General features: G+C 73.0%; 108 protein-coding genes, 4 tRNA genes and 2 pseudogenes (1 of these 114 cut by a window edge). 51 read left to right on the forward strand and 63 right to left on the reverse strand.

Translation table 11 applies throughout. The annotated features are described in order from the left end of the window. Positions 1-347, reverse strand: a 347-nt coding sequence (locus tag ACGFI1_RS35400) for a helix-turn-helix domain-containing protein (RefSeq protein ID WP_392791693.1), incomplete at its 3' end; no start/stop codon positions are given. 150 nt (positions 348-497) lie between these two features. Between ACGFI1_RS35400 and ACGFI1_RS35405 the strand changes: the two genes are divergently transcribed. Beyond that, complete coding sequence (locus tag ACGFI1_RS35405; RefSeq protein ID WP_392791696.1) at positions 498-884, forward strand: ATP-binding protein; 387 nt, start codon at positions 498-500, stop codon at positions 882-884. A gap of 210 nt (positions 885-1,094) precedes the next feature. Then, entirely contained in the window at positions 1,095-1,721 is a 627-nt protein-coding gene (locus tag ACGFI1_RS35410; RefSeq protein ID WP_386871444.1) for a hypothetical protein, read from the forward strand. Between the two features lie 70 nt (positions 1,722-1,791). On the opposite strand, the gene ACGFI1_RS35415 is transcribed toward ACGFI1_RS35410, so the two are convergent. Beyond that, positions 1,792-2,496 carry a DUF4234 domain-containing protein gene (locus tag ACGFI1_RS35415; protein ID WP_392791698.1) on the reverse strand — a complete coding sequence of 235 codons (705 nt, stop codon included), beginning with the start codon at positions 2,494-2,496 and terminating at the stop codon, positions 1,792-1,794. A gap of 151 nt (positions 2,497-2,647) precedes the next feature. Beyond that, entirely contained in the window at positions 2,648-3,151 is a 504-nt protein-coding gene (locus ACGFI1_RS35420; protein WP_392791700.1) for a hypothetical protein, read from the reverse strand. A gap of 134 nt (positions 3,152-3,285) precedes the next feature. On the opposite strand from ACGFI1_RS35420, the gene ACGFI1_RS35425 reads away from it, so the two are divergent. After that, on the forward strand, positions 3,286-4,164 hold the full coding sequence (locus tag ACGFI1_RS35425; protein ID WP_392791702.1) for an NAD(P)-dependent oxidoreductase: 879 nt from the start codon (positions 3,286-3,288) through the stop codon (positions 4,162-4,164). 2 nt (positions 4,165-4,166) lie between these two features. Here the strand turns inward: ACGFI1_RS35425 and ACGFI1_RS35430 are convergent, their stop codons facing one another. Together ACGFI1_RS35430 and ACGFI1_RS35435 are read right to left on the reverse strand one after the other, a co-directional pair. After that, entirely contained in the window at positions 4,167-5,129 is a 963-nt protein-coding gene (locus ACGFI1_RS35430) for an alpha/beta hydrolase (RefSeq protein WP_392791705.1), read from the reverse strand. A gap of 56 nt (positions 5,130-5,185) precedes the next feature. Next, complete coding sequence (locus ACGFI1_RS35435) at positions 5,186-5,749, reverse strand: DUF1349 domain-containing protein (RefSeq protein WP_392791708.1); 564 nt, start codon at positions 5,747-5,749, stop codon at positions 5,186-5,188. Between the two features lie 283 nt (positions 5,750-6,032). On the opposite strand from ACGFI1_RS35435, the pseudogene ACGFI1_RS35440 reads away from it, so the two are divergent. Continuing rightward, positions 6,033-6,569: pseudogene (locus ACGFI1_RS35440) on the forward strand (phosphatase PAP2 family protein); the annotation flags it as partial. A gap of 49 nt (positions 6,570-6,618) precedes the next feature. Continuing rightward, positions 6,619-7,383 (forward strand): creatininase family protein, encoded by a 765-nt coding sequence (locus ACGFI1_RS35445; RefSeq protein WP_392791710.1) that lies wholly within the window; start codon positions 6,619-6,621, stop codon positions 7,381-7,383. A 3-nt stretch (positions 7,384-7,386) separates the two neighbouring features. On the opposite strand, the pseudogene ACGFI1_RS35450 reads toward ACGFI1_RS35445, so the two are convergent. The 9 genes and pseudogenes from ACGFI1_RS35450 to ACGFI1_RS35490 all read right to left on the reverse strand — a co-directional run. Continuing rightward, a pseudogene (locus ACGFI1_RS35450) lies at positions 7,387-8,151 on the reverse strand (lysylphosphatidylglycerol synthase domain-containing protein); the annotation flags it as partial. Next, entirely contained in the window at positions 8,148-8,981 is an 834-nt protein-coding gene (locus ACGFI1_RS35455; protein WP_392737892.1) for an SAM-dependent methyltransferase, read from the reverse strand. The gene ACGFI1_RS35455 and the pseudogene ACGFI1_RS35450, both read right to left, overlap by 4 nt. Continuing rightward, on the reverse strand, positions 8,974-10,053 hold the full coding sequence (locus tag ACGFI1_RS35460) for a glycosyltransferase family 4 protein (RefSeq protein WP_392791713.1): 1,080 nt from the start codon (positions 10,051-10,053) through the stop codon (positions 8,974-8,976). The genes ACGFI1_RS35455 and ACGFI1_RS35460 overlap by 8 nt, the downstream gene beginning before the upstream one ends. Further along, a complete protein-coding gene (locus ACGFI1_RS35465; RefSeq protein WP_176198723.1) occupies positions 10,050-10,448 on the reverse strand; it encodes a 6-pyruvoyl trahydropterin synthase family protein in 399 nt (132 codons plus the stop codon). Before ACGFI1_RS35465 ends, ACGFI1_RS35460 begins: the two co-directional genes overlap by 4 nt. 10 nt (positions 10,449-10,458) lie before the next feature. Continuing rightward, complete coding sequence (locus tag ACGFI1_RS35470; protein WP_392791715.1) at positions 10,459-11,430, reverse strand: zinc-dependent alcohol dehydrogenase; 972 nt, start codon at positions 11,428-11,430, stop codon at positions 10,459-10,461. Further along, the gene (locus ACGFI1_RS35475) at positions 11,387-12,214 is read right to left on the reverse strand and encodes a CDP-alcohol phosphatidyltransferase family protein (RefSeq protein ID WP_387072000.1); all 828 of its coding nucleotides are present in this window, start codon (positions 12,212-12,214) and stop codon (positions 11,387-11,389) included. Before ACGFI1_RS35475 ends, ACGFI1_RS35470 begins: the two co-directional genes overlap by 44 nt. Next, complete coding sequence (gene ribA / locus ACGFI1_RS35480; protein ID WP_138640247.1) at positions 12,214-12,873, reverse strand: GTP cyclohydrolase II; 660 nt, start codon at positions 12,871-12,873, stop codon at positions 12,214-12,216. The genes ACGFI1_RS35475 and ribA overlap by 1 nt, the downstream gene beginning before the upstream one ends. A gap of 114 nt (positions 12,874-12,987) precedes the next feature. Further along, positions 12,988-13,542: a nucleotidyltransferase domain-containing protein gene (locus ACGFI1_RS35485; RefSeq protein WP_392791718.1), complete on the reverse strand. Its 555-nt coding sequence runs from the start codon at positions 13,540-13,542 to the stop codon at positions 12,988-12,990. Between the two features lie 18 nt (positions 13,543-13,560). Beyond that, positions 13,561-14,262 carry a nucleotidyltransferase domain-containing protein gene (locus ACGFI1_RS35490; RefSeq protein ID WP_392791720.1) on the reverse strand — a complete coding sequence of 234 codons (702 nt, stop codon included), beginning with the start codon at positions 14,260-14,262 and terminating at the stop codon, positions 13,561-13,563. Positions 14,263-14,468: 206 nt separating this feature from the next. Between ACGFI1_RS35490 and ACGFI1_RS35495 the strand changes: the two genes are divergently transcribed. The 11 genes from ACGFI1_RS35495 (at position 14,469) to ACGFI1_RS35545 (ending at position 26,813) form a co-directional block, all read left to right on the forward strand. Beyond that, positions 14,469-15,779: an ABC transporter substrate-binding protein gene (locus ACGFI1_RS35495; RefSeq protein ID WP_392791722.1), complete on the forward strand. Its 1,311-nt coding sequence runs from the start codon at positions 14,469-14,471 to the stop codon at positions 15,777-15,779. Further along, positions 15,776-16,771 carry a carbohydrate ABC transporter permease gene (locus ACGFI1_RS35500; RefSeq protein WP_392791724.1) on the forward strand — a complete coding sequence of 332 codons (996 nt, stop codon included), beginning with the start codon at positions 15,776-15,778 and terminating at the stop codon, positions 16,769-16,771. Before ACGFI1_RS35495 ends, ACGFI1_RS35500 begins: the two co-directional genes overlap by 4 nt. After that, positions 16,768-17,592: a carbohydrate ABC transporter permease gene (locus ACGFI1_RS35505; RefSeq protein ID WP_386871412.1), complete on the forward strand. Its 825-nt coding sequence runs from the start codon at positions 16,768-16,770 to the stop codon at positions 17,590-17,592. Before ACGFI1_RS35500 ends, ACGFI1_RS35505 begins: the two co-directional genes overlap by 4 nt. Before the next feature lie 64 nt (positions 17,593-17,656). After that, positions 17,657-19,282, forward strand: a complete 1,626-nt coding sequence (locus ACGFI1_RS35510; protein WP_392791727.1) for a glycoside hydrolase family 13 protein — start codon at positions 17,657-17,659, stop codon at positions 19,280-19,282. Positions 19,283-19,292: 10 nt separating this feature from the next. Next, complete coding sequence (locus ACGFI1_RS35515) at positions 19,293-20,339, forward strand: LacI family DNA-binding transcriptional regulator (RefSeq protein ID WP_301174282.1); 1,047 nt, start codon at positions 19,293-19,295, stop codon at positions 20,337-20,339. 187 nt (positions 20,340-20,526) lie between these two features. Next, positions 20,527-21,834 carry an ABC transporter substrate-binding protein gene (locus tag ACGFI1_RS35520; RefSeq protein WP_171069500.1) on the forward strand — a complete coding sequence of 436 codons (1,308 nt, stop codon included), beginning with the start codon at positions 20,527-20,529 and terminating at the stop codon, positions 21,832-21,834. Between the two features lie 121 nt (positions 21,835-21,955). Further along, positions 21,956-22,948 (forward strand): carbohydrate ABC transporter permease, encoded by a 993-nt coding sequence (locus ACGFI1_RS35525; protein ID WP_301174280.1) that lies wholly within the window; start codon positions 21,956-21,958, stop codon positions 22,946-22,948. Then, positions 22,945-23,844, forward strand: coding sequence for a carbohydrate ABC transporter permease (locus ACGFI1_RS35530; RefSeq protein ID WP_301174279.1), 900 nt, complete (start codon positions 22,945-22,947; stop codon positions 23,842-23,844). The genes ACGFI1_RS35525 and ACGFI1_RS35530 overlap by 4 nt, the downstream gene beginning before the upstream one ends. Further along, complete coding sequence (locus tag ACGFI1_RS35535; protein ID WP_392791729.1) at positions 23,841-25,265, forward strand: GH1 family beta-glucosidase; 1,425 nt, start codon at positions 23,841-23,843, stop codon at positions 25,263-25,265. Before ACGFI1_RS35530 ends, ACGFI1_RS35535 begins: the two co-directional genes overlap by 4 nt. Positions 25,266-25,305: 40 nt before the next feature. Further along, the gene (locus ACGFI1_RS35540) at positions 25,306-26,316 is read left to right on the forward strand and encodes a LacI family DNA-binding transcriptional regulator (protein WP_392791732.1); all 1,011 of its coding nucleotides are present in this window, start codon (positions 25,306-25,308) and stop codon (positions 26,314-26,316) included. A 14-nt stretch (positions 26,317-26,330) separates the two neighbouring features. Further along, the gene (locus ACGFI1_RS35545) at positions 26,331-26,813 is read left to right on the forward strand and encodes a nucleoside deaminase (protein ID WP_392791737.1); all 483 of its coding nucleotides are present in this window, start codon (positions 26,331-26,333) and stop codon (positions 26,811-26,813) included. 36 nt (positions 26,814-26,849) lie between these two features. On the opposite strand, the gene ACGFI1_RS35550 is transcribed toward ACGFI1_RS35545, so the two are convergent. Both ACGFI1_RS35550 and ACGFI1_RS35555 read right to left on the reverse strand, forming a co-directional pair. After that, the gene (locus ACGFI1_RS35550) at positions 26,850-27,173 is read right to left on the reverse strand and encodes a hypothetical protein (protein ID WP_392791740.1); all 324 of its coding nucleotides are present in this window, start codon (positions 27,171-27,173) and stop codon (positions 26,850-26,852) included. Positions 27,174-27,247: 74 nt separating this feature from the next. Then, entirely contained in the window at positions 27,248-27,643 is a 396-nt protein-coding gene (locus ACGFI1_RS35555) for an SSI family serine proteinase inhibitor (RefSeq protein WP_386871403.1), read from the reverse strand. Positions 27,644-27,931: 288 nt separating this feature from the next. Between ACGFI1_RS35555 and ACGFI1_RS35560 the strand changes: the two genes are divergently transcribed. Then, positions 27,932-28,393, forward strand: a complete 462-nt coding sequence (locus tag ACGFI1_RS35560) for a nuclear transport factor 2 family protein (RefSeq protein WP_392791742.1) — start codon at positions 27,932-27,934, stop codon at positions 28,391-28,393. Positions 28,394-28,442: 49 nt separating this feature from the next. Here ACGFI1_RS35560 and ACGFI1_RS35565 read toward each other — a convergent pair whose 3' ends face one another. The 14 genes from ACGFI1_RS35565 to ACGFI1_RS35630 form a co-directional block, all read right to left on the reverse strand. Continuing rightward, the gene (locus ACGFI1_RS35565) at positions 28,443-31,265 is read right to left on the reverse strand and encodes a beta-galactosidase (RefSeq protein ID WP_392791745.1); all 2,823 of its coding nucleotides are present in this window, start codon (positions 31,263-31,265) and stop codon (positions 28,443-28,445) included. A gap of 60 nt (positions 31,266-31,325) precedes the next feature. Beyond that, positions 31,326-34,316: a glycoside hydrolase family 3 protein gene (locus ACGFI1_RS35570; protein ID WP_392791747.1), complete on the reverse strand. Its 2,991-nt coding sequence runs from the start codon at positions 34,314-34,316 to the stop codon at positions 31,326-31,328. Positions 34,317-34,404: 88 nt separating this feature from the next. Continuing rightward, positions 34,405-35,412, reverse strand: a complete 1,008-nt coding sequence (locus tag ACGFI1_RS35575) for a LacI family DNA-binding transcriptional regulator (RefSeq protein WP_392737864.1) — start codon at positions 35,410-35,412, stop codon at positions 34,405-34,407. Continuing rightward, positions 35,396-36,643, reverse strand: a complete 1,248-nt coding sequence (locus ACGFI1_RS35580; protein ID WP_386871395.1) for an MFS transporter — start codon at positions 36,641-36,643, stop codon at positions 35,396-35,398. Before ACGFI1_RS35580 ends, ACGFI1_RS35575 begins: the two co-directional genes overlap by 17 nt. A gap of 2 nt (positions 36,644-36,645) precedes the next feature. Beyond that, a complete protein-coding gene (locus ACGFI1_RS35585; RefSeq protein WP_392791750.1) occupies positions 36,646-38,013 on the reverse strand; it encodes a GH1 family beta-glucosidase in 1,368 nt (455 codons plus the stop codon). Continuing rightward, the gene (yicI, locus tag ACGFI1_RS35590; RefSeq protein WP_392791753.1) at positions 38,013-40,301 is read right to left on the reverse strand and encodes an alpha-xylosidase; all 2,289 of its coding nucleotides are present in this window, start codon (positions 40,299-40,301) and stop codon (positions 38,013-38,015) included. Before yicI ends, ACGFI1_RS35585 begins: the two co-directional genes overlap by 1 nt. Continuing rightward, the gene (locus ACGFI1_RS35595) at positions 40,301-41,194 is read right to left on the reverse strand and encodes a carbohydrate ABC transporter permease (RefSeq protein ID WP_386871389.1); all 894 of its coding nucleotides are present in this window, start codon (positions 41,192-41,194) and stop codon (positions 40,301-40,303) included. Before ACGFI1_RS35595 ends, yicI begins: the two co-directional genes overlap by 1 nt. A gap of 76 nt (positions 41,195-41,270) precedes the next feature. Continuing rightward, positions 41,271-42,185: a carbohydrate ABC transporter permease gene (locus ACGFI1_RS35600; RefSeq protein WP_386871387.1), complete on the reverse strand. Its 915-nt coding sequence runs from the start codon at positions 42,183-42,185 to the stop codon at positions 41,271-41,273. Then, entirely contained in the window at positions 42,182-43,468 is a 1,287-nt protein-coding gene (locus ACGFI1_RS35605; RefSeq protein ID WP_392791757.1) for an ABC transporter substrate-binding protein, read from the reverse strand. Before ACGFI1_RS35605 ends, ACGFI1_RS35600 begins: the two co-directional genes overlap by 4 nt. Before the next feature lie 197 nt (positions 43,469-43,665). After that, positions 43,666-45,009 carry a protein kinase domain-containing protein gene (locus ACGFI1_RS35610; protein WP_392791760.1) on the reverse strand — a complete coding sequence of 448 codons (1,344 nt, stop codon included), beginning with the start codon at positions 45,007-45,009 and terminating at the stop codon, positions 43,666-43,668. 39 nt (positions 45,010-45,048) lie between these two features. Next, complete coding sequence (locus tag ACGFI1_RS35615; protein ID WP_392791762.1) at positions 45,049-45,840, reverse strand: putative hydro-lyase; 792 nt, start codon at positions 45,838-45,840, stop codon at positions 45,049-45,051. Further along, positions 45,837-46,727: a 5-oxoprolinase subunit C family protein gene (locus tag ACGFI1_RS35620; protein WP_387071954.1), complete on the reverse strand. Its 891-nt coding sequence runs from the start codon at positions 46,725-46,727 to the stop codon at positions 45,837-45,839. The genes ACGFI1_RS35615 and ACGFI1_RS35620 overlap by 4 nt, the downstream gene beginning before the upstream one ends. Then, positions 46,724-47,332: a 5-oxoprolinase subunit B family protein gene (locus tag ACGFI1_RS35625; protein ID WP_301174260.1), complete on the reverse strand. Its 609-nt coding sequence runs from the start codon at positions 47,330-47,332 to the stop codon at positions 46,724-46,726. The genes ACGFI1_RS35620 and ACGFI1_RS35625 overlap by 4 nt, the downstream gene beginning before the upstream one ends. 3 nt (positions 47,333-47,335) lie before the next feature. Further along, positions 47,336-48,565, reverse strand: a complete 1,230-nt coding sequence (locus ACGFI1_RS35630) for an NRAMP family divalent metal transporter (RefSeq protein WP_386871378.1) — start codon at positions 48,563-48,565, stop codon at positions 47,336-47,338. 131 nt (positions 48,566-48,696) lie between these two features. Between ACGFI1_RS35630 and ACGFI1_RS35635 the strand changes: the two genes are divergently transcribed. After that, positions 48,697-49,386, forward strand: coding sequence for a GntR family transcriptional regulator (locus ACGFI1_RS35635; protein ID WP_138641528.1), 690 nt, complete (start codon positions 48,697-48,699; stop codon positions 49,384-49,386). Positions 49,387-49,405: 19 nt separating this feature from the next. Here the strand turns inward: ACGFI1_RS35635 and ACGFI1_RS35640 are convergent, their stop codons facing one another. Further along, positions 49,406-50,038, reverse strand: coding sequence for a GntR family transcriptional regulator (locus ACGFI1_RS35640; RefSeq protein ID WP_240808544.1), 633 nt, complete (start codon positions 50,036-50,038; stop codon positions 49,406-49,408). A 150-nt stretch (positions 50,039-50,188) separates the two neighbouring features. Here ACGFI1_RS35640 and pdhA point away from each other — a divergent pair, with 150 nt between their 5' ends. The 10 genes from pdhA to ACGFI1_RS35690 all read left to right on the forward strand — a co-directional run bounded on the left by pdhA (position 50,189) and on the right by ACGFI1_RS35690 (position 61,378). Continuing rightward, a complete protein-coding gene (pdhA, locus tag ACGFI1_RS35645; RefSeq protein ID WP_387071945.1) occupies positions 50,189-51,304 on the forward strand; it encodes a pyruvate dehydrogenase (acetyl-transferring) E1 component subunit alpha in 1,116 nt (371 codons plus the stop codon). Between the two features lie 11 nt (positions 51,305-51,315). After that, positions 51,316-52,332 (forward strand): alpha-ketoacid dehydrogenase subunit beta, encoded by a 1,017-nt coding sequence (locus tag ACGFI1_RS35650; RefSeq protein WP_387071942.1) that lies wholly within the window; start codon positions 51,316-51,318, stop codon positions 52,330-52,332. Further along, positions 52,329-53,660 carry a dihydrolipoamide acetyltransferase family protein gene (locus ACGFI1_RS35655; RefSeq protein WP_392791765.1) on the forward strand — a complete coding sequence of 444 codons (1,332 nt, stop codon included), beginning with the start codon at positions 52,329-52,331 and terminating at the stop codon, positions 53,658-53,660. Before ACGFI1_RS35650 ends, ACGFI1_RS35655 begins: the two co-directional genes overlap by 4 nt. A gap of 233 nt (positions 53,661-53,893) precedes the next feature. Then, complete coding sequence (locus tag ACGFI1_RS35660) at positions 53,894-55,441, forward strand: DUF4331 domain-containing protein (RefSeq protein WP_392791767.1); 1,548 nt, start codon at positions 53,894-53,896, stop codon at positions 55,439-55,441. Continuing rightward, positions 55,441-56,754, forward strand: a complete 1,314-nt coding sequence (locus ACGFI1_RS35665) for a tetratricopeptide repeat protein (RefSeq protein ID WP_392791769.1) — start codon at positions 55,441-55,443, stop codon at positions 56,752-56,754. Before ACGFI1_RS35660 ends, ACGFI1_RS35665 begins: the two co-directional genes overlap by 1 nt. Continuing rightward, positions 56,751-58,169 (forward strand): High-affinity nickel-transporter, encoded by a 1,419-nt coding sequence (locus ACGFI1_RS35670; RefSeq protein ID WP_392791771.1) that lies wholly within the window; start codon positions 56,751-56,753, stop codon positions 58,167-58,169. Before ACGFI1_RS35665 ends, ACGFI1_RS35670 begins: the two co-directional genes overlap by 4 nt. A gap of 65 nt (positions 58,170-58,234) precedes the next feature. Continuing rightward, the gene (gene sigK, locus ACGFI1_RS35675) at positions 58,235-58,852 is read left to right on the forward strand and encodes an ECF RNA polymerase sigma factor SigK (protein WP_392791776.1); all 618 of its coding nucleotides are present in this window, start codon (positions 58,235-58,237) and stop codon (positions 58,850-58,852) included. Next, positions 58,849-59,583 carry an anti-sigma factor gene (locus tag ACGFI1_RS35680; protein ID WP_392791778.1) on the forward strand — a complete coding sequence of 245 codons (735 nt, stop codon included), beginning with the start codon at positions 58,849-58,851 and terminating at the stop codon, positions 59,581-59,583. Before sigK ends, ACGFI1_RS35680 begins: the two co-directional genes overlap by 4 nt. A 38-nt stretch (positions 59,584-59,621) precedes the next feature. Then, positions 59,622-60,272: a nicotinamide riboside transporter PnuC gene (pnuC, locus tag ACGFI1_RS35685; RefSeq protein ID WP_386871359.1), complete on the forward strand. Its 651-nt coding sequence runs from the start codon at positions 59,622-59,624 to the stop codon at positions 60,270-60,272. Further along, positions 60,269-61,378, forward strand: coding sequence for an AAA family ATPase (locus tag ACGFI1_RS35690; protein WP_138640812.1), 1,110 nt, complete (start codon positions 60,269-60,271; stop codon positions 61,376-61,378). The genes pnuC and ACGFI1_RS35690 overlap by 4 nt, the downstream gene beginning before the upstream one ends. A gap of 15 nt (positions 61,379-61,393) precedes the next feature. Here the strand turns inward: ACGFI1_RS35690 and ACGFI1_RS35695 are convergent, their stop codons facing one another. The 11 genes from ACGFI1_RS35695 to manA all read right to left on the reverse strand — a co-directional run bounded on the left by ACGFI1_RS35695 (position 61,394) and on the right by manA (position 68,144). After that, the gene (locus tag ACGFI1_RS35695) at positions 61,394-61,681 is read right to left on the reverse strand and encodes a hypothetical protein (protein WP_392791781.1); all 288 of its coding nucleotides are present in this window, start codon (positions 61,679-61,681) and stop codon (positions 61,394-61,396) included. Next, positions 61,678-61,980: a hypothetical protein gene (locus ACGFI1_RS35700; protein ID WP_138640810.1), complete on the reverse strand. Its 303-nt coding sequence runs from the start codon at positions 61,978-61,980 to the stop codon at positions 61,678-61,680. Before ACGFI1_RS35700 ends, ACGFI1_RS35695 begins: the two co-directional genes overlap by 4 nt. 101 nt (positions 61,981-62,081) lie before the next feature. Next, positions 62,082-63,236 carry an ROK family transcriptional regulator gene (locus tag ACGFI1_RS35705; protein ID WP_392791784.1) on the reverse strand — a complete coding sequence of 385 codons (1,155 nt, stop codon included), beginning with the start codon at positions 63,234-63,236 and terminating at the stop codon, positions 62,082-62,084. 91 nt (positions 63,237-63,327) lie between these two features. Then, positions 63,328-65,172 (reverse strand): glycoside hydrolase family 3 protein, encoded by a 1,845-nt coding sequence (locus tag ACGFI1_RS35710; protein ID WP_392791787.1) that lies wholly within the window; start codon positions 65,170-65,172, stop codon positions 63,328-63,330. 87 nt (positions 65,173-65,259) lie between these two features. Beyond that, positions 65,260-65,331 (reverse strand) — tRNA-His (locus tag ACGFI1_RS35715). Between the two features lie 2 nt (positions 65,332-65,333). Continuing rightward, positions 65,334-65,406, reverse strand: a tRNA-Arg gene (locus ACGFI1_RS35720). Positions 65,407-65,417: 11 nt separating this feature from the next. Next, positions 65,418-65,490: transfer RNA gene (locus tag ACGFI1_RS35725), tRNA-Ile, on the reverse strand. Position 65,491: 1 nt separating this feature from the next. Beyond that, a tRNA-Ser gene (locus tag ACGFI1_RS35730) sits at positions 65,492-65,576 on the reverse strand. Positions 65,577-65,775: 199 nt separating this feature from the next. Beyond that, positions 65,776-66,039, reverse strand: coding sequence for a sigma factor-like helix-turn-helix DNA-binding protein (locus tag ACGFI1_RS35735; RefSeq protein ID WP_301176736.1), 264 nt, complete (start codon positions 66,037-66,039; stop codon positions 65,776-65,778). Between the two features lie 51 nt (positions 66,040-66,090). After that, a complete protein-coding gene (locus tag ACGFI1_RS35740; protein WP_387071915.1) occupies positions 66,091-67,026 on the reverse strand; it encodes an ROK family protein in 936 nt (311 codons plus the stop codon). Next, positions 67,023-68,144 (reverse strand): mannose-6-phosphate isomerase, class I, encoded by a 1,122-nt coding sequence (gene manA / locus ACGFI1_RS35745; protein ID WP_386871350.1) that lies wholly within the window; start codon positions 68,142-68,144, stop codon positions 67,023-67,025. The genes ACGFI1_RS35740 and manA overlap by 4 nt, the downstream gene beginning before the upstream one ends. 173 nt (positions 68,145-68,317) lie before the next feature. On the opposite strand from manA, the gene ACGFI1_RS35750 reads away from it, so the two are divergent. After that, a complete protein-coding gene (locus ACGFI1_RS35750) occupies positions 68,318-68,458 on the forward strand; it encodes a hypothetical protein (protein WP_392791789.1) in 141 nt (46 codons plus the stop codon). A gap of 1 nt (position 68,459) precedes the next feature. Here the strand turns inward: ACGFI1_RS35750 and ACGFI1_RS35755 are convergent, their stop codons facing one another. Then, positions 68,460-69,608: an MFS transporter gene (locus ACGFI1_RS35755; RefSeq protein WP_392791791.1), complete on the reverse strand. Its 1,149-nt coding sequence runs from the start codon at positions 69,606-69,608 to the stop codon at positions 68,460-68,462. A 105-nt stretch (positions 69,609-69,713) separates the two neighbouring features. Here ACGFI1_RS35755 and ACGFI1_RS35760 point away from each other — a divergent pair, with 105 nt between their 5' ends. The 4 genes from ACGFI1_RS35760 (at position 69,714) to ACGFI1_RS35775 (ending at position 73,236) form a co-directional block, all read left to right on the forward strand. Then, positions 69,714-70,205, forward strand: coding sequence for an Lrp/AsnC family transcriptional regulator (locus ACGFI1_RS35760; protein ID WP_138633769.1), 492 nt, complete (start codon positions 69,714-69,716; stop codon positions 70,203-70,205). 67 nt (positions 70,206-70,272) lie between these two features. Next, positions 70,273-71,982: an AMP-binding protein gene (locus ACGFI1_RS35765; protein ID WP_240807161.1), complete on the forward strand. Its 1,710-nt coding sequence runs from the start codon at positions 70,273-70,275 to the stop codon at positions 71,980-71,982. A gap of 8 nt (positions 71,983-71,990) precedes the next feature. After that, on the forward strand, positions 71,991-72,902 hold the full coding sequence (locus ACGFI1_RS35770; RefSeq protein WP_392791793.1) for a phosphotransferase family protein: 912 nt from the start codon (positions 71,991-71,993) through the stop codon (positions 72,900-72,902). Between the two features lie 67 nt (positions 72,903-72,969). Beyond that, entirely contained in the window at positions 72,970-73,236 is a 267-nt protein-coding gene (locus ACGFI1_RS35775; RefSeq protein WP_138633763.1) for a TFIIB-type zinc ribbon-containing protein, read from the forward strand. A 79-nt stretch (positions 73,237-73,315) separates the two neighbouring features. On the opposite strand, the gene ACGFI1_RS35780 is transcribed toward ACGFI1_RS35775, so the two are convergent. Then, positions 73,316-75,862 (reverse strand): polynucleotide kinase-phosphatase, encoded by a 2,547-nt coding sequence (locus ACGFI1_RS35780; protein WP_392791795.1) that lies wholly within the window; start codon positions 75,860-75,862, stop codon positions 73,316-73,318. Further along, on the reverse strand, positions 75,859-77,355 hold the full coding sequence (locus ACGFI1_RS35785) for a 3' terminal RNA ribose 2'-O-methyltransferase Hen1 (protein ID WP_392791797.1): 1,497 nt from the start codon (positions 77,353-77,355) through the stop codon (positions 75,859-75,861). The genes ACGFI1_RS35780 and ACGFI1_RS35785 overlap by 4 nt, the downstream gene beginning before the upstream one ends. A 65-nt stretch (positions 77,356-77,420) precedes the next feature. Between ACGFI1_RS35785 and ACGFI1_RS35790 the strand changes: the two genes are divergently transcribed. After that, entirely contained in the window at positions 77,421-78,248 is an 828-nt protein-coding gene (locus ACGFI1_RS35790) for a TIGR02452 family protein (protein ID WP_386871338.1), read from the forward strand. Here the strand turns inward: ACGFI1_RS35790 and ACGFI1_RS35795 are convergent. Continuing rightward, positions 78,245-78,979 carry a TetR/AcrR family transcriptional regulator C-terminal domain-containing protein gene (locus ACGFI1_RS35795; protein WP_138633751.1) on the reverse strand — a complete coding sequence of 245 codons (735 nt, stop codon included), beginning with the start codon at positions 78,977-78,979 and terminating at the stop codon, positions 78,245-78,247. The genes ACGFI1_RS35790 and ACGFI1_RS35795 overlap by 4 nt on opposite strands. Positions 78,980-79,149: 170 nt before the next feature. Here ACGFI1_RS35795 and ACGFI1_RS35800 point away from each other — a divergent pair, with 170 nt between their 5' ends. Next, positions 79,150-80,856 carry an MFS transporter gene (locus tag ACGFI1_RS35800; protein WP_392791801.1) on the forward strand — a complete coding sequence of 569 codons (1,707 nt, stop codon included), beginning with the start codon at positions 79,150-79,152 and terminating at the stop codon, positions 80,854-80,856. Between the two features lie 58 nt (positions 80,857-80,914). On the opposite strand, the gene ACGFI1_RS35805 is transcribed toward ACGFI1_RS35800, so the two are convergent. Continuing rightward, positions 80,915-81,841, reverse strand: coding sequence for an LLM class F420-dependent oxidoreductase (locus ACGFI1_RS35805; protein WP_392791803.1), 927 nt, complete (start codon positions 81,839-81,841; stop codon positions 80,915-80,917). A 60-nt stretch (positions 81,842-81,901) separates the two neighbouring features. Further along, complete coding sequence (locus tag ACGFI1_RS35810; protein ID WP_392791806.1) at positions 81,902-82,948, reverse strand: CARDB domain-containing protein; 1,047 nt, start codon at positions 82,946-82,948, stop codon at positions 81,902-81,904. A 234-nt stretch (positions 82,949-83,182) separates the two neighbouring features. On the opposite strand from ACGFI1_RS35810, the gene ACGFI1_RS35815 reads away from it, so the two are divergent. Further along, positions 83,183-84,208, forward strand: a complete 1,026-nt coding sequence (locus tag ACGFI1_RS35815; protein WP_138633740.1) for a glycoside hydrolase domain-containing protein — start codon at positions 83,183-83,185, stop codon at positions 84,206-84,208. Positions 84,209-84,233: 25 nt separating this feature from the next. Here the strand turns inward: ACGFI1_RS35815 and ACGFI1_RS35820 are convergent, their stop codons facing one another. Genes ACGFI1_RS35820 through ACGFI1_RS35830 form a run of 3 tightly spaced genes read right to left on the reverse strand, consistent with a single transcriptional unit; the run spans position 84,234 to position 88,811 of the window. Then, positions 84,234-85,412 carry a GNAT family N-acetyltransferase gene (locus ACGFI1_RS35820; protein ID WP_392791809.1) on the reverse strand — a complete coding sequence of 393 codons (1,179 nt, stop codon included), beginning with the start codon at positions 85,410-85,412 and terminating at the stop codon, positions 84,234-84,236. A gap of 35 nt (positions 85,413-85,447) precedes the next feature. Next, a complete protein-coding gene (locus ACGFI1_RS35825) occupies positions 85,448-86,785 on the reverse strand; it encodes a class I SAM-dependent RNA methyltransferase (protein ID WP_386871326.1) in 1,338 nt (445 codons plus the stop codon). Further along, a complete protein-coding gene (locus tag ACGFI1_RS35830; RefSeq protein ID WP_138633734.1) occupies positions 86,778-88,811 on the reverse strand; it encodes an APC family permease in 2,034 nt (677 codons plus the stop codon). The genes ACGFI1_RS35825 and ACGFI1_RS35830 overlap by 8 nt, the downstream gene beginning before the upstream one ends. Positions 88,812-89,038: 227 nt before the next feature. On the opposite strand from ACGFI1_RS35830, the gene ACGFI1_RS35835 reads away from it, so the two are divergent. Both ACGFI1_RS35835 and ACGFI1_RS35840 read left to right on the forward strand, forming a co-directional pair. Further along, positions 89,039-89,704: a potassium channel family protein gene (locus ACGFI1_RS35835; RefSeq protein WP_301176721.1), complete on the forward strand. Its 666-nt coding sequence runs from the start codon at positions 89,039-89,041 to the stop codon at positions 89,702-89,704. Continuing rightward, positions 89,704-90,363 carry a potassium channel family protein gene (locus ACGFI1_RS35840; protein WP_301176720.1) on the forward strand — a complete coding sequence of 220 codons (660 nt, stop codon included), beginning with the start codon at positions 89,704-89,706 and terminating at the stop codon, positions 90,361-90,363. Before ACGFI1_RS35835 ends, ACGFI1_RS35840 begins: the two co-directional genes overlap by 1 nt. 45 nt (positions 90,364-90,408) lie before the next feature. Here ACGFI1_RS35840 and ACGFI1_RS35845 read toward each other — a convergent pair whose 3' ends face one another. The 4 genes from ACGFI1_RS35845 to ACGFI1_RS35860 form a co-directional block, all read right to left on the reverse strand. Next, the gene (locus tag ACGFI1_RS35845) at positions 90,409-91,080 is read right to left on the reverse strand and encodes a DUF3159 domain-containing protein (protein WP_386871323.1); all 672 of its coding nucleotides are present in this window, start codon (positions 91,078-91,080) and stop codon (positions 90,409-90,411) included. A gap of 46 nt (positions 91,081-91,126) precedes the next feature. Further along, positions 91,127-91,549, reverse strand: coding sequence for an OB-fold nucleic acid binding domain-containing protein (locus tag ACGFI1_RS35850; protein ID WP_138633722.1), 423 nt, complete (start codon positions 91,547-91,549; stop codon positions 91,127-91,129). Positions 91,550-91,652: 103 nt separating this feature from the next. Then, positions 91,653-93,011, reverse strand: coding sequence for an FtsX-like permease family protein (locus ACGFI1_RS35855; protein ID WP_392791813.1), 1,359 nt, complete (start codon positions 93,009-93,011; stop codon positions 91,653-91,655). A 1-nt stretch (position 93,012) separates the two neighbouring features. After that, positions 93,013-93,810 carry an ABC transporter ATP-binding protein gene (locus ACGFI1_RS35860; protein WP_138633717.1) on the reverse strand — a complete coding sequence of 266 codons (798 nt, stop codon included), beginning with the start codon at positions 93,808-93,810 and terminating at the stop codon, positions 93,013-93,015. A 231-nt stretch (positions 93,811-94,041) separates the two neighbouring features. Between ACGFI1_RS35860 and ACGFI1_RS35865 the strand changes: the two genes are divergently transcribed. Further along, positions 94,042-95,322 (forward strand): ArsB/NhaD family transporter, encoded by a 1,281-nt coding sequence (locus ACGFI1_RS35865; RefSeq protein WP_392737800.1) that lies wholly within the window; start codon positions 94,042-94,044, stop codon positions 95,320-95,322. A gap of 3 nt (positions 95,323-95,325) precedes the next feature. Here the strand turns inward: ACGFI1_RS35865 and ACGFI1_RS35870 are convergent, their stop codons facing one another. Continuing rightward, positions 95,326-95,673 (reverse strand): SdpI family protein, encoded by a 348-nt coding sequence (locus tag ACGFI1_RS35870; RefSeq protein ID WP_387071887.1) that lies wholly within the window; start codon positions 95,671-95,673, stop codon positions 95,326-95,328. Positions 95,674-95,769: 96 nt separating this feature from the next. Here ACGFI1_RS35870 and ACGFI1_RS35875 point away from each other — a divergent pair, with 96 nt between their 5' ends. After that, complete coding sequence (locus ACGFI1_RS35875) at positions 95,770-96,465, forward strand: PIG-L deacetylase family protein (protein WP_392791815.1); 696 nt, start codon at positions 95,770-95,772, stop codon at positions 96,463-96,465. 259 nt (positions 96,466-96,724) lie between these two features. Here the strand turns inward: ACGFI1_RS35875 and ACGFI1_RS35880 are convergent, their stop codons facing one another. Together ACGFI1_RS35880 and dut are read right to left on the reverse strand one after the other, a co-directional pair. Beyond that, the gene (locus ACGFI1_RS35880; RefSeq protein WP_392791817.1) at positions 96,725-97,537 is read right to left on the reverse strand and encodes a DUF3710 domain-containing protein; all 813 of its coding nucleotides are present in this window, start codon (positions 97,535-97,537) and stop codon (positions 96,725-96,727) included. 3 nt (positions 97,538-97,540) lie between these two features. Further along, the gene (dut, locus tag ACGFI1_RS35885) at positions 97,541-98,032 is read right to left on the reverse strand and encodes a dUTP diphosphatase (RefSeq protein WP_138633705.1); all 492 of its coding nucleotides are present in this window, start codon (positions 98,030-98,032) and stop codon (positions 97,541-97,543) included. 244 nt (positions 98,033-98,276) lie between these two features. Here dut and ACGFI1_RS35890 point away from each other — a divergent pair, with 244 nt between their 5' ends. The 9 genes from ACGFI1_RS35890 (at position 98,277) to ACGFI1_RS35930 (ending at position 103,721) form a co-directional block, all read left to right on the forward strand. After that, positions 98,277-98,975 (forward strand): hypothetical protein, encoded by a 699-nt coding sequence (locus ACGFI1_RS35890; protein WP_392737795.1) that lies wholly within the window; start codon positions 98,277-98,279, stop codon positions 98,973-98,975. Beyond that, positions 98,972-99,493 (forward strand): MauE/DoxX family redox-associated membrane protein, encoded by a 522-nt coding sequence (locus ACGFI1_RS35895; protein ID WP_387071881.1) that lies wholly within the window; start codon positions 98,972-98,974, stop codon positions 99,491-99,493. The genes ACGFI1_RS35890 and ACGFI1_RS35895 overlap by 4 nt, the downstream gene beginning before the upstream one ends. Further along, positions 99,490-99,951 carry a hypothetical protein gene (locus ACGFI1_RS35900; RefSeq protein ID WP_138633699.1) on the forward strand — a complete coding sequence of 154 codons (462 nt, stop codon included), beginning with the start codon at positions 99,490-99,492 and terminating at the stop codon, positions 99,949-99,951. The genes ACGFI1_RS35895 and ACGFI1_RS35900 overlap by 4 nt, the downstream gene beginning before the upstream one ends. Continuing rightward, positions 99,948-100,502, forward strand: a complete 555-nt coding sequence (locus ACGFI1_RS35905; protein WP_386871307.1) for a hypothetical protein — start codon at positions 99,948-99,950, stop codon at positions 100,500-100,502. Before ACGFI1_RS35900 ends, ACGFI1_RS35905 begins: the two co-directional genes overlap by 4 nt. Continuing rightward, positions 100,490-100,657 (forward strand): hypothetical protein, encoded by a 168-nt coding sequence (locus ACGFI1_RS35910; protein ID WP_171068829.1) that lies wholly within the window; start codon positions 100,490-100,492, stop codon positions 100,655-100,657. Before ACGFI1_RS35905 ends, ACGFI1_RS35910 begins: the two co-directional genes overlap by 13 nt. Before the next feature lie 48 nt (positions 100,658-100,705). Continuing rightward, complete coding sequence (locus ACGFI1_RS35915; RefSeq protein WP_392791819.1) at positions 100,706-101,230, forward strand: hypothetical protein; 525 nt, start codon at positions 100,706-100,708, stop codon at positions 101,228-101,230. A gap of 87 nt (positions 101,231-101,317) precedes the next feature. Then, positions 101,318-101,617 carry a DUF6412 domain-containing protein gene (locus tag ACGFI1_RS35920; protein WP_138633693.1) on the forward strand — a complete coding sequence of 100 codons (300 nt, stop codon included), beginning with the start codon at positions 101,318-101,320 and terminating at the stop codon, positions 101,615-101,617. A 48-nt stretch (positions 101,618-101,665) separates the two neighbouring features. Beyond that, positions 101,666-102,355 carry a YidC/Oxa1 family membrane protein insertase gene (locus ACGFI1_RS35925; RefSeq protein WP_392791821.1) on the forward strand — a complete coding sequence of 230 codons (690 nt, stop codon included), beginning with the start codon at positions 101,666-101,668 and terminating at the stop codon, positions 102,353-102,355. 79 nt (positions 102,356-102,434) lie between these two features. Continuing rightward, on the forward strand, positions 102,435-103,721 hold the full coding sequence (locus ACGFI1_RS35930; protein WP_392791823.1) for a cytochrome P450: 1,287 nt from the start codon (positions 102,435-102,437) through the stop codon (positions 103,719-103,721). Positions 103,722-103,775: 54 nt separating this feature from the next. Here ACGFI1_RS35930 and valS read toward each other — a convergent pair whose 3' ends face one another. Continuing rightward, positions 103,776-106,301 carry a valine--tRNA ligase gene (gene valS, locus ACGFI1_RS35935; RefSeq protein WP_386871299.1) on the reverse strand — a complete coding sequence of 842 codons (2,526 nt, stop codon included), beginning with the start codon at positions 106,299-106,301 and terminating at the stop codon, positions 103,776-103,778. 139 nt (positions 106,302-106,440) lie between these two features. On the opposite strand from valS, the gene ACGFI1_RS35940 reads away from it, so the two are divergent. After that, positions 106,441-106,728, forward strand: coding sequence for a DUF4235 domain-containing protein (locus tag ACGFI1_RS35940; RefSeq protein ID WP_138633683.1), 288 nt, complete (start codon positions 106,441-106,443; stop codon positions 106,726-106,728). Between the two features lie 72 nt (positions 106,729-106,800). Here ACGFI1_RS35940 and ACGFI1_RS35945 read toward each other — a convergent pair whose 3' ends face one another. Further along, entirely contained in the window at positions 106,801-107,616 is an 816-nt protein-coding gene (locus ACGFI1_RS35945; RefSeq protein WP_386871297.1) for a hypothetical protein, read from the reverse strand. Between the two features lie 17 nt (positions 107,617-107,633). Then, on the reverse strand, positions 107,634-107,930 hold the full coding sequence (locus ACGFI1_RS35950) for a DUF4193 domain-containing protein (RefSeq protein ID WP_067893074.1): 297 nt from the start codon (positions 107,928-107,930) through the stop codon (positions 107,634-107,636). A 632-nt stretch (positions 107,931-108,562) separates the two neighbouring features. On the opposite strand from ACGFI1_RS35950, the gene ACGFI1_RS35955 reads away from it, so the two are divergent. After that, positions 108,563-110,224, forward strand: coding sequence for a serine/threonine-protein kinase (locus ACGFI1_RS35955; protein WP_386871293.1), 1,662 nt, complete (start codon positions 108,563-108,565; stop codon positions 110,222-110,224). A 75-nt stretch (positions 110,225-110,299) separates the two neighbouring features. Here the strand turns inward: ACGFI1_RS35955 and ACGFI1_RS35960 are convergent, their stop codons facing one another. Together ACGFI1_RS35960 and ACGFI1_RS35965 are read right to left on the reverse strand one after the other, a co-directional pair. Further along, the gene (locus tag ACGFI1_RS35960; RefSeq protein WP_392737777.1) at positions 110,300-111,679 is read right to left on the reverse strand and encodes a sensor histidine kinase; all 1,380 of its coding nucleotides are present in this window, start codon (positions 111,677-111,679) and stop codon (positions 110,300-110,302) included. Next, a protein-coding gene (locus ACGFI1_RS35965) for a response regulator transcription factor (protein WP_138633677.1) crosses the window boundary here: on the reverse strand, positions 111,676-111,967 show its 3' end. Its footprint extends 362 nt past the window's final position; the window shows 292 of its 654 coding nt (coding positions 363-654); its start codon lies off the right edge, out of view; it ends in the stop codon at positions 111,676-111,678. Before ACGFI1_RS35965 ends, ACGFI1_RS35960 begins: the two co-directional genes overlap by 4 nt.

Raw genomic sequence — 111,967 nt, forward strand, 5'->3', positions numbered from 1 at the left:
ACTAGCCTGGAATGCATTCCGACCTTCCATCGACCTCCAATCATGCATTCACTCGAAACGTGCGACTTCACGTCGCACAACCAGTCCGGGTCGTGTCCGGTGATCGCGTAGTGGCGGAGCCGCCGGAAATGGCCGCCGGTGTCCCACGCCTTGTCCAGGAGAACCATGTACTGCTCCCCTGGGCGAAGCCTGCCCGCCTCCCAGTTGGATACGGTGCCGCGCGCCACCCGGACGACCTGGGCGGTTTGCGCCAATGAAAGACCGCGCCGAGTCCGGTGAAACCACAGGTCGAACGCCAGCCAGGCCCAGAGTGACGAGTCCGGGTCGATGGTCTCGCGAACACTCACTCCCACCTCCAGTGTATTCCGTGGATTCCAATCCATCACAGGGTAAACGCCTCTCACGCATCCTGGGCAAGAAATCAACGGAAGACCAGGACGGCGGATATGAACGATCAAGTACCGGTATTCGAAATGTCGGAATCGGGGGAAATTCGGATGACTCTGCTCGGAGTGGACTGTTCGGTCTCGCTCGCGCGCGAACTCGTCCGGTATGCCCTGCTCAATTGGGGCTGCGACCGTGAGCTGATCGACGACTCCGTGGTCGTCATGAGTGAAATCGTGACGAATGCGGTCGACGCGGCGCGCGGGCGTCTGCTCAGGATCCGGGTCGCGCTGAGCGACGGCGCCCCGGTGCTGGAGTGCTGGGACCCCTCCCCCGAGCTTCCGTGCGCCTCGGCCGCCGGGCTGGACGCGCTCAGCGGACGCGGTCTCGCGATCATCGCCGCCTACGCCAAGGACACCGGCGTGCGCCCGTCCGCCACGGGCGAGGGCAAGATCGTCTGGGCGCTCATGCCCGTCCCCGAGAGGGCCCTGGGTCAGTAGGCGATTCGCAGGGACGTGGGCGACCACCGTTCAGGGGCACACCCTCCCCGTCCAAGGCTGTGCCTGAGCTCGTTGAGGCTCAGTCTCAGACCGCTGTGCGGGGGCCGTCTCGGTCGAATGGTCGATAAACCCCACGGGGGTACTGTTGTTCGCCTGGAGGCGTGCGTGCCACCCCTACCGTTCCGACAGCGACCGGGAAAGGACGCAGCAATGCTGTTCATCGAGCTCCTCGTCCCCAAGGAAGCGTTCACCGAAGCCGAATGCCGCGCCCTGGCCTCCTCCCTCACGGCCGAACGGCTCCTCTCCGATGGCGAAGGCGTTCACCACACGGATCCGGGAGTGCTCGCGTGGTTCGGTTCTCTCACCCATGTCACCGTCCGCCGGCCGGACATCTGGATCACCGGTGCCGGAGTGCCGGGTGAGGAGGCCCCGCCGTGCTGCGTGGTGAGGATCCAGGTGGGAGCGTGGGCGAAGGAGATGAGCGAGCACCTCATCGCGAGGGCCACGCAGGAATTGGTGAGCACGGCGTCGGGATTCGACGGAAAGTCACGTGAGCCGCAAGTGCTGGTGCAGGTGGCCGGCGTCCCCGAAGGCGGTTACGGCCTGGACGGACGGGTGCGCCGCACCGCCGACCTCCAGGAGATGATGGAGCGCGCGAAAACAGGAACGACGGCCGAAGAGGTGCCCGCAGGAATGGCCGTCGATCCCACGTGCGGCGCGATCATCCCGATGGACGATGCCGTCACGGTGGAACTGGACGGCGAGGTCTTCAGGTTCTGCTGCACCCACTGCCGAGGCAGCTTCGTCAAGCAACGGCGTGCAGCCACCAGTTCCTGAAGGCAGATCGTGGCCGCGCTGCCCGCACTCGCATGGCGATACGGGTGCGAGCAGCACGGTGCTCGCTGTGTCAGGCAGCCGTTAGGCGACTGCGCGGGACCGTCTCGGCGTGGCGGAGCGCGGTGAGGACCGTGTCCTCCGTCGAGTGCACCTCCGGGTACATCTTCTCCGGGTCGGTGTGGAGCTGGTAGTCCCAGACGAATCCGTAGATCCCGAGGGTGACGATCGTCAGCAGGAGATGCGTCCCGAAGCCGCGCCGCAGGTCCGGGACGGGCTCGTAGGTCACCCGGTACTGGACGATCCCGAGCCGCAGCCAGACGTCGCTGAGGCTGTCGGTGAAGTCCTCCTCGGTGAGCTGTATCTCCCACCAGAACCGCATCATGCGGTAGTCGGCGTAGAGGCCGTAGATCCCGAGGGTGATGAAGGCGAGGAAGACGGACAGGCCCGCGTTGATCGGCCTGTGCTCGTCCTCGAAGCGCTCCTTGACGTAGCGCCGGAGGTCGTCTAACTGCTTCATGTCCTCGCCGTCACGGCCGCTCTGCTCGGCGTACTGTCTCGTGGCCTCGATGACGGCGCCGTAGTAGTGGTGTCGGCGGTCCCGGAAGAGATCCGTGCGCTTCAGCCGGCGATAGAAGACCACCACGGTGTAGATGCCCAGCGTCACCCACGTGAGCAAGAACATGTAGATGGCCCAGTCGACGAGCCTCTGGTCGGTGACACGCCTCTCGTGAACGTAGCGGTCGACCTTCTGGACGGCTGGCAGTGGTTGTCCCATGGCCTCTTCTCCCTGCGAACGGAAATGTCCAAGGGAGCGGTGACGTACCACGATTGTGGCGGCGGTTCTGGGGCCGTCCGCGCTTCTGCTCACGATACGCCTGACCTGCCCGGACGGCCTAGGGTCTTTCCGCCGGTCGCATTGCGACGCGTCAGCGGGCGTCGCGGCGGGCTTGGCGGCGGGCGCCCTTGGCTCGGGTGGCGGCGTGGCGACGGTTCAGGGCCGGGTCGTTGCTCGTCGGCCTGCGGCGGCGGGTCGTCTGGGCCGTCATCGACTCCGGGGCCGGGGCGCCGGGCTGGGGCGGGGGCGTGCGGGACGGGTTGGCGGCGGCGAGGCGTTCGGCCTTCAGCTCGGCGGCGCTGCGGCGGGCCGCCCTGGACAGGTACCAGCTCACGCGGGCCAGGGCGTCCTCGAACACCTCGGCCTTCTGGGCGTTGCGCTGGTTTTTCGGGCGGGCCTTGCCGCGGCCGCCGTACTCCTCGACGCGCGCGCTCGCGGTGCGCCGGTACTGCTTGCTGTACTTGTCGCGGGCCCGGCGGATCCGCGTGTGCAGGTCCGCGAGGTCGTCCTCGTCCAGGCGGGTGAGTTCGGCGGTCCCGGTCTCCCGGACGAGGGCCGTCTCGGGCTCGTTCAGCGAGTTCAGCAGCGCCTTCATCGGCCCTCCATGCGGTCGGTGCACGCTTTCGAGCGTCGCACGGACCCCGCTAAGGGCGGGGACGCGAAGCACCCAAAAACGGCAAAGCGTGCAGGGGTTGACCTCAAGTCTCGTTGAGGTTTTAGCGTGACCGCATGATCGACGAGAAGAGTGGAGTGCGGGTCGCGGTGCTCGGGCTCGGTGAGATGGGGTCCGCGCTGGCGGGGGCGCTGCTGGACGGCGGGCATCCGACTTCCGTGTGGAACCGCACGGCGGGGAAGGACGAGGCGCTGGTCGCCAAGGGCGCGGCTCGTGGGGCGAGCGTCCGGGATGTCGTTCAAGCGGCGGACGTCGTCGTGGTCAATGTGAAGGGGACGGCCGCCGCCCGGGAGGTGCTGGAGGCGGGCGGAGACGCGCTCGCCGGGCGCGCCGTCGTCAATCTCAGTGACGGGACGTCCGAGGAGGTCAGGGCGGTCGCCGCGTGGGTCGCCGAGCGGGGTGCGGAGTACCTACACGGGCAGATCATGACGATCGCGCCGGGCGTCGGGCATCCGGACGCGACGGTCTTCTACGGCGGCGCGGCGGGCGTGCATGAGCGGTATCGGGCGGTGCTCGGGCTGCTCAGCGGGCACGCGCCGCTGGTGTCGGAAGATCCCGGTGTGGCCGTCCTGTACGGGATGGCCGTGCACGGGACGATGTGGGGGCTGCTCAACGGGTTCCTGCACGCCGCTGCCGCGCTCGGGGACGCCGGTGTCGAGCTCAAGCAGTTCCTTGAGCATGCCGACGCTCCGATGGCGGCGCTCTGGGGGTTCCTGCCGTCGATCGCCGAGGAGGTCGACCAGGCGCGTTACGCGACTCCGTTCGGGGCGCTCCGGCATCATCTGCCGTCGGTCGAGGACCTCGTCCGGGAGAGCCGGGATCGCGGGGTCGACGCCGAGCTGCCCGAGTACACGCTCGCGCTCGTCCGGAAGGCCGTGGAGCAGGGGCACGGGAGTGACAGCTACTCGCGGCTGGTCGAGCACTTCCGGGGGTGAGGTCAGGCCGCCCGGGCCTCGGCGGTGGTGGCGCGGCGGGCGAAGGCGCCGATCTCCTTGATGGCGACCAGGCCCTCGCGGGAGATGTCGGCGAACACCTGGAAGACGTGGACCTGCCCCTCCCAGATCTGGAGCGTGCACGGGACGTCGGCGGCGCCGAGGCGTTCGGCCATCAGTTCGGCGTCGGCGAGGATGACCTCGATCGCGCCCGCCTGGATGAGGACGGGCGGCAGGCCGCTGAGGTCGGCGTGCACCGGGGAGAGCCACGGGTCGGTCGGCTCGGCGCCGGGGAAGCACATGTGGACCATGTCCCACATGCGGTGCGCCGGGATGAAGGGGTCGAGCGCCGCGTTGGCGTGCGCGATCTTCGGGGCGATGTCCAGGTCGGCGAAGGGCGACAGGGCGGCGATCCCGGCGGGGCGGGGCAGGCCCGCGCGCAGGGCGTGGAGCGGCGCCATGAAGGCGAGGTAGCCGCCCGCGGAGTCGCCCGCGACGACGATGTCGCCGGGGTCGCGGGTCTTCAGGAGCAGCCGGTAGGCGTCGACGCAGTCGTCGATGGACGTCTGGATCGGGACGCGCGGCTGCATCCGGTAGGCGACCGACAGGACGGGCATGCCGGCGGCCTGGGAGATGCGGGCGATCATGCGGCGGTGGGTGCGCAGGCCGCAGGCGACGAAGCCGCCGCCGTGGAAGTAGAGGATCGCCTGCCGGGAGTTCATGGACACGCCGGGTCCGCGGACCCATTCGGCTCCGCAGCCGAGCCCCCGCACCCTGGTGACCTTCGTGCCGCGCGGCGGCAGCAGGAGGGCCGCGCCGAGGTCGAGGAGCGGGGCGAAGCGGAGGGTCCGCGGCGTCCACGGGAGTCGTTCGACGAGCGGGCGCATGAACCTGTGCATGAACCGGGCGGCCAGCCGCGCGCCCCGGCCGCATCCCGCGCGTTCCTCGATGACCGGTGCGACCGTCATGTCCCGTTCCTCCCGTCGCGTCGGACGGGAAGCCTACCAAGTAAGTGCTTGGGTGCCTACGGGTGGAGGGCCGCGTCCGGCGGACCCGTGGTCACGCCGGTGAAGCGCACGGTCAGGCCCTCGCGTTCGGGGGCGCAGCAGTAGGGGCCCGCCGTCGCCGCCACGCCCGGCGGGAACGGAGCGAGCCGGATCATCTGCCAGGGGTCGTCCCCCGCGCGCGCCCGGATCGTCACGGCGTCGCCCGAGCGGCTGGCCCGGAGCGTCACCTCGCGGCCGTGCCACGGGACGGGCGCCGACGACCAGTCGGAGACCTTGTGGGTGACCACGGCGCCCAACTGCAGGGCGCCGTCGCAGTACTCGACGCCCGCCTTGATCCAGGTCTCCTCGTCCAGGCGCACGAGCAGGCCCGCCTGGTCGAACTGCCGGTCGTAGTCGGCGACGAACGACACCTCGATCGCCGCCTCGGGGCCGAACGGCGTCAGCAGGGCGTGGCCGCCGTCGCGGTCGTAGCCGTAGGACGTCGTCCGCCAGAAGTCGCTGCCCTTCGCCGCGGTGACGAGCAGCGCGCCACCGTCCTCGACGGCGGCCGGGGGCGGGTTGAGCCATTCGCCGGTGATCACGCCCCGAAACCTACGGGAGGGGTGGGGTTAACTCCACCCCCCGCCCTGGACCTTTCCTCCGGTTTTCATGGTGCTGGGCCCAGTGCCCGCCGAAGTGTCCGACGCGAAGGTTGTGATGGGCGCAAAAGACCGGCACGGGGAGGGCAACATGGCGGGCACGGCGGCGCTAGGGGCGATGCGGGGGAAGGCACGTCCGCTGCTGACCGAGGCCGGGCTCCTGGTGATCCTGTTCGCGTTCTACAAGTGGGGCCGGACGCTCATAGAGCAGGGCCCCGGCGAGGCGATGTCGAACGCGGAGTGGCTGTGGCGGTTCGAGCGGTCGTGGCTGCCGAGCGAGGTGGACGTCCAGCAGTGGGCGCTCGGCTGGGACCACACCGCGTTCCTCGCCAACGTCTACTACGTCAGCGTGCATTTCCCTGGGACGGCACTACTGCTGATCTGGCTTTTCGTACGGCACCGGACGTCCTATGCGAGGGTGCGCAACGAACTGGTGGTGCTGACGGCGGCGGGGCTCGCGGTGCACATGCTCTTCCCGCTGGCGCCGCCCCGGCTGGCGGGCATCGGGGCGGTCGACACGATGCTGACCGTGGGGCCGTCCGCCTACCCGGCGGCTGCGGACGGGATCGCCAACCAGTACGCGGCGATGCCCTCGCTGCACATCGGATGGGCGCTGCTCGTGGCCGTCGCGGTGGTCCGGGCGTCGCGGAGCCCCTGGCGGTGGGTGGTCGCGCTGCACGCACCGGCCACGGTGTTCGTCGTGGTCGTGACCGCGAACCACTACTGGACGGACGGGATCGTCGCCGCCCTCCTGCTCGCCGGCGCCATGGCGCTGGTTTCGGTCGCGGGGCGGGTGCGGCAGGGTGGGGTGCATGCTGCTGCCGACGCATACGAGTACCGAGGTGCCGGACGTCCCCGTGGCCCTGTTGCCGGTGGGGAGCTTCGAGCAGCACGGCCCGTTCCTCCCGCTGGCGACGGACACGGTGATCGCGTGCACGCTGGCGGCGGAGATCGCGACGACCCATCCGGTGCGGACGCTCCCGCCCGTGACGATCTCGTGCTCGCATGAGCACGCCGGCTGGCCCGGGACGGTGAGCATCTCGGCGGCGACCCTCCACGCGGTGGTGAGGGACGTCGCCGAGTCGCTGCGCCGGGCCGGGGTGCCGAAGCTCGTACTGGTCAGCGGGCACGGCGGCAACTACGTCCTGGGCAACGTCGTGCAGGAGGCGCACGGCGACATGGCGCTGTTCCCGGGGTTCGACGACTGGGAGGACGCGCGGCGTGCGGCGGGCGTCGAGACGTCCGGGGACAGCGATATGCACGCCGGCGAGCTGGAGACGTCGATCCTGCTGCACGCCCATCCGGAGTTGCTCAGGGACGGGTACGGCACCGCCGATCACCTGGCCGACGACCGGCGGCACCTCCTGACGGCCGGGATGGCCGCCTACACCGAGTCCGGCGTCATCGGGCGGCCCTCACTGGCCCGCGCCGGCAAGGGCCGGGACGCGCTGCGGAGCCTTGTCGCGGCGTTCGGGGAGGTCCTCGCGGTGCTTCAGCAGCAGGGCCGCGGCGCCGGGCAGGCACGCGACGAAGCTCAGCACCCCGTAGACGACGGAGACGGTCAGGCCCTGCGCTGAGCCGAGTCCGGCGGCGCCGAACGCCAGGGCGAGGGCGGCCTCGCGCGGCCCCCAGCCGCCGACGTTGATCGGCAGCACCATCACCAGCAGCGCCAGCAGCAGGAGCGGGAGCAGCTGGACGAGCGGTGCCGTCGCGCCGACCAGGCGGGCCGCGACGACGAACAGCGCCAGGTGTCCCGCGAGTGCCGCGACCGACAGCGCGACGATGCCGGGCCAAGCGCGCGCGGCGGCGCGCAGGTCGGCGAACGTGGATACCAGGGCCGGGTGCTTCCAGCGTCCCAGGACAAGGAGCAGAACAAGGACGACCCCAATCGGGATGAGGGCCGGGGCCATCGCCGACAGCAAGGACGGGTGGACGAACAGGGCCGCGACACCCGCGACGATGGCGACGCCCTGACCGGCGGTCCGTTCGAGGAAAACGGCCCGCACTCCACGGGCGACGTCACCCGAGCGGTGGCCGTGGCTCACCGCCCTGTGGACGTCCCCCAGAACACCGGCGGGCAGCACCGCATTGAGGAACTGGGCCCGGTAGTAGTCCGTGATGGCACCGGCCATGGGCAGGTGCAGGCCGACACGTCGAGCGACCAGCCACCAGCGGGCCGCGCTGAGCGTCGTGGTCAGCAGACCGATGGCGAGGGCTACGGCCACAGAGGTGGCGTCGATGGCTTGGAGCGCCGCCACGAAGGCGTCCGTGCTGTGCCACCACAGCAGCGCGCCCAGGATGCCCAGCCCGATGACCAGGCGGCCCCACGGCCACAGCCTCTTCACGACGGCCCCCCGGGGAGGGCGAGCAGGTCCAGGTGCTGGACCTCGACGGTGAGCCGGCCGTCGGCGCAGGCGGCGAGGCGGCGACTCAGGTAGTCGTCCGCGAACGGGGCCAGGTCCGGGTTCTGCTCGACGGCGGCGCCGACCCAGCCGCGCAGCCATTCGGCGATCAGCTCCGCCTGGCCGGGACCGAGCCGCCACGGGCTCGGACGCGTCGTGACCGTGGCGCCGCGCCGCCCGAACGCCCTGGTCGCGGCGGTGACGGCATCGGGCCCGAGCAGCCCGCCGCGCCGCTGGTGCGCGTCGAACGCGGCGGCGTACTCGGCGTCGAGCGGCTCGGACGGGGTGAGCCGGACGCGGCCGACGACCGACAGGGTGAGCAGCGCCGGGCAGCCGGCCGCCGCCGCGATCGCCTCGACCTCGGCGGCGGTGAGCACGTCCAGCAGCGCGGACGCGACGACGAGCGACGCGCCGACCAGGTCGGACGCGCGCAGCTCGGCGATGCCGCCGGCGCGCGTCTCGATCGTCGCGGGCAGCCCGTCGGCGGTGACGTAGGCGCCGGCGCGGGCGAGGTCGAGCAGCGCGGGGTCCCGGTCGTGCAGGATCCAGTGCTGCGGGCCGCGCAGCCGCCCCGACAGCCAGCGGCCGGCGGAGCCGGTGCCGCAGCCGAGGTCCCAGATGACGAGCGGCCCGTCCGCGGGGAGCGCCGCCCGGAGCGGGACCAGCAGCTCCCCGGCCCGCGCGGCGGCGTCGGCCTCCTCCCGCAGCGCCAGCCACGACGGCGCGTACCCGCTCGACGATCTCGTGTCGATGCCTTCGGTTCCCTCAATCATGGCGCGCCTCCCTGCGCATCCGGGATAGGACGGTGGCCATGCGGCGGGCGGTGTCATCCCAGCCCGGCAGCATGGTGCGGCGCAGCCGGGCGGCGCCGCGCAGCCGGCCCCGCAGGTCGGGGTCGACGAGCCAGCGGCGCAGCGCCGTGGCGAGTGCGGTGGGGTCGCCGGGCGGGACGAGCAGGCCGGGGACGGCCCCGGTCGGGTCCCAGCCGAGCGCGTCGGGGACGCCGTCCGCCGACGTCGCGATGACGGGCACGCCGCGCGCGAGCGCCTCGGTCACCACCATCCCGAACGTCTCGGCGCGGGACGCGAGGACGAGCGCGTCGGCGGCGGCGTAGGCGTCGTCCAGCCGCTTGCCGGTGAGGGGCCCGGCGAGCTCGACCCGGTCGCCGAGCCGGTGCCGGCCGATCAGGCGGCGCAGCCGCGTCACATGGCCGGGGTCGCGGTCCAGCGGGCCGGCGCATTCGCAGTGCCACGGCAGGTGCGCGAGGGTGGCGAGGGCCTCCACCAGCACGTCGTGGCCCTTGCGCGGGGTCACCGACGCCACGCACAGCAGGCGGGTCGCGCCGTCGGTGCCGGAGGCGAGGGGCGCGGGGTCGGTGCCCGGCGGGACGGCGTGGACGCGGGACGGGTCGAGGCCGTGGTGGGCGATGAGGTGGTCCTTCGCCCACGGGCTGGTCGCGATGACGGCGGCCGCCGCCTCCAGGACCTTGCGTTCGCCCGCGTTGAGGTCTTCTTGTCCGGGTTCGTCCGCGAGGGGCAGGTGCACCAGGACCGCCACCCGCAGCCGTCCCGCCTCGGGGACGACGATGTCCGGCACGCCGCACGCCACCAGGCCGTCCAGCAGCACGGCACTCCGGTCCGGGAGCGCGGCGAGGGAGCGGCCGAGCGCGGTCCGCGCCGGCTCGCCGGGACGCGGCCACGACCCCGGCACCGGCAGCATCCGGACGGGCCGCCCCGACGCCGCCAGCTCCTCCGCCACCCGCCGGTCGTACCGGTCGCCGCCGCTCGGGGCGGCGTCGCCGCCGACGCCGCCCGGCACGACGAACGGGATCTCCGGCGCGGTCATAGCTCCCGCTCGTAACTGGCCCAGGCGACGTGCGACTCGTGCAGCGCCACCGCGATGCCGGACAGCCCGCGCGCGTTCTCGCCGAGCGCCCCCGCGTGGACGCGGTCGGCGAGCCGGTCGGCGATGACCTTGGCGAGGAACTCGGTCGAGGTGTTCACCCCGGCGAAGTCCGGCTCGTCGTCCAGGTTGCGGTAGTTCAGCCCGCCCAGGACCTCGCCGAGCGCGCGGGTGGCGAGCCCGATGTCGACGACGAGCCCGTCGGAGTCCAGGTCGGCCCGGCGGAACGTCGCGTCCACCACGTACGTCGCGCCGTGCAGCCGCTGCGCGGGCCCGAACACCTCGCCGCGGAAGCTGTGCGCGATCATCACGTGGTCGCGGACGGTGATACCGAACAAGAAGCCCTCCTCAGTAGACGATCCGATGGCACAGGGCGGGCAGCCTCCCGGCCGCCAGCGCGGGCATGATCCGCGGCAGCTCCGCGAAGGTGCTCTCCCCCGTGACCAGCGCGTCGAACGCCGGATCCGCCAGCAGCCGCAGCGCGAGCGCCAGCCGGTCGGCGAAGCTCCGGCTGGCCCGCCGCGCCGGCGGCACCGCGCCGACCTGGCTGCCCCGGACGGTCAGCCGCCGCGAGTGGAAGAACTCGCCGAGCGGCACGCTGACCTTCCGGTCGCCGTACCAGCTCAGCTCGACGACCTGCCCGTCCGGGGCAAGCAGCTCCAGCGACCGGGCCAGCCCCGCCTCGGTCGCGCTCGCGTGGACGACGAGGTCGCAGCCGCCCGCCGCCCCCTCTGGCGTGGCGAACTCCACGCCGAGCGCCTCCGCGACGGCGAAGCGCGACGGGTCGGTGTCGACCAGCTGGACGCGGCACCCGGGGAACCCGGCGAGGACCCCGGCGACCGAGCAGCCGACCATCCCCGCGCCGACCACGGCGATGCGGTCGCCGACCAGCGGGGCCGCGTCCCACAGCGCGTTCACGGCGGTCTCGACCGTCCCCGCCAGGACCGCCCGCTCCGGCGGCACCCCGTCCGGGACGACGGTGACCGCGCCCGCCGGGACGACGTACCGGGTCTGGTGCGGGTAGAGGCAGAACACGGTCCGGCCGGTGAGCTCGGCGGGGCCCTCCTCGACCACGCCGACGTTGAGGTACCCGTACTTGACCGGGCCGGGGAACGTCCCGTCCTGGAACGGCGCCCGCATGATGGCGTGCTGGTTCGGCGGGACGCCGCCGCGGAACACGATCGCCTCCGTACCCCGGCTCACCCCGGAGAACAGCGTCCGGACCAGCACCTCCCCCGGCCCCGGCTCCGGGAGGACGGCATCGCGGATCTCCCCCTTACCGGGCGACAGGATCCAGAAGGCGCGCGCGTCGCGCTCCATCCCCGCTCCTCCCCCGAGTCGCACCCACCGCTTCCACCGGGCCCGCCGCCCGCCGGTCGCGCCGCGCGAACAGCCACCGCACGTCCCGCCCGAACGACCACACCAGCAGCGCCAGCGCCGCCGCCACGAGCAGCCCCGCATGCGGGACGGCGCCCGCCGCGGCCACCACCAGCACCACGCCCTGCACCACGGCGACGGCCTTGCGCGCGACGCTCGGCCGCAGGTCGGCGCGCAGCCACGGCGCCGCCCAGGCCGCCGCGCCGAACGCGTACCGCATCGCGCCGATCGCGAGCACCCACGGCCCCGCCGACCAGGCGACCTCGACGCTCAGCACCAGCACCAGGAGGGCGTCGGTCTCCATGTCGAACCGCGCGCCGAGCCGGGACGCCGTGCCGGTGCGCCGGGCGACCTGCCCGTCCACCCCGTCCAGGACGAGCGCCGCCGACGCCGCCGCGACCAGCGCCCAGGTATGCCCGCCACCGGTCAGATGCCCCGCGACCAGGGCCGCCACACCCCCGGTCAGCACGACCCTGACCAGCGTCACATGGTCGGCCGGCCCGAGCGCGCGCCCACGGAACGCCCGCGCGAGCACCACCCACGCGGCCAGCGCGTATCCGCCGCCCACGGCCAGGCCCGCGTGGCCGGGGCGGAGCACCGCCAGCAGCGCCAGCTGCGCCGCCGCCGCGAGCGCCAGCTCCGGTCCCCGGGTCAGCCGGTACCGGCGCGGCGGCGCGAACGGCATCCGCACGGGCGCCGGGCGCGTCAACGTCATCGGCCGCGTCATCAGCGCACCTCGCTGACCGGGGCCTCGTCCAGGACGGCGGGGGCGTCCAGCTGCGGCAGGTCGTGCCCGAGCCGGTCGCGCTTGGCGGTGAGGTAGCGGACGTTGTCGTCGCTGACGGGGACGAGCAGCGGCACCCGCGCCGCGACGGCGACGCCGTAGGACTCCAGCGCGCTGACCTTGTCCGGGTTGTTCGACATCAGCCGCACCGACCGGACGCCGAGGTGCCGCAGGATCCGCGCGGCCGGGCCGTAGTCGCGGACGTCCACCGGCAGCCCGATGGCGGTGGCGGAGTCGACGGTGTCCAGGCCCTGGTCGTCCTGCAGGATGTGGGTGCGGACCTTCGCGACGAGCCCGATCCCGCGCCCCTCGTGCCCGCGCAGGTAGACCAGGACGCCCGCGCCCTCCCGGACGATGGCGTCCAGCGCCGAGCCGAGCTGGTCCCCGCACTCGCAGCGGGTCGCGCCGAAGATGTCGCCCGTCATGCACTCGGAGTGCATCCGGACCAGCACGTCCGCGCGCCCCCGGACGTCGCCCCGCGCCAGCGCCATGTGCTCGTGCCCGTCGACCGGGTCCCGGAAGGCGACGGCGCGGAACACGCCCCGCCGGGTCCTGAGGTCCGCCTCCGCGATGTCCTTCTCGTCGATGCCCTGCTCGCGCATCGCTCCCCTTCCTCGGCTCCGCAATCACCTCTGGTACGTGGCGACCGCACCCGGTGGTTGCGTTCCCAAAACGGTCCGTACAACCGGTGGCACGCAGGGGAGGCTCCGCAGGGTTCAGCCTAGGCGCGCCCGGACCACCAACTCATGAAGCCCGCGGCGGTTCGCCGGCGCTTCCGGCAGGCGGGTGGCGCTGCGCTCGTCCTCCAGCCGGGCGGTGAGCGCGGCGACGTCGTCCCGGAGCCGGGACGGTGTGGGCGCGTCCTCCGGCAGCGCGCCGTGCTCGGCGGCACGCTTGGCCTCGACCAGCTCCGGCAGGTAGGCGGGCCCGTCCCCGGCGAGACGGGTCAGGTCGGCCTCGACCTCACCTGTCCGCATCAGGTGGACGCCCGTCAGCAGCACCCGGAAGGTGTAGAGCAGCGGCTTCAGCTCCCGCGACTTCTCGAACAGCGCCCACTGCGTCCGCGCGAACCCCAGGTAGTGGTGCGCGTGGTTGGACGTGACCAACCCCGGGACCAGCGACTTCAACTCGGCGTGCACGTCCGAGGTGGTCACGACCAGCGGGGACATGACCTGCTCCAGGACGTAGCCGTTGCGCCGCAGGAGCAGCGCGCAGAACTTCGCCAGGTCGTGGGTGACGGCGTCGGCCTCCACGCCCGCACGCTCCCACATCAGCGTGACGGTCTCCTCTCACCAGGTCACGCTCCTGCGGCGGATGGAGATCAGCAGGTTCTCGACCGCGGTGCGGTCGGGCTCGGGCGGGAGAGGGGTGCGGGCCATGGCGGTGTCGATCTCGGCGGTGAGGGCGGCGCGCCACTCCTCGACCTCGGCCCAGGCGACCTCGCCGCGGCGGACGGCGAGGAGGCGGTCGCGCAGGTCGCCGACGTCCACCCGGGGCTCGCCGTGCCGGACGAGGTGCAGGCCGCTCGCCAGCAGCCGCAGCATGTGCATGACGTGCTTCCAGCGGGGCGCGCCGCCGTTGCGCAAGTCGCCTTCCAACTTGCGGAACTGGGCGTCGGCGTAGCGGAGGAACGTGCGGTGCGCGTGCTGCGACAGGAAGGCCGGCCGGACGGCCAGCAGCTCCTCGCCGACCGGTGTGACGCGTTCCACGATCGGCGACCAGAGGCACTCCAGGACGGTCGGGTTCGCGCCGAGCGCCAGCACGCAGAAGCGCTCCAGTTCCCAGGAGAACTGCTCGGGCAGCGGGCCGTCCAGGTGGGTCGGCGGCTTGGTGAAACCCCAGAACAGCGGGGCCGGGGCCGCGTAGACGCCGCGCCGGTCGACGTCACTGGCACTCGTCGCCAGGCCGTAGGCTCGCGAGCCGGTCACCACGGACAGGATCGTGTGGTCGCGGACCAGGTCCAGCGCCGCGCCGGGGTCGTGGTTCGTCACGGAGGCAGCCTGGCGCAGGCCCGCGCGGGTGTCGAGCGGATTCTCCGGCCGCTGTAAACGATTACAGATCGGCCACAGGCTTGCTGAAAGTTTCTGCAAGAGGTTTACGTCCCTGCAACACGTTGCTAACGTCCCGGTCCAGCCCCCATCTCTTGACCTGCGGGACGACGGCCCGGCGCGGCACGTCCCCCGCGAAGGAGGACACCATGCGGCGCACCCCCCGGATCGGCGGCGCCCCCCTGGCGGGCGCCCTCGTCTGCGCCGGCCTCGCGCTCTCGCTGACCGCCTGCGGCGGCGACGACGGCGCGCAGGGCGGCACGGGCGAGGCGAGTCTGCAGGGCCGCGGCCCCATCACCTTCGTGACCGGCAAGGACCGCTCGGGCTACCTGCAGAAGCAGGTGGACGGCTGGAACGCCGAGCACCCGAAGGAGCAGGTCCGGATCATCGAGCTGCCGGACGAGCCGAACGACCAGCGGCAGCAGATGATCCAGAACGCCACCACCAAGTCGGACGCCTACGCGGTGCTCAACCTCGACGTGGTGTGGACCGCCGAGTTCGCCGCCAACCGCTGGCTCACCGAGATCCCGAAGAGCCAGGTCGACCTGTCCAAGATGCTGCCCGCGACGATCAGCACGGGGCAGTACCGGGACCGGCTCTACGCGGTGCCGTCCACGTCCGACGCCGGGATGCTCTACTACCGCGAGGACCTGCTGAAGAAGGCCGGGGTCTCCGCGCCGCCGAAGACCTACGCCGAGATGTGGGACGCCTGCGCCAAGGTCGAGAAGCTCCCCGAGGCCAAGGGCATCGACTGCTTCTTCACCGAGGTCAACAAGACCGAGAGCCTGACGATCAGCGCGGTCGAGGCGATCGGCAGCGCCGGCGGCGCGATCATCGGCCCGGACGGCAAGCCGACCCTGAACACCCCGCAGGCCAAGCAGGGCGTCGAGTTCCTCGTGAACGCCAAGAAGGAGCACATGCCGAAGGAGGCCGTCACTCTCGACACCGAGGGCGGGCGCCGCTACTTCCAGTCCGGCAAGCTCGTCTTCCAGCGCCAGTGGCCGTACCAGTACGCGCTGGCCGACCAGAAGGACGGCTCGTCCAAGGTCGCGGGCAAGTTCGCGGTCGCGCCGCTGCCCGGCCCGAACGGGCCCGGCGTCGCCAACCTCGGCGGCCACAACCTCGCGATCTCCGCGTTCGCCGAGAACAAGGCGTCTGCGCTCGACTTCATCCGGTACCTCACCGGTGAGCAGTCGCAGCGCGCCAACCTGCTCGCCACCTCGCAGGCCCCGACGGTCGCCGCGCTGTACGACGACCCCGAGATGGTGAAGAAGTTCCCGTACCTGCCCGTGCTGAAGCAGGCCATCGCGAACGCCAAGCCGCGCCCGGTCGCGGTGAAGTACGGCGACGTGACCGCCGCGATCCAGGGCGAGATGTACGACGCGGTGACCGGCAAGAAGCCCGTCGACCAGGCCCTGACCGACCTGCAGGCCAAGCTCCAGCCGCTGACCGCGCAGTGAACACGGCCGCCACCGAGACGCCGTCCGCCGCGGGAACCCCCGCGGCGGGCGCCGCCCGCCGCCGCGGGCGCGACGTGCAGGGGACGAGGCGCCTCGCCGCGCTGCTGCTGTCCCCGACGCTGCTGGTGCTCGCGCTGGTCATCGGCTACCCCGTCCTCGCGGGGTTCCGCGAGTCGCTGTACGCGCGCGGCGAGGGACTGGACGCGCAGGGGTTCGTCGTCGAGGGCGACCGGTTCGTCGGCCTCGACAACTACACCGCGATCTTCCAGGGCGACCGGGCCGACGCGTTCTGGAACGCCTTCTCCAACACCACGTTCTTCACCCTGACGACGGTGGTCCTGGAGACGCTGATCGGCGTCGCGATGGCGCTGATCATGCACCAGGCGTTCAAGGGGCGGGCCGTCGTGCGCGCCAGCATCCTCGTCCCGTGGGCGATCCCCACCGCGATCTCCGGGCTGCTGTGGCGCTGGATCTTCCAGGCGGACGGCGCCGCGAACGCGCTGCTGCGCCAGCAGATCCTGTGGACCGCAGACGGGTTCCCCGCGAAGGCGGCCGTCGTCATCGCCGAGGTGTGGAAGACCTCCCCGTTCATCGGGCTGCTCGTCCTCGCCGGGCTGCAGATGATCCCCCGGGACGTCTACGAGGCGGCGCGGGTGGACGGCGCCGGGCCCGTCCAGCAGTTCTTCCGCATCACGCTTCCGCTGGTGAAGCCCGCTCTACTGGTCGCCGTGCTGTTCCGCATGCTGGACGTGCTGCGCATGTTCGACCTGCCCGCCGTGCTGATCGGCGTCAACCAGAAGTCGGTGGAGACGCTGACGATGATCGCCTGGTTCGAGGCGTCCAACCTGCGCTACGGCTCGGCGGCGGCGTACGCGACGATCCTGTTCCTCTACATCGCGCTGATCGCCTACCTGTTCGTCAAGCTGCTCGGCGCCGACATCATCGGCGAGGCCCGGCGGCAGACCAAGCGGGAGCGGAGGAAGGCGGCATGACCCAGGCCAAGCGGCTGCTGTCCCATCTCGGGTTCGCGGCGGTGGCGGTGTACTGCCTCGCCCCGTTCTACTGGATGACGATCTCGGCGTTCCGCCGCCCGCAGGACCAGTTCGACAACTCGATCGTGCCGTCCCGGTGGTCGTGGGAGAACTTCTCCGCGGTCTTCTCCGGCGGCAACGGGTTCGGCCGGGCGCTGCTGAACAGCCTCGTCGTGGCCGGCCTCACCACCGTGCTGACCCTGCTGATCGGCACGTTCACCGCCTACGCGCTGGCCAGGCTCGACTTCCGGTTCAAGAACGCGGTGCTCGGGCTGATCGTCGCGACCACGATGTTCCCGGGAATCTCGCAGCTGGTCCCCCTGCTGAAGCTCTTCACGGACATCAAGTGGATCAACACCTACCAGGCCATGGTGCTGCCCAGCCTCGGGTTCGCGCTGCCGCTGTCGGTGTGGCTGCTGACGGCGTTCTTCCGGCAGCTGCCGTTCGAGCTGGAGCAGGCCGCGATGGTGGACGGCTGCACCCGCGGCCAGGCCTTCCGCAAGATCATCGTCCCGCTGGCGGCGCCCGGGGTGTTCACCACGGCGATCCTGACGTTCATCGCCGCGTGGAACGAGTTCCTCATCGCGCTGTCCATGGTCAACAAGAAGGAGATGCAGACCGCCACGGTCGCGATCTCCAAGTTCACCGGCGTCTCCGGGTTCGACCAGCCGTTCGGCACCCAGATGGCGGCCGGGGTGATCGTGACCGTCCCGCTCATCGCGGTGGTGCTGGTCTTCCAGCGCCGGATCGTCGCCGGCCTCACCGCCGGCGGCGTCAAGTGACGACCCCGCACCCCCACCCCCATCCGCACCCGCACCTCGCAGGCTCCCGATTCGAAGGATGTTCATGACCCAGGACACCCTGCTCGTCCACGCCTCCCACCCGGAGGAGGGCACCCGCTGGTGGCGCGACGCCGTCATCTACCAGGTGTACGTGCGCAGCTTCGCCGACTCCGACGGCGACGGCGTCGGCGACCTGCCCGGCGTCCGGTCCCGGCTCCCCTACCTCGCCGGCCTCGGCGTGGACGCGCTGTGGCTGACCCCGTTCTACGTCTCGCCGATGGCCGACTTCGGCTACGACGTGGCCGACTACCGCGACGTCGACCCGCTGTTCGGCACCCTCGCCGACGCCCGCGGGCTGATCGCCGACGCGCACGCGCACGGCCTGCGCATCATCGTGGACGTCGTGCCCAACCACACCTCCGACCGGCACGCCTGGTTCCGGGCGGCGGTCGCCGCGCCCGCGGGCTCCCCCGAGCGCGCCCGCTACATCTTCCGGGACGGGCGCGGCCCGGACGGCGCCGAGCCCCCCAACGACTGGGAGTCGGTGTTCGGCGGCCCCGCCTGGACCCGGCTGCCGGACGGCCAGTGGTACCTGCACCTGTTCGCGCCCGAGCAGCCCGACCTGGACTGGGAGAACCCCGAGGTCCGCGCCGAGTTCGCGGACATCCTGACGTTCTGGCTCGACCTCGGCGTGGACGGCTTCCGCGTGGACGTCGCGCACGGCATGGCCAAGGCCCCCGGCCTGCCGGACGTCGGCCACCCGAACCAGGTCGAGATGCTCGGCACGGCCGTCCTGCCGTACTTCGACCAGGACGCGGTGCACGACATCCACCGCGAGTGGCGGCGCCTGCTCGACTCCTACGGCGGCGAGCGGATCGCCGTCGCCGAGGCGTGGGCGCCCACCCCGCAGCGCCTCGCCCACTACACCCGCCCGGACGAACTGCACCAGGCGTTCAACTTCCACTACCTGACCGCGCCGTGGGACGCCGCCCCGCTGCGCGAGGTGATCGAGGAGTCGATCCGCACCGCGGCGGAGGTCGGCGCGCCCGCGACCTGGGTGCTGTCCAACCACGACGTGAAGCGGCACGTCACCCGGTACGGCGGCGGCGAGACCGGGCTGCGGCGCGCCCGCGCGGCGGCGCTGCTCACGCTCGCGCTGCCCGGCTCGTCCTACGTCTACCAGGGCGAGGAGCTGGGCCTGCCGGAGGTCCTCGACCTGCCGGAGGAGTTCCAGCAGGACCCGCAGCGGCTGCGCGGCGAGGGCGCCGGCCGCGACGGCTGCCGCGTCCCGCTGCCGTGGGAGGGCGAGGAGCCCCCGTTCGGGTTCGGCGCGGGCCCCGCGTCCTGGCTGCCGATCCCGACGGGCTGGCGCGACCTCACCGTGGCCGCGCAGACCGCCGACCCCGGCTCCATGCTCGCCCTCTACCGCGAGGCGCTGCGGCTGCGCCGCGAGCACCCCGCGCTCGGCGACGGCGGACTGCGCTGGGAGTCGGCCCCACCCGGCACACTTGTCTTCGTCCGGGAGAGCGGGGGGAGGCGGCTCGGGTGCGCGGTCAACACGGGCGGCGGGACGGTGCGGCTCCCCGCGCGCGGCACGCCGCTCCTCGCGAGCGGACCGGTCCGGCTGGAGGGCGGCCACCTGGACCTGCCCCCGGACACCGCCCTGTGGTGGGACGTCGAGGAGGGATAACTTGAAACCCATGACGACACGCCTGGCGGACATCGCGGCGCACGCCGGGGTGAGCGAGGCGACGGTGAGCCGCGTGCTCAACGGCAAGCCGGGCGTGTCCCCGACCACGCGCCAGGCGGTGCTGACCGCCTTGGACGTGCTCGGCTACGAGCGCCCGGCCAAGCTGCGCCAGCGGCGGGCCGGGCTGATCGGGCTGATCATCCCCGAGCTGACCAACCCGATCTTCCCGGCGTTCGCCGAGGTCATCGAGAGCGCGCTCGCCCGGCACGGGTACATGGCGGTGCTGTGCTCGCAGGCGCCGGGCGGCGTCGCCGAGGACGACTACATCGAGATGCTGCTGGAGCGCGGCGTCGCGGGGATCATCTTCGTCAACGGCCTGCACGCCAACGCCAACTCCGACCGGGCGCGGTACGCGCGGCTGCTGGAGCAGGCGCTGCCGATCGTGCTGGTGAACGGGTACCGGCCCGACATCGACGCGCCGTACATCTCGAACGACGACGTGGCGTCGATGGAGGCGATCGTCGCGCACCTGGCCGCTATGGGCCACCGCCGGATCGGGCTCGCGATCGGCCAGGACGTGTACGTGCCGACGCGGCGCAAGACCGAGGGGTTCCGGCGCGGGATGGCCGCGCACACCGGCCTCTCCTCGGCCGAGGTGGACGAGCTGATCGTCAACACCATGTACACGGTCGAGGGCGGGCAGGCGGCGGCGTCCACGCTGCTGGACGCGGGGTGCACGGCGATCTGCGGCGGCAACGACATCATGGCGCTCGGCGCGATCCGGGCGGCGCGGGCGCGCGGGCTGCAGGTGCCCGAGGACGTGTCCGTCACCGGCATGGACGACTCGCTCCTGACCGCCTACCTCGACCCGCCGCTGACGACGGTCCGGCAGGCGGTGCGGGAGATGTCGATGGCCGCGGTGAGCACCGTCCTGGACGAGATCCGCGGTGAGCGCGCGCCCCGCACGGAGCTGCTCTACCGGCCGGAGCTGGTCGTCCGGCGGTCCACGGCGCCGGCTCCGGCGCCGGCCCGGCTCTCGCCCGTCCAGGAGGGGTGACCCGCCTGGTCGGGGCGGGCTGACCGGTGTCTGACCGGTCGTCGGGCGGGGTCTGACCACCCTGCCCCGGCGGACAGGTTGTTGTAACGGTTATGTTTCGGCGCATTGACAGTGAGCCCCGTCACGGTCTTTCCTTCGTGGGAGCGCTCCCACACCACTGCAAGACACAACCTGAGAGGGGTCCGCCATGAGGGCCATCATGCGGCGCGGACTGAGTACGGCGATGGCGGCGGTACTCGTCGGCGGCCTCGCCGTCGCGTGCGGCGGCGACGACAACGACGAGGGAGGCTCCGACAGCGGGCCGGTCGAGCTCACCGTCGACGTCTTCGGTGAGCCGGGCTACGACGCGCTCTACAAGCAGTACGAGCAGTCCCACCCGAACGTCAAGATCAAGCAGCGCAAGGTCTCCACGCTGGACGAGTACAAGCCGCGCATCCAGCAGTGGATGGCCACCGGCAGCGGCGCGGGCGACGTCGTCATGCTGGAGGAGGGCATCCTCCCGCTCTACATGCAGCAGAAGACGAAGTTCGTCAACCTCTTCGACCACGGCGGCAAGGACCTGGAGAAGAACTTCCTGCCGTGGAAGTGGCAGATGGGCCTCACCCCCGACGGCAAGCAGCTCGTCGGCCTCGGCACCGACATCGGCCCGCTCGCCATGTGCTACCGCAAGGACCTGTTCAAGAAGGCCGGCCTGCCCACCGAGCGCGACAAGGTCGGCGAGCTCTGGGCCACCTGGGACCAGTTCCTGGAGACCGGCAAGAAGTTCCAGGAGAAGGTGCCCGGCACCAAGTGGCTGGACGGGCCGACCGCCGTGTTCCGCGCCACCGTCCTGCAGAACGCCGGCAACGGGCCCGGCTACAGCTTCTTCGACAAGAGCGACAACCTCGTCTACGACGGCAACCCCGCCGTCAAGCAGGCGTTCGACACGTCGCTGAAGTTCGCGGAGAACAAGCTCACCGCGGACATGTCGATCTTCACCCCGCCGTGGCAGACCGCCCTCAAGCGGGACACCTTCGCCGCCCTGCCGTGCCCGTCCTGGATGCTCGGCGGCATCGAGGAGTTCTCCGGCGACTTCGGCAAGGGCAAGTGGGACGTCGCCAAGACCCCGGGCGGCGCCGGCTACTGGGGCGGCTCGTGGCTCGCCGTGCCCAAGCAGACCAAGCACGCGAAGGCCGCCGCCGAGCTGGCCAAGTTCCTGACCTCCCCCGAGGGCCAGGTGGCCGCCTACAAGGCCGCGAACGTCTTCCCGTCCTCGCCGCAGGCGGCGCAGGACCCGGCGGTCGCGGGGGCGAAGAGCGCCTACTTCGGCGACGCCCCGGTCGGCAAGATCTTCGGTGAGCTGGCGGCCGGCGTGAAGCCGGTCCACCTCGGGCCGAAGAACGAGGACGTGCGGGCCGCGGTCGAGAACGTCCTGATCTCCGTCGGCCAGGGCAGGCAGAAGCCGGCCGACGCCTGGGCGAAGTCGGTGGAGGAGGCCAAGAAGGCCGCCAGGTAACCCCCGGCGACCCGTTGACCACGGCGGCGGCGCCGCGCCGATACCTCCCCGCCGGCGCCGCCGCCGTTCCCCTCTCCGCTCTCCCCGCACCGTCCCGTCCTCGGAAAGGAGGCGCACGACGATGACCACCGATCTGCGCCCCAGCCGGAACGGCCCCCCGCCGCCCCCGCCGGCGAAGACCCGCCCGCGGCCCGCCCGCACCTGGCGGGCCCGCCTGGCCCGGCTCGATGTGAAGGGCGCCCCGTATGCCTTCATCTCGCCGTTCTACCTCGTCTTCCTGATCTTCGGCGCGTTCCCGCTCGTCTACACCCTGTGGGTGTCCCTGCACGACTGGGAGCTGGCGTCGGGGACCCGGAAGTTCGTCGGGCTCGACAACTACGACTACCTGCTGACCGACGCCGACTTCTGGCACGCGACGGTCAACACCCTCGGCATCTTCGTCGTCTCGACCGTGCCGCAGCTGCTGATCGCGCTGCTGATCGCCAACGCGCTGAACCGGCGGATGCGGGTGCCGACCCTGTTCCGGATCGGCATGGTCGCGCCGCTGGTCACCTCGACCGCGGCCGTGGCGATCGTGTTCACCCAGATGTTCGACACCAACTGGGGCATGGTCAACTGGGTGGTCGGGCTGTTCGGGATCGACCCGATCCACTGGTCGACCAGCCGCGGCTGGTCCTGGGTCGCCATCGCGATGATGGTCGACTGGCGCTGGACCGGCTACAACGCGCTGATCTACCTGGCCGCCATGCAGGCGATCCCGAAGGACCTGTACGAGGCCGCCGCCATCGACGGCGCCTCCAGGATCCGGCAGTTCTGGCAGATCACCGTCCCGATGCTGCGGCCCACGATCATCTTCACGGTGATCATCTCCACCATCGGCGGGCTGCAGCTGTTCACCGAGCCCGTCCTGTTCAGCGTCGGCACGCCGAACAAGATGGACGGCGGCCCGATGCACCAGTTCCAGACGATCACGATGTACATGTACGACAACGCGTTCGGCCATGACCGGTACGGCTACGGCGCGACCGTCGCCTGGGCGCTGTTCGTGATGATCATCGTGTTCTCCCTGATCAACTTCCTGGCCGTGCGGCGCACGGGAGGGGGAGGCAAGTGACCACGCTCCTCGCAGGACCCGGCGGCCGGCCGAACGCCAAGCACGCCGCCGCCCGCCCCGGGCGCTTCCGCGGCCTGTGGAACGCCAGCCCGCTGACCTACCTCACGCTGATCGTCGCGCTGGCGCTGTCGATCTTCCCGATCTACTGGATGATCATCGTCGCGACCCGCACCAACAGCGTCGTCGCCGACGTCCCGCCCCCGCTGCTGCCCGGCTCGCACGGCGGCGACAACGTCGGCCGGCTGTTCGACAACCCGGAGGCGTACTTCGCCAAGGGCCTGCTGAACTCGGCCATCGCCTCCGGCGCGGTGACGATCTCCACGGTGTTCTTCGCCTCGCTGGCCGGGTTCGCGTTCGCCAAGCTGCGCTTCCGCGGCAAGAACGCGCTGCTGCTCACCATCATCGCGACCATGATGATCCCGGTCCAGATGGGCATCATCCCGCTCTACATGATCATGGTGAAGCTGGGCTGGCAGGGCCAGCTGCAGGCGGTCATCGTCCCGTTCCTGGTCACCGGGTTCGGCGTGTTCATGATGCGGCAGTACGCCGACCAGGCCGTCCCGGACGAGCTGATCGAGGCGGCCCGCGTCGACGGGTGCACCACGTTCGGCATCTACTGGCGCGTCGTGCTGCCCGCACTGCGCCCCGCCGCGGGCGTCCTCGGCCTGTTCACGTTCATGCAGACCTGGAACGAGTTCATGTGGCCGCTCGCGGTGCTGCAGCCCGACAACCCGACGGTGCAGCTGTCCATCAACAACCTCGCGAACGCGTACTTCAAGGACTACACGCTCATGTTCGCCGGGACCAGCGTGGCCATCCTGCCGCTCCTCATCGTGTTCATCATTTTCGGCCGCCAGATCATCGGCGGAATCATGGAAGGTGCTGTGAAGGCGTGACCTCCCTACAGGACGACACCAGCGCGGCTCCCGCCGCACCGTTCCCGACCGGGTTCCGCTGGGGGGCCGCCACCGCCGCCTACCAGATCGAGGGAGCCGCCGGGGAGGGCGGGCGCGGGCCGTCCATCTGGGACACCTTCTGCCGCACTCCGGGCAAGGTCCTCAACGGCGAGAACGGCGACGTCGCCGTCGACCACTACCACCGGTTCCGCGAGGACGTCGCGCTCATGTCGAGCCTCGGCCTCACCGCGTACCGGTTCTCGATCTCCTGGCCCCGGGTGCAGCCGACCGGGGCCGGGACCGTCAACGCCGAGGGCCTCGACTTCTACCGGCGGCTCGTCGACACGCTGCTGGAGGCCGGCATCGAGCCGTGGCCGACGCTCTACCACTGGGACCTCCCGCAGCCGCTGGAGGACAAGGGCGGCTGGCCCGAGCGGGAGACCGCGCACCGGTTCGCCGAGTACGCCGCGCACGTGCACGCCGCGCTCGGCGACCGCGTCCGGCACTGGACGACGGTGAACGAGCCGTGGTGCGCGGCGTTCCTCGGCTACGCCTCCGGGGAGCACGCGCCCGGGCGCCGCGACGCCGCCGCGTCGCTGCTGGCGGCGCACCACCTGCTGCTCGGCCACGGCCTCGCCGTGGACGCGATGCGCGCCAAGGAGCCCGGCAACAAGTTCGGCGCGGCCGTCAACCTGTACGCGGTGTCCCCGGCGACGGACGACCCCGCCGACGTGGACGCGGCGCGCCGCATCGACGGGCTGCAGAACCGGCTGTTCCTCGACCCGCTGCTGCTCGGCCGCTACCCCGACGACGTCCTCGCCGACACCGAGCGGTACGGGTTCACGCCGCCGGACGCCGACCTCGCCGTCATCAGCCGGCCGATCGACCAGCTCGGCATCAACTACTACTCGCGGCACACCGTCGCCGGCACGCCCGGCGAGGCGGCGCAGACCGCGTCGTCGCCGTTCTCGACCCACTCCCCCTGGGTGGGCAGCGACCACGTCCGGTTCGTCCCGGCGGGGCGGCCCGTCACCGGGATGGGCTGGGAGATCGACGAGCGCGGCCTGTACGAGGTGCTGACCCGGCTGCACCGCGAGTACCCGTCCCTCCCGCTCTACATCACCGAGAACGGCGCGGGCTACGACGAGACCCCCGACGGCGATGGCACGGTCCAAGACGCGGGCCGCATCGCCTACCTCGACGCGCACCTGCGCGCGTGCCACGACGCCATTTCCGAAGGCGTTCCGCTGAACGGCTACTTCACGTGGTCGCTGCTGGATAATTTCGAATGGGCTTGGGGCTATTCGAAGCGTTTCGGGCTGGTGCACGTCGACTACGCCACGCAGCGCCGCGTGCCCAAGGACAGCGCGCGCTGGTACGCCGGGGTGATCCGGCGGGGCGGGCTGCCCGGACGGGCCTGACCCGGGGGTCGGCGGACGGTACGGAGACGAAGGGGGCCGGATGACGGGCAGGAGCACGCGTCCGACATTGGAAGAGGTGGCGGCGCGCGCCGGGGTGGGCCGCGGCACGGTGTCGCGCGTGGTCAACGGGTCGCCGCGGGTCAGCCCGCAGGCGCGCGAGGCGGTGCTGCGGGCGATCGAGGAGCTCGGGTACGTGCCGAACCGCGCGGCCCGCACGCTCGTCACCCGCCGCACCGACACGGTGGCGCTCGTCGTCGCCGAGTCGGACCAGCGGCTGTTCGGCGAGCCGTACTTCGCCGGGATCATCCGCGGCATCAGCAACGGGCTCGGCGACACCGGGCTGCAGCTGCTGCTCGCCCTCGCCCGCTCCCCCGCCGAGTACGGCCGGCTGGAGGAGTACCTCACCACCCAGCACGTGGACGGGGTGCTCCTCACCTCCCTGCACGCCGAGGACCCGCTGCCCGCCAAGCTGGAGGCCAACGGCGTGCCGACCGTCCTCGGCGGCTGCCCGCCCGGCCTGTCGCCGGTCAGCTACGTCGACGTCGACAACCGCAGCGGCGCCCGCGAGGCCGTCGGCCACCTGATCGCGGGCGGCCGGCGGCACATCGCGACGATCGCCGGCCCCCAGGACATGGGGGTGGGCATCGACCGGCTGGCCGGCTACCGGGAGGCGCTCGCCGACGCGGGCCTGCCCGAGTACGTCGAGTACGGCGACTTCGGGGAGGCCAGCGCCATCGCCGCCGCCGAGCGGCTGCTGGCGCGGGAGCCGTCGCTGGACGCGGTGTTCGCGGCGAGCGACCCGATGGCGTTCGGCGCGCTGCGCATCCTGCACCGGCGCGGCCGGCGCATCCCCGACGACGTCGCGGTGATCGGGTTCGACGACTCCTCGGCGGCGGCGCTCGCCGACCCGCCGCTCAGCACCGTCCACCAGTCCCTGGAGGAGATGGGCGTGGAGATGGCGCGGCTGCTGGTGTCGCGGATCCGCGGCGAGACGGTGAACGAGCCGGTGGTCATCCTGCAGCCTCACCTGGTGCTCCGCGAATCCGCGTGATCTACGATCGTCCGATGGGCTACGAACCGGGCGCGGCCGAGCTGCGCCATCTGAACCGCTGCGTGGAGCTGGCCGCCGAGGCGCTGGACGCCTCGGACGAGCCGTTCGGGTCGGTGCTGGTGTCCGCCGGCGGGGAGGTCCTGTTCGAGGACCGCAACCGGGTGGCGGGCGGCGACCACACCCGGCATCCGGAGTTCGAGATCGCCCGCTGGGCGGCGGCGAACATGGCTCCGGAGGAGCGCGCGGCGGCGACCGTCTACACCTCCGGGGAGCACTGCCCGATGTGCTCGGCCGCGCACGGCTGGGTGGGCCTCGGCCGCATCGTGTACATCATGTCGGCCGCCCAGCTCGGCGCGCTGCGCGAGGAGCTGGGCGTGCCGCCGGGGCCGGTCGCGGCGATCCCGGTCCAGGAGGTCGTGCCGGGCCTGCCGGTGGAAGGCCCGGTCGCCGCCCTCGAAGCGGTCATGCGCGAGCTGCACACCCGCGCCTGCGCTTGAGGGCGGCGACATCGGCTCACCGTCCCCTTTGCCCGGTCACCGGCGGGTCAGCGCCTCCAGGCGTTCGACGGCGGCGCGCCAGTCGGACGGCAGCCAGCACCGGGTGGCCCGGTTGCCGCGGTAGGTGAGGGTGTAGGTGAAGTGGTCGGCCACCCGGCATCCCGCCTCGGACGAGTCGGTGGTGACGATCTCGCTCAGCGCGTCCCGCAGGCCGCGCATTTCTCCGTCGTCCAGCGCGGCCTTTTTGCCGTTGATCAAAGCGGCACCTGAATGGTCGACGGTCACCCGCTCCTGGATTCCGGCGAATCCGCCGGTCCGCTCGTAGGTGACCAGCACGTCCGGCCCGGTAAAGGCGAGCATTCGGCGTCTCCTTTTCATGCGGGCCGCCGGACAGCACCCCGCTTCCCCATTCCGGCGGCCCGCGGTCCGTGGGGTTATCCGCCGAAAAGGATTCCGCCGGTGTCGCGCACGGCGACGCAGCGGTTGGGGTAGGTCCGCTCGAAATGCCGCGGCCGGCCGTTCCAGCTGCCGCGGGCGATCACGCGGACGGGCGCGTACTGCAGCGTGCAGGCCCCCGTCCGCGCGGGGATGCGCTCGACCCTGCCGTGGACGGGTCTCAGCTGGTCACAGGCCCGGGACGCGGCGATGAGCGTCCCGCCGTCCGGGTCGCAGTGGAGGCTCCGCTGGATTCTCGGGCCCACTTCGTGGACCAGCGTGAGCATGTAGGAGCCGACGGGACCGGCCGGTCCGTCCGACTGCGCGGGTGCGGCCGACGCGAGGACGGCCATTCCCGCCAGCACGGCGGCCCACCGGTGACGGGCACGCGACATGTGCATGTCTTCCTCCCTGGATTCGCCCGCCGCGATCTGCGGCATTGGGCCGGCCGGGACACCGGATCGCGGTGACGTCCCGCCCGCATCCAGACGCTAAATGCCACAAACTGCCCCGAACAAGGGCAATTCAAGTCCCAACCTGGCCACCGGTTCACTCTTAAATCAAGTCTGCCCATTCGTGCAATACCGGTTGACGGCAAATTGGCCGGACCATGTGATATCCGGGCCGTCCCGCTCACCGGGAGGCGGCGCCGGGACGGCCGCGCGGCGGGCCGATGATGGACCATGCCGTGCGCTCACCAGGACATCGCCAACCTGATCTACCGCTACGCCGAGTGCGTGGACAACGCCGACTTCGCGGGCATCCGCGAGTTGTTCGCCGACGCCGCGTTCACCGGCAGCGGCGGCACTCTGCGCGGCGGCGAGGCGATCGCCCGCATGTTCGAGAAGACGGTGATCGTGCACGAGGACGGCACCCTCCGCACCAAGCACGTCACCACGAACCTCGCCATCGAGGTGGACGAGGACGCGGGCACCGCCACCTCGAAGGCGTACTACACCGTCATGCAGGCCGTCCCCGGCCTCGCACTCCAGCCCATCGCCTGCGGCACCTACAACGACACCTTCGAGCGCCATGAGGGCCGGTGGCGCTTCGCCGAACGCCGCATCACCTTGGACTTGGCGGGCGACGTCACCCATCACCTGCGCCGGCCGGAACGCCTGCCGCGCGAGGTCCGTCCCGGCTAGGACGGGTGACCCCGGCCCGCGAGAGGGCCGGGGTCCCAGCGGCCAATGGTCAGGGGGCGGGGACGCCTCCTCTCAGGTTCGCGGCGGCCTTCAGCGAGACCCCTCCGGGGCGGGACGCGTCCGCCGCGACCACGGCGAGGGTGATGGTGTTGCGCCCGTCCGGGTGCAGGATCCCGTCGGGGAGGGTGAAGTCCTGCTGGAGCTCACCGTTGACGTACTCCCCCATGTTCCAGCCGTTGACGAAGATGAGCGTCCGGTAATCGCCCGTGCCCTTGTCGAAGTGCAGGGTCACCGGGACGTCCTGGTCGTCGGGGATCGTTAGGCGAGTGCTGGTGCTGTACCAGTGGACGCCCGGCTGGACGGGGGCCGTCGGGGCGCCGGTCGGCCACGAACCGGTGCGGGCGGACGGCAAGTGCCAGCCTTCCCGTTCTCCGTAGAGGCCGCCCGTGCTCAGGGGGCCGCGCACCGGGTCCTCGGCGCGGGCCCCCTGGATGCGCCAGGTGACCGGGTTGGTGGTGATCTCGGCGTCGACCAGGCCGCGGGGCTGCTTCTGGCGGTAGTCGTCGGCCGTCCAGTCGTCGTTGTGGCCCATGTTCTCCACCAGGACGGACAGGACGGCCTTCTGCCCCTTCCGGAGCAGATCGGAGGGGACGGCGAAGCTGCCGGGGCCGGGGTTCTCGTTGACGGGCGCGTCGGCGTCCTTCTGCTCGCCGCCGGCGGCCGAGCCCAGGTAGCGGCCGTTCAGCCAGACCTGGTAGATGCCGTGCTTTCCGGTGATGGCGTTCAGGTCGACGGACTTCTCGGAGCCGGTCGCGGTGAAATGGCCGCGATACCAGACGTGGCCGTGGTGGAAGCCGTAATCGTCGGCGTAGAGGACGGGCAGGTTCTTCGGCTTGATCGGGCTGGCCGTGGTGGTGTGGTCGGCGACCTTCCATGACGAGTCGTCGAATTCGGGGGACGTTTCGGGTGCGCCCTGCTTGGCACGCCAGTGCTTGAGGGAGGGGAGTTTGACGGGGCGCGGGCCCTTGGCGTGCGCCAGGAGAGTGCCGCTGGGTGTCGTGCGGGCGCGGATGTGCTTTCCGTTGAGGGTCATGCGGCCGGCCGAGCCGAACACCTCGATGTCGCCTGCCTCGGCCAGGTCGGCTCGTACTACCGCCGTGCCGTTCCTGACTTGCGCGGAACGGACCAGGTCGGTGCCCCGGACGAGGGTGTCGCCGGAGCGCCAGAACTTGGCGGCCTCCGCTTCCGTGCCGATGAGGAGCAGGAGGGGCGTGCGGCCCCCGCCGGTTATCTGGACGCGGGCCAGACCTTGATGCTCGTAGTCGAGTCGGAGTTCGCCGTTGGAGTAGGTCGACTTCACCGAGCCGTTCAGGACTTCGACCTCAGGACGCGAGCCGTACCGCAGGATCGTCGTTCCCGCGGTTCCCTCCTTGCCGTAGAGGACGGCGGTGTCCCGCTTCCCGGCGGTGGTGTGGGTGAGGAGTTCGGAGGTCGTCGCGGTGAGACGCTGGCCGCCCATGTCGTACCCGGCGACGAGCACTTTCGCGTCCCGGCCCTTGAGGTTCACGGGCAGGGTGTGGGCGCCGTCCGGGGTCTTCCAGGTGAGGTTTGCGGATTGGTCGGCGTTGGTCTTCCGGTCGGAGTGCCGGACGAGGACGAACTGCGTTCCGGTGTCGGGGTTGGCGCGGGCCTCGGCGTGGACTGCCGGATTATCGGACGCGGGCGCCTCGGCCGGGTCGGTCTTGGCGAGCGGTGCGACGGTGGTGACGAAGAGACCCTGGCGCTTGAACTCGTCGTACTTGGCGGTGAGTTGCCGGTTCTCGGTGATGGGGGCGCCGTAGTCGTAGGACGTGTAGACGTCGTTCGGCTGCGCGAGCCGCCCCCAGTTCGTGCCGCCGAAGGCCATGTAATAGCCGAACATCGTGGCGCCCGAGGTGATGAGGTTCGACTTGTAGTAGACCTTCATGAACTTCGGGCCGCTGAGTTCGCGGCACTTGTCGTAGCCGGCGCGGTTGGCGTCGATGGCACCGGCCTGGTATTCGGCGGCGTAGGCGGGCGCGTCCGGGCTGAGGCGTTCGGTGACGCCCTCTCCCCACGTCCCCCAGATGTCGGGCTCGCGGCATTCGAAGGCCTGCGGGTAGTCGTCGACGCCGGGGATCTGGACGGCGCCCTGCCCCGTCGCCCACGTCGGCGTCCAGGAGGCGTCGCAGCACTGGTTGTGGGAGATCGGGACGTCGATTCCGTGGGCGCGGGCCTGCCGCTGGACGTCCTCCATGTAGGCGGGGTCGGTGTTGGCGGCATACTCGTTCTCGGCGTTGTAGACGATGACGGACCCGCCCCGCGTGACCTGGTGCTTCGCGATGATCGGGTCGATGTGGGCGAGCCAGTCGCGGTAGGCGCGGGTGTAGTTCGGGTCGCTGGAGCGGGCGCGTCCGGGGACGGTCTTCAGCCACGCGGGCAGACCGCCGCCGGTGGTCTCGGCGTTGATGTAGGGGCCGGGTCGGGCGACGACGTAGAGGCCGAGTTCCTCGGTCAGGCGCAGGAGCCGGTCGACGTCGCGAACGCCGGTGAAGTCGTATTTCCCGGGGGCCGGCGAATGGTAGGCCCAGTCGAAGTAAAGGGACACGCCGTTGAATCCGGCGGCCTTGATCTTCTCCAGGACGTCCCGCCAGAGGGCGGGGCTCGGGAGCCGGAAGTAGTGGAATTCGCCCGCCCACAGGACGACGCGTTGCCCGTCCACGGTGAGCGAGTAGCGGTCGTATCCGACGCGGTGCGAGTCGGCCTGGACGGGACGGGCGGAGGCGGGGGCGCAGAGGCAGGCGGCGGCGGTGAGAACGGCGGCGATGATGGCGAGTCTTCTGCTGGCACGCATGGCTGGCGTCCTTTGCAGCGGTCCGGCCCGCCCCGGGCATGCCGGGGCGGGCCGGGCGTTTCATCGGGTGAGGGAGAAGGAGCTCAGTCGGGTTTCGCCGGTGAAGACCAGGTAGACGTCGCGGTTGCCGCGGGCGTTCGCGAGCGTCGCGCTGATCTTCTTGTAGGCGTACTTGTCACCGGTGGACGGGACGTTCAGCGTTCCCGCGAGCGGCCCGTCCGGGCGGTCCAGCCGGACCTGTATCGCGGCGGCCGACGTGCCCGCCACCCGCGCGGTGATCGTGCCGGTGGACTTTCCGAGGTCGGCGTCCGCGAACTTCAGCCAGGAGTTCGCCGCGCCCGCCACCGCGTCGCCCTTCTCCTTCGTCTCGTCGACCAGTTCGACGCCGTTCTGGTCGTCGAAGTCGGCGGCGCGGGTCCGCGCCGACAGGTCCCGGTCGGGGATCGTCTCGCCGCGCACGGTGAGCGCGGCGCGCTGCCGGATGTCGGCGGACGAGGAGCCGATGAGCAGGTCGTGCTTCGCCTTCTCGACCGTCCACCTGTTGCGGGTGACGTCCCAGATCGCGAGGTCGGAGGCGTCGAGCCGGAAGGTCGCGGTGACGGTCCTGCCGGGCTCCACGTGCACCTTGTCGAACGCCCGGAGCGTCTTCACCGGCTGCTTCACCCGCGACTTCCGCTGGTGGGTGTAGAGCTGGACGACCTCGTCACCGGCCTTCTTTCCGATGTTGGTGACCGGAACGGTGACGGTGACCGTTCCGTCGCGTCCCACGGAATGGCTGCTCAGCCGCGGCTTCCCGTACCGGAACGCGGTGTAGGAGAGGCCGTAGCCGAACGGGTAGAGCGGCTTGCCCTTGAAGTACTGGTAGGTGCGATCCGACTTGATGATGTCGTAGTCGAGAATGTCGGGCAGCTGCTCGTCGGAGCGGTACCAGGTCTGCGGCAGCTTCCCCGACGGGCTCTCGTCGCCGAACAGGATGGACGCCAGCGCGTTGCCCGTCTCGGCGCCCGCGTGGCTCGTCCACAGGATCGCCGGGACGTTCTCCTGCTCCCAGGTGAGGGTCGTCGGGTAGCTGTTCTCCACGACGACGACCGTGTTCGGGTTGGCCTTCCGGACGGCCCTGATGAGCTCCGACTGGCCTTCGGCGAGCGCCATGGTGGTGCGGTCGTGGTCCTCGCGGCCGTTGATGAACGGCATGCTGCCGACCACGACGACGGCGGTGTCCGCGGCGGTCGCCGCCTTCACGGCCGCGTCGATGCCGCTGCTGACGACGTCCTTGGCGAACCGTCCGGCGTCGTCCTTGCTGGTGAGGACGAGGGTCCCGTCGTCCTGCGCCTTCACGTACGTCTTGGCCGGGTCGGCCCAGTCGTACGCCTTCTCATAGCCCGCGTAGCGGAGCAGGTAGTCGCCGTCGTCCTGCTTCTCCAGCTTGAACATCTGCTGGACGAACCAGCCGTTCGGCTGGGCCTGGTCGTTGGCGAAGGTGTCGCCCCAGTTGTAGCGGCCGACGGTCTTGCCGTTGGCGGCGCTGCGCAGGGTGACCACGCCCTGGCCCCAGTCGAACACGTCGAACTGCGCCGCCGGGTCGGTCGCCGACGCAGGCCCGGTCTTGAGGACGGCGCCGGAGCCCGTCCCGCCGGCGATGTACTTGCCGGTCTTCACGTCCTTCAGCGCGATCCGGTCGACGCCTTCACTGGAGGTGACGGCCGACGCGCGCTTCTTGATGCCGTCCAGCGGCGTGACCTCGTACGGCAGCGAACCGGAGTACCAGTCCGTGTAGAGGGTGTCGGACAGCGGGCCGACGACCGCGACCTTCCCGGACGACAGCGGCAGCGCCTTGCCCTGGTTCTTGAGCAGCACCATCTGCTCGGCCGCGGCCTTGCGGGCGAGAGCGCGGTGCGCGGGGCTGTCCACCGCATCCTTAGTGATCTTGGCGTAGGGGCCGCCGCCCGGATCGAACTCGCCGAGCCGCACCCGGACGCTGAGGATGTGGCCCACCGCCCGGTCGACGTCGGCCTCGGCGAGCAGCCCCCGCGCCAGCGCGTCCTTGATCGCGTTGACGGTGATGGAGGAGTTGGTGTCGTCGGTGGTGAAGCTGTCCACGCCCGCCTTGACGACCGCCGCGTCCGCGGTGGCGAGGTCGGGGAAGTACTTCTGGGAGTTGACGAGGTTGTTCGGCCCGCCGGCGTCGGTGACGTTGAACAGCGTCCGGTCGCTCCACGACCGGACGAGGCCGCCGGCGTCCGGGGTGACCGTCGCGGGACGGCCGTTGACCAGGTTGTACGACGTCATGATCCCGGTCGCGGCGTCCCGGCTGAGCGGGATCTTGAACGGGACCTCGTCGTACTCCTTCAGCACCCGGGGCCGCAGGCTGGACGACGTCTGGTCGCGGCGGATCTCGTTGTTGTTGGCCATGTAGTGCTTGAGCACGGGCGCGGCCTTGAGGCGGTCCGGGTCGTCGCCCTGCATGCCGTGCCCGTAGGCGGTGGCGAGCAGGCCGGTGAGCAGCGGGTCCTCGGAGTAGCCCTCCTCGTTGCGGCCCCAGCGCGGGTCGCGGAGCAGGTTGACGACGGGCGCCCACAGCTGCAGGCCCCACACGTCGGGGTTCTCGCTGTTGTAGCCGCGGGCCTCGTCGCCGACGGCCGAGCCGATCCTCTTCAGCAGCGCCGGGTCCCAGGTGGCGCCGAGCCCGACCGACTGCGGGAACACCGTGCCCTTGGCGGTCACGACGGCGCCGCCGTTGTGGACGTCGGTCGACCAGGCGACGCCGTGCAGCGCCTCGGTGCCGGTCTTGAACCGGCCGATGCCGAGCCGCGGGATCGCGGGCTGGTACTGGTGCAGCAGGGAGATCTTCTCGTCGAGGGTGAGCCGGCCGAGCAGGTCGTCCACCCGGGCGTCCACCGACAGGCCCGGGTCGCGGAAGGGATGGGCCGCCTCGCGGGCGGCGGCGGGCGCCGTCCACGCGACGGGGGCCGCCAGCACGGCGGCGAGGACGAGGGTCAGCGACCGGCTGCGCCGGCCCGCGGAGCGGGGGTTTCGATGGGGTCTGTGCACCGATTCTCCTTCTGGACGTCCCCCGAGTGACTTATCGAAGCGCTTCGATAACGGGCCGCGAGAGGCCCCTTCTCCTCCTTCTCGTCGGTCAGCGAGCGGCGGGCGCGGTGCTGGCGCGCCGGGTCAGGGTGGGCGGGAGCAGGGTCGCGGCGGGGACGGGCGCCCCGTCGAGCTTGGCCATCAGCAGCTCGACGGCGCGCCCGCCGACCTCCTCGGCGGGGATCGCGACGGACGACAGCGGCGGCTCGGCGTGCTCGGCCATCTCGTCCGGGGCCATCGCGACGACGGACACGTCCTCGGGGACGCGCCGGCCCGCCGCGCGCAGCGCCCGCACCACCGGGCCGACGACCGGCTCGTTGTGCACGAGGACGCCGGTCAGCCCGGGACGCTCGGCGAGCAGCCGCGCGACCAGCTCGCGGGCGGCGTCCGCGGTCGCCTCGCACGGGTGGACGTCGCCGGTCAGGCCGTGCTCGCGGACCGCGGCGGCGAACCCGTCCGCGACCCGCTGCGCGTAACCGGTCTGCCGCTCGTACACCTCGGGCGGCGACCCGATCAGCGCGATCTCCCGGTGGCCGAGCTCGGCCAGGTGCTCGACGCAGACCGCGCCGGCGGCGTGGAAGTCGAGGTCGATGCAGGTCAGGTCCTCGGCGTCGGCGGGGAAGCCGATGAGCACGCTCGGCCGGTCCAGCGAGCGCAGCAGCGGCAGGCGCGGGTCCTTCATCTGCACGTCCATGACGATCAGCGCGTCGACGAGCGCGCTGTCGGCGACGCGGCGCAGGCCGTCCTCGCCCTCCTCCTGGGTGAGCAGCAGGACGTCGTGGTCGTGCCGCCGCGCCGCGGTCACCACCGACACGGCGAACTGCATGACGACCGGCACCGCGATGCCGGAGCGCAGCGGGATCATCAGCGCGAGCACGTTGGAGCGGCTGCTGGCGAGCGCGCGGGCGCCCGCGTGCGGCCGGTAGCCGAGCTCGCGGATGCTCTCCCGGACGCGCCGCCGGGTCTCCTCGGAGATCGAGCGCTTCCCGCTCAGCACGTAGGAGACCGTGCTCGGCGACACGCCCGCGTGCCGCGCCACATCAGTGATCTTGACCACGGACCGTCCCGTCGTCCTCGGAGGGGTGCAGAGTGCGAACGATGCTAGCCGTGCCGGGCAGGGCCGGAGCGCGAGCGCGCGGCGGCCGGTCCAGCACGATCACCGCGAGGGCGGCGGCGGCCACCGCCGCGCCCGCGAGCGGCGTCCCGCGCACGCCCGTCAGCGGCAGCAGCGCGCCGCCGAGCAGGGCGCCGCCGGCGATCCCGACGTTGAACGCGGAGGACGTCCACGCCGAGGCGATGTCCGTGTCGCCCGGCGCCGACTCCATGACGCGGGCCTGGAAGGCCGTCGCGGCGCCGGGGATCCCGATGCCCAGCAGGATCAGCATGGCCACCGCCGGGACGGCCGCCGTGCCGAACGCGAACAGGCCGAGCATGGCGATCGCCAGCACCGCGGCGGACCCGGCGGCCAGCGCGCGCGGGCCGCGGTCCACCACGATCCCGGCGATGACGACTCCGGCGATGTCGGCGACGCCGTTCACCAGCAGCAGCGGGCTGATGGCGGCGCCGGAGAAGCCGCTCACCCGCGTCAGGAACTCGGTGATGTAGGTGAAGGCGGTGAAGAACCCGCCGATCAGCAGCATGATCGTGACGACCAGCAGCCGGAAGCGCCGGGCGTCCGGCGCGGACGCCGGCACGGGGTCGCGGCCGGTCGCCCTCCCGCCCGGCAGCAGGACGGCGATCGCGACCAGGGACACCAGGCACAGCACGCCGAGCGCGGCGAACGACGCGCGCCACCCGATGGCCCGGCCGAGCCACGTCCCGGCGGGGACGCCGAGGACGATCGCCATCGACCCGCCCGCGAACACGTAGGCGCCCGCCCGGCCCCGCGCCTCCGGCGGCATCAGCCCGGCGGCGGCGACCACGGCGACCGGCCAGAACACCGCCTGCCCGAGCGCGGTCACCAGCCGGGTGCCGAACAGCGCGCCGTAGCCGGGCGCGGCCGCCGCCGCGAAGCTCATCACGATGAACAGCGCCATCACGCCGGTCAGCAGCGGGCGGCGGCCCACCCGGACCGTCAGCTTGACGAGCGGGACGGACACGACCGCGACCACGATCCCGTAGCCGGTGACGAGCAGGCCGACGGCGGAGGCGGAGACGTCCAGGTCGTCGGCGATGAGCGGGAGCAGCCCGATCGGGAGGTTCTCGGTCGTGCCGAAGCAGAACGCGGCGAGGGCCAGCGCCGCGACGGCCGCCCCCGCCCGTCCCGCCATCGGGCGCTCCCGCTCCATCGTCAGGCGCTCCCGCGGTGCGTCGCGATCGTGTCCCGGTACCAGTGCGCGCTGTCCTTCCAGGTGCGCGCGCCGGTCGGGTAGTCGACGCGGACGAGGCCGAACCGCTTGGAGTAGCCGTACGCCCATTCGAAGTTGTCGAGCAGCGACCAGGCGAAGTAGCCGCGCACGTCGGCGCCGGCCGCGCAGGCGCGCTCCACGGCGGCGATGTGGTCGTCCAGGTAGGCGATGCGCCGCTCGTCGCGGACCCGGCCGTCCTCCACCGTGTCGTCGAACGCCGCGCCGTTCTCGGTGACCATCAGCGGGATGTCGGGGTACTCGCGGTGGAGCCGCAGCAGCAGCTCCTCCATGCCGTTCGCGTCGATCGGCCAGCCCATCGCCGTGTACGGGCCGGGCTGCTCGGCGAACTCGACGCGGTCGCAGCCGACGAACGGCGACGCCACGCCCTGGCGGTGGCCGTCCGCGTGTGCGCGCGGGGACGTCCCGTCCCACACCCGGACGAGGGTGGGCGAGTAGTAGTTCACGCCGAGGACGTCCAGGGGCGCGGCGATGACGGCCTCGTCCCCGTCGTGGACGAAGCTCCAGTCGGTCAGGGAGGACGTGTCGTCCAGCAGGTCGGCGGGGTAGCCCCTGCCCAGCATCGGGTCCAGGAACACGCGGTTGGAGACCGCGTCCACCTGCCGGACCGCCTCCGCGTCGCCGCGCAGGTGGTGCAGGTTGAGCGTCACCGAGTGCCGCGCCGACGACGGGGTCACCCCGCGCAGCGCCCGCACCGCGAGGCCGTGCGCGAGGTTGAGGTGGTGGGCGGCGGCGAGCGCGGCCACCGGGTCGGTGCGGCCGGGGGCGTGCACGCCGGACGCGTAGCCGAGGAACGCCGAGCACCACGGCTCGTTCAGCGTCGTCCAGGTGTGGACGCGGTCGCCGAGGACGCGCCCGATCCGCTCGGCGTAGTCGCCGAACCGGCGGGCCGTGTCGCGCTCGGGCCAGCCGCCCGCGTCCTCCAAGTGCTGCGGCAGGTCCCAGTGGTAGAGCGTCGCGACGGGAGCGATGTCGTGCCGGAGCAGCTCGTCGACCAGGCGGGAGTAGAAGTCGAGGCCCTTCTGGTTGGGCGTGCCGTCCGGCAGCACGCGCGACCAGGAGATCGAGAACCGGTAGGCGCCGATGCCGAGGGCGGCCATCGTCGCGACGTCCTCCTCCCACCGGTGGTAGTGGTCGGTGGCCACGTCACCGGTGTCGCCGTCGAGCACCTTGCCCGGCGTGCGGCTGAAGGTGTCCCAGATGGACGGCGCCCGGCCGTCCTCCCGGGCCGCCCCCTCGATCTGGTAGGCGGCGGTGGCCGCGCCCCACAGGAACCCTTGCGGGAACCCCATCAGCTCTCCTCTGCCAGAGTGATGACCAGCTCGTCACCGGTCGCCTTGATGAGAACACCGTGCGGATGGTCGGAAGACTCGCCGCCCTCCACGGCCGCTACGCGTGCGTTGACGAGAAGGACGTTCCAGGCTCCCTCGCCGGTCACGCGCACGTTTTCACCGTTTTTCACCGTCGTGAAGGTGGCGTCGCCTACCTGGGTGACCGTCGTCCCGTCGGACGGCTCGTAGACGCGCAGCGTGACGCCGTCCGCGTGGTCGTAGTCGGGACGGTCCTGCACCGCCCCCTCCGGGATGACCGCACCCGGCCGGACGAGCAGCGGCACGCTGTCGAAGCCGTGGTGTTCGCGGACCCACCGGCCGCCTTCGACCCGTTCACCCGTCAGGTAGTGCGTCCACACACCCCCCGGCACGTAGTAGGAGACGTCACCGTCGGACGAGAACACCGGCGCCACGAGCAGGTCGTCGCCGAGCATGTACTGGCGCTCCAGGTGCGTGCAGGCGGGGTCGTCGGGGAACTCCAGGACCATCGCCCGCATCATCGGCAGGCCCTCCCCCGACGCCTGCCGCGCGGCACCGGCCAGGTACGGCATCAGCCGCATCTTCAACCGGGTGAAGTCGCGCAGGACGTCCACCGACTCCTCGTCGAACAGCCACGGCACCCGGTAGGAGTGGCTGCCGTGCAGGCGGCTGTGCGACGACAGCATCCCGAACGCGATCCACCGCTTGAACAGCACCGGATCGGGCGTCCCCTCGAAGCCGCCGATGTCGTGGCTCCAGTAGCCGAACCCCGACGCGCCCAGGGACAGACCGCCGCGCAGGCTCTCCCCCATCGCCTCGAACGTCGACTCGCAGTCGCCGCCCCAGTGCACCGGGAACTGCTGCCCGCCGACCGTCGCGGACCGGGCGAACACCACCGCCTCGCCCTCGCCCCGCTTCTTGCGGAGCAGATCGAAAACGGTCTGGTTGTACAGATAGGTGTAGTAGTTGTGCGCCCGTTCCGGGTCCGAGCCGTCGTGGTAGACGACATCGGTCGGGATGCGCTCCCCGAAGTCGGTCTTGAAGCAGTCGACGCCCATGTCCATGAGCGCTTCGAGCTTGCCCGCGTACCATTCCCGCGCCTCGGGATTGGTGAAGTCCACCACCGCCAGGCCGGGCTGCCACTTGTCCCACTGCCACACGTCCCCGTCAGGGCGCATGAGCAGGTAGCCCCGCGACCGGCCCTCCTCGAACAACGGCGAGCGCTGGCCGATGTAGGGGTTGATCCACACGCAGATCCGCAGGCCCCGGTCCCGCAGCCGGCGCAGCATGCCCGGCGGGTCGGGGAAGACGCGCGGATCCCACTCGAAGTCGCACCACTGGAACTCGCGCATCCAGAAGCAGTCGAAATGGAACACGCTGAGCGGCAGGTCGCGCTCCGCCATCCCGTCGATGAACGACGAGACGGTCTCCTCGTCATAGGACGTGGTGAACGACGTCGACAGCCACAGCCCGAACGACCATTCCGGCAGCCGCGCGGGCCGCCCGGTCAGCGCGGTGTACTTGCGCAGGATCTCCTTCGGCGACGGCCCGTAGATGACGAAGTACCGCATCGACTGGCCCTCGACGCTGAACTGCGTCCGCGCGACCGCCTCCGACGCCACCTCGAACGAGACGCGCCCCGGATGGTCGACGAAAACGCCGTATCCCGCGTTCGTCAGGTAGAACGGCACGTTCTTGTACGCCTGCTCGCTGGCCGTCCCGCCGTCGGCGTTCCACACGTCCACCGACTGGCCGTTCTTCACCAGCGGCCCGAACCGCTCACCGAGCCCGTAGACGAAATGGTCGACGCCGAGGTCCAGCTGCTCCCGCACGTAGTGCCGCCCGTCGTCGGTGTCGATGACGGCCTGCGCCTTGGGCGCGCTGCCGGTCAGCCGGCGCCCGTCCGCGAGGAAGTCGACCCGCCACCCGTCACCGCGCCCGACCCGCACCGACAGCGCCCCTGACGTCAGCGTCGCCGCCTCCTCGCCGACCGCGACCTCACCGCCCGGCGCGGTGGCCAGCTCGAACTCCGGCCCGCGCCGCCGCTCCCCCGCGAAATGGGTGAGCGTGACCCCGATGACGTCCGGCATCGGCGCCTCGCAGGTCACCGTCACCACCGGCCCCTTGAGCAGATCCCCCCGGTGCCGGATCTTCTGCACGGGCGCGTACACCGTGAAGGAGTCCGCCCCCGCGTCCACGTCGAGGACCTCCACCGGATGAAACGCCTGCACACCCTCGCGCATCATCCAGTAGCCGTCACTGAACTTCATTATTTGATGGCCCCCGCTGTCAGTCCGCGCGAGAGAGTGCGCTGGAAGATGAGGAAGAAGACGACGGTCGGGAGGAGGCCGAGCAGCGACGCGGCGCTGGACATGGTGGCGTCCATGAGGCGCTGCCCCTGCAGCACGCCGAGCGCGACCGAGACCGTCTGGTTCTCGTTGGAGATCAGGAAGGTCATGGGGATCAGGAACTCGTTCCAGGTCCACACGAAGAAGAAGACGAGCAGCACCGACAGCGTCGGGCGCACCACCGGGACGACCACGCGCCAGAGGATCTGCCAGCGGCCCGCGCCGTCGATCCGGGCGGCCTCCAGCAGCGGACGCGGGAACGCCGACAGCACCGACGACAGCAGGTAGGTGCCGAACGCCGCCTGGATCACCGTGAACACGATGATCACGCTGAGCTTGGTGTCGTACAGGCCGACCTGCTTGGACAGGTAGTACAGCGGGTAGACGAGCGCTTCCTGCGGCACCGTGTTCGCCATGAGGAGCAGGACCAGGACCCACATCCGGCCCTTGATGCGGCCGATGCCGAGCGCGTAGGCGTTGAGCACCGACAGCAGGACGGCGAGGACGGCGACGGATCCGCTGATCAGCACGCTGTTCAGCAGGACGTTCCCGAAGTCGGTGCGCTCCCAGAAGGCGCGGACGGCGTCCAGGTTGATGCCGTCCGGCGGCGACAGCGGCCCCGACGAGGAGTACTCCTGCGGCGTCTTCAGCGCGTTGAAGACCACCACGACGAACGGGATCAGCATGATCCCGGCGAAGGCGGTCAGCGCCACCAGCACCGCGTAGGCGGACGGCCCCCTGCGGCGGCGGTGCGCCGTGTCCCGGGCCCGCCGAGGCGGCGCCCCGGCCTTCTCGGTCAAGGTCGTCGCCGTCACCGTTCTCTACCTTTCTGGGGGGCGACCCCCAGACCCCCGAGGGCCTGGAAGCCCGAAGATCCTCGCTTCGCTGCGGTCATCGGGCTTCCCCGAGTTCACGTGACTGCATGCGCAGGAAGACGACGGTGAGCGCGACGATGACCAGGGTGAGGACGGTCGCGATCGCCGAGCCGTAGCCCACCTCCGACTTCTCGAAGAAGTGGACCCACGAGTAGTACGCGGGCACGTTGGTCGCGCCGCCCGGACCGCCCTTGGTGAGGACGAAGATCTGCGAGAACGCCTTCAGCGCGGCGATCGTCGTCCACAGCAGGACCACGAAGATCTCCGGCCGGATCTGCGGGATCGTGATGTGCCAGAACCGGCGCAGCCAGGTGGCGCCGTCGATCTCCGCCGCCTCGTACAGCGCCGGGTCGACCCGCTGCAGCCCCGACATGAAGATGACCAGCGGGAACCCGATCTGGATCCACACCATCACGCCGAGGACGCTCCACAGCGCGGTCGCCGGGTCGCCCAGCCAGTCGTGCGCGAGGGAGCCGAGGCCGACCGCGTCCAGCAGCGCGTTCACCGCGCCGTTCTCGGGGGCGAGCAGCCAGCTCCACACGACGCCCGCGATGACGATCGGCAGCACCTGCGGCAGGTAGACGCACGCGCGCAGGACGCTCGCGGTCCGGGCGCCGAAGTGCCGGTCGATCAGGTCGGTCAGGGCCGAGGCCAGCACCAGCCCGATCAGCGTCGGGACGACCGCCATCCCGAGGATGACCAGCGCGTTGTGCCCGAAGGACGCCCAGAAGTCGGCGTCCTGGACCAGCTCCCGGTAGTTGGCGAGCCCGACCCATTTCGGGGTGCCGACGCCCGTCCACTCGGTGAAGCTCGTCCCGATGTTCATCAGGAACGGCACGCCGATGACGGCGGTGAAGAGGAGCAGGCCGGGGAGCAGGTAGGGCAGGTAGCCCAGCTGCTCCCGCGACCGGCCGCGGCCCTGCGCCGTCACTTGGGCAGGCCGTCCTCGTAGGACTTCTGGACGCCGTCCAGGGCCTTGCTCGGCGACTCGCCGTTCATGAGCTTCTGCGTCTGCGACACCCACACGTCGTAGAAGCCGGCGACGGGCCAGTCCGGGTAGTAGGCGAGGCCGTCGGACTGCGCGAGGCCGTTGAAGTCGTCGATGAGCTTCTTGGCCTTCGGCTCGGTGATCGCGGACGGGTCGGCCGCGACCGGGATGCCGCCCGCGTTGCCGAGGAGGTTCTGCACCTTCTTCTTCATCGTGATGTCGATGAAGTCGTAGGCGAGCTGCTTGTTCTTCGAGCCCTTCGGGACGACCCACAGGTTGCCGCCGGAGCCGAGCGTCATCTTGGCGCCGGGCCACACGGCGGTCTCCCAGTCGAACTTGGACTCGGCGGCGACCCGGCCGAACCACCAGCTGCCGGAGAACATCATCGGGAACTTGCCGCTCATGAAGGCGACGCCCGCGTCCTCGGCCTTGAGGCTGACGGAGTTCTTGGCGATGTAGCCCTTCTTCACCCAGTCGGCGAAGGTGGTGGCGCCGGCGGTCCAGGCGGCGTCGTGGAAGTCGACCTTGCCGGTGTAGCGCTGGTAGGCGTCCACCCAGCTCTTGTCGGCCTTGTCCAGGGCGAGCTGGTAGACGAACTGGTGCGCCATGTACTCGGCGCCCGCGTTGGTCAGCGGGGTGACGCCCTTGGCGACGAACTTGTCCATCGCGGCGGTGAGCTCGGCGTACGTCGTCGGGATCTCGACGCCGTTCTTCTTGAACAGGTCCTTGTTGTAGTAGACCTGGACATACTCGGCGTAGTTGGGCACGCCGAACCACTTGTCGCCGCCCATCGTGCCCTTGGCGTCGTACTTGGCGGTGACCTGGACGTTGGGGCTGACCAGCTTGTCCCAGCCGCGCTCGGCGACCTCGGACGTGAGGTCGGTGAGCAGGCCCTGCTTGGAGAGGAGGCCCGCGGTCGCGTTGCCCTTGTTGTACTCCATGAGGTCCGGGGCGTCCTTGGAGTTCAGGACCATCGGCGCGGTCTTCTGGATCTGCTCGAAGCCCTTCTCCTCGAACGTCACCTTGACGCCGGGGTGGGTGGCCTCGAACTCCTTGATGGCCTCGTTCCACGCCTTGCCCATGGCGCTGTCCGGGGACTCGTAGTGCCAGAGCTTCAGCTCCTTGCCGCCGGAGCCGCCGTCGTCGTCACCGCCGCACGCGGTGAGCGACAGCGCCGCCGCGGCAAGGGCGGCGAGCACCGCCGCGCTCCTGCCTGCCTTGAACATGGGTTCCTCCGGGGGGTGGGACGGATGCCGGTGGCGTCCGGGTCCTTGCCGAGTCGGGCGTCGATCTGTCGAAGCGCTTCGATTGCCGGGATGCTAAGCCCTCGACCGGGACGCACACAATAGGTCGCCGGACCTCAATTCGGCCGGATCCGGGCTGACCTGCGGGAACAATCTGGGAGCGCTCCCATGATCACCGCTCAGCCGGCGCACTCGCCGCCGTTGAGGGTGAACCGGGTGGGCGCCGCGTTGGCGCCGTCCTGGCGGCCGATGAACCCGAACTCGGCCGTGCCGTCCGGCGGGATCGAGCGGTTCCAGTCCGCCGCCGTCACCGTGACGGACGGGCCGTCCTGCACCTGGCTGCCGTTCCACAGCTGCGTGATCGCCTGGCCGTCGGGGAACGCGAAGCCGAGCCGCCAGCCGTCGATGGCGCCGTCCCCCAGGTTCGTGATGCGCACGGTCGCCTGGAAGCCCTGCGGCCAGGTGCCGTCCACCCGGTAGGACACCGCGCACGCGGCGGCCGCCGGGCGGGACGGCGGGCCCGCGGACGGCGACGCGGCGGAGTCGCGGGACGAGTCGGGCGCGAGGGCCGCCAGCAGCGCGGCGAGCAGGGCGATCCCGCCCGCCAGGGCCCCGGCGACGATGAGCGGCCTGCGCGCGGACGACCCGGCCGGAGGGTCGGCGGGCGGCGGTTCGTCCAGCACCCGCGTCGGCTGCCGGGGCACGGTGTCACCGGGCGGGGACGGCGGCGGCGCCTCCGGGACCTGCGCCAGCTGGACGCCCGACGCCGCGGCCAGGACGTACGCCGCCTCCCGCGCGCTGGGACGGGCCTCGGGGTCGTCGCCGAGGCAGTCGCGCGCCAGCGCGGCGACCTGCCCGGGGATCTCGGCGGCGCCGCGCAGGCACTCGTTGAGCACGATGCCCAGCGAGTAGATGTCGGCGGCCGAGGTCGGGGCGGCCCCGCGCAGGAGTTCGGGGGCGACGTAGGCGGGCGTGCCGAGGACCGGGCCGCCCGCCGTGGACGGGCCGGTGAACGCGATGCCGAAGTCCAGGACCTTCACGCCGACCGGCGTGAGGAACACGTTCGCGGGCTTGATGTCGCGGTGGACGACGCCGGCGGCGTGGGCGGCGGCCAGCGCGTCGGCGACGCGCGCGCAGATCCCGGCGGACTCCCGCCAGGGCAGCGGGCCGCGGGCCAGCCGCGCCGCCAGGGTCTCCCCGTCCAGCAGCTCCATGACCACGTAGGGGATGCGGCCCGTCCGATCGGGCGACCCGCCGGCGCCCTCGCGGCCGGTCTCGTGCTCGCCGTAGTCGTAGACGCCCGTGATGCTGGGGTGGGTGAGGCCCGCGGCGGCCTTCGCCTCCTGGCGGAGCCGCCGCGTGAACTCCTCGGGCCAGCCCTCGTTGGGCACCTTGACGGCGACGGCGCGGTCGAGCACCAGGTCGACCGCGCGCCAGACGGTCGCCATGCCGCCGGCGCCGACGGGGCGGTCCAGGCGGTAGCGCTCCCCCAGGCGGTCGCCCGGGGCGACGGTCTCGGGCATGGGGGAAGCCTATGCCGGGTTCAGGGCACCGGGTACGGCTCAGGGCACGAGGTACCGGGTGTCGCGGGCGTCGGTGATCGCCATGTGGCCGGGCGCGTGCCCGATGGCGAGCTTGGGGCGGGACGCCATCACCGCCGCCTGCGGGGTCACGCCGCACGCCCAGAACACCGGGATCTCGTCCACCCGGATCTCGACCGGGTCGCCGAAGTCGGGCGCGCCCAGGTCGTCGATGCCGAGTTCGACCGGGTCGCCCACGTGCACGGGAGCGCCGTGGACGGACGGGTACCGCGCCGTCACCCGGACGGCGTCGGCGACCTGCGCGGCCGGGACCGGGCGCATCGAGACGACGAGCGGGCCGCCGAAGTCGCCGGCGCGGCGGCACATCCGGTTCGTCCGGTACATCGGGACGTTCCGGTTCTGCTCGATGTGCCGGACGGGGACGCCCGCCTCGCGGAGCGCGTCCTCGAAGGTGAAGCTGCAGCCGATGAGGAACGACACGAGGTCGTCGCGCCAGTACCCGGTCACGTCGGTGACCTCGGCGACCGGTTCGCCGTGCTCGTAGACGACGTAGCCGGGCAGGTCGGTGCGCAGGTCGCCGGCGAACAGCCCGGCCGAGGTGGCGCCGGGCTCGGTGACGTCGAGCACTGGGCACGGCTTGGGGTTGCGCTGCGCGAACAGCAGCAGGTCGTAGGCGTCCGCGCGGGGCACGGTGATCAGGTTCGCCTGTGTCCAGCCGGCGCACCAGCCGGAGGTGGGGACGCGCAGTCCGGCCCGGAACAGCGCCCTGGCCTGGTCCGGGCTGAGCGCGCCCGGGTCGAGCGGTGCGGTCATGGTCGGTCCTTTCCGAGGTGCGGTACGGGATGCGGCCGGAAGCGGAGCCGCTGCCCGGGGCGGATCTGGGCGGCGCGCCCGATGTCGGCGGACGCGACCACCGCGATGACGGGATACCCGCCGGTGAGCGGGTGGTCGGCGAGGAACAGCACGGGCCGCCCGGACGGCGGGACCTGCAGCGCCCCGGTGACCGTCCCCTCGCTGGGCAGCTCGCCGCGTCCGGCGCGGGGCAGGCCGGGCCCGTCGAGGCGCATGCCGACGCGGTCGATGTCGCTGGTCGCGGTGTAGGCGGCGGTGAACAGCACGTCCAGCGCGCCGGGGGCGAACCAGTCGGCGCGCGGGCCGGGGATCGCGCGCAGCTCGACGTCGCCGGCGGCGGGCGGGCGGACGGGCAGGACGTCCAGCAGCGGCGCCTCGCGGGGCGGCGGGCCGACGGGCAGCAGGTCGCCGGGCTTGAGCGGGGCGGGGCCGAGGCCGGCGAGGGTGTCGGTGGCGCGGGAGCCGAGGACGGGCGGGACGGCGATCCCGCCGCGCACCGCCAGGTAGCTGCGCAGCCCGGCGGGCGGGGCGCCCATCCGGAGTTCGGCGCCGTCGCGCAGGTGGAGCACCGTGTAGGGCGCCTCGGGGCGGCCGTCCACCAGCAGCGGGGCGGGCGCGCCGGTGACGGCGGCGAAGACCCCGCCCCGGCAGCGGACGCGCAGCCCGCCGAAGGTGACCTCGACCGCGGCCGCGCCGCCGGGGTTGCCGACGGCGCGGTTGGCGAGGCGGAGGGAAACCGGGTCAGCGGCGCCCGACACCCCCACACCGAGCGCCGCGTGACCCGGTCGGCCCATGTCCTGGACTGTCGCCAGGGGCCCTGTCTCGAGAACGTCCAGGCCGCGCTTCATGGTTCCCGTTCGACGAAGCGGACCGAGATTCCGGGGCGGAGCAGGGCGGGCGGGTCGCGGTCGAGGTCCCAGAGGACGGCCTCCGTGCGCCCGATGAGCTGCCAGCCGCCCGGCGACTCGGCGGGGTAGACCCCGCTGAACCGCCCGGCGAGGCCGACCGCGCCCGCCGGGACGCGGACGCGGGGCACGGCGCGGCGCGGGACGTCGAGCCGCGGGTCGCCGCCCTCCAGGTACCCGAAGCCGGGCGCGAACCCGGTGAACGCGACCCGCCACGGGGTGCCGGTGTGCGCGGCGACGACCTCGGCCGGGGTGAGGCCGGTGCGGTCGGCGACCTCGCCGAGGTCGGCGCCGTCGTAGACGACGGGGATCTCGACGGCCCCGGCGCCGCCGCCCGCCGGGCCCGGCCGGGCGGCGCGCACGGCGGCGGCGACCGCGGCCGGGTCGGCGGACGGGTCGAGCGGCAGCGTCAGCGTGCGGGCCGCCGGGACGACGTCGGCGACGCCGGGCGGCGGGGACGCGGCGAGCGCCGCGTACAGGCCCAGCATGGCCGCGAGGTCCGGCAGTTCGACCAGCAGCGCGGCGTCGCCGCTCGGGATGATCCGCACCCGTCACCTCCAGAGGTCGTCGAGTCCGGACAGCGAGTTCCAGCCGAGGTAGAGCGAGAGCAGCCAGGCGGCGGCGCCGAGGACGAGCAGCCAGAGCGGGTACCGGTAGCCGCCGAGCAGGTCGCGGCGGCGGCCGGCGGCCCACAGCAGCACCGCGAGCCCGAACGGCAGGATGAGGCCGTTGAGCGCGCCGGCGAGGACGAGCAGCTTGGCCGGGGCGGTGCCGATCGCCAGGTAGACGGCCGCGGAGATCAGGATGAACGCCACGACCAGGCGGTTGCGGTACCGCTCGACGAACGAGGAGAAGGAGACGAGGAACGACACCGAGGTGTAGCTCGCGCCGATGACCGAGGTGATCGCGGCCGACCACATGATCAGCCCGAAGACGCGCAGCCCGGCCTCGCCCGCCGCGTGCTCGAACGCCGACGCGGGGGCGTTCTCCTTGGCGAGGGTGACGCCGCCGGCGACGACGCCGAGGACGGCGAGGAACAGCAGCACCCGCATGACGCCGGTGACGAGGATGCCGGTGACGGCGCTGCGGTTGATCTCCCGGACGTTCTCCCGGCCGGTCAGCCCGGACTCGATCATGCGGTGCGCGCCCGCGTAGGTGATGTAGCCGCCGACCGTCCCGCCGATCAGGGTGGTGATGACGAGGAAGTCGACGGTCTCGGGCGCGACGCTCTGCCTCAGCGCGTCCCCGAGCGGCGGGTCCGACACGAACGCGACGTACAGCGTCAGGAGGATCATCACGGCGCCGAGGACGACGACGATGCGGTCCATCGCGACGCCCGCGCGCCGGCTCAGGAAGATCGCGATGGCGACCAGCGCGGAGATCCCGCCGCCGATCTTGACGTCCAGGCCGAGCAGCGCGTTCAGCCCGAGCGCGGTGCCGGCGATGTTGCCGATGTTGAAGACCAGCCCGCCGAACACGTCGAGGGCGGCGAGGCCGTAGCCGGCGCCGGGCAGGACGCGGTTGCCGAGCTCCTGGGCGCGCATTCCGGACACGCCGACGACGCGCCACACGTTCAGCTGGATCGCGATGTCCACCAGCACGGACACGACGATCGCGAACGCGAACGCGGCGCCGAGCTTCGCGGTGAACACCGTGGTCTGGGTGATGAAGCCGGGGCCGATGGCGCTGGTCGCCATCAGGAACATGGCGCCGAGGAGCGCACCGCGGCGGGATGAGGCGGGTGGTGCCGGTGGGGTGTCCAGGGCGGTCCGGTCCGTCATGGGGGTGACCCTTCTCGGGTGTCGGCTTTCCGTTAGGGTAGAGATTGTTCAACAATCCAGCAATCCCCTTGTTGAGAGATCTTCCGGCCGATGGGATACGCTTGCCCCCCACGCACGCGGAAGGGCGGTCGATGGCGGAGACCTGGCTCGACGAGATCGCGGCGGCCCGGCACGATCTGGACCGGTCGAGCACCGCCGCACGGGTCGCCGACCTCCTCCGCGAGCAGATCACCGACGGCCGGCTGGTGCCCGGCGCGCGGCTCCCCGAAGAGGACCTGTGCCGCGCCGTGAAGGTGTCCCGCAACACGATGCGCGAGGCGTTCCGGCTGCTCGTCCAGGAGCGGCTGCTCGTGCACGAGTTCAACCGCGGCGTGTTCGTGCGCCGCGTCACCGCCGACGGCCTCGCCGACCTGTACCGGGTCCGGCGCATCCTGGAGTGCGAGGGCGTGCGGTGCGCGCCGGACGCCCCGCCCGCCGCGCTCGCCCGGCTGGAGGCCGCCGTGCTGGACGGCGAGCGCGCCGCCGCGGCGGGCCGCTGGCCCGACGTCGGCACCGCCGACATCCGCTTCCACCAGGCCCTCGCCGCGCTGGTGGGCAGCCCGCGGGTGGACGAGATGACCCGGCACCTGCTGGCCGAGATGCGGCTCGTCTTCCACGAGATGGGCTCGCCCCGCGAGTTCCACGAGCCCTACCTCGCCCGCAACCGCCGCCTGTACGACCTGATCGCGCGGGGCGAGGCCGCGGCGGCCGAGCGGGAGCTGCGCTCCTACCTCGACGACGCCGAGGCGCAGCTCACCAAGGCGTACCGCGCGCAGGGGTGAGCGCCCCCGCGGGCGGGGTTCACGACGCCGGCGCGTAGTTCATGACGTGCTCGTGCAGCAGCTGCGGCGCCTCGGGGTCGCCGCGCCGGAACGCCTCGATCAGCTCGGCGTGCTCGGCCGACTTGGAGTAGATCTCCGTCTGGTGCAGGCGCAGCGACAGCGTCGTCCACAGCTCGATGCCGAGCCCCTCCCAGACCGAGACGAGCAGCCGGTTCCCGGCCGTCTCGACGATCTCGCGGTGGAAGGCGATGCTGAGCCGCATCTGCGCCTGCAGGTCGCCGTCCCGCGCGGCCTCGGCCAGCCGCTCGTTGTGCTCCTCCAGGGCGTCCACGCAGCCGGCCAGGCGGGGCAGGGCCAGCTCGACGGCCGTCCGCTCCAGCCCGGCGCGCACCGGGAAGATCTCGGCGAGGTCGCGCTCGGTGAACTCGCGGACGCGGGCGCCGCGGTTCGGCAGCGACTCGATCAGCCGCTGCGCCTCCAGCTGGCGGAGCGCCTCCCGGACGGGGCCCTGGCTGACCCCGAGCTCGGTGGCGATCCGGCGTTCGACGACGCGCTCGCCGGGCTCCCAGCGGCCCGAGCTGATGCCCTCCACGATGAACTCCCGGATCTGGTCGGCGAGTCCGGTGCGCAGCAGCTGGGCGGGCGTGTTCACGAAACTCGATCGTAGCGCCACGATGGGTAAGTACCTCGTGATGGGGTAGGCGAATCCTGACCGCGTGGAATATGATCGATCATAGATCAATGATGATCGGGAGTGTCGTGGCGATCCTACGGCGCTACCCCGGATAGAGGAAGGTCGCCGATGGCTGAGACCGCCAAGGCCGCTCCGGCGCGGGGCCGGAGAACGCGCGGCGCCAAGGCCGCCGGGCCGAAGTCCGCCGCGCCGCCGCCGAACGGAGCCGTCCCGGCAGAGGACGCCGAGACGCTCGTCGGCTACTACCGGCAGATGCTGCTGATCAGGCGGTTCGAGGAGCGCGCCGCCCGCGCCTACACCGAGGCGAAGATCGGCGGGTACTGCCATCTGAACCTCGGCGAGGAGGCCACGGTCGTCGGGCTGATGGCCGCGCTGCGCCCCACCGACTACCTGTTCACCAACTACCGCGAGCACGGCTACGCGATCGCCAAGGGCATCGGGGCCGACCGCGTGATGGCCGAGCTGTACGGGCGCTCCACCGGCGTGTCCAAGGGCTGGGGCGGGTCGATGCACCTGTTCGACGTCGAGACCCGGCTGCTCGGCGGGTACGGCATCGTCGGCGGCCAGCTGCCGCTCGCGACCGGCGCCGCGCTCGCCGTCTCCTACAAGGGCGGCGACGAGGTCGTCATGTGCCAGATGGGCGACGGGACGGCCGCGATCGGCGCGTTCCACGAGTCGCTGAACATCGCCGGCCTGTGGGACCTCCCCATCGTCTTCGTTGTGATCAACAACGGCCTGGGTATGGGCACCACCGTGGAGAACTCCGCCGCCGAGCCCGAGCTCTACAAGCGCGGCGCCGCCTACCGCATGGAGAGCGCCCGGGTGGACGGCGCCGACGTCGTCGCGGTGCGCGACGCCGCGGCGGTCGCCGTCGAGCGCGCCCGCGCCGAGAGCAAGCCCTACCTGCTGGAGACCCTCAGCCCCCGGCTGAAGGGCCACTCGGTCGTCGACCCGGCCCGCTACCGGACCAAGGAGGAGAAGGAGGCCCTGAAGGCCGCCGACCCCCTCGCGAAGATGGCGCTGGACCTGGAGGAGGCCGGGATCCTGTCCCACGACGACCGCGACCGGCTGGACGCCGAGGTCACCGCGGAGGTCGACGAGGCCGCCGCGTTCGCCGACGAGAGCCCCGCTCCCGACGTCTCCACGCTGTTCGACTACACCTACGCCACCCCGGTCCCGGGCGACCTCCGCCGGTTCCCCGCCGACCCCGTATTCCGTTCCTGAGAGGCACCCCCATGGCAACCGTGACCTACCGCCAGGCCCTCCGGGACACCCTCCGCGCCGAGATGCTGCGGGACGAGAACGTCCTGCTGATGGGCGAGGAGATCGGGCTCTTCGAGGGCTCCTACAAGATCACCGAAGGGCTGCTGAAGGAGTTCGGGCCGAAGCGGGTCCGCGACACCCCGATCGCCGAGGAGGGCTTCGTCGGCGCCGCGATCGGCGCCGCGATGCTCGGGCTGCGCCCGGTCGTGGAGATCATGACGATCAACTTCTCGCTGCTCGCGCTGGACCAGATCGTCAACCACGCCGCGAAGATCTACGGCATGTTCGGCGGGCAGACCAGCGTCCCGATGGTGATCCGCACGCCGGGCGGCGGCGGGCAGCAGCTCGGCGCCACCCACTCGCAGAACGTCGAGCTGTTCTACTCGTTCATCCCCGGGCTGAAGGTCGTCGCGCCGTCCACGCCCGCCGAGGCGTCGGCGATGCTGAAGGCCGCGATCCGCGACGACGACCCGGTGCTGTTCCTGGAGAACCTCGCCCTCTACAACACCAAGGGCGAGATCCCCGACGCGATCGAGGACGTCGAGCCCGCCGAGATCGGCCGCGCCGGCGTCACCCGGGAGGGCACCGACATCACGCTCATCGGCTACTCGCGGATGGCGCGGGTGGCCGGCGAGGTCGCCGACAAGCTCGCCGCCGAGGGCGTGTCCGCGGAGGTCGTCGACCTGCGCAGCCTGCGCCCGCTCGACCGCCAGACCATCGTGGACTCGGTCCGCAAGACCGGCTGCGCGGTCGTCGCCGAGGACGACTGGCTCACCTACGGCATCGGCGCGGAGATCGCCGCGACCATCCAGGAGGGCGCGTTCGACTGGCTGGACGCCCCGGTCCGCCGCGTCGCGATGGCCGAGGTGCCGCTCCCCTACGCCAAGTCCCTGGAGTCGGCGGCGCTGCCGTCCGCCGAGTCCCTGCTCACCGCCGTCCGCGACACGCTCCGCGCGACCGGCCGCCCGGTTCTGGAGAACGTTTCATGACCGAGATCCTCATGCCCCGCCTCTCCGACACCATGGAGGAGGGCGTCATCAGCTCCTGGCAGAAGCAGCCGGGAGACGAGGTCGCGGTCGGCGACGTCATCGTCGACATCGAGACCGACAAGGCGGTCATGGAGTACGAGGCCTACGAGGCCGGCGTGCTGGAGGAGATCCTGGTCCCCGAGGGCGAGTCCGCCGCGATCGGCGCGCCGATCGCCCGGATCGCCCCGGCGGGGGGCGCCAAGCCGGCCGCGCCGGCGGAGCCCGCCGCCGAGCCGGAGGCGAAACCGGAGCCCGAGCCGGAGCCCGCGGCCGCACCCGAGGCCGCCGCACCCGAGGCCAAGGCCGAGGAGGCGGCGCCGGCCGCCGCTCCCGCGCGGGCGCCGGAGCGCTCGGCGGCGACCCGCCCGCCGTCGTCGCCGCTGGCGCGCCGGCTGGCCCGCGACCACGGCATCGACCTCGCGTCGCTGTCCGGGTCGGGTCCGGGCGGGCGCATCGTCCGCGCCGACATCGAGGCCGCGATCCGCTCCGGCGGCGCGGCCGAGGCACCGGCCGCCGCCGCACCCGCCGCACCCGCCGCACCCGCCGCACCGGCCGCTCCCGCCCCCGCGGCGCCGGCGCCCGCCGCCCAGGCGCGCGCGGCGGACGAGGACGTCGAGGCCGTCCCGCTGAACCGCTTCCGCAAGGTCGCGGCCAAGCGGCTGACCGAGAGCAAGCGCGACGCCCCGCACTTCTACCTCAACCGCGAGGTGGACGCCGAGGCGCTGCTGGCGTTCCGCAAGACCCTGAACGAGGCGCTCGCCCCGGCCAAGGTCAGCGTGAACGACCTGATCGTGAAGGCGGTCGCGACCGCGCTGCGCGAGCACCCGGCGGTGAACGTCTCCTACACCGAGGAGAACCTGCTCTTCCACAAGCGGATCCACGTCGGCATCGCCGTCGCCGTGGAGGACGGCCTCGTCGTCCCCGTCGTCAAGGACGCCGACCGCAAGAGCGTCTCCCAGATCGGCGCGGAGAGCCGCGAGCTGGCCGGCAAGGCCCGCGAGGGCAAGCTCAAGCTCGACGAGATGAGCGGCGGCACGTTCAGCGTCAGCAACCTCGGCATGTTCGGCGTCAGCTCGTTCTCCGCGGTGATCAACCCGCCGGAGGCGGCGATCCTCGCGGTCGGCGCGGTGCGGGACGAGCCCGTCGTCCGGGACGGCGAGGTCGTCCCCGGCAAGCGCATGGCGGTGACGCTATCGGTCGACCACCGGGCCACCGACGGCGCGACGGCCGCGCAGTTCCTCGCCCGCCTGGCCGAGCTCCTGCAGAACCCGCTGCTGATCGTCGCGTAGCGCGCGGCACACCGTTGAAGGGCCTCCCGCCGGTCGGCGGGAGGCCCTTCGCGGTTCGGCGGTGGCCGCATCCGGCCACCGCGCCGGACGGACCAATCAGGTCGGGCGCGGGGCGCGAAGGAGGGGCGGGCATGGCGAAGAGACCGGTCGATCCGGCGTCGCGGCAGACCTAGCCCAGCGCCGACGGACCGGCGCCGCCGCGGCGGGCATCCGGGGCCGGGCAGGGGTTCACGATGCCGACACTCCAGACGTCCAGGGCGCGGGCCGCCGCGCTGGCAGCCGCCGGGGGCCTGCTGCTGGCGAGCGCGTCCGCCGGGCTCGCGCCGAGGCCGGGCACCGCGTCCAGCCACCGCGAGGCGCCGCTCATCTCCGGGCAGCCGCAGTACGACAACACCGACGTGTACGCGTTCGTCAGCCCGGACAGGCCGGACACGACAACGCTGATCGCGAACTTCATCCCCTTCCAGGACCCGGCCGGCGGCCCGAACTTCTATAAGTTCGCACGCGACGCCCGCTACGACCTGAACATCGACAACGACGGCGACTCGCTGCCCGACCTCACCTACCGGTTCCGGTTCCACGACCGGCTGAAGAACCCGAACACGTTCCTCTACAACACCGGTCCGGTGACGAGCCTCGACGACCCGGACCTCAACTTCACCCAGACCTACGACCTGACGCTGATCCGGCGCGTGGACGGCACCGTGCACAGCGTCCGCGAACTGGCCGGGAACGCGCCGGTCGCACCGTCCAACGTGGGCAGGGCGTCGATGCCGGACTACGCGGCGCTGCGCGCGCAGGCGATCAGGACGGCGGGGAACCGGGTGACGGCGTTCGCCGGGCAGGCCGACGACCCGTTCTTCCTCGACCTGCGCGTCTTCGACCTGCTCTACGGGGCGAACCTCAAGGAGGTCGGCAACGACACCCTGCGCGGATACAACGTCAACACCATCGCCGTGCAGGTGCCCACGCGGCATCTGGTCACGGGGAACGACCCCGTGATCGGGGTGAACTCGACGGTGTCGCGGCTCACCGCGTCCGGCGAGTACGCGCAGGTGTCGCGGCTCGGGAGCCCGCTGGTGAACGAGGTGGTCATCCCGCGCGGCAAGAAGGACGCGTTCAACGCGTCCACGCCATGGCAGGACGCGCAGTTCGCCGGGTTCGTCACCGACCCGGAGCTGCCGAAGCTGATCGAGAAGATCTACCGGATCCCGGCGCCGCCCGGGCCGCGCCAGGACCTCGTCCAGGCGTTCCTGACCGGCGTGCCGGGGCTGAACCAGCCGGCGCGCGTTCGGCCGGCCGAGCTGCTGCGGCTCAACACCTCCATCAGGCCGGCCGCGAAGCCCGACCGGCTCGGCGTGCTCGGCGGCGACAAGGCCGGCTTCCCGAACGGCCGGCGGCTCACCGACGACGTCGTCGACATCGAGCTCCAGGCCGTCGAGGGCGAGCTGCTCGGCACGAAGAACGACCTGGGCGACGCCGTCAACGCCAACGACGCCGGGTTCGGGAAGGCGTTCCCGTACGTCGCGCAGCCGCATTCCGGGTCGGACGTGCGCGGCGCGGCGAGGCCGGGCGCGCGGGCGTCCGGAACGTCCGCGAAGAAGGACGGCGAGCAGGTGAACCTCCTCAACGCGGGCGCGGTCGAGGACGCGCCGGACGGCGGCGGCGGGCCGCTCTCCGCGCTGCCGGTCGCGGCGCTGTCGGCCGCCGGCGGGTTCGCGCTGGCCGGCGGGCTGCTGTGGTGGCGGCGGCGCCCCGCGGCGGGACGGCACGAGAACTGATGCGCCCCCTCATCGCCGGGGTCTCGGCCGCCGGGCTGGTCGCGGCGCTGACGCTCGGATCGGCGGTCGTGCTCGGCCGCCCGTCCGATGCGCCCGCCGCCTCCGCCCGGCTAGCCGGGGCCCCGGGCTCCGGCATCGCCGCACTGCAGGCCCGGCTCCGGCAGCAGCCGCGCGACGCGTCGGGCTGGGCCGCGCTGGGCGTCGCGTACATCGAGCAGGCCAGGGTGACCGGCGACCCGACCTACTACCCGAAGGCGGACGACGTCCTGCGGCGCTCCCTGCGGGAGGCGCCCGGCAACGACGGCGCGCTCGCCGGGCTGGGCGCGCTGGCGGCGGCCCGGCACGACTTCCACGTCGCGCTGCGGCACGCCGACCGGGCCCTCGCCGCGAACCCGTACGGTCAGCGGGCGGCCGCCGTGCGGGTGGACGCGCTGGTCGAGCTGGGCCGCTACGGCGAGGCCCTCGCCGCCGCCCGCCGCGCCGACTCCGTCCGCCCCGGCATCCCGGTCTTCACGCGGCTGGCGTACGTGCGGGAGCTGCGCGGCGAGGTGCGGGAGGCGCGGCGCGTGCTGGAGCTGGCGCGCGCCTCGGCGACCGACCGCGGCGACCTCGCCTACATCGCGGCGCAGCTCGGCGAGCTGGCCTGGAACGGCGGCGACCTCGGGCGGGCCGGCCGCGAGTACGCCGAGGCGCTGCGCGCGTCGCCCGGGTACCTGCCCGCGCTGGACGGCCGCGCCCGCGTCCGGGCCGCGCGCGGCGACGTCGCGGGCGCGCTCGCCGACCGGGCCGAGACCGTCCGGCGGCTGCCGCTGCCGCGCCACCTGACCGAGTACGGCGAGCTGCTGGAGTCGGCGGGACGGCGCGCCGAGGCCGGGCGGCAGTACGCGGTCGCGGCGGCGTGGACGCGGATCGCCGAGGCGAACGGCGTCACCGCCGACCTGGAGACCGCGCTGGCCGAGGCCGACCACGGCGATCCGAAGACGGCGCTCCGGGCGGCGCGCGCCGAGTACGGGCGGCGCTGCCCCGGCCGCGGCGTGCGGCAGTGCAGCGTGCACGCGGCGGACGCGCTGGCCTGGGCCCTGCACGTCAACGGACGCGACACGGAGGCGCTGCCCTACGCCCGGCAGGCGACCGCGACGGGCTACCGCAGCGCGCTGTTCCGCTTCCATCTCGGCGCCATCGAGAAGGCGGCCGGGAAGCGCGCCGCCGCGCGGCGCGACCTGGCCGCGGCGCTGCGCCTCAACCCGCGGTTCTCCCCGCTGTGGGCGCCGCGTGCCAGGGCCGCACTGGACGACCTCGGAGGCGCACCGTGATCGCCGCCGTGCTCGCCGCCGGGCTGCTGGCGGCGCACCCGCTGGGGAACTTCTCCGTCAACCGCTACGACGGGCTCGTCGCGGCCCCGCACGAGCTGCGCGTCGACCACGTCGAGGACCTCGCGGAGATCCCCGCCGCGCAGGCCATGCCCGAGGTGGACACCGACCGGGACGGGCGCCCGTCCACCGCCGAGCTGTCCGCCTGGGCGGCCGGGGCCTGCGGGCGGGCCGCGTCGTCCATGCGGATCACGGTGGACGGACGCGCCGTCGCCGCGTCCGTGGCGGCGGCGTCCGCGACCGCGCCGCGCGGGCAGGCGGGGCTGCCGGCGCTGCGCCTCGAATGCCGCGTCACCGCGCCCGCCGGGCCCGGGGCGGTCACCTTCCGGGACGGCGGGGCGGACGGCCGGACCGGCTGGCGGGAGATCACCGCGCGGGGCGACCGGATGACGCTGACCGCGTCCGACGTGCCGGGGACCTCCGCCAGCCGCCGCCTCACCGCCTACCCGGCGGACCGGCTCGCCTCCCCGCTCGACCGGCGGTCGGCGGCGCTCACCGTCCGGCCGGGCGGGCCGCCGCTCGCCGCGCCCGCGTCGGGCGGCGGCCCGGAACGGCTGCTGCCGCGCGGCGCGGACGCGCTCACGCAGCGGTTCACGTCCCTGGTCGCCCGCCGCGACCTCACGCCCGGGTTCGCCGCGCTCGCCTTCCTGGTCGCGCTGCTCCTCGGCGCGCTGCACGCGCTCGCGCCCGGCCACGGGAAGACGATCATGGCGGCGCACGCGATCGGGGACGGGCGGCGGCGGGCGCGGGACGTCCTCACCCTGGGCCTCACGGTCGCCCTCACCCACACGGCGGGAGTGCTGGCGCTCGGCGTGCTCGTGACGACCGGGACGGTCCTCGCGCCGGACGCGCTGTTCTCCTGGCTCGGCGCGGCGGGCGGCGTCCTCGTGACGGCGGCCGGGATCGTGCTGCTGCGCCGCGCCCTCCGCAACCGCCGCCACCCCCATGGGCATGGGCATGGACATGGCCACGGGCACGGGCACGGCCACGGGCACGGACACAGGCACGGCCACGGGCACGGCCACGGGCATGGGCACGCGCCTTCGCGGCGGGGCGGGGTCGTGCTCATGGGGCTGGCGGGCGGCCTGGTGCCGAGCCCGTCCGCCGTGGTGGTGCTGGTCGGCGGCGCGGCGATCGGGCGGGCGTGGTTCGGGGTCGTGCTCGTCCTCGGCTACGGTCTCGGCCTCGCCGCCGCGCTCGCGGCGGTGGGCGCCCTCGTCGCCGGCTCCGGGCGCGCCCTGCTGCGGCGCATTCCGGCCATGCGGCCACGGCTGCCGAGCGGAATGATGCCCGTAGGGACGTCCGCGGCGGTCGTCCTCCTCGGGCTCGGGCTGACGCTGCGCGGACTCGTCCCATGACGCCCGGTCCGAGGCGGCGCCCGGTCCGCGGTGCCGGACGGACGGGCCACCGAGGGGAGCGCGGCATGCCGGCGGAGACGGGACCGCCGGGCGGCGGCACGGTGCCCGCGCACGACGCGGACGTGCTGCTCGGCCGGGTCGCGCGCGGCGACGAGCGCGCGTTCGAGCTGCTGTACGACGCGGCGGCGCCGGCGGTGTACGGGCTGGCGCGGCGGGTCGTCCGCGACCCGGCGATGGCGGAGGAGGTGGCGCAGGAGGTGATGATCGAGGTGTGGCGGTCCGCGGCCCGCTACGACCCCGCGCGCGGCGGCGCCATGGCGTGGATCGCGACGATCGCGCACCGCCGGGCCGTGGACCGGGTGCGGCGCGAGCAGGCCGCGGGCGAGCGCGAGGCGCGGGCGGCCCGCGAGGGAGCGGGCGGCACGGGGGCGGGCGGCACGGGGGCGGGCGGCGCGCCCGACCCGGTGGCCGAGCGGGTCGAGACGCGGCTGGAGCACGAGCGGGTGCGGCGCTGCCTGCGGACCCTGACCCGGCTGCAGCGCGAGTCGGTGACGCTCGCCTACTACGGCGGCCACACCTACCGTGAGGTCGCCGCCCTGGTCGGGGCGCCGCCCAACACGGTGCGGACCCGCATGCGCGACGGCATCATCCGGCTGCGCGACTGCCTGGGGGTGGCGGGATGAGCGACGATCCGCACGCCCTGGCCGGCGCGTACGCGCTGGACGCGATCGACGACGCGGCGGAGCGGCGGCTGTTCGAGGCGCACCTCGCCGGCTGCGAGGCGTGCGCGACCGAGCTGCGCGAGTTCCGGGAGACGACGGCCCGGCTCGCCATGGCGGCGGCCGAGGCTCCCCCGGCGGCGCTGCGCGGCCGGGTGCTGGCGGGGGTCCGGGACGTCCGGCAGCTCCCGCCCGCCCCGGAGGCGGCGCGCCGGGCCGCGCCGCGCCCGGTCGGCCCGCGGCGGTGGCGGCGCGCGGCCGTCGCCGGGCTGGCGGCCGCCGCCTGCCTGGTGACGGCCGCGTCCGTCGGCGCGGTGGTCCGCGAACGGCACCGGGTGGAGCGGACGGAGGCCGCCTACCGGGAGGTCGCGTCGGTGCTGTCGGCGCCGGATGCGCGCGCGGCGGCGGGCCGCGCCGCCGGAGGCGGGACGGTCACGATCGTCGCGTCCGCGCTGCGGGGGCGGGTGGTCGTCTCGGCGTCCGGGCTGCGGGCGCTGCCGCCGTCGAAGGCGTACCAGCTGTGGCTGATCGACCCGGCCGGGCCGCGCTCGGCGGGCCTGCTGCCCGCCGGGCGGACCGGCCCGGTCGTCGCCGGGACATGGCGCCCCGCCGACAGGCTCGGCGTCACCGTCGAGCCCGCCGGCGGCTCGGCACGCCCGACCACGGAGCCGCTCGTCCTGCTGAGCCCCGCCTGACCTGCGCCGCCGCCCGGCGATATGTGATCATTGCGGGCATGTCGGTGCACGTTCCGCTGGGCCCGCTGCTGGAGCCCGCGTTCCACCTCGGGTCCGTCCCCACCACGTGGGCGGAGCTGCTCGGCTTCGCGACCGGCGCGGTGAACGTGTGGCTCGTCGTCCGGCAGAACATCCTGAACTGGCCGATCGGCATCGCGAACGTGGTCCTGCTCGGGCTGGTGTTCCTGGACGGCGGCCTCTACGCCGACTCCGGGCTCCAGATCGTCTACGTCGCGCTTCAGCTGTACGGGTGGTGGGTGTGGCTGTACGGCGGCGACGGCCGGGACGCGCTCCCGGTGCGGCGCACCCGGCCGGCCGAGTGGGCCGCGCTCATCGCCGCGGGCGCCGCCGGGACCGCCGTCCTGACCTGGGCGCTGTCGGCGTGGACCGACTCGACCGTGCCGTTCTGGGACGCCCTCACCACCGCGATCTCGCTCATGGCGATCTACGGGCAGTCGCGGAAGCTGCTGGAGTCGTGGTGGCTGTGGATCACCGCCGACCTCGTCTACATCCCGCTGTACTTCCACAAGGACCTCAAGCTCACCAGCGCCCTGTACGTCGTCTTCCTGGCGCTGTGCGTCTCCGGGCTGCTGGCCTGGCGCCGCGACCTGCGCGCCCGCGCGGCGGAACCGGCGGTCGCGGCGGCGTGAGGTACGCGCACGGGCTCGTGATCGGCAAGTTCTACCCGCCGCACGCCGGCCACCACCACCTGATCGACACCGCGGCGGCGGCGTGCGACCGGGTCAGCGTGGTCGTCGCCGCGTCCAGCGTGGAGAGCGTCCCGCTCGCGCTGCGGACGGCGTGGCTGCGCGAGGCGCACCGGCAGCCGCACGTCGAGGTCTTCCCCGTCGTGGACGACGCGGAGATCGACTACGGGTCGGACGAGATCTGGTCGGCGCACGTCGTGGCGTTCCGGGCGGGGCTCGCGATGCGGTCCGGCCTCGGCGTGCACGTCCCGCCGGTGGACGCGGTGTTCAGCTCCGAGGCGTACGGGCCCGAGCTGGCGGAGCGCTTCTCCGCCGTCCACGTCCCGGTCGACCCGCCGCGCGACCGCCACCCGGTCAGCGGCACCGCCGTCCGGGCGGACCCGGCGGCGCACTGGGAGTTCCTGTCGCCGCCCGTCCGGGCGCACCTGGCGCGGCGGGTCGCGGTGGTCGGCGCCGAGTCGACCGGGACGACGACGCTCGCCCGCGCGCTCGCCGCGCACTACGCGGAGCGGGGCGGGGTGTGGGCCGCGACCCGGTGGGTGCCCGAGTACGGCCGGACGTTCACCGAGGAGAAGCTGGCCGCCGCCCGCCGCGCCGCCGGCGACCCGGCACTGTGGCTGGACGACCTGGTCTGGGAGACGGCCGAGTTCACCGAGATCGCCGAACGCCACGCGGCCCTGGAGGACGCGGCGGCGCGGTCGGGGTCGCCGCTGCTGGTCTGCGACACCGACGCGTTCGCGACCGTCGTCTGGCACGAGCGCTACCTCGGGACCCCGGCGCCGGAGGTGGAGGCCGTCCACGAGCGCGTCCCGCACCACCTGTGGATCCTGACGTCGCCCGAAGGCGTCCCGTTCGAGCAGGACGGCCTGCGCGACGGCGAGTCGATCCGGTCGTGGATGTCGGGCCGCTTCCAGGAGGAACTGGAGAAGCGGGGCCTGCCGCACATCACCGTTACGGGGCCCCACGAACAACGCCTGGCCGCCGCCGTCGCGGCGACCGACGCCCTGCTCACCGAGGGCTGGACGTTCAGCGACCCGCTGACGCCCTAGCCCTCGGCCACGCCGTCATCCGAGCCACACCAGCTTCGTGATGCGGAACTCCTGGATGTCGGCGAGCACCACGTAGTCGAAGAACACCGAGGCGCTCGCGACCGCCACGCAGTACGCGACGCCCGCGTCGTCCTGCGGATCGCCCGGCGGGCTGCCCCCCGCACCGATCGCCGCGGCCCCCGCGACCGCGAAGTCGCAGAAGAACCTGATCATGAAGTGCTTCAGCGGGGGCGGCATGGACTCGATGACGCCGGCCGCCTCCTCCACGCAGAAGACGGTCCAGCCGGCCTTGCGAAAGGTCACCCGGCGCCTTCGCGCGACCGGCTCCGACGCATGATCTCCTCCAGCGAGACCAGCTCGCTCCGGTCGGCGGTCAGCGCCCAGTCGCGGCGCTCGCGGCGCCCCGGGGCCTGGTCGAGGTGCGCCTCCGCCCACCAGCGGTCCATGACCCGCTCGAAGTCGTCCTCTTCCTTGGCGGCCATGACCTCCGCCAGGAACGCGGCGCGCTTCTCCTCCGTCAGCCACTCGCCGATACCGGCGACCGTCCGCGGGACCCGGTGGACCCGGCCCGGAAGGGATGGCTCTACCGGTTGTGCGCTCATACCGCTCCCGCCCGTCTGGTCCGCTCCCCGCTCGCCCGTACCTCCGGGACCCTACAACCTCCCCCCGACAGGACGGCGGACCGTTTCGCGCGGCGCGTTCGTCACCGGCCACGTCGGCGCGGCGCGGTCGAGGCGGCGTGGTCGAGGCGGAAGAGGTCCTCGTCGATCCGGTCGAGCGCGAGGCGGACGGCACCGAGCCCCACCGCCTCGTCCCCCAGCCGGGAGCCCTCGACCCGGACGGGGGCGAGGCACAGCGGCCGGACCCGCCGGCGCAGCTCGTCGACCAGCGGGCCGCCGGACCCGGCCAGCGGCCCCGCCACGACGATCATCTCCGGGTCGAGCGCGAGGGCCATCGCCGCCACGCCCCGGGCCATCCGGGCGGCGAGCGCGTTCACCCGCGCCCGCGCCGCCTCGTCGCCGGCCGCCGCCGCGTCCAGCACCCGCACCGCCCGGTCGAGGGACGGCTCCCCCGCCAGCGCCGCCGCGGTGTCGCGCAGCCCCAGCTCGGGCAGCATGCCGACCTCCCCGGCGGCGCCGCGGCGGCCCCGGTGCAGCCGCCCGCCGATCAGCGCGCCCGTCCCGGCGTCCAGCGCGGCGTACACGCACACGACGTCGTCGGCGGCGCGGGCCGCGCCGCGCCACCGCTCGGCCAGCGCGGCGAGGTTGGCGTCGTTCTCCACCAGGACGGGGCAGCGGAACGAGCGGCCCAGCTCGCGGGCCAGGCGGACACCCGCCCAGCCCGGCGGCACCGTGCAGGACGTGACCGTCCCGTCCGGGGCCACGACGCCGGGAGTACCGGCGGCGACCGCCCACAGCGACCGGCGGCCGACCCGGACCGCGCCGAGGAACGCCGTGACCGCGGCGCGCACCGCCGCGATCCGCTCCCCCGCCGGGGCCAGCGGGTCGAGCGCGGCGCTGCGGCCGCCGACGACCTCGCCGGTGAGGTCCGCAACGAGCAGCCGCACCCGGTGCGCGCGGATGTCGATGCCGAGCGCGTGCCCCGCCTCGGCGCGGAACCGGTACCGGCGCGCGGGACGGCCGAGCCCGGCGCCCGGCCGCGGCGCGTCCTCGGCGGCCAGCCCGCGGCGGATCAGCTCGCCCAGCACGCCCTCGGTCGTCGGCCGCGACAGCCCGACCCGCGCCGCCAGCTCCGACAGCGTCGCCTCGCCCCCGTCGCGCAGCGCCCGCAGGGTCGCGGCCGAGTTGAGGCGGCGGAGCACCGAGGGATCTGCCCCGAGCAGCGGACGTTGCGACACGGCACCTCTCGACGGCGATCGGCGCGCGGGGCCGCCCGGCGCGCGGCTGCGCCAAGGATAGCCAGGTCAGCGGGGACGATCGAGACCTCGGCTAGTCATAGGTCAGGCCGTAGCCGAACGGGAAGAGCGGCTTCTTGCCGTCGCCCCTGTTGATGGGCTCCTGACCGCCGCTGCGCATCCACGTCACCGGAAGCTTCCCGCGCGGGTCGGCGTCGCCGTACAGGACGTCGGCGACGCCCTGCCCCTCCGTGCCCGGCAGCCACGCCGCGACCAGCGCGTCCCACTTCGGCAGGTCCTCGGCGACGTCCAGCGGGCGCCCCGACACCAGCACCACGACCACCGGGACGCCGGCGTCGCGCAGCCGGTCGATGGTCTTGCGGTCGGCGTCGTCCAGGCCGAGGCCGTCCGTCCGGTCGCCGTGGTACTCCGCGTACGGGGTCTCGCCCACCACGGCGATCGCCGCGTCATAGGACGGGTCGATGCCGGAGCCGTCCTTGCTGTAGGTGACGGTCGCGTCCGGGTCGGCGGCCTTGCGGATGCCGTCCAGGATCGTCGTGCCCGGGGTGATCGGGCCCGGCTTGCCCTGCCAGGTGATCGTCCAGCCGCCGGACTGCATGCCGATGTCGTCCGCACTGCGGCCCGCGACGAACACCTTGTCGTCGTCGTCCAGCGGCAGGACGTCGTCGTCGTTCTTCAGCAGCACCTGCGACTCGGCGACCGCCCTTCGCGCCAGCGCCCGGTGCGCGGCGCTGCCGACCGTCTTCAGGTACGACCGGTCCGCCATCGGCTCCTCGAACAGGCCCAGCTCGAACTTCTTGGTCAGGATCCGGCGGTTCGCGTCGTCGATGCGCTCCATCGGGACGTCGCCGTTCTTCACCTCGTCCCGCAGGTAGTCGATGAAGCGGCGCCACTCGGTCGGCACCATCACCATGTCGATCCCGGCGTTGATCGCGGCGGCGACCTCGTCCTTGGTGAAGCCGGGCTTGCCGTCGATCTCGTCGATGCCGTTGTAGTCCGACACCACGAACCCGCCGAAGCCCAGCTCGCCCTTCAGCACGTCCGTGATGAGGTACTTGTTCTGGTGCATCTTCAGCCCGTTCCACGAGCTGTAGGAGATCATCACCGAGCCGACGCCGCGCTTCACCGCCGCCTGGAACGGCGGCAGGTGCACCGCGCGCAGCTCCTTCTCCGGCAGCCGCACGTCGCCCCGGTCGTCGCCGCCCTCGGTGCCGCCGTCCCCCACGTAGTGCTTCGCGGTGGCCAGCACCGACGTCGGGCCGCCCAGTTCGTCCCCTTGCAGCCCGTCGATGACCGTCGTCATCATCGTCGCCAGCTCGGGCACCTCGCCGAACGACTCGTACGTCCGCCCCCACCGGTCGTCGCGGGCGACGCAGACGCACGGGGCGAAGTCCCAGTCGACGCCCGTCCCCGCCATCTCCGCCGCGGTCGCGGCGCCGATCCTGCGGACCAGCGCGGGATCGCGGGTGGCGCCCAGCCCGATGTTGTGCGGGAAGATCGTCGCGCCGACCATGTTGTTGTGGCCGTGCACCGCGTCCACGCCGTACATGAGCGGGACGCGCAGCGGCCCGGCGAGCGCGGCCCGCTGCAACCCGTCGTACATGTCGGCCCAGCTCTCCGGCGTGTTCGGCTCGGGCGCCGACCCGCCGCTGGACAGCACCGACCCGATCCGGTAGCGGGTGACCTCGTCCGGCGTGACGTACCTGCGCTCCGGCTGCGTCATCTGGCCGAGCTTGTCCGCCAGGCTCATCCGGTCGAGCAGGTCATCGACCCGGTCCTGGACGGACAGGTGCGGGTCAAGGTAGGGGGCGGGTCCCGGTTCCGCCCGCACGGGCCCGCCGTGGCCGACGAGCGCCAGCGCCGCCAGCGCGCCGAGCGCGAGGAGCCGGGACCGCATCGAGTGCAGGGAGGTGCGCATGCGGAAAGCTTTTCCAGGGTTGATCAAACACAACGCAACCGGATGTCCGCGCATGGGCAATATCTGTCGGTCACCGCCAGGACAAAGGGCCCTCGATCGGGATCGAACCGACACCTCCAGGACCACAACCTGGCGTGCAGACCACTACACCACGAAGGCCGTGTCTCCGGCAGGAATCGAACCTGCGACCTCCGGGTCCGCAACCCGGCGCGCTCTCCACTGCGCCACGGAGACTTGTCACTGCGTACCAGGTGCAGGAATCGAACCTGCCTGCTGCGGGATATGAATCCGCCGGACACACCAGCATCCCCACCTGGCGCGGAGGGTGCGAGACTCGAACTCGCGCAGGGTCGCCCCTGACCACGGCTTAGCAAGCCGCTGCCTTCCCACTCGGCCAACCCTCCGGGAAAACAAAAAGACCGCCCGCGGCCTGCGGGCGGTCAACGTCGGAACGTACTGCTCACGTCCCTCGGCGACTCCCGAGACCGGAAAGGCTACGGCTGTGCATTCGATGGCGACGCATTTCCCTCTCCTCCCGGTCTCATTCCGTGCAACACCCATGCTGCCGCGGCGATTCCCGCCCGGCAACCCATTTATCCGCCGTCAGACGGCGGACCTCGACGCCTCCAGCGCCGCGCTCAACGCGCGGAGCGCGTGGTAGACGCGGACCTTGACCACGTCCACCGGCACCCCCAGCGACGCGGCGGCCTCGTTGACCGACCGGTCCCGGAAGACCGTCTCGGTGAGGATCTCGCGATGCGCGGACGGCAGCGCCTGGAAGGCCCGGGCGACCACCGCGGGGCGCATCCCCCGCCCCGCCGAACCGGGGCCGGACGAACCGGTGTTCTTGCCCATTCGCAGTGCCACGCCACGAACCTCGCACCCCACCGCCCCAAGCGCCCGCCCCTTATGCCCGCGTTAAGGAAGCGTTGAGGGTGGGATTCGGGGGGTCGGGGTGAGGGGGGTGTTGGAGGCGAGGAGGGCCAGGGCGGCGGCGCCGTAGAGGCCCGCGTCGCGGTCGAGGGTGGTGGCGGCGACGTTCAGGTCGCGGAGGTGGGGCATGCCGGCGCGTTCGGCGATGGCCTTGCGGAGGGGGTCGAGGAGGAGGTCGCCGGAGGCGGCGACGCCGCCGCCGATGACGACGTCGCGGACGTCCAGGACGGCGGCCGTGCCGAGGACGGCGGTGGCGAGGGCGGCGGCCGCGCGCTGGAAGGCGGCGAGGGGGATGCGGGCGCCGCCGCGGGCGGCGGTGGCGAGGGCCTTGGCGTCGGGGCGGCCGGTCGCGAGGGTCCAGCCCTGGGCGAGCGCCCAGCGGACCATGCTGGGGCCGCCGGCGACCGTCTCCAGGCAGCCGCGGGCGCCGCACACGCAGGGCTCGCCCTCGTGGTCGACGAGGACGTGGCCGATGTGGCCGGCGTTGCCGGTGCGGCCCGTCCAGGGGCGGCCGTCGAGGATGAGGCCGCCGCCGACGCCGGTCGACACGACGATGCCGAGCAGAGACGGGGCGCCGTGGCCGCCGCGCCACCATTCGCCGAGAGCCATGCACTGGGCGTCGCCCGCGAGGGAGACGGGCACGCCGGGGACGAGGCGCTGGACGGCGGCGACGAGGGGGTAGCCGCGCCAGCGGGGGATGTTGATCGGGCTGACCGTGCCGGCGGCGGTGTCGATCGGGCCCGCCGAGCCGATGCCGACGCCGGTGACGGACGGGTCGGCGAAGTCGGCGACGAGGCCGCGGAGGGTGGCGGTGGGCGACTGGCCGACGGGGTGCTCGGCGCGCTCGAGGAGCGTTCCGGACGGGTCGACGCGGGCGACGGCGAACTTGGTGCCGCCGATGTCGAGGGCGAGGACGGTCATGAGCCGATCCCCGGGAGGACGCGGTAGAGCGTGCCTTTTCCGGTGAGGTGGACGGCGGGGGCGCCGGCGGGGACGAAGGCGGCCTCGCCGCGGGCGAGGGTCAGGGGGCGGGGGGTCGCGAGCGTCGCCTCGCCTTCTAGACAGAGCAGGGTCTGGGGCAGGCCGGTGGGCAGGTCGACCGCGTCGGCGAGGTCGTGGTGGACGAGGGTGAACTCGTCGACGCCGGGCCGGTAGAGGTCGCCGGCGGGTTCGACCCTGGCGGGGGCGGACGGGGCGAACTCGACGACGCGCATCAGTTCGGGGACGTCCACGTGCTTCGGGGTGAGGCCGCAGCGCAGGACGTTGTCGGAGTTCGCCATGACCTCGATCGCGAGGCCGCCGAGGTAGGAGTGCGGGACTCCGGCGTCGAGGAAGAGGGCCTCGCCGGGCTTCAGTTCGACGTGGTTGAGCAGGAGCGCGGCGAGGACGCCTGGGTCGCCGGGGTAGGCGCGGGCGATGTCGGCGTGGACGCCGGTGAGGGCCGGTTCGACCGCTTGGAGGATCGGCGCGGAGGCCGCGTCCAGCATCTCGGTGAGGACGGTGCGGAGGGCCTGCGCGGGCGGTGCGGTGCGGAGCGTCTCCGCCCAGGGGCGCAGCGCGGGGACGGCGAGGCCGTCGAGGAGGGCCGCCGTCGCGGTCGGCTCGCGGAAGCCGCAGAGGCCGTGGAAGTCGGTGAGGGCGCAGACCATCTCGGGCTTGTGGAAAGGGTCCTTGTAGGTGCGGGCGGGGTCGCCGATCGGGATGCCGCGTGCTTCTTCGGCGGCGAAGCCCGCCCGCGCCTGCGCCATGGTGGGGTGCACCTGGAGGGAGAGCGGTTTCTCGACCGCGAGCACTTTGAGCAGGTAGGGCAGCGTCGGGCCGAAGCGGGCCAGCGAGGGCGCGCCGAGCATCCCGGCCGGGTCGCGTTCGATGAGGACGTTGAGCGGCGTCCCGTCCACCGACGACGGGGCGGCCGGATGCGCGCCCGCCCACAGCTCGGCCTGCGGGCGCCCGGTCGGCGCGGTGCCGAGCAGCTCCGGCAACGCGGTGCGCGACCCCCAGTCGTAGGGCCGGATCACGGTGGACAGCGGCAGGGGCACCAACCCGCGCGTTCTCCTTACTCGGTGCGCCAAGTCGGGAGGTCGGCGCTCGTGGAGGACAGCGTACAAGCGCCGGGGGACGGCGGGCACTCGGCCGTCCGGGTGAACCGCCGGCGGGCCGCCCCCCGAACTGCCGGGCGGGGGACGGCGTCCGGCGGGCCCGAACCTCTAGGATGAGCGCCGGGGGGAAGGTGGTGGACGTGGGCAAGCACAACAAGCCGGCGACGCGGTCGTGCCCCGGCTGCAACGGGACCGGGACCAGCACCGCCACCCATGAGCGCTGCAACGTGTGCCACGGCACAGGGCGCATCTGAGTCAGCGCCGTATCTGGACGAGCGTGATCAGCAGCGCGGCGGCGCAGGACGCCCAGGCCAGCGCCGCGTAGCCGCCGGCCGACAGGACGGCGGTGGACGCCAGGCTCGCGGCGGCGGCGATCGTCCAGACGGCGGCGTCGACGGCGCCCTCGACGTGCGGGCGGTCCGCCTCGGGGAGGTCGCGGGCGAGCCGGCCGCTGCCTCCGACGAAGCACAGGTTCCAGCCGTAGCCGAGCAGGAACAGCGCCAGGGGACGTCCCACGGAGCCGGTCGCGACGGCGGCGAGCGCGGTGGACAGCGCCAGGGTGAGCAGCCCGCCGACGATCACGGGACGGGCGCCGAAGCGGTCGAACAGGCGGCCCGTCACGGGTGAGAGCGCGAACATGCCGAGTGTGTGGGCGGACAGGGTCATCCCGACGGCGTCGAGGCCGTCGCCGTGCAGGTGCATGTCGAGCGGGGCGGCGGTCATGACGGCGACCATCACGACCTGCGCCGTCACCATCACCGTCAGCGCGGACCGCGCGGCGGGGGTCCGGATCAGCCTGCGGACGGGCACCGGTGGGGCGAGGGCGTCCGGCCGTCCGCGCGGGGTGCCGGTCGCGGCGGCCGCGGCGACCGCGCAGGTGAGGACGGCGAGGAGGAACGGGCCGGTCAGAGCGGGAAGCCCGGCGCCGCCGGCGAGGGCGCCGGACGGGTCGAGCAGCAGCGGGCCGCCGACGGCGCCGGCGGCGGCCGACCACACGACGAGCCCGATGGCGAAGCCGCGCCGCCCGGCCGGGTACTGGTCGGCGGCCGCGTAGCGGGACAGCTGGGCGCCCGCGTTGCCGAGGCCGAGCAGCAGCATGCCGGCGCACAGCCCGGCGATGTCGCCGCCCGCGACCGCGGCGGCGGCCAGGCAGGCGCCGGCGGCCGCGGCCGCGTAGCCGAGGACGAAGGCGGCGCGGCGGCCCAGCCGGCGGGTCAGCCGGGTCAGCAGCAGCGCGCCGATGCCCGTCCCGACGATGCCGGCGGTGCCGGGGACGCCGCCCCAGCCGGTGCCGAGCCGGTCGCCGGCGACGAGGGTGCCCGTCGCGCTCGCCACGGCCATGGACGCGTTCATCAGGGCGGTGCCTGAGCAGAGGGCCGCCATCGCTCCCGAGCGTTTCGCCATCCCTTAACGCTATGAAGGCCGATCTTCGGGGAGAATGGGCGATCACTGGTGATCTGCGCGTTTGACTTATCGTTCGCGAGGAGTTTCGGCGGAAGGACTTTGCCCATGGACCGGGACCTGGACCAGACCGACTGGCGCATCCTCGCCGAGTTGCAGCGGGACGGGCGTCTGTCGTTCAACCGGCTGGCGGGGCTCGTCAACCTCTCCGCCCCGGCGGTCGCGGAGCGGGTGCGGCGGCTGGAGGAGGCGGGGGTGATCACCGGGTACGGGGCGCGGGTCGACCCGGCGCGGGTCGGGCAGCCGCTCACGGCGTTCGTGCAGATGCGCTGCGCCCTCGGCCGCTGCCTGCTGAAGACGACCGCCGCGGAGGACCTGCCGGAGGTCACCGAGGTGCACAAGCTGAGCGGCAGCTGGTGCTCGATGCTGAAGGTGCGGGTCGGGTCGATGGCGCATCTGGAGGGGCTGCTGGAGCGGCTCGGCGAGCACGGCGAGATGAACTCGCACATCGTGCTGTCGACCGCCTTCGAGGGGCGCGCCGTCGAGCCGCCGGTCCCGGGCGCCCGGACGGTCACCGCGTCCGAGGGCTGGACCCGGTAGCTCGTCCCGCGCGGACGCCGGAGAAATGGTTGAATCGTGCGCTATGTGGCACTCGTCACTGCGTTCCATGCCCTGGCGACGGAGGTATCCGGCCGGTGTCCCCGGTGATCTCGACATCCCGGACGTCCCCGTCACACGGCTCCTCGACGATGCCGCGGACCGGTACCCGCGCAAGCCCGCCCTGATCTTCTTCGGCCGGAGGCTCAGCTACCGCGAGCTGCGCGAGGCGGCGGACCGGTTCGCCGACGGCCTGCACCGGCTCGGCGTGCAGCCCGGCGACCGGGTCGCGCTGATCCTGCCGAACTGCCCGCAGATGGTCATCGCGTTCTACGGGGTGCTGCGGCGCGGCGCCATCGCCGTCCAGCACAACCCGCTCTACACCGAGGAGGAGATGCTCCGGCAGCTCGCCGACTGCGGCGCGCGGGTCGCCGTCGTGCTGGACCGGTCCTTCGCGACGGTGCGGGCCGTGCGGTCCCGGCTGCGGCTCGACCACATCGTCGTGACGTCGCTCGTCGACTACCTGCCCGCGTCCCGGCGGCTCGCGCTGCGGCTGCCGCTGGTGCAGGCGCAGCGGCGGCGCGCGGCCATCACGGCGGACGTGCCGGACGATCCGGGCGTCGTCCCGTTCCGGGAGCTGCAGCGGCCGCCGCGGCGGCACGTGCGGCAGCTGCCGCTGGAGCCGGCGCGGCACCTGGCGGCGATCCAGTACACCGGCGGGACGGAGGGCCGGCCGAAGGGCGCGATGCTGACGCACCGCAACCTCGTCGCGAACGCCTGCCAGCAGCACGCCTGGGACCTCGACGGGCGCCCCGGCGCGGACGTGACGCTGGCGGTGCTGCCGCTGTTCCACTCGTTCGGGCTGATGAGCTGCCTGGTCGCGCCGGTGATGACGGCGGGCGCGGTGGTGCTGCTGCCGCGCTACGACGGCGACCGGGTCGTGAGGGCCATCCGCAAGTACCGGCCGACGATCTTCCCGGGCGTGCCGACGCTGTACGAGCAGGTGCTCGACAGCCCCCGGTTCCGGCCGTCGGACCTGCGGTCGCTGCGCATCTTCATCTCCGGCGCGATGGGGCTCGCGCAGAGCACGATCGACCGGCTGGAGCGGACCGGCGCGCGCGGCCTGATCAACTGCTACGGGCTCACGGAGGCGTCCCCGGCCGTCACCGGCAACCCCCTCGACGGCACCGCCCGCAACCTGACCGTCGGGCTTCCGCTGCCGATGACCGACGCCGTCGTGGTCGCCGAGGACGAGCCGACGCGGGTGCTGCCGCCCGGCGAGCCCGGCGAGCTGGTCGTGCGCGGCCCGCAGGTGTTCGCCGGCTACTGGAACGCCCCGCTCGCGACCGCGCAGACCCTGTCGAAGGGGTGGCTGCGCACCGGTGACATCGCCGTGATGGACGAGGACGGTTTCATCACCATCCTGGAGCGCATGCGGGACATGATGAAGGTGAGCGGCTTCACCGTGTTCCCGACCGAGGTGGAGAAGGTGCTGCGCCGCCATCCCGCCGTCTACGACTGCGCCGTGGTCGGCGTGCCGGACGCCCGGCGCGGGGAGCGCATCATCGCGCACGTGGTGGAGCACCCCGCCTACCCTTTCTCGGCCGACGAACTGCGGCGGCACTGCAAGCGCTATCTGTCGCACTACAAAGTGCCGTCGGAGTTCCTGCCGCGTACGGAACTGCCCAGGAATCTGCTGGGAAAGGTCGTCCGGCAGCGGCTGCGGGACGAGTTCGCCGCCTCCGCGCAAGGGCAGAGCGGTGAGGCGCAGAGTGGTTGACTGGGCGGGTGCAGACCGAGACCGTCCAGTCCGGGCTCTTCCCCCGGCTCGTTGAGATCGGGCGTGCTTCGGCCCCCGCCGCACCATCGGACAGCGCTCCCCCGGAGACGTTGTACGACCGGCACGGCGTCCTCGTGGTGCGCGTAGGTGACATCGCGGTGAAGGCACACCAGGCCAACCGCGAGCATGGCGCCCCGTTCTTGGAGCGGATCCGGCTGGCGGCCACGCTCCCTGGCCTTCTCCTAGGGCCGATGGGCGCGCCCCTAACCGTGGACGGCCGGACCGTCACGATCGCCGCGTACGGCGACCCGGTCGACCCGAGCCGGGAACTCCCCTGGGCGGAAGGGGCCCGCCTTCTGGCGGCGCTCCACGCGGAGAGCGTCCCGGCAGAAGCACCGTCTTGGGGGCGTCCGACCCGTGTGGCCCGCCTCGTCTCGCGGTTGGGCGAAGGCTCCGCCGAGGACGCGGTGAGGCGCGCGTTCGCCACCCTTCCCGCCTGGATACGCGGCGAGGAGGACGAGCCCCCGGCGCGGACGGAGCGCCTCATCCACGGGGACTGGCACCTGGGCCAGATGGTCCGCGCACGGGACGGCCACTGGCGCCTCATCGACATCGAGGACCTGGGCAGAGGCGACCCCGCATGGGACCTCGCCCGCCCTGCCGCGCTCTACGCCGCAGGCGTCCTTCACCCGGACGAATGGGAGCTGTTCCTAGGCGCGTACAGGGCGGCCGGTGGCCCGGCAGTCCCCGCCCAGGACGACCCGTGGACGAGCCTGGACATACCCGCCCGAAGTCTTGCGATCCAGATTGCCGCCACGTGCGTCATATCGGCGGGGAGGGAAGATCGAGCCCTGGACGGGCCGGAGCAGGCGATGATCGACGCCTGCGTGAGAATGGCCGCGACGGGGGACGCGGCATGACGTGGCGCGAAACCTGCCCTACATTTAGCCTCTACCTGGGGATCCAGACCGGAAGGACGACAAGGCGATGCACTGCCCTAAGTGTCGTGGCGTGATGCGGACCTACACCCGCAGCGGCGTCCACATCGAGCAATGTGACAGCTGCCGTGGCATCTTCCTCGACTACGGCGAGCTGGAGGCCCTGAGCCAGATGGAGTCGCAGTACCGGGCGGCCCCGCCGCCGCCCGCCGCCGCGGCACCGGGGTGGGGCGCGCCGGCGGTGCACCACCATCACCACGGCGGGCACCACCGCCCCCACCACGGCAGCGTCTTCCACATGCTGTTCTCGACCTGACGCGTCACGTACGGCCCGCCCCTGCACGGAGGCGGGCCGTACGCGCGTCCACGGCCGGAGCCGGTCTACAGGCGCGGGTCTACAGGCGCGGGTCGACGGGCTCGGACTCCAGTGCCAGCACCGCGAAGACCGCCTGGTGGACGCGCCACAGCGGCTCCCCGGCGGCGAGCCGGGCGAGCGCCTCGGTGCCGAGCGCGTGCTCGCGCATCGCCAGCGACCGCTTCCGGCCGAGCGACCGGCGGCGCAGCCGGTCGAGGTTCGCCGGCTCGCGGTAGTCGGGCCCGTAGATGATCCGCAGGTACTCCGGCCCCCGGCACTTGACGCCGGGCTGGATCTTCGCGCCGTCCGGGACCGGGCCCAGCGGCTTGACGACCATGCCCTCGCCGCCGGAGGCGGTGAGCTTCTCCCACCATTCGGTGACGGCGGTCTCCGACTCCGGCGACTCCAGGTCCACTGTCACCGAGGCCGTCCGCTTGATGAGCCCGGTCGCGTCGCCTTCCGCGAGCCTTTCCGCCACGGCCATGTGCCATTCGTGGTCGCGTGCGTCCGCCCAGGAGCGGCCTTCTCCCGCGAGGATCTGGAACGGCGCGAACTGCAGCCCGTCCAGGCCGTCCACCGTCCAGCAGTACCGCGCGTAGGCGTCCCTGAAGCGGGACGCGTTGGCGGCGCGCCGGTCGATGTGCTCGCGGAGACCATCGAGGTCGAGCCCGCGTGCCTCCGCGCGCGCGAGAGCGTCGGCTGCCATCGGCAGGGCCGCGCGGGCCGCCGCACCGGTCGCCGCGTACTGCGTGCGGATGAGCTCCATGGCCTTCGCCGACCACGGCAGCAGCTCGCCGTCGATGACGAGCCATCCGGTGTCCAGCTCGTCCCAGAGCCCGGCGGCGCCGATCGCGGCGCGCAGCCGGTCCAGCACCTCGGACGTGCGGGACGGGTCGCGGAAGAACGAGCGCCCGGTACGGGTGTAGACGGCGCCGGTCGTCCCGTCCGCCACGCCGAAGCGCTCGGCGGCCACGGCGGCGTCGCGGCAGACGACGGCCACGGCGCGCGAGCCCATGTGCTTCTCCTCGCACACGACCCGGGCGACGCCCTTGTCCCGGTAGGCGGCGAGGGCCTCGGCCGGGTGCTCCAGGTGTCCGGGCAGCGCCGAGGTCTCGGCGGGCGCCATGGTGGGCGGCAGGTAGACGAGCCAGCGCGGGTCCACCGCGAACCGGCTCATCACCTCCAGCGCGGCCATCGCGTTCTCCTCGCGGACGGCGACGCGGCCCATGAGGCGGGTCTCCACCCCGCCGTTGCCGAGGACGTCGCCGATGTTCAGGACGTCGTTCTCCCGCGAACCGCCCGCGGCCGGGGCCTCCAGCGGACGCGTCGGCTCGTACCAGACCTGCCGGGCCGGAACCGACGCCAGCTCACGCTCCGGATAGCGCAGCGCGGTCAGCTTCCCGCCGAACACGGCACCGGTGTCCAGGCAGATGGTGTTGTTGACCCACTCCGCCTCGGGGACGGGCGTGTGCCCGTACACGACCATGGCCTTGCCCCGGTAGTCGCGCGCCCACGGGTACCGGACGGGCAGCCCGTACTCGTCGGTCTCCCCCGTGGTGTCGCCGTAGAGCGCGAACGACCGGACCCGTCCGGACGCCCGTCCGTGGTAAGCCTCCTTGAGCCCGGCGTGGGCCACGACCAGGCGGCCGCCGTCCAGCATGTAGTGGCTGATGAGTCCGTCCATGAACTCCAGCGCGCCGTCGCGGAAGTCGTCGTCCTCGGCGGCGAACTGCTCCAGGGAGTTCTCCAGGCCGTGCGCCACCCGCACCTTGCGTCCGCGCAGGGCACGGACGAGCTTCGCCTCGTGGTTGCCCGAGACGCACAGCGCGTCGCCGGCGGCGACCATGCCCATGACCAGGCGCAGCACGCCCGGCGAGTCGGGCCCGCGGTCGACGAGGTCGCCGACGAACACGGCGGTGCGCCCGCCGGGGTGGTTCGCGCCGACGGCCCGCCCCCGCGCGTCCCGCTCGATCTCGTAGCCGAGGCCGGTGAGGAGGTCCTCCAGCTCCGCGCGGCAGCCGTGCACGTCGCCGACGATGTCGAACGGGCCGGTCAGCTCCCGCCTGTCGTTCCACGCCTTCTCGCGGACGATCGTCGCGGCGTCGATCTCCTCCGCGCCCGTCAGCACGTAGTACCGGCGGAACGCGCGGGCCAGGTCACGCATGCCGCGCCGCAGCTCGCGGCGCTGGCGCGGGATCACGTGCGGCGGCAGGTCCCGGTCGGGCCGCGTCGCGTTCCGCTCCGCGGCGAGGCTCTCCGGCACGTCCAACACGATCGCGACCGACAGGACGTCGTGGTCCTTGGCGATCCGCAGCAGCGCCTCGCGGGCCCTGGTCTGCACGTTCGTCGCGTCCACCACGGTCAGCAGCCCGCACCGCAGCCGCTTGGCCACGATGTAGTGGAGCAGGTCGAACGCGTCGCCGCTCGCGGACTGGTCGTTCTCGTCGTCCGACACGACGCCGCGGCAGAAGTCGGACGACACCACCTGCGTCGGGGCGAAGTGCTTGCGCGCGAAGTGGGACTTGCCGGACCCGGTCACGCCGACCAGCACGACGAGCCCCGCCTCCGGGACCTTGATCTCGGTCATCGGGTGAAGACCCCCATCTGGGTGGGCGCGCCGACCTCGGGGTCGTCGTCGCCGACGGGCACGTGGCGGACGCGGTAGCCGTGCGCGGCGGCGACCCGGTCCGCCCAGGCGCGGAACTCGGCCCGCGTCCATTCGAAGCGGTGGTCGGAGTGGCGCATCGCGCCCGGCGCGAGCCCCTCGTAGCGGACGTTGTACTCGGCGTTCGGGGTCGTGACGACGACCACGCGGGGCGCGGCGTGCCCGAACACCACCCGCTCGACGGCGCCGAGCCGCGGCGGGTCGACGTGCTCGATGACCTCCATCAGCACCGCCGCCTCGTAGCCGGCGAACCGCTCGTCGGCGTAGGTGAGCGCGCCCTGGAAGACGTCCCGGACGCGGCCGGCCCGGTCGCCGCGGTGCGGGCGCGACCGGTCGTCCCAGCGCAGCCGCCGCCAGGCGTGGCTCAGCGCGCGGTGCGAGACGTCCGTCCCGGCGATCTCGCCGAAGAAGTCGTCCCTGGCGAGCAGCGCCAGCAGCTTCCCCGAGCCGCAGCCGAGGTCGATGACGCGCCGGGCGTTCTCGTCGCGCAGCGCCTTCACGACCGCCTGGAGGCGCCGCTCCGCGAGCGAGACGGTCTTCTCGTCCTCCGCCCCGGACGCCTGCTCCGCCCCGGGCGCCTGCTCCGCCCCGGACTCCTGCTCCGCATCGGGGCCCTGCTCCGCCTCCGGCGCCTGCTCCTCTTCGACGTGCACGGGGTCGAGCTCCTCGTCGGCGGCGTCCTCGGCGTCGGCGAGGCGGCCCAGCGCGGTGCGGACGAGCGCGCGCCGGTTCGCCAGGTAGCGGCGGGTGATGGCGCCGCGGTCGGGGTGCGCGGCGAGCCAGCCCTCCCCCGCCCGGATGAGCTTGTCGACCTCGTCGGGCGCGAGCCAGTAGTGCTTGGCGTCGTCCAGGACGGGCAGCAGCACGTACAGCTGGTTGAGCGCGTCCGCGAGCCGCAGCGTCCCGGTCAGCGTGAGCGTCACGTACCGGGAGTCGCCCCACTCGGCGAACTCCGGGTCGAGCGGGACGGGCACCGCCGACACGTCCCAGCCCAGCGGCGCGAAGAACCGCTCGGCCTGCTCCGGCCCGCCCCGGCACGGCAGGGCCGGCAGGACGACCTCCAGCGGGATCGGCGACCCCGCCAGGTCCGGACGGGCGTCGCACCGGCCGCGCATCGCGGTGCGGAAGACGCCGGCCATGGCGGACGCGAGCAGCGACGACGCCGCGTAGGGGCGGTCGTTCACGTACTGGCCGAGGGAGAAGTCCGGCGTGCCTCTGCCGCGCGTCCGCACGAGCTTGACCGGGTCGACGTCCAGCAGCAGCGCCGCCGTGCAGCGCCGTTCGCCGGCGTCGGGGTAGAAGACGTGCGCCGTGCCGAAGGACTGCTCGAAGCGCTGCACGCGCTCGGGATGCTTGTGCAGCAGGAATCCCAGGTCGGTCGCCTGGTCCATGGTCGTGGTGATCGTCAGAAGCACGCGCCCAGTGTGGCGGACATAACCTGATGATTCGCATTCCTTTTTCCGGAAGAATGCGGCGCGATATGAGCAGACATCCCCGCCGGATGACCGCGCAGGAGACCGTGGCCATCCTCGAACGCGGCGACTACACGGCACCCTCCGGCCGCACGATCTCGATCGCGGACGGCCTCTCCCGCGCCGTCGAGGGCACCGTCCTCTACCGCCCCGACGAACTGGACGCGCTCCTCGGGCGCCTGCCCGGCGCCGGGTTCGCGGAAACGCGGATCGAGGTGACCGGCGAGACGACGCTCGCCGCCGCCCGCCGGCTGTGCGGCGGGGACACGGACCCGCTCGCGCTCAACTTCGCGTCCGCGAAGAACCCGGGCGGCGGCTTCCTCAACGGGGCGCACGCCCAGGAGGAGGGGCTGGCGCGCTCGTCCGGCCTCTACAGGTCGCTGCTGTCGGCCAGGGAGTTCTACGACTTCCACCGCGAGCAGCGCGACCTCCTCTACAGCGACCACATGATCTACTCGCCGGGCGTGCCGGTGTTCCGGGACGACGCCGGGCGGCTGCTCGACGAGCCGTACGGCATCGCGTTCGTGACGTCCCCGGCCCCGAACCGCGGCGCGATCCGGGACGGCGCCGCGGCCGCGCGGATCCCGGCCGTCCTCCGGCTGCGGGCCCGCAAGGTGCTCGCCCTGGCGCTCGCGCGCGGGCACGCGCGGCTGGTCCTCGGCGCGTGGGGCTGCGGCGTGTTCCGCAACGACCCGGCCGAGGTCGCCGAGGCGTTCGCCGGGCCGCTGCGCCCCGGCGGCGAGTTCGCCGGGCGGTTCGAGCACGTCGTCTTCGCGGTGTGGGACACCGCCGCGGGCTCCCCGCGGCAGGTCGCGTTCGAGCGGGTCTTCGCCTAGCCGGGGCGCTCCTCGCCCTCGGCGTAGGACGCGATGCCCCGGACGAGGAGGTCCAGCCCGAACTCGAACCGCCCGTCGCCGCTCTCCCCGGTGAGCTCGTCCACCATGCCGACGAGGTTGGGGTAGCGCTCGGGCGGCAGGGCGGCGAAGTACTCCTGGACCTGCTTGAGGTACGCCTGCAGGTGCTCCCAGGGGTTCTGGCCCTCAGGGGTCCGCGCCACGTAGACCGTGTCCTCGATGGCGTCGGCGTCGAGGAACATGCCGAGGGTGTCGACGGCGATCCCCGCGATCTCCCGCGGGACCCCGCCGGCCAGCATGAGGGCGATCTGCGCCTCGGCGACGTCCAGCAGGTGGGGGCCGGTGGGGATGAGCCCCATCGAGACCATCGCGATGTCGCGGTGCGAGGTGTAGACGCGGCGGATCTCGCGCGCCAGTTCCTTGAGCTGCTCCTGCCAGCGCGCCGGGTCGGGGACGGGCAGCCGGATCTCGGCGGCGACCCGGTCGAGCATCAGCTCGCGCAGCTCCTCCTTGCCGGTGACGTGGGCGTAGAGGGACGCGGGCCCGGTGCCCAGCTCCTGCGCGACGCGGCGCATGGTGACCGCCTCCAGCCCCTCCGCGTCCAGCACGCGGATCGCCGTCTCGACGACGGCCTCCTGGGTGAGCGGCCGGCGCGGCGGCCCGGTCTTGCGGGGCCTGCGGCCGGGCGGCGTCGGCAGCGCTGCAGTGGGCACGTCGCGACCTCCCAATCTCGCGATACATCTTGACAATCGCGATACGCGATATATCTTCTCTCTTGGCGAGAGAAAATCGACTACCCGAACATCGTACTTGACACGAACGCCGTTCCTTCCATAGAACAGTGTTCGCGCCACGAACGCTGTTCCCTCCCCTGGAGACGACCATGACGCAGACACTGACGCCCACCGCCAAGGGCACCGCGGAGGCCGGCTACCGCTGGCGCTGGGTCGCCCTGTTCGTGATCCTCGCCGGCGAGGTCATGGACATGCTGGACGCGCTGATCACCAACATCGCGGCGCCCACGATCCGCGCCGAGCTGGGCGGATCCGCCGCCACCATCCAATGGCTCGCCGCCGGCTACACCCTGGCCATGGCGGTCGGCCTCATCACCGGCGGCCGCCTCGGCGACCTCTACGGCCGCAAGCGGATGTTCCTCCTCGGCGCCGCCGGCTTCACGGTCGGCTCGCTGCTGTGCGGCGTGGCCGTCTCCCCCGGGATGCTGGTCGGCGCCCGCGTCGTGCAGGGCCTGTTCGGCGCGATGATGCTGCCGCAGGGCATCGGCATGATCAAGCAGATGTTCTCCGCCAAGGAGATGGGCGCCGCGTTCGGGCTGTTCGGCCCGGTGATGGGGCTGTCCTCGGTCGGCGGCCCGGTGCTGGCCGGCTGGCTGATCGACGCCGACTTCTTCGGCACCGGCTGGCGCATGATCTTCCTGATCAACCTGCCGCTCGGCATCGCCGCCGTGCTGGCCGGGCTGAAGTTCCTGCCCGAGGGGCGCGCCGAGCACGCGTCCCGGCTCGACCTCCCCGGCGCCCTCCTGGCCTCCGTCGCCGCCGGCCTGCTCGTCTACCCGATCGTCCAGGGCCGCGAGCACGACTGGCCGCTCTGGACGTTCCTGATGATGGGCGCCTCCCTGCTCGTCTGGGGCCTGTTCGCCTGGTACGAGTCCCGCAAGCAGCGCGGCGGCGGCGACCCGCTGATCGTGCCGAGCCTGTTCCGCAAGCGCGGCTTCACCGGCGGCCTGGTCGTCGGCCTGGTGTTCTTCTCCGGAATGGCGGGCCTCGGCCTGGTGCTCGCGCTGTTCTTCCAGATGGGCCTCGGGTACTCCCCCCTCAAGGCCGGCCTCGCCCAGATCCCCTGGTCGGCCGGCATCATCATCGGGTTTGGCGTCGCGCAGGCCGTGCAGCGCTTCGGCCGGACGGTCATCCACGCGGGCACCGTCATCATGGCCGGCGGCATCGCCGCGACCTACGCCACGCTCCAGGTCGCGGGAATCGACGTCACGCCCTGGCAGCTCGTCCCCGCCCTGACCGTGACCGGCCTCGGCATGGGCATGCTGATGGCGCCGTTCTTCGACACCGTCCTCGCCGGCGTCGAGCCCGAGGAGACCGGCTCGGCGGGCGGCACGCTCACCGCCGTCCAGCAGCTCGGCAGCGCGCTCGGCGCCGCCGTCCTCGGCACGGTGTTCTTCGGCCTGCTCGGCGGGCACGTGGCGGGCGCCGCCGACGACGGCGCGGCCGCGCTGCGCCGCGACCTCGCCGCCGCGTCCGTCCCGGCCCCGGTGCGGGACCGGGTCGTGGCCGGGCTGCGCGACTGCGGCCACGACCGCGCCACCGCCAAGGACTCCGCCGCCGTCCCCGCGTCCTGCCGCCGGCTGGAGGGCGACGTCGGGGCCGCGATCGCCGCCGCGCCGCAGTCGGCGCCCGCCGTGCGGAAGGCGGTCGCGCTGGCCGGCGAGCACTCGGCCAAGACGGGCTTCAGCGACGCCATGAAGATCACGCTGTGGGTCGAGGTCGGAATGCTCGGCCTCACCTTCCTGGCGACGTTCCTGCTGCCGATGCACGCCCGGCCGGAGGAGGAGATCGCCTGACGCGAACGAAAAGGCCCGCGGCCGGGGGACGTCCCCCCGCCGCGGGCCTTCGGGCGTGTCACACCTTGCTCATGACCTCCGCGGCCAGCAGCTCCAGGTGGTCCAGGTCGTGCATGTCGAGGACCTGCAGGTAGAGGCGCTCCGCGCCCAGCTCCGCGAACCGGCCGATCTTGTCGACCAGCTCGCCGGGCGTCCCGGCCAGGCCGTTGTCGCGCAGCTCGGACACCTCCCGCCCGATGGCGTCGGCGCGGCGCTTCACCTCGGCCTCGTCCCGGCCGCAGCAGACGACCTGCGCGGCGGAGTAGACCATCGGCTTCGTCCGGCCCGACTCGGCGCACGCCGCGCGGACCCGGCCGAACGCCTCCCCGGTGTCCTGCACCTGGTGGAACGGGACGTTGTACTCGTCGGCGTAGCGGGCCGCGAGCCGCGGCGTCCGCTTCGCCCCGAACCCGCCGATGATGATCGGCGGGCCGCCCGCCCGCACCGGCTTCGGCAGCGCCGGCGAATCGGTCAGCGTGTAGTGGCTCCCGCTGAACGAGAACGTCTCGCCGGCGGGCGTCCCCCACAGCCCGGCGAGGATCTCGAGCTGCTCCTCCAGCCGCTCGAACCGCTCCCCCAGGCTCGGGAACGGGATGCCGTAGGCGGTGTGCTCCTGGTCGAACCAGCCCGTGCCGAGCCCGAGGTCGACCCGCCCGCCGCTCATCTGGTCGACCTGCGCGACCGCGATCGCGAGCGGCCCCGGGTACCGGAACGTCGCCGCCGTCACCAGCGTGCCGAGCCGGATCCGGCTCGTCTCGCGGGCCAGCGCGCCCAGCGTGACCCACGAGTCGGTCGGGCCCGGCTCGCCGGTGACGTCGCCCATCTTGACGAAGTGGTCGGACCGGAAGAACGCGTCGAAGCCGAGGTCCTCGGCCGCCTTGGCGACCGCCAGCTGCGTGTCATAGCTCGCCCCCTGCTGGGGCTCAGTGAAGATCCGAAGACGCATGACTCCATCCTGGTACCCGTCCGCCCGTGGTCGCGCCACCGGGCGCCGTGCCGCCGGCCGTCAGCGCGACTTGGTGATCTTCGTCCGGACGACGGCGGCGTTGTTCGCCCGGTCGGTGTCGGGGACCGGCGAGCTCGCCCGCCAGGACGCCGTCAGCACCGTCCCCGCCCGCACGTTCCCGCGCGGCACCGCGGTGAAGCGCAGCGTCCGCGCCTCACCGGCCTGGAGCCCGCCGACCGCGCACAGGTAGGACGCGCCGCGCGGAACGCAGGCGGTGTCGCGGTCCACCAGCTTGATCGGGCCCCGCGACTCCAGCGTCACACTGTCGGCCGCGGCCGGGCCGAGGTTGCGGATCCGCAGCGTGTACGGGATCTCCGCGCCCGCCCGGGCCGTCGCCGGAGCCTTCTGCGCCAGCGCCAGGTCGGCGGTCCGCGCGACGCGGACGGCCGGGAAGCGGTGCGTGACGCGGTCGCGGCCCCACACCGCCGTCCCGCGCGGCCTGATCGTCTCCCCCGGCTTCGCGCGCCCGGTGACCTTCGCCCGGATCGCGCCGGTGACCTTCTCTCCCTTCTTCAGGGTGCCGAGACGGCAGAAGACCTTCTGCCCGGCGGCCTTGCAGTGCTTCTCCCCGGACACGTACTCCAGCGACTTCGGCAGCGTCGTCTTGAACGCCGCCTTCCCCTGCTCGCCCTTGCCCCTGGCGGCCACCGTGAACGTCCACGTGTAGGTGCGTCCCGGCACGACGGACTGCTGCGGGCTCTTCATGCGGAGCGCCACCCCGTGCGCCTGGGGCTTCTTCACCGAGGCATGCGCCTTGGGCTTGGCAGCCTTGGGCTTGTTCCTAGGGGCCTTGTGCTCGTGCTTGGGAGCCTTGTCCTTGGCCTTGTGCTTGGGAGCCTTGTGCTCGGGAGCTCTGTGCTTGGGAGTCTTGTGCTTGGGAGTCTTCTGCTTGTGCTTGTGCTTGGGAGCCGGTTTGGAGGCGCTCCCCTTGTCCCCCTTGTGCCCGTTCGGGCCGGGCCCGTCGGCGTGCGCCACCGCCGGCACCGCCGCCAGCAACGGCGCGGCGGCCAGCAGCGCCAGCCCTCGCCCCTTCAGTGTCCAGACCATGTTGAGACCCCCCGTGGCCTGCGGATTCGTTGCGGACACGTCCCGTTCTAGCGAGCCGCGCACCGGCCGCCTAGCGCCGTGGCGGCGTGTCGCCTCCGGGCCCCGTGCGCCGGGTGCTGTCCGCAAGGCCAGCACCGCATGCCCGCTGAGCTGCGAACCTGCCCAAAGTGCTGCGATCTTCGCGCGCACGTTGTTGAATCGGCCGGGACCGACTCCCCGACCCATGGAGTTGACATGGCTGTCTTCGGCGTCGACTACGCGTGGGGACGCCCCGGCACCGCCGCGCTGAAGCGGGCCGGGGCGAAGTTCGCGTGCCGCTACCTGTCGCACGACACGAGCGGGAAGAACCTCACCCGCGCCGAGGCCGACGACCTGTCCGGGGCCGGTATCTGGCTGGTGGTCGTCTGGGAGACCAGCGCCAAGCGCGCCCTGGACGGACGCTCCGCCGGCGCCGCGGACGCCAGGGACGCCGCCGCGCAGGCGAGGGCCTGCGGCATGCCGGACGGCCGCCCCATCTACTTCGCCGCCGACTGGGACGCCTCCGCCTCCCAGCAGGACGAGATCAACGCCTACCTGGACGGCGCCGCGAGCGTCATCGGCCGCGACCGCGTCGGCCTCTACGCCGGCTACGGCCCGATGAAGCGCGCCTTCGACGCGGGGAAGATCACCTACGGCTGGCAGACGTACGCCTGGTCCGGCGGCCGCTGGGACGCCCGCGCGCAGCTCCAGCAGTACTCCAACGACCACAAGATCAACGGTGTGGGCGTCGACTACGACCGCGCCGTGAAGAGCGACTACGGGCAGTGGCGCGTCGGCGCCGCGCCCTCGGGCGGCGACGTCCCCGACTACGTGTCCGCGGGCGCCGGGGCGGGCCAGCCGCTCCCGCCCGGCCAGTGGACGACCGTCACCTGGGCCCACGAGTACTCCGACTCCGAGCACCAGCACGCCGACAAGGGCGGCGCGGACCTGCTGAACGGCTCCGCCCGGTACAGCCTGTCCGTCGCCGCGACCGTGCAGGGCGTCCCCGCGGGCACCCTCCTGCAGGCCCGCGCCATCGAGGTCGAGTCAGCGGACACGGGCAAGTACGAGGCCGGGCCCGTCCAGGACTTCGTCTCCGCGGGCGACACGACCTACGTGCTCTATGGCGTCTCCGCCGACGTCGTCGGCGCGGGGCACCGGGTGCGCGTGCAGATCGTCCAGCACGGCGCCGCCCCGGCGACCCTCCAGAGCGGCACCGCGAAGGTCCTCTTCTGGCGGTGACCCCGCCCGGCGGCGGCGGCCCGGATCAGAACTCGTCGTTGATGTACGGGGCCAGCGGGACGGCGAGCGCGGCGGCCAGCCGGGCGGCGGCGCCCTCCGTGTGCTCGGTGATCGCGCCGACCCTGGCCAGCGTGACCGGGCTGGTGCCGCCCAGGTAGACGGAGGCCAGGTCGGCGGCGGTCATGGCCAGGTCGGGTGCTTCCGCGGCCGGCTCGCAGGCCGGGGCGGCGCCGGTGGTAAGGCGCCAGCGGCCCGCGTTGGCGGGGATGCGGGCGTCCTCGACCTCCAGGACGAAGGAGTCCTCGGCGGCCCACGACCGGGCGCGGAGCGCGTCCGGGACGTCGATCAGGCGCACCCACAGCGCGCCGAACCCCTCCTTCACGGAGACCTGGTCGGGGTCGGCGGCCATGTGCGGGAGCAGGTCGTCCACCGGACGGTTCGGCGCGTGGACGCGGGACGCCAGGTCGATCGACGCCAGGTACCGCCACAGCGCGGCCTCGGCCTGCGGTGTGTCGGCCACGAGGTCGACGACCCTGATCGTCCCGTTCCCGTGGCCGCGGTAGACGGCGTATCCGGCCGGGTGGGCGACGACGCGCGGGGCGGTGTAACCGGGCGCCTCGCTGTCCTCCGAGCGCAGGATGGCGCGCATCCACCATTCGGGGTCGCGGACGAGCCCGCCCGGCCGGGCGGACAGGCCGCGGCGGTGGATCGCGTCGAGGACCTCCGGCGCGGACGCGACGTCCACCAGCCGTAGCGGGCGCTCGTCCGGGGCGGTGCGGAGGGCGAGGGGCCGGGAGGCGTCGACCTCCAGGGCGATCGCGCGGGTGGCGAGGCCGAAGCCGTACCGGCCGTAGATGGCCCCCTGCGACGCCCACAGCGCGGCGACCGGGCGGCCGGCGGCGACCGCGTCGGCGTGCATCCGGTCGATCAGCGAGGTGAGGATGCCCTGCCGCCGGTGCGTCGGCAGCACCCCGACGAAGGAGACCGCCGAGCAGTCGAGGAGCGCGCCCGGCACGGCCAGCCGCATCGGCAGGGTCGCGAGCTGGCCGACCAGGGCGCCGCCGTCGTAGGCGCCGACGCGTTCGGAGCGGCGGGGCTTCCACGCGTCGCGCTCGGGGTCGTCGGTCCTGACGTGGAAGACCGTGCCGGCCAGGTCGACCATGCGCTCGACGTCGAACTCCGGCACGTCCCTGATCTCGATCATGGGTCTACCGTATGCCGGGGCCGCAACGGGTTTTCTCAGCCCCGCACCAGTGTCGCCAGGCACTCCACGTGCTGGGTCATCGGGAAGGCGTCGAAGGCGCGCAGGCCCTCCAGGGTCCAGCCGCGCTCGCTGAAGTAGGCGAGGTCGCGGGCCAGCGTCGCCGGATCGCAGGACACGTAGGCGATCTTGCGGCCGGCCAGCCGGGTGATGTGCTCGACGACCTCGCGGCCCGCGCCGGTGCGCGGCGGGTCGAGGACGACCACGTCGGCGCGCCGGACGCGCTCGCCCCGGTGGTGGCCGCCGCCGCGCTTGTTCTGCGTGCGGGAATGGCTGGAGGCGCGGCCGAACTCCAGGTCGGCGACGACCTCCTCGACGGGACCGCGCTCGATCGACACGTTCGGCAGGTCGCGCAGGTTGAAGCGCGCGTCGCGGACGGCCTGCCCGTCGGACTCGACGCCGACGACGAGGCCGTCCGGGCCGATCCGGTCGGCGAGGACGCCGGCGAACAGGCCGACGCCGCAGTACAGGTCGAGGGCGATGTCGCCGGGCTTCGGTTCAAGGGCGTCCAGCACGGCGTCGGCGAGCAGCTGCGCCGCGCCCGGGTGGACCTGCCAGAAGCCGCTGCCGCTCACCTGGAACAGCCGCCCGGAGACCTCCTCGCGGACGTACGGCAGGGTGCCGCCCGGCTCCGGCTTGCCGCGCACGAGGCGGACCGGCACGTCCAGCCGCGGCACCTTGATCTTGCGGCGGTCGCGGCCGCGCAGCACGACCAGGCGGTCGCCGGTGGTGGCGGAGACGATGCCCTCGACGCCGGACGCGCCGGGCCAGCGCTTGCGCTCGATGCCCATCAGCTCGACGCCCGGGTGGGCGATCAGGCACTCGTCGATCGGCTCGATGTCGTGGGAGCGGTGCCGGCGCAGCCCGACGGTGCCGGACGCGACGGCGAACTGCACGCGGGTGCGCCAGCCCAGCCCGGGCGGCGGCGCGACCTCGGCGTCGACCGGATAGGGGACCTCCTCGACCGTCACCGTGCGGGTGATGCCGGCGAGGCGCTGGAGCTGCTCCTCCACCACGGCGGCCTTGAGCGCGCGCTGGGCGGGCAGGGAGGCGTGCTGCCAATCGCAGCCGCCGCAGCGGCCCGGCCCGGCGAACGGGCAGGGCGGCTGGACGCGGTCCGGGGACGCCTCGATGATCTCCACGGCGTCGGCGCGCAGGAAGTTCTTGGTCCGGTCGGTGACGCGGGCCCGCACCCGTTCGCCGGGCAGGGCGTGCCGGACGAAGACCACCCGGCCCTCGTGCCGGGCGACGCAGAATCCGCCGTTGGCGACGTTGCCGACCTCCAGTTCGAGGACGTCGGGTTCGAGTTCAGTCACGATCCGAAACACTACCGGCACCGGGGCGCGTCCCGGTCCGCGGCGGGCGCCGGGACGAGCCCGGCCCGGGCGGCTCGACCCGCCCCTTCAGCCGGTCCGAGGACTGCAGCTGCCACGCGACGCTGGTCACCATGACGCCCGGCTGGAACAGCAGCCGCCCCTTCAGCCGCAGCGCGCTCTGGTTGTGCAGCAGCTGCTCCCACCAGTGGCCGACGACGTACTCGGGGATGAACACGGTCACGACGTCGCGGGGGCTGCGCCGGCGGACGCTCTTGACGTAGGCGAGGACGGGCCGGGTGATCTCCCGGTACGGCGAGTCGAGGATCTTCAGCGGGACGGGGATGTCGAGGGCGTCCCACTCCTCCTGGAGCCGCCGGGACTCCTCGGCGTCCACCGCGACGGTCACCGCCTCCAGCGTGGAGGGGCGGGTGGCGCGGGCGTAGGCCAGCGCCCGCAGCGTCGGCTTGTGGATCTTCGAGACGAGCACGATGCCGTGGTTGCGGGCGGGCAGCGCGACGTCCTCGCCGGAGGGCACCAGCTCCTCGGCGACCCGGTCGTAGTGCCGCCGGATCGCCTTCATCAGCAGGAACAGCACCGGCATCGCGATGCACACGATGTAGGCGCCGAGCGCGAACTTGGTGATCAGCACGACGACGAGGACGATGCCGGTGAGGGTGGCGCCGAACGCGTTGATGCCACGGGAGGTCTTCATCCGGCGGCGCTGCGCGGGGTCCTGCTCGGCGGCGAGCAGCCGGTTCCAGTGCCGCACCATGCCGACCTGGCTGACGGTGAACGACACGAAGACGCCGACGGTGTAGAGCGGGATCAGCCGGCTGACGGACGCGTCGTAGGCGTAGATCAGCAGCCCCGCCATGGTGGCGAGGATGATGATGCCGTTGCTGTAGGCGAGCCGGTCGCCGCGGGTGTGCAGCTGGCGCGGCAGGTAGCGGTTCTGGGCGAGCACCGAGGCGAGCACCGGGAACCCGTTGAACGCGGTGTTGGCGGCGAGGAAAAGGATCAGCGCGGTCATCGCGGTGACGAGCGCGAAGCCGGGGGTGAAGTTGCTGAACACGGTGTGCGCGACCTGCGCGATCACCGGGTCGGCATGCTCGATCACCTGCCCGGTGGCCGGGTTGACGAGCACGCTGTCCTGGCCGAAGTCGGTGAACCGGACATCGGTGATGAACGCGAACGCCACCACCCCGCCGAACATCGTCATCGCGACGAGCCCGAGCGCGAGCAGCGTGCGGGCGGCGTTCTCGCCCTTGGGCTTGCGGAACGCCGGGACCCCGTTGCTGATCGCCTCGACCCCGGTCAGCGCGGCGCAGCCGGACGAGAACGCCCGCAGCAGCAGGAAGACCAGCGCGAACCCGGCGATGTCGGTCTCGTCGCCGCGGACCTCCAGGTGCGCGGTCTCCGCCTGCAGCTCGGCGCCCGCGACCAGCCGGATCAGGCCCCACGCCAGCATGCTGAACACCGCGAACATGAACAGGTAGGTGGGGATCGCGAACGCGACCCCGGCCTCCTTGATGCCGCGCAGGTTGCCGATGGTGAGCAGGACGACGATGCCGATCGCCACGGCGACCTCGTGCGGCTGCATGAACGTCAGCAGCGCGCCGAGGTTCTCCACGCCGGACGAGACCGACACCGCGACGGTGAGGGTGTAGTCGACGAGCAGCGCGCTGGCGACGAGGACGCCCCAGTTGTCGCCGAGGTTGGTGGTGGCGACCTCGAAGTCGCCGCCGCCGCTCTGGTAGGCCCGGACGTTCTGCCGGTAGGACGCGACCACGGTCAGCAGGATCACCACCACGGCCGCGGCCACCCAGGGGGTGTAGTGGTACATCACGAGGCCGCCCGCGCCGAGCGCGAGCAGGATCTCCTGCGGGGCGTAGGCCACCGAGGACAGCGCGTCGCTGGCGAAGACCGGCAGCGCGATCCGCTTCTTCAGCAGCTGCTCGTGCTGCTGGGAACTGCTCAGCGCGCGGCCCAGCAGAAGCCGCTTCGCGAGGTCCGGAACCCTTGACACGAAAGGAGAGCCTAGCCCCGTCCGATGACACCGTTTTCCCCACCCGGTCGGAGACCTGGTTGGGTAGTACTCGCCTGGGGGGATGTGTAGGTTTGCAGCCCGGCAGGGATCATTTTTCGGAAAACGGTCCTCGGGTGCGGCACGGCGTCGGCGGCGCAGCGACGAATGCCGTGCACCGGCGCGGGGGTACAGGGGGAGCGTCCCCCTGGACGGAAGAGGGAACGGCCGTGCATATCGTGATCATGGGATGCGGGCGGGTCGGCTCGACGCTCGCCCACATCCTGGAGGACAAGGGCCATTCGGTGGCCATCATCGACCAGAATCCGGAGGCGTTCCGCCGGCTGCGCAGCGGGTTCCGGGGCCGCCGCATCACCGGGTTCGGATTCGACCGCGATGTGATCGCCGAGGCGGGCATCGAGCGGGCGTCGGCGTTCGTGGCCGTCAGCAGCGGCGACAACTCCAACATCATCTCCGCCCGGGTGGCGCGCGAGACGTTCGGCGTCGACAACGTGGTGGCCCGGATCTACGACCCGCGCCGCGCGGAGGTCTACCAGCGCCTCGGCATCCCCACGGTCGCGACGGTCCGCTGGACGGCCGACCAGATCCTGCGCCGGCTGCTGCCGGAGGGCGCCGAGCCGCTGTGGCGCGACCCGACCGGCGCGGTCGTCCTCGCCGAGCTGGACTCCGGGCACCTGTGGGTCGGCGCGAAGGTCGGCGCGCTGGAGGAGCACGCCGGCACCCGGGTCGCGTTCCTGTCGCGGATGGGCGAGGCCCTCGTCCCCGACCGGGACACGGTGATCCAGGACGGCGACATCGTGCACATCATGGCGAGCGCCGACGATCTGGAGCGGGTGAACGCCGCCGTCGCGGCGCGGGACGGGGAGGACGCCTGATGCGGGTCGCGATCGCCGGGGCCGGCGCGGTGGGCCGCTCCATCGCCCAGGAGCTGCTGGAGAACGGGCACGAGGTGCTCCTGATCGACAAGAACCCCAAGGCCATCAAGGTGGAGATGGTGCCGCGCGCGGAGTGGCTGCTGGCCGACGCGTGCGAGATCTCCTCGCTGGACGACGCGGCGCTGGAGCGCTGCCAGGTCGTGGTGGCCTCGTCCGGCGACGACAAGGTCAACCTCGTGGTGTCGCTGCTGGCGAAGACCGAGTACGGGGTGCCGCGCGTGGTGGCGCGGATCAACCACCCGAACAACGAGTGGCTGTTCAACGAGTCGTGGGGCGTGGACGTGGCCGTGTCCACGCCGCGGCTGCTGTCGGCGCTGGTGGAGGAGGCGGTCAGCGTCGGCGACCTCGTCCGGCTGATGACGTTCCGGCAGGGCGAGGCGAACCTGGTCGAGCTGACGCTGCCGGACGACGCGCCGCTCGGCGGGCAGCGGGTCGGGTCGGTGGAGTGGCCGCGCGACACCGCGCTCGTGGCGATCCTGCGGGAGGGGCGGGTGCTGGTGCCGTCGGCCGACGACACCCTGGAGCCCGGCGACGAGCTGATGTTCGTGGCCAGCCAGGACGTGGAGGACGAGCTCGCCGAACTGCTCGGCGGGCGCTGAGCCCCCTCACCGAGACCCTCGCGAGAACCCGCCCGGCCGTTCCGGTCAGGCGGGTTCTTCGCGTTGGATCGGGGTGCGGCCCCGGGCGAGCAGCCACACCATCGCCGCCAGCGCGGCGACCTGCAGCGGCCAGCCCATCACGATCTTGGCGGTGCCGAGCAGCCCGCTCTGGTCGCCGTCGGCGAGGTAGATCGGGTACTGGACGGCGACGCGCGCCGCGCAGGGCAGCACCAGCAGCCAGGTGAGCCGGGAGCACAGCTTCACGATGCCGGGGTCGCGCCGCCAGGCGGTCGGGTCGCCGGTGACCGAGCCGATGATGAAGCCGACGACGGGCCAGCGCACCGCGATCGAGAAGATCATCGCGGCGGCGTAGCCGGCGTTGAGGACGATGCCGGGCAGGAAGGCGTCCTCGGCCTTGCCGGAGCGCAGCGCGAAGAACGCGGCGATCGCGATGCCGACGAGGCTGTTCAGCACGAACTGCGGGCTGGAGCGCTGCGCGATCCGGACGACCAGCAGCACCACCGCCGCGCCGATCCCGGCCGCGACGGCGAGCCTGATGTTCTCGGCCGCGACGTAGGTGCCGGTGAACGCGATCGTCGGGACGGCGGCCTCCAGCATGCCGCGCACGCCGCCGAGCGCCTTGGTGAGCTGGGCGCGCACGGCCGCCTCGACGGTGTCGTGCGCGGCGGTCTCCCGCCCGGCTGTCGTCTCGCTCACGCTGCCACTTCGCCCATCTGCCCTCCCGGCCGCCCGGGGACGGCCGTCACGAGCCGCCGCGCAGCTCGTATCGCGGATTGAACATGACCTTGCGCCCGTCCTGCACGCTGACCAAGCCCTCGGCGCGCAGCCGGCGGCCCGGGTCGATACCGGCGATCTTGCGGCGGCCGAGCCAGACCAGGCTGATCACGTCGGTGCCGTCGTAGAGCTCGGCCTCCAGCGCGGGCGCGCCGCCCCGCGGCCGCAAGGTCACGGTACGTAGCGTACCCGCCACGCAGTTGCGCGTGCGCGCGCCGCACTCGGTGATCGGCGTCGCGCCCTCGTCGCCGGTGGTCTTCTGCAGTTCCTCGGCCTCGAGCTCGGCCTTGCCGGCCGCCATCCGCCGCAGGAAGCGCCGCAGGCCGCCCCTGCCGCGCTCGTTCCCCCCGGGGTCCGCCTGGGGCGGCGTGCCGGCCGAAACCTCGTCCATACCTCGAAGCGTATGACATCCGCGGACGAATCGACCCCCGCCGGTGCCCCCGGACGCGCGTCGCACGCCCATCCGGGCCGGATGGGCGCGCGACGCGGGGCCGTCAGCGGAGGGCGGCCTCCACGGCCGGGACGCGGAACGTGCGGCGGGTCGCGGCGTGGGCCGTCGCGCCGGTCAGTACGGCGGCGAGGGCGGCGACCGCGAGGTAGATCCACACGTCGCCGTCGGGGACGGGCGAGTCGCGGCGGGCGAGGCCGAACGGGACGATCGTGAAGACCGCCGCGACCGACCCGAGGAGCAGGCCGGTGGCGGTCAGCACCACCGACTCCAGCGCCACCGCGCCGAGCAGCTGGCGCGGGGTGGCGCCGGCGAGCCGGGTCTGGCCGAACTCGCGGCGCCGGTGCGCGGTCGCCGCGACCAGCGTGTTGACCAGCATGATCGCGGTGAACAGCACCACCATGCCGATGACGACGAAGTTGAGCGTCTCGATGCTCTTCTGCTCCGACGTCTTGGCGAGCCCGGCGGCGTCCATGGCCGCGTTCTCGGTGGCCTGCAGGTACAGCGTGCCGACGGCCGTCCCGACGAACAGCACGACCGGCGTCACCGCGGACGCGAGCGCGCCCGTCCGGCGGCGCATCGTGTCCGCCGCGAGGCTCCCGGCCGCCCCGCCGAGCAGCCGCAGCGGCCCGGCGGCCAGGGCCGTCACCCGCCGCATGATCGCCGGGGCCAGCAGCGCCAGCCCGATCCCGGCGAAGATGTCGGCCTGCCCGGACGTCGCCATCGCGTCGCTGCCCTGGCCGTCCATCACCGTCACGGTGATGGACGCCTCGGTCACGGCGAGCAGCAGGAACACCGCCGCGAACACGATCCGCTTCCTGCTCAGCCGGGTGTCGTCGGTCGCGGCCGCGGCCATCGACTCCGCCACCCGGACGCGGACGGCGCGGCGCGCGGTGATCAGCGCGGCGGCGACCGCGGAGACCAGCGTGACGCCGATCCCCATCGACAGCGCGGCGGCGCCGAAGTGGTGGCCGACCCCCGCCGGCACCTGGCCGGTGTCGTGCAGCAGCCCGAGCAGCGCCCGGCCGGCCCCGATCGCGGGGACGACAGCGAGCAGCGCCGCAACCAGCGCCAGGCCCGCCGCCTCGCCGACGATCATCCGGGCGAGCTGCGCCGGGGTCGCGCCGACGCTCTTCAGCAGCGCGATCTCCGCCGCCCGCTGCCGGACCGACAGGGTCAGCGTCGAGGCGACCGCGAAGACCACCAGCAGCAGCCCCCAGCCGCCGACGACCGTCGCCATCGTGACGAGCGTCTCCCGGGTCTCCCCGGTCGCGCCGCTCGCCTCCGCCGTGTCGAGCATCGAGGCGAACGCCATGATCATGACGGCGCCGAGGAGCAGCGCGAGGAAGCTCGCCGTGAACGCGCTCGCGCGCTTGCGCAGTGACCGCAGTGCCAGTCCGAACATGTCAGGCCCCCGCCATCGCGCGCTGCCGCTCGACCTCGTCGGCCAGGTGCGTCATCCGCTCCGCGACCGACTCGGCCGTCGGCGCGGTCTGGTGGCCGACGATCCGCCCGTCCGCCAGGTACAGCACGGAGCCGGCGAACGACGCGGCGACCGGGTCGTGGGTGACCATCACCACCGTCTGCCCGGACTCCCGCACCGACTCACGGAGCAGCTCCAGCACGGAGCGCGCGCTGCGGGTGTCGAGCGCGCCCGTCGGCTCGTCGGCGAACACCACCCGCGGCCGGGTCACCAGCGCCCGCGCGATCGCCACCCGCTGCTGCTGGCCGCCCGACAGCTCCGCCGGCAGGTGGTCCAGCCGGTCGCCGAGCCCCACCCGCTCCAGGACGGCCCGCGCCCGCGCCTTGTCGACCCTGCTTCCCGCGAGCTTCAGCGGCAGCACCGCGTTCTGCATCACGTCCAGCGTCGGCAGCAGGTTGAACTGCTGGAAGATGAAGCCGATCCGCTGCCGCCGGAACTTGGTGAGCGCGGCCTCCCCGCCGTCGGTCAGCTCCGCGCCGTCCACGAAGACGCGGCCCTCGGTGGGACGGTCCAGGCCCGCCGCGCACTGCAGCAGCGTGCTCTTGCCCGACCCGGACGGGCCCATCACCGCGGTGAACGACCCGGCCGGCAGCGACAGCGACACGCGGTCCAGCGCCACCACCTGATTGCCCTCGGCGCCGTAGACCTTGCGCACGCCGTCGAGCCGGAGCGCCTCACCGGGCGCCTGGGCCGCCGCGGCGGTCCCGCCTCGTCCGAACATCGTTCCCTCACCTTCGCCCGGCGCCCCCTCGCGGGGCGCCTCGGCAACGAAATTACGGACGGCGGACGCGGCCGGGGATGGGTCCAGCACGCCGATCGGGGTAGGCAAAACCCCACCATCGCCGAGACGGCGGCATCGCCATCGGCACGTGCCGCCCGCTAGAGTCGCCTCCGGTGCGCCGGGAAGTCTGGTCGGCAGGTCCGTCAGCCGTACACCCGACCAGGAGGCTTTGTGCAGGCCACCGCCGCGATCGTCATCTTCGTCTGCGCCTACGTGCTGATCGCGTCGGAGAAGGTGCACCGGACGGCGGTGGCGCTCGGCGGCGCGGGCCTGATGCTGCTGCTGCACATCACCGACGCCCACGGCGCCTTCTTCTCCACCGAGTCCGGGATCGACTGGAACGTCATCTTCCTGCTGCTCGGGATGATGGTGATCGTCTCGGTGCTGCGGCGCACCGGCGTGTTCGAGTTCGTGGCGATCTGGGCCGCCAAGCGCGCGCGGGGGCGCCCCTACCGGCTGATGGTCATGCTGGTCGTGCTGACGGCGGCGGCGTCCGCGCTGCTGGACAACGTCACCACCGTCCTGCTGATCGCGCCCGTCACCTTCCTCGTCTGCGAGCGGCTCGCGCTGCGGCCCGAGCCGTACCTGATCGCCGAGGTCATGGCGTCCAACATCGGCGGCACCGCCACCCTCGTCGGCGACCCGCCCAACATCATCATCGCCAGCCGGGGCGGGCTGTCGTTCAACGACTTCCTCGTCCACCTGGCGCCGCTGGTGGTGGTGCTGGTCGTCGTGTTCTGCCTGCTGTGCCGGTGGCTGTTCCGCGCCGAGTTCCGCTACGACCCCGACCTCGCGGCCGAGGTCATGGCGCTGGAGGAGCGGGAGGCCATCACCGACCGGCGGCTGCTCGCGCAGGGGCTCACCGTCCTCGCGATCGTGATCGCCGCGTTCGTGCTGCACCCCGTGCTGCACTACGAGCCGTCCGTGGTGGCGCTGCTCGGCGCGGGCCTGCTCGTCGCCGCGACGAAGGTGACCACCGAGGAGGCGCTCAGCGAGGTCGAGTGGCCCACGCTGGTGTTCTTCGCCGGGCTGTTCGTGATGGTCGGCGGGCTCGTCGAGACCGGCGTCATCGGCGACGTCTCCAAGGCCGCCGCCGACGCCACCGACGGCCGGCTCGGCGTCGCGGCGATGCTGCTGCTGTGGGCGTCCGCGGTGCTGTCGGCGATCGTGGACAACATCCCCTACGTCGCCACGATGAGCCCGATCGTCGCCGACCTCGTCCAGCAGCACCCGGGCGGCGAGGGGAACGTCCTGTGGTGGGCGCTCGCCCTCGGCGCCGACCTCGGCGGCAACGCCACCGCCATCGGCGCCAGCGCCAACGTCGTCGTGCTGGGCATCGCCGCCCGCAACGGCACCCCGATCAGCTTCTGGCGCTTCACCCGCTACGGACTCGTCGTCACCCTCGTCACGGTCGCCCTCGCCACGCCGTACCTGTGGCTCCGCTACCTGTAGGCCCTACCTCGGCAGGTCGCGCCGGGACAGCTCCCGGTGCCCGGCGACGGTCCCGACCACCGCGAACACCGCGCAGACGAGCACGCCGGCCAGGGTCGTCAGGCCGGCCGCCGCCTCGTTGGAGCCGGTGGCGATCGCGGCCGCGCCGGCCGCGATGAGCGACGCCCCGGACGCGTGCATCCACGGCTGCGCCCGCCGGTGGACGATCCGCCACGACTCGTCGTCGGCCATGCTCCGCTTCGTCCGGATCCCGATCAGGCCGTTGCGCTGGATCCGGCCGGTCGCGCCGAGCCTGCCGACCACGGCGACGAGCACGCCCGACACGATGAGGATGATCCCGGTGACGGCCAACCTGCCGCCCCCCTCTCGTCAGTACGACCATGATGTCCGAGTACGACCATGATGCCCCCTGCGCCGGGCGGCCCGGTGATCGGCCAGGATGAGGGGATGGACGTGGTACCTGAGGACTGGGAGCGGGCCCTGGCGATCGTCGCCCACCCGGACGACCTGGAGTACGGGTGTTCGACGGCGATCGCCAAGTGGACCGCGCAGGGCAAGGCGGTGACGGAGGTGCTCGCCACCCGCGGCGAGGCCGGGATCGACTCGATGGACCCCGAGGAGGTCCGGCGCGTCCGCACCGCGGAGCAGATCGAGGCGGCGCGCCGGGTCGGCGTCGGCACCGTCGAGTTCCTCGACATGCCGGACGGCATGCTGGAGTACGGGCTGCCGCTGCGGCGCGCGCTCGCGAGCGCCATCCGCCGGCACCGGCCCGAGGTGGTGCTGTCGATCAACTTCCGGGAGGGCTTCCCCGGCGGCGGGTTCAACATGGCCGACCACCGGGTGCTCGGGCTCGCCGTCGCGGACGCCGTCCGCGACGCCGCCAACCGGTGGGTGTTCCGCGACCTCGGGCTGGAGCCGTGGCAGGGCGTCCGGTTCACGCTGTTCAGCGGGTCGCCGCAGCCCACGCACTACGTGGACGTCACCGGGCACCTGCGGGCGGGGATCGACTCGCTGCGCGCGCACGAGGTGTACTTCTCCAACCTCGGCGCCGACTTCGACGCGGCGGAGTTCCTCACCGGCATCGCCGAGCCGGCCGGGCGGGAGGCCGGCGTCGAGCACGCGATGGCGTTCGAGATGATCTGAGCCGGCGTCCGAGACGGTCCGGGCCCGTCCGGGCGCGGATCAGTGCCGGGCGTTGGGCCGCTTGCCCTTGTTGTGCTTGCCCCGCTTGCGGGCCCTGCGCTTGCGCGTCTTCTTCGACATGCCCCGATTGACCACCCGCGCGGGCCGCAAGGCAAGGGATCGGCCGGGGCCGGGGAAAGCGAAACCCGCCCGGCCGCACGTCCGAAAAGGCGTGCGGCACGGGCGGGCCGGAGTTCGCGGGCCGCGGCGGTGCCGCGGGTCAGCGCACCTCGGTGATCTCGGGGCCGCGCTCGAACGGGTCGAAGGTCTCCACGGCCTCCTCCTCGCCGTCCTGCCCGGCCTCGCTGAACTCCTTGGGGATCTGCAGCTCCAGCAGGTCGCGGGGCGGCATCGGCGCGTCGCCGCGGACGACGACGACACCGCGCAGCACGTCCTCCAGGACCTGCCACTGCTCCTCGTCCTCGATCGCGGCGCCCTGCACCACGGCCTGCAGGAACCAGCGGGGGCCGTCCACGCCGAGGAAGCGGATGATCTGCGGCGCCCAGCCCTGCTCGATGAACTCGGCCGGGATCTGCTCGCGGACCTCCTGCGGCATCTCCGCGAGGACCTCCTCGGTCAGCGCCGCCGGGACCATCGCCAGCAGTTCGGGGCCGAACGGGCCCTCGCCCTCCTGGATCTGGCCCTGGGCCTCCTCCTGGATGTCCTTGGCGGTCTCGCGCCGCACGTCGTCCCAGATGCCGCTGCGCTTCGGCGCCGCGAACACCTGGAGCTGCATGGCGCTCTCCTCGTACTGCACCAGCACGGCGACGGGCCGCCCGTCGAGGGGGTTGCCCTCCTCGTCCACCTGGGTGGCCTCGAAGTTCACCTGGAAGCCCAGCCCCGGCGCGACCGGGATCTGCAGGGAGCCGAAGTCAAGCCGCTGCAGCTCGGGGAAGGAGTCCTCGGAGTCCCACGGGCCGCCCTCGGCCGACTCCGCCTTGGCGGGAGCCTCCTCGGCGGTCTCCGCCGGCTCCGCGGTCGCCTCGGGCTCCTTCTCGGGCTCCTCGGCCTGCCGGCGACGTCCAAAAGCCACGACTCACGCTCCTTCTCGACTGTGCTCATTGTTCCCGAAAACGCGCGTGGCGCCGAATCCGCCCGTGGACCCGAATCCGCCGGTTCCGCGCGCCGCTCCGGGAAGGTCGGCGACCTCGTGGAACACCGCCCGCTCCACCCGCTGCACGACCATCTGCGCGATGCGGTCTCCGCGCCGCAGCGTCACCGCGGCGCGGGGGTCGGTGTTCAGCAGGGTCACCTTGATCTCACCCCGATAGCCGGCATCGACCGTACCGGGTGCGTTGACAATGGTCACCCCCAACCTAGCGCCCAATCCGGACCGGGGGTGAATGAAAGCGGCGTAGCCGTCCGGCAGCGCGATCGCGACGCCCGTCGGGACGACGGCGCGCTCCCCCGGCGCCAGCTCGACGTCCACGGCCGCGACCAGATCGGCGCCCGCGTCGCCCGGATGCGCGTAGGCCGGCAGGGGCAGCTCGGGATCCAGCCGCTTGATCAGCACATCGACCTTGCTCACGGGCTCCACCTCAACGCGTACCTGCCGGAGGACCACCCGACCCTACCGACGGCGCCGTGCCCGGACGCGGCCGAAACGCCGCCGTGGGACACCGCCGCCGCGCGGGTCCGGCAGTTGACCCTACCCGTTCCCGGACGTGACCACTTCCGGAAGGTTTATCCCCGAAGCGGCAGATCACGCGTAGCGTCACCCCTGTTACCCGCGGTGCTTCTGTGGGGCGTGCGTCCCGCAGGGAGGGGGCGGCATGGGCATGGCTGGACGCGAGGTCACCCACCGTTCGCTGGACGGCGTGCGGGTCCGGCTCGCCGGCGCCCACGACCTCGGGCGCCCGTGCACGTCGGTGGCGCGGATCGCCGACCGCGGCCGGCTCCACGAGATCTCCGGCGGCACCCGCGCGGACGCGCTCGGCTGGGCCGAGGACATCGGCGTCGAGCGCTTCGAGCAGGAGTTCCGGCTGCAGGGCGGGCGTCTGCGGGTCGGCCGGGCCGAGACCCGCGACCCCGACACCGGGCAGCGCGACCCCGTCCTCGCCGCCGTGTGGGAGGGCCGCCGCCACGCGGTGTTCACCCACCTCTACCACGGGCGCCCGGCGGACGCGGTGGCGTTCTTCGGCACCGTCCGGCTCACCGAGCACGAGGACGGGGTCGTCGCCGTGCCGCGCGGCCGCGCCCGGCGCGCCGAACCGGCCGAGATGGTCAAGGAGGTCCCGGGCCTCGGCCTGCTGGAGATCACGCCGCTGACGGCGGGCACCCGCCGCCGGCTGCCGCCCTGGCGGGGCGCCCGGGTCGCGGGCGGCGAGCTGTTCCAGGACACCGTCGAGGGCCAGGGGCCCTACTTCCTGCTGGCGCTGAGATCGCTGCTGGTGACCGTCCTGCCGGAGGAGGACCGGGTGCGCGAGGTCCCCCGGCGGCTCGCCGGGCTGGCGGTCGAGGCGGTCCGGTGACCGGCCCGCTCGCCGGGGTCGCGGTCTCGCTGGTGCTCCTGGCGTCGGCGTCCGGCCAGGCCGCCCGTCCCCGCGCGCTCGCCGCCGCGCTGCGCGCGCACCGGGTGCTCCCGCGCGCCGCCGCGGCGCCGGTCGCGGCCCTGGTGATCGCCGCCGAGGCGCTGACCGGCGCGGCGGGCGCGGTGGCGCTGCTGCTCTGGCTGGACGGTCCGCTGCGGGCGTCCTGCGGAGCGGCGGCCGTCCTGCTGGCCCTGTACGCGCTCTACGCGGCGCACGTGTCCCGTACCCGCCGGGGCGTGCCGTGCGGGTGCGCGGGCGACGGCACGCCGATGACCGGCTGGGTCGCCGGCCGCGCCGCCGCGCTCTCCCTGCTCGCCCTCACCGGCGCGCTGCTCGGCCTCCCGGCCGCGCTCACCGCCTACGAGGTGTCCATCACGGTCGCGGCGGGGTCCGCGTTCGCGGTGCTCCTGTGGACGCTGCCCCGCGCCATGCTCACGGAGAGGAGGACGGCCGGATGAGCTTCCAGAACAGCGCGCTGCTGCTGTCGTGGGTCGCGATCCTGCTGCTCGCCCTGGTCGTCGCCGGTCTCGTCCGGCAGGTCCACGCCCTCGGCCAGGGCGCGCCCTCGGCCGGTCTCGGCCCGGCGCCGGGAACAGCCGCGCCCGCCTTCGACCGGCTCGGGCCGGGCCTGCTGCTCTTCCTGGACCGCGACTGCGGCGTCTGCACCGACGTGCTGGCCGCCGCGGGCGCGCTCGACCGGCCGCTGCACGCGATCTTCGCGGGCCCGCCGCCCGACCCCGGGCCGCCGCCGGGCGCGACCGTCCTCACCGGCGAGCAGGACGGCCTGTTCGCCGACTACCGCGTGCCCGCCACCCCGTTCGCCGTGCTCGTCGGCGCGGACGGCCGGGTGCGGGCCGCCGAGCCGGTGGGCTCGCCCGAGGCCCTCCGCGAGCTGGCCCTGGAGGCGGCGCGATGATCGAGCTCGAAGACGTCCCGCCGCTGCGGGGGCCGCGCCCCGCGGGGGTCGAGCGCGTCCGGCGGCGGCCCGTCCCCCGCGACGAGCCGAAGTTCCGGCCCGCCCGGCGCAGCCTGCTGACCGGCCTCGCCGCCGCGGGCGCCACCGCCGGACTGAAGGCGCTCGGCGTCTTCCCGCCCGCCCGGGAGGCGCTGTCCTCCGGCTTCCAGCTGGTCGGCTACTACGACATCTACCCGCGCTGCCCGTCGTACGCGGCGAACCACAACTGCTCCCCCGGCTGCGGGCCGAGCTACGTGTGCAGCTGGTGCTGCCGGACGAGCGGCAAGTACAAGGGCTTCCACAAGTCGGGCGTCTCCGACCCCGGCCGGTACAAGCTGCGCCCCAACCAGTGCTACGGCGGCGGCTACGACGGCTGGCTCTGGGCCTACTCCAAGAGCTGCGGCAGCTGCAAGAAGGGCGTCACCTGGCGCTGCCACGACGGCTGGAAGAAGTCGAAGAAGGGCAACTGGTACAAGACCATCTGCCGGAAAGCGACGGCGTGCAAGAACTGACCGCCGGGCGGCTGCGGCGGGGCCTGACCGACCCGCTCCTCCCCGTCGCCGCCCTGGCCCTCCTCGCGGTCTCCGCCGCCGCGCTGGACGCCGCCGTGCTGTGCTGGTCGTCGATCGGCGCCCTCGCCGGGTTCTCGCTGTCGGGCAGCGTCTGAACGCGCAACAGCGAATCGGTGCTGTTCTCGCCAGGTTGGCGGGCCCCGGTGCGGCAGGGCGAGGTCCTGGCCGTCTTCACCCTCGGGCTGCTGCTCGGGGGCACCCTCAGCGCCGCGGTGATCTACCTGCTGACCGGGCTCGCCGCGCCGCTCCCGGCCCCTGTGCGGACGTCCGTGATCCTCGCCGCGGCCGCCCTCGGCGCCGCCCGCGAGTTCGGCCTGGTCCGCTTCCCGCTCCCGCAGAACGCCCGCCAGATCCCGCCGGACGTCCTCCAGACCCGCCTGCGTCGGGGCACCCTCCAGTTCGGCTTCGAGCTGGGCACCGGCGTCCGCACCTACGTCCCGGCAACGTCCCCCTATGTCCTGGCCCTGGCCCTGTTGCTGGCCGGCCTCTCCCTCCCCCTGACCCTCCTCACCGGTGCGGCCTTCGGCCTGGGCCGCGCCCTGAGCGCCACCCTCACCTACCTGGCCCAGGACGACCACCGCGACACCGCGATAGCCACCCGAATGCCCCTAACGAAGACCACCACGGCTGGGGTGTTCGTATCCGCTCTCACGCTTCTCCTCCTCTGAGGCTCTGCCACCCGGCCGCAGCCGAGGCGGTGGAAACAACCGATTGGTGAGAGACTGAGGCGTACGTCCGTACGGGAAGGTCTGCGCATGCTCTGGTCGCTGGTGGTGTTCCTCGCGTTGCGGGGGTTCGCCGTGGCCGAGTGGGCGGGGACGGCGCCGGGCCAGTCGGTGCTGGTGGCGCTGGGCTCGTTGACCGTCGCGGGGCTGCTGGTGCTGGCGGCCGTGCGGTTCCGCGCGGCGCGGCGGGGGCAGCGGGCGGTGCTGGCGCGGGTGCGCACGACCCTGCGCGAGCGGACGCTGCGCACGGCCTTCCTGCCGCAGCGCGACCCCGACGCGGCGGGACGCCCGCGTCCGAGAGCGCCCGGAACGGGGATCGCGGCCGCCTGAGCGCGGCCGGAACGCCTCTGATCCCCTCTCGTTCCGGAAGGTCCTCTCATGTTCGATGTTCCCGTCTCGATCGCCCATGCCCTCGTCTCCGGGCTGGCGGACGGCCTGGAGCCGTCCGCCGGCGGGTCCGCCACGGCGCTGGCGATCGTGCTGTTCACCCTGGCCGTGCGCCTGCTCCTCGTCCCGCTCGCCGTGGCGGCGGCCAAGGGCGAGCGCACGCGGGCGCGGCTGATGCCCAAAGTCCAGGCGCTGCGGAAGAAGCACGCGAAGAACCCCGACCGCCTGCGGCGCGAGATGGCGGCGCTGTACGAGGCGGAGGGCGCGTCGCCCGTCGCCGGGTGCCTGCCGATGTTCGCGCAGATCCCGTTCTTCATGGTCATGTACCGGCTGTTCATGTCGGCGACCGTGGCGGGGCACCAGAACGCGCTGCTGGCGCACACGCTTCTCTCCGCGCCGCTGGGGCAGAACTGGATCGGGGTCCTCGGCGGCGGGCTGCTGTCGCCGCCCTCCCTGGTGTTCGTCGGGCTGTTCGTCCTGCTGGGCGCGGTCGCGGTGTGGTCGTCGCGGCGGGTGACCGCCGAGGGGCCGATGGGCGCGGTCGCGCGGGTGCTGCCGTTCGGGACGGTGGTCTTCGCGGCGTTCGTGCCGCTCGCGGCGGGGCTGTACCTGCTGGTGTCCGGGGCGTGGACCGCGGTGGAGCGCGCCGTCCTGCAGCGGAAGGTCGTCGCGGTCGCCTGAGAGGGCCTTGACGGGGTGCCGACGGCTCGGTTCGATTGAACCGAATCAGATTCTGGACGATGTGCGAGGACGGTGCGCAGTGACGACGACGGTGCCGGACCCCGGCCGGCTGAGCGTTGCCGACCTGCCCTTCTGGGCGCTGCCCCCGGAGCGGCGGATGGCCGAGTTCGCGGCGCTGCGGCAGCGCGAGCATCCGGCGTTCTTCCAGGAGCTGAAGCTGCCGTTCGTCAAGCGGGGTCCCGGCTTCTACGCGCTGACCAGGCACGCCGACGTCGTGGAGGCCAGCCGGTCGCCGCAGATCTTCAGCAGCGAGCCGTGCTCCAACAGCATCGCCGACCTGCCCGGCTACCTCGCCCGCTACTTCGGGTCGATGATCAACATGGACGACCCGCGGCACGCCAAGATCCGCAAGATCGTGTCGCGGGCGTTCACCCCCCGGGTGCTGGAGAAGATGGAGGCCGACCTGCAGTCCGCCGCGACGCGGATCGTGGACGACATGGTCGCCAAGGGCTCGGCCGACTTCGTCACCGACGTCGCGGCCCGGCTCCCGCTCCAGGTCATCTGCGACATGATGGGCATCCCCCAGCACGTCCGGCCGATGGTGTACGAGCGGACGAACATCATCCTCGGCCTCGGCGACCCCGAGTACAGCGGCGGCAAGGACTACAGCCGCGACGGCATCACCCGGCTCGGCGCGCTGTACGGGCTGCTCAAGGTGCTGACGGCCGGGTTCGAGCTGAACCACCTGGCGATGAAGCTGGCCCGGCTGCGGCGCCGCCGGCCCGGCGACGACCTGGTGTCCGCGCTGATCGCGGCCGAGGTGGACGGGGAGCGCCTCACCGACCAGGAGATCGGCTCGTTCTTCATCCTGCTCGTGGTGGCCGGGAACGAGACGACGCGGAACGCGATGTCGCACGGCCTCAAGCTGTTCACCGACAACCCGGAGCAGCGCGCGCTGCTGCTGGAGGACTTCGACGCGCGGATGCCGGGCGCGGTCGAGGAGATCGTCCGGATGGCGACGCCGGTGATCCAGTTCCGCCGGACGCTGACCCGCGACCACGTGATGAACGGCCACCAGTACCGCGCGGGCGACAAGGTCCTGCTCTTCTACAACTCGGCCAACCGCGACGAGACCGTGTTCGCGGACCCGGACGTCTTCGACATCACCCGCTCCCCCAACCCGCACGTCGGGTTCGGCGGCCCCGGCCCGCACTTCTGCCTCGGCGCGAACCTCGCCCGCCGCGAGATCACGGTGATGTTCCGCGAGCTGTTCACGCGCGTCCCGGACATCCGCGCCACCGGCGAGCCGGACCGGCTGTTCTCCAGCTTCATCAACGGGATCAAGCACCTGCCCTGCACGTTCTGACGCGGCCCACTCCGCGGGCACCGCGGAGTGGGCCGCGCCGCGGCGCGGAACCGCCTAGGTCGCGGGGGCGAGTTCGACGTCGACGGTCAGCTCGGCGGGGGCGTCCTCCAGCGTCAGGTCGGCGATCCGCCCCGCCGCGGCGAGGTCCGGCCGGGCGATGTGCGCCACCTCCGAGCCCCGGACGACCGCGCGGGACACGTCGGCGCGCATCGACGCCTTCGCCTCCGACTTGGCCTTGCGGACCTGGCGGAGCGCCTCGCCCGTCGCGGCGAGGACGGCCGGGTCGCCGCCCGCCGGCAGCTCGGCGGCCGCCGGCCAGGACGCCGCGTGCACCGACCCGCGCCGCCACCACGACCAGACCTCCTCGGTCACGAACGGCAGGACGGGCGCGAACAGCCGCAGCAGCACCGACAGCGCCGTGCGCAGCGCCGCCCGCGCCGACTGCGCCTCCGGGCCGTCCCCGTACGCGCGGGCCTTCACCAGCTCCAGGTAGTCGTCGCAGAACTCCCAGAAGAACCGCTCGGTGCGCTCCAGCGCCCGCGTGTAGTCGTAGCCCTCGAACGACTCCGTCGCGTCCCGGACGACGCCGGACAGCGCCGCCAGCATCGCCCGGTCGAGCGGCTCGGTGACGGGCGCGCCCTCCTCGGCCTCGCCGAGCCCGAGCACGAACTTGGACGCGTTGAGGATCTTGATGGCGAGGCGCCGGCCGACCTTGATCTGGCCGGTGTCGAACGCGGTGTCGGTGCCGGGCCGCCCGCTCGCCGCCCAGTAGCGGACGGCGTCGGACCCGTACTCGCGCAGCAGGTCGATCGGCGTGACGACGTTGCCCTTGGACTTCGACATCTTCTTGCGGTCGGGGTCGAGGATCCACCCCGACAGCGCGGTGCCCGTCCACGGCAGCGAGCCGTGCTCCAGGTGCGCGCGGACGACCGTGGAGAACAGCCACGTCCGGATGATGTCGTGCGCCTGCGGCCGCAGGTCGTAGGGGAAGACCCGGCCGAACAGGTCGGCGTCGCGCTCCCAGCCGCCCGCGATCTGCGGGGTCAGCGACGACGTCGCCCAGGTGTCCATGACGTCGGGGTCGCCGATGAAGCCGCCCGGCTCGCCGCGCTGCCCGGCGGTGTAGCCCGGCGGTACGTCCGAGGACGGGTCGACGGGCAGCGCGTCCTCGGACGGGACGATCGGCGCGTCGTAGCGGGGCTCGCCGGAGGCGTCCAGCGGGTACCAGACGGGGATCGGCACGCCGAAGAACCGCTGCCGGGAGATCAGCCAGTCGCCGTTCAGCCCCTCGACCCAGTTCTCGTACCGGGCCCGCATGTAGCCGGGGTGCCACGCCAGCTCGCGCCCGCGCGCCAGCAGCTCCGCCCGGACGCCCTCGTCGCGGCCGCCGTTGCGGATGTACCACTGCCGGGTGGTGACGATCTCCAGGGGCTTGCTGCCCTTCTCGTAGAACTTCACCGGGCGGCTGATCTTGCGGGGCTCGCCGTCGAGGTCGCCGGACTCGCGGAGCATCTCGGCGACGCGCTCCTTGGCGGAGAACACCGTCTTGCCGGCCAGCTCCGCGTACGGCTCCGCGGCGACGCCGGCGGGCGGGTCGGCGGCGAGGCGGCCGTCCCAGTCGACGATCGCGCGGGTCGGCAGGTCGAGCTCGCGCCACCAGGTGACGTCGGTGACGTCGCCGAACGTGCAGATCATCGCGATGCCGGAGCCCTTGTCGGGCTCGGCGAGGCGGTGCGCGAGGACCGGGACCTCGACGCCGAACAGCGGCGTGCGGACGGTCGTGCCGAACAGCTCCTGGTAGCGCTCGTCGTCGGGGTGGGCGACCAGCGCGACGCACGCGGGCAGCAGCTCCGGCCGGGTCGTCTCGATGTAGACCGGGCGCTCCTCGCCGTGGAACCGGATCCGGTAGAACGCGCCGGGGTGCTCGCGGTCCTCCAGTTCGGCCTGGGCGACGGCCGTGCGGAACGTCACGTCCCACAGCGTCGGCGCCTCGGAGACGTACGCCTCGCCGCGCGCCAGGTTGCGCAGGAACGCGCGCTGCGACGCCGTTCGGGACACGTCGCCGATGGTGGTGTACAGGTGGTTCCAGTCGACCGACAGGCCGACCTGGCGCCACATCTCCTCGAACGCCTTCTCGTCGACCTCGGTGAGCCGTTCGCACAGCTCGATGAAGTTGCGCCGCGAGACCGGCAGTTGGCGCTTGGGGTCGGGCTTGGCCGGCGGCTCGAAATCGGGATCGTAGGGCAGTGACGGATCGCACCGGACCCCGAAATGGTTCTGCACCCGGCGCTCGGTCGGCAGGCCGTTATCGTCCCAGCCCATCGGGTAGAAGACCGCCCGACCGCGCATGCGGTGGAACCGCGCGACGGTGTCGGTGTGGGTGTAGGAGAAGACGTGGCCGACGTGGAGGGAACCGCTCACGGTGGGCGGCGGGGTGTCGATCGAGTAGACCTCGCCGCGCGGCCGGGTGCGGTCGAAGCGGTAGACGCCCTCGTCCTCCCAGACGCGTACCCATTTGTCCTCAAGGCCGTCCAGGGAGGGCTTCGGCGGGACGTGCGAGGTACGCGGCTGCTCTGTCATGAGCCAATGGTATTGACATCGGCGGGAGCCGCATGCCGATTGGCGGCCGCCGGCGGACGGCCGACGCGGCGATCACCTCCACCGCCCGGGGCGGACCGTTCCGGTAGCGTCGGAGACGACAGACGAGTGGAGGACGAGTATGGCGGATAAGGGCGATATCGGGTGGCGGGTGATGGCCGGCGCCGCGGCGTTCGCGGGCGGGTTCGTCGCGAAGAAGACCATCACGATGATCTGGAAGAAGAGCACCGGCAAGGAGCCCCCGACCAACCCCGAGTCCCCGGAGGTCGATCTGCTGGAGGCGGTCGGCTGGGCCGTGGTGATGGGCGTCGGCATGGAGCTGGCCCGCCTGCTCGCGACCCGCGCCGTGGCGCACCAGTACGCCAAGGGCACCGGCGAGCTGCCGTCCCATCTGAAGGTCGATGCCTGACCCGTGGCGTTCCAGGGGGGCGACCCCCTGGAACGTCCGCCGGACGGGGCGTCCCCGCCGGCGCGTACGCGGTCAGCTCAGCGGTTTGCGGTGGGGTCCGGGGAGCGGGGGCGTGATCCCGGCGACGTCGCGCAGGTCGTTGCGGACCTTCAGCGCCAGGGCCCTCGTCGCGGACCGGTTGAGGGCCGCGCCCGCGGCGGCGCCGGTGAGGAGCGGGCCCATGGTGCTCATACTGCGGCCGAAGGTGCGCAGCATCCGCTTGCGCAGGGCCGACTTGGCGGCGGTGCCGAGGGCGCTGGTGAGCGACCCGGCCTCCAGGGGGTTGACGCCGCGCTGCCGGGCCCAGGACGTGACGAACGCCGCGCCGCGGGCGGTGCCGGTGCCCTGGACGCGCACGCCGTACACCTCGTGCAGTTCGGCGATCATCTTGACCTCGATGGCCGCGACGACGAGCGTCTCGGCGGCGAGCTGGGCGGGCGCCGTCAGCAGCAGCGGCGGGGCGGCGAACTGCACCGCTGCCAGCGCCCCGCCGGCCGCGCCGACGGCGGTCGTGCCGTTGCTCGCCACCTTGACGAGCCGGTCGGCGAGCTCCTCCCCCATCAGCCCGTGGTGGTGGGCCTGCAGCGTCTCCAGGTCGCGGATGGTGATGTGCGGCGCGGCCTCGACGAGCAGGTCGCCGAGCCACCTGCCGCGCCCGATCCCCGCGGCCCCCACCTTGCGGGCGCTCCGGCCGAGCAGTGCGGCCAGCCGCCCGAGCAGGCGGCCGCGGGTCTCGCGGTCCATGTCCTCGTCGGCGGTGAGCCGTCCGATCAGCTCACCGAGTTCCGTGGAGCCGCCGCCGTGCGCCGGCTCCACATCGTCATGACGCTTCTCGATCTCTCCCGTCACCCGGCGGCCACTCCCGGTCAGGCGGCGCACTCGCGGCAGATCGGCTGGCCGTTCTTCTCGGTGGCCAGCTGGCTGCGGTGGTGCACCAGGAAGCAGCGCGTGCAGGTGAACTCGTCCGCCTGCCGCGGAACCACCCGGAAGGTGAGCTCCTCGTTGGACAGGTCGGCCCCGGGAAGCTCGGCGACCTCACCGGCGTCCAGGTCCTCGTCGATGATGCTGGCGGCCTTGTCGGCCCGCCGGGCCTGGAGCTCCTGGAGGCTGTCCTCGCTGAGATCGTCGTCGGTCTTGCGTGGGCTGTCGTAGTCGGTCGCCATCTTCTATCTCCATCCCCCTCAGTGCTTTATGCGCCCCGTCGCGCGGATCTAACGCTCAAGGGGCCGTTCTTGTGCCCGATCCGGGCGGGAAATTCTGTCACGGTTGGTGACCTGCGACACACAAGGCGCGACCGTTCCCACGAGTGACACCAGTCACCCGGATCTTTCCTCGTACTGTGTCTTCCGTCACATAACCGGCGGATGCCGACGTCCCGCTGCCGGGGCCGGGGCACCTGCCGGAGTACCCGCGGCGGCCGGGATCATATCGGTCCCGGCGGCATTGCGCGCGCCGACCGGCCCGCGCGGCGGCACGGCGTCCGCGCGCGGCGGGCACGGCGGCGGCACGGCGCCGCCGCGGGCTCCCGGACGCACCCCGCGGCGCGCACCCGTCCCCGGCCTGGGAGGCGCGGCGGGACGGCCCGGCGGGCGCGGCCTGACCCGGCCGCCGGAAGACCGAACCAGACTGATCGGTGAAACGTCTGAACTAACGCGATATCGTGCCCGCCTGAGGTTGGGGGCGGGCCCCCTGCGGAGGTTTCACCCCGGTGCCGCGGTTCGGACGCCGGAACGGGGCCCGCGGTGGGTCCGGCGCACAATGTCGCGGACATCACTGCGGGTCAATGGAGGGTCAGATGCCGGATGCCGCTCCGCTGGAGCCGGGCGATCCTAGGGCACTCGGACAGTACGAGGTCATCGGACGGCTGGGCGCCGGGGGCCAGGGCGCCGTCTTCCTGGGCAAGGCGCCCGGAGGAGAGTACGTCGCGGTCAAGCTGCTGCACGCGCAGATGGCCAACGATCCGGCCGCGCGTGCCCGGTTCACCCGCGAGGTGAGTGCGGCGCAGAAGGTCGAGCCCTTCTGCACGGCCCGCGTGCTGGAGGCCGACGTCCAGGGCGACCAGCCCTACGTCGTCAGCGAGTTCATCGACGGGCCGTCCCTGCACGACGTGGTCGCGCACGACGGGCCGCGCAGCGCCGCCGAGCTGGAACGGCTCGCGATCGGCACGGCCACCGCGCTCGCGGCGATCCACGAGGCCGGGATCGTGCACCGCGACTTCAAGCCGAACAACGTCATGCTGGCGTCCGACGGCCCCCGCGTCGTCGACTTCGGCATCGCCCGGACGGTCAACTCGCAGGAGAGCGCCGTCACCGCGACCGGCATGGTCGTCGGCACGCCCGGTTACCTGGCGCCCGAGCAGCTGACCGGCGCGCCGCTCACCCCGGCGGTCGACATCTTCGCCTGGGGCGCGACCATGGTGTTCGCCGCCACCGGGCAGTCGCCGTTCGAGGCGGACACGCTGCCGGTCATCATCAACCGGATCCTCAACGAGGAGCCGGACCTGTCGGCGCTGCCGCCGGGCCCGCTGCGGGACCTGATCGGCCGCTGCCTGTCCAAGGACGCGGGCCTGCGCCCGCCCGCCCCGCAGCTGCTGCTGAACCTGCTCGGCGCCGTCGGCGCCGCGCCGGCGGGGCAGGGCGCCGCGCAGGAGGACCTGCTCAACCAGGGCACCCGGATCGCCTCGCAGCTGCCGCCGCCGCCCCCGGTGCCGCCGGCGCCGCAGCACCGGCCGCAGCCGCAGATCACCCCGCCGCCGATGCCGATGCACCAGGGCGCGATGGCGGGCCCGAACACGCCCCCGCCGCAGCCGATCACGCCGCCGCCGATGCCGATGTACCAGGGCGCGCCGCCGCAGCCCCCGCGGCCGCAGATGCAGATGCAGCCGCCGATGCCGCCGGGGCCGGGCTACGGGCCGCCGCCGAAGCAGTCGTCCTCGGCCGGGCCGATCATCGCGATCGGCTGCGGCGCGCTGGCGCTGATCGTGATCCTGGTGGTCGTGGTGCTGGCGATCATCGGCGCCAACAGCGACGACGAGCCGGACCCGTTCCCGACGACGTACCCGACGAGCACCTACACGCCGCCGGACGACGACACCCCGACGCCGCGCGCGACGGGCGGGCTCGTGGGCAACTTCACCGGCGACGGGAACCAGCCCGGCGCCGGCGCCGGGCACACCGAGTTCGAGGTCAAGTTCTCGCTGATCTACACGACCGGCGTCGCGACCTACACCTACCCGTCCGGCGCCCAGGACAAGTGCTACACGCGCCTGTCCCTGCTGTCCGACGACGACGGCAAGGTCATGTACCGGGAGACCCCGATGGCGGGGATGGACGAGAAGGAGTGCGCCCCCGGGTACGTCACCTTCATCCCGTCCTCCAGCGGCACCACGATGCGGTGGGAGTGGCGGCAGAGCCGCTACGCCTCCAGCCCCAGCGCGTACGGGACCGTCTCGAAGTGACCGGGTCGGAGTGACCCGCTGAAGTGAGCGCGCGCCCTGGCCGGCCCCCCGAGGGCCGGCCAGGGCGCTCTCTTGTCAGCCCGGTGGGAGGCGGACGGTGACGATCAGCCCGCCGCCGGGGCGGGGCGCCGCGTAGACGGCGCCGCGGTGCGCGAGCACCACGGACCGGACGATCGACAGGCCGAGGCCCGCGCCCTTGGACGACTCGACGCGGTCGGCGTTCAGCCGCCGGAACGGCTCGAAGAGCCGCTCCACCTCGTAGGCGGGCACCACGGGCCCGGTGTTCTCCACCTGGACGGTGGCGTAGCCGTCGAGCATGCCGGTGCGGATCCACAGCTCGCCGCCCTCGGCCTCGTTGTGCTTGATCGCGTTCTCGACGAGGTTCGACACCAGGTGCTCCAGCAGCACCGGGTCGCCGAGCGCCGTGCCCTGCGTCAGCTCCGGGTGGACGGCCACGTCGTTGTCGTGCTCGCGGCGGTTCGACTGCTCCAGCACGGCCGCCGCGACCTCGGCCATGTCGACCGGGGTCCGCGCGGTCAGCTCCCGCTCGCTGCGGGCGAGCAGCAGCAGCCCCTCGATGAGCCGCTCGTGCCGGGCGTTGGTGGCCAGCAGCGTGCGGCCGACGGTGCGCAGGTCCTCCGACGCCTCGGGGTCGCCGAGCGCCACCTCCAGCAGCGTCCGGTTGATCGCGAGCGGGGTGCGCAGCTCGTGCGAGGCGTTCGCGACGAACCGGCGCTGGGAGTCGAACGCCTGGCCGAGCCGCTCCAGCATCGCGTCGAAGGTGTCGGCCAGCTCCTTGATCTCGTCTTCCGGGCCCTCCAGCGCGATGCGCTCGTGCAGCGTGCTCTCCGACAGCCGGCGCGCGGTCGTGGTGACCCGCTGCAGCGGGCTGAGCGCCCGGTCGGCGACGAACCAGCCGAGCACCAGCGTGATCACGCCGACCCCGCCGAGCGCGAGCAGCGACCGGCCGACGAGCTGCTTCATCGTCTGCTCGACGAACTGGCGCTGCAGCTCGGCGGCCGCGGCGTCGGTGAGGCCGTAGCCGATCACCTTGACGTTGCTGAGGATGTTCGCCATCAGGAACGACATGACGAACAGCAGCAGCGCGCCGGCCATGAAGAACAGCAGCCCGTACAGCAGGGTGAGGCGCAGCCGCACGCTCATCCGGTTCGGCAGCGCGGTCACCGGGCTGCCGTCGGCGCGCCACATGCCCTTCGCGGCCGGGGGCGGCGGCGGGAACTGCTGCGGGCCGGGGCGCCGCCACCGGCCGCCGCGCCGCCCGCCCTCGCCGCCGGGGGCGCCGCCCTGCCCGCCGGGCTGCCCGCCGCCGGGGACGGCCGTCGGCTGGGTGGCCTGCGCGCCGGTGTCCCGCGCGGCGTTCGGACGCGTGTCGCCGGACCCGGAGTGCGCCGCGGTCGCTCCGGATTCGGACGGGCCGGGCCGGGGTGCGGTCACAGCCGGTACCCCACGCCGGGCACGGTCTCGATCACCGGGGGGTCGCCGAGCTTCTTGCGCAGCGTCATCATCGTGACCCGGACGACGTTGGTGAACGGGTCGATGTGCTCGTCCCACGCCTTCTCCAGCAGCTGCTCGGAGCTGACGACGGCGCCGTCCGCGCTGAGCAGCACCTCCAGGACCGCGAACTCCTTGCGGGTCAGCTCGACCGGGCGGCCGTCGCGGGAGACCTCGCGGCGGGCCGGGTCGAGGGTGATCCCGGCGCGCTCCAGGACGGGCGGCAGCGGC

Source organism: Actinomadura geliboluensis (assembly GCF_043197915.1).
GTDB lineage: Bacteria > Actinomycetota > Actinomycetes > Streptosporangiales > Streptosporangiaceae > Spirillospora > Spirillospora geliboluensis.

Coding starts and splice junctions, on each gene's coding strand:
- ACGFI1_RS35405 (WP_392791696.1), top strand. CDS start 498: ATGACTCTGCTCGGAGTGGACTGTTCGGTCTCGCTCGCGCGCGAACTC.
- ACGFI1_RS35410 (WP_386871444.1), top strand. CDS start 1,095: ATGCTGTTCATCGAGCTCCTCGTCCCCAAGGAAGCGTTCACCGAAGCC.
- ACGFI1_RS35415 (WP_392791698.1), bottom strand. CDS start 2,496: ATGGGACAACCACTGCCAGCCGTCCAGAAGGTCGACCGCTACGTTCAC.
- ACGFI1_RS35420 (WP_392791700.1), bottom strand. CDS start 3,151: ATGAAGGCGCTGCTGAACTCGCTGAACGAGCCCGAGACGGCCCTCGTC.
- ACGFI1_RS35425 (WP_392791702.1), top strand. CDS start 3,286: ATGATCGACGAGAAGAGTGGAGTGCGGGTCGCGGTGCTCGGGCTCGGT.
- ACGFI1_RS35430 (WP_392791705.1), bottom strand. CDS start 5,129: ATGACGGTCGCACCGGTCATCGAGGAACGCGCGGGATGCGGCCGGGGC.
- ACGFI1_RS35445 (WP_392791710.1), top strand. CDS start 6,619: ATGCTGCTGCCGACGCATACGAGTACCGAGGTGCCGGACGTCCCCGTG.
- ACGFI1_RS35455 (WP_392737892.1), bottom strand. CDS start 8,981: ATGATTGAGGGAACCGAAGGCATCGACACGAGATCGTCGAGCGGGTAC.
- ACGFI1_RS35460 (WP_392791713.1), bottom strand. CDS start 10,053: ATGACCGCGCCGGAGATCCCGTTCGTCGTGCCGGGCGGCGTCGGCGGC.
- ACGFI1_RS35470 (WP_392791715.1), bottom strand. CDS start 11,430: ATGGAGCGCGACGCGCGCGCCTTCTGGATCCTGTCGCCCGGTAAGGGG.
- ACGFI1_RS35475 (WP_387072000.1), bottom strand. CDS start 12,214: ATGACGCGGCCGATGACGTTGACGCGCCCGGCGCCCGTGCGGATGCCG.
- ribA (WP_138640247.1), bottom strand. CDS start 12,873: ATGCGCGAGCAGGGCATCGACGAGAAGGACATCGCGGAGGCGGACCTC.
- ACGFI1_RS35485 (WP_392791718.1), bottom strand. CDS start 13,542: ATGTGGGAGCGTGCGGGCGTGGAGGCCGACGCCGTCACCCACGACCTG.
- ACGFI1_RS35495 (WP_392791722.1), top strand. CDS start 14,469: ATGCGGCGCACCCCCCGGATCGGCGGCGCCCCCCTGGCGGGCGCCCTC.
- ACGFI1_RS35505 (WP_386871412.1), top strand. CDS start 16,768: ATGACCCAGGCCAAGCGGCTGCTGTCCCATCTCGGGTTCGCGGCGGTG.
- ACGFI1_RS35510 (WP_392791727.1), top strand. CDS start 17,657: ATGACCCAGGACACCCTGCTCGTCCACGCCTCCCACCCGGAGGAGGGC.
- ACGFI1_RS35515 (WP_301174282.1), top strand. CDS start 19,293: ATGACGACACGCCTGGCGGACATCGCGGCGCACGCCGGGGTGAGCGAG.
- ACGFI1_RS35520 (WP_171069500.1), top strand. CDS start 20,527: ATGAGGGCCATCATGCGGCGCGGACTGAGTACGGCGATGGCGGCGGTA.
- ACGFI1_RS35525 (WP_301174280.1), top strand. CDS start 21,956: ATGACCACCGATCTGCGCCCCAGCCGGAACGGCCCCCCGCCGCCCCCG.
- ACGFI1_RS35540 (WP_392791732.1), top strand. CDS start 25,306: ATGACGGGCAGGAGCACGCGTCCGACATTGGAAGAGGTGGCGGCGCGC.
- ACGFI1_RS35545 (WP_392791737.1), top strand. CDS start 26,331: ATGGGCTACGAACCGGGCGCGGCCGAGCTGCGCCATCTGAACCGCTGC.
- ACGFI1_RS35550 (WP_392791740.1), bottom strand. CDS start 27,173: ATGCTCGCCTTTACCGGGCCGGACGTGCTGGTCACCTACGAGCGGACC.
- ACGFI1_RS35555 (WP_386871403.1), bottom strand. CDS start 27,643: ATGTCGCGTGCCCGTCACCGGTGGGCCGCCGTGCTGGCGGGAATGGCC.
- ACGFI1_RS35560 (WP_392791742.1), top strand. CDS start 27,932: ATGCCGTGCGCTCACCAGGACATCGCCAACCTGATCTACCGCTACGCC.
- ACGFI1_RS35565 (WP_392791745.1), bottom strand. CDS start 31,265: ATGCGTGCCAGCAGAAGACTCGCCATCATCGCCGCCGTTCTCACCGCC.
- ACGFI1_RS35580 (WP_386871395.1), bottom strand. CDS start 36,643: ATGGAGCGGGAGCGCCCGATGGCGGGACGGGCGGGGGCGGCCGTCGCG.
- ACGFI1_RS35585 (WP_392791750.1), bottom strand. CDS start 38,013: ATGGGGTTCCCGCAAGGGTTCCTGTGGGGCGCGGCCACCGCCGCCTAC.
- yicI (WP_392791753.1), bottom strand. CDS start 40,301: ATGAAGTTCAGTGACGGCTACTGGATGATGCGCGAGGGTGTGCAGGCG.
- ACGFI1_RS35605 (WP_392791757.1), bottom strand. CDS start 43,468: ATGTTCAAGGCAGGCAGGAGCGCGGCGGTGCTCGCCGCCCTTGCCGCG.
- ACGFI1_RS35610 (WP_392791760.1), bottom strand. CDS start 45,009: ATGCCCGAGACCGTCGCCCCGGGCGACCGCCTGGGGGAGCGCTACCGC.
- ACGFI1_RS35615 (WP_392791762.1), bottom strand. CDS start 45,840: ATGACCGCACCGCTCGACCCGGGCGCGCTCAGCCCGGACCAGGCCAGG.
- ACGFI1_RS35620 (WP_387071954.1), bottom strand. CDS start 46,727: ATGAAGCGCGGCCTGGACGTTCTCGAGACAGGGCCCCTGGCGACAGTC.
- ACGFI1_RS35630 (WP_386871378.1), bottom strand. CDS start 48,565: ATGACGGACCGGACCGCCCTGGACACCCCACCGGCACCACCCGCCTCA.
- ACGFI1_RS35635 (WP_138641528.1), top strand. CDS start 48,697: ATGGCGGAGACCTGGCTCGACGAGATCGCGGCGGCCCGGCACGATCTG.
- pdhA (WP_387071945.1), top strand. CDS start 50,189: ATGGCTGAGACCGCCAAGGCCGCTCCGGCGCGGGGCCGGAGAACGCGC.
- ACGFI1_RS35650 (WP_387071942.1), top strand. CDS start 51,316: ATGGCAACCGTGACCTACCGCCAGGCCCTCCGGGACACCCTCCGCGCC.
- ACGFI1_RS35655 (WP_392791765.1), top strand. CDS start 52,329: ATGACCGAGATCCTCATGCCCCGCCTCTCCGACACCATGGAGGAGGGC.
- ACGFI1_RS35660 (WP_392791767.1), top strand. CDS start 53,894: ATGCCGACACTCCAGACGTCCAGGGCGCGGGCCGCCGCGCTGGCAGCC.
- ACGFI1_RS35665 (WP_392791769.1), top strand. CDS start 55,441: ATGCGCCCCCTCATCGCCGGGGTCTCGGCCGCCGGGCTGGTCGCGGCG.
- sigK (WP_392791776.1), top strand. CDS start 58,235: ATGCCGGCGGAGACGGGACCGCCGGGCGGCGGCACGGTGCCCGCGCAC.
- ACGFI1_RS35680 (WP_392791778.1), top strand. CDS start 58,849: ATGAGCGACGATCCGCACGCCCTGGCCGGCGCGTACGCGCTGGACGCG.
- pnuC (WP_386871359.1), top strand. CDS start 59,622: ATGTCGGTGCACGTTCCGCTGGGCCCGCTGCTGGAGCCCGCGTTCCAC.
- ACGFI1_RS35700 (WP_138640810.1), bottom strand. CDS start 61,980: ATGAGCGCACAACCGGTAGAGCCATCCCTTCCGGGCCGGGTCCACCGG.
- ACGFI1_RS35710 (WP_392791787.1), bottom strand. CDS start 65,172: ATGCGCACCTCCCTGCACTCGATGCGGTCCCGGCTCCTCGCGCTCGGC.
- ACGFI1_RS35740 (WP_387071915.1), bottom strand. CDS start 67,026: ATGACCGTCCTCGCCCTCGACATCGGCGGCACCAAGTTCGCCGTCGCC.
- ACGFI1_RS35750 (WP_392791789.1), top strand. CDS start 68,318: ATGAGCGCCGGGGGGAAGGTGGTGGACGTGGGCAAGCACAACAAGCCG.
- ACGFI1_RS35755 (WP_392791791.1), bottom strand. CDS start 69,608: ATGGCGAAACGCTCGGGAGCGATGGCGGCCCTCTGCTCAGGCACCGCC.
- ACGFI1_RS35760 (WP_138633769.1), top strand. CDS start 69,714: ATGGACCGGGACCTGGACCAGACCGACTGGCGCATCCTCGCCGAGTTG.
- ACGFI1_RS35765 (WP_240807161.1), top strand. CDS start 70,273: ATGCCCTGGCGACGGAGGTATCCGGCCGGTGTCCCCGGTGATCTCGAC.
- ACGFI1_RS35775 (WP_138633763.1), top strand. CDS start 72,970: ATGCACTGCCCTAAGTGTCGTGGCGTGATGCGGACCTACACCCGCAGC.
- ACGFI1_RS35780 (WP_392791795.1), bottom strand. CDS start 75,862: ATGACCGAGATCAAGGTCCCGGAGGCGGGGCTCGTCGTGCTGGTCGGC.
- ACGFI1_RS35790 (WP_386871338.1), top strand. CDS start 77,421: ATGAGCAGACATCCCCGCCGGATGACCGCGCAGGAGACCGTGGCCATC.
- ACGFI1_RS35800 (WP_392791801.1), top strand. CDS start 79,150: ATGACGCAGACACTGACGCCCACCGCCAAGGGCACCGCGGAGGCCGGC.
- ACGFI1_RS35805 (WP_392791803.1), bottom strand. CDS start 81,841: ATGCGTCTTCGGATCTTCACTGAGCCCCAGCAGGGGGCGAGCTATGAC.
- ACGFI1_RS35810 (WP_392791806.1), bottom strand. CDS start 82,948: ATGGTCTGGACACTGAAGGGGCGAGGGCTGGCGCTGCTGGCCGCCGCG.
- ACGFI1_RS35815 (WP_138633740.1), top strand. CDS start 83,183: ATGGCTGTCTTCGGCGTCGACTACGCGTGGGGACGCCCCGGCACCGCC.
- ACGFI1_RS35820 (WP_392791809.1), bottom strand. CDS start 85,412: ATGATCGAGATCAGGGACGTGCCGGAGTTCGACGTCGAGCGCATGGTC.
- ACGFI1_RS35840 (WP_301176720.1), top strand. CDS start 89,704: ATGCGGGTCGCGATCGCCGGGGCCGGCGCGGTGGGCCGCTCCATCGCC.
- ACGFI1_RS35850 (WP_138633722.1), bottom strand. CDS start 91,549: ATGGACGAGGTTTCGGCCGGCACGCCGCCCCAGGCGGACCCCGGGGGG.
- ACGFI1_RS35855 (WP_392791813.1), bottom strand. CDS start 93,011: ATGTTCGGACTGGCACTGCGGTCACTGCGCAAGCGCGCGAGCGCGTTC.
- ACGFI1_RS35860 (WP_138633717.1), bottom strand. CDS start 93,810: ATGTTCGGACGAGGCGGGACCGCCGCGGCGGCCCAGGCGCCCGGTGAG.
- ACGFI1_RS35875 (WP_392791815.1), top strand. CDS start 95,770: ATGGACGTGGTACCTGAGGACTGGGAGCGGGCCCTGGCGATCGTCGCC.
- ACGFI1_RS35890 (WP_392737795.1), top strand. CDS start 98,277: ATGGGCATGGCTGGACGCGAGGTCACCCACCGTTCGCTGGACGGCGTG.
- ACGFI1_RS35900 (WP_138633699.1), top strand. CDS start 99,490: ATGAGCTTCCAGAACAGCGCGCTGCTGCTGTCGTGGGTCGCGATCCTG.
- ACGFI1_RS35905 (WP_386871307.1), top strand. CDS start 99,948: ATGATCGAGCTCGAAGACGTCCCGCCGCTGCGGGGGCCGCGCCCCGCG.
- ACGFI1_RS35920 (WP_138633693.1), top strand. CDS start 101,318: ATGCTCTGGTCGCTGGTGGTGTTCCTCGCGTTGCGGGGGTTCGCCGTG.
- ACGFI1_RS35925 (WP_392791821.1), top strand. CDS start 101,666: ATGTTCGATGTTCCCGTCTCGATCGCCCATGCCCTCGTCTCCGGGCTG.
- valS (WP_386871299.1), bottom strand. CDS start 106,301: ATGACAGAGCAGCCGCGTACCTCGCACGTCCCGCCGAAGCCCTCCCTG.
- ACGFI1_RS35940 (WP_138633683.1), top strand. CDS start 106,441: ATGGCGGATAAGGGCGATATCGGGTGGCGGGTGATGGCCGGCGCCGCG.
- ACGFI1_RS35950 (WP_067893074.1), bottom strand. CDS start 107,930: ATGGCGACCGACTACGACAGCCCACGCAAGACCGACGACGATCTCAGC.
- ACGFI1_RS35955 (WP_386871293.1), top strand. CDS start 108,563: ATGCCGGATGCCGCTCCGCTGGAGCCGGGCGATCCTAGGGCACTCGGA.